This window comes from Neosynechococcus sphagnicola sy1 (assembly GCF_000775285.1).
GTDB classification, from domain to species: domain Bacteria; phylum Cyanobacteriota; class Cyanobacteriia; order Neosynechococcales; family Neosynechococcaceae; genus Neosynechococcus; species Neosynechococcus sphagnicola.
The window spans coordinates 1-115,343 of record NZ_JJML01000017.1 but is presented as its reverse complement, the minus strand read 5'-3'; the positions used below and the strand labels follow the sequence as shown (position 1 = coordinate 115,343).

Annotated in this window: 99 protein-coding genes, 2 tRNA genes, 11 pseudogenes and 1 CRISPR repeat array; of the genes and pseudogenes, 54 read left to right on the top strand and 58 right to left on the bottom strand. The window is 51.9% G+C overall.

Annotated elements, in window-relative coordinates; all coding sequences use genetic code 11:
* The first annotated feature begins 411 nt into the window (after nucleotides 1-411).
* From DO97_RS08805 to mnmE, 4 genes are all read left to right on the top strand, one after another.
* Nucleotides 412-1,275: an RnfABCDGE type electron transport complex subunit D gene (locus tag DO97_RS08805; RefSeq protein WP_052128542.1), complete on the top strand. Its 864-nt coding sequence runs from the start codon at nucleotides 412-414 to the stop codon at nucleotides 1,273-1,275.
* Nucleotides 1,272-2,627 (top strand): DUF2330 domain-containing protein, encoded by a 1,356-nt coding sequence (locus DO97_RS08800; RefSeq protein WP_036532561.1) that lies wholly within the window; start codon nucleotides 1,272-1,274, stop codon nucleotides 2,625-2,627. The genes DO97_RS08805 and DO97_RS08800 overlap by 4 nt, the downstream gene beginning before the upstream one ends.
* Nucleotides 2,628-2,734: 107 nt before the next feature.
* Nucleotides 2,735-5,461, top strand: a complete 2,727-nt coding sequence (clpB, locus tag DO97_RS08795; RefSeq protein ID WP_081980683.1) for an ATP-dependent chaperone ClpB — start codon at nucleotides 2,735-2,737, stop codon at nucleotides 5,459-5,461.
* Nucleotides 5,462-5,496: 35 nt separating this feature from the next.
* Nucleotides 5,497-6,900, top strand: coding sequence for a tRNA uridine-5-carboxymethylaminomethyl(34) synthesis GTPase MnmE (gene mnmE / locus DO97_RS08790; RefSeq protein ID WP_239651584.1), 1,404 nt, complete (start codon nucleotides 5,497-5,499; stop codon nucleotides 6,898-6,900).
* Here mnmE and DO97_RS08785 read toward each other — a convergent pair.
* The 4 genes and pseudogenes from DO97_RS08785 to petP all read right to left on the bottom strand — a co-directional run bounded on the left by DO97_RS08785 (nucleotide 6,875) and on the right by petP (nucleotide 10,248).
* A complete protein-coding gene (locus DO97_RS08785) occupies nucleotides 6,875-7,708 on the bottom strand; it encodes an inositol monophosphatase family protein (RefSeq protein ID WP_036532731.1) in 834 nt (277 codons plus the stop codon). The genes mnmE and DO97_RS08785 overlap by 26 nt on opposite strands.
* A 14-nt stretch (nucleotides 7,709-7,722) precedes the next feature.
* Nucleotides 7,723-8,641, bottom strand: a pseudogene (gene chlG, locus DO97_RS30975) (chlorophyll synthase ChlG).
* A 133-nt stretch (nucleotides 8,642-8,774) separates the two neighbouring features.
* On the bottom strand, nucleotides 8,775-9,887 hold the full coding sequence (locus tag DO97_RS08775) for a Get3/ArsA fold putative tail anchor-mediating ATPase NosAFP (protein ID WP_036532557.1): 1,113 nt from the start codon (nucleotides 9,885-9,887) through the stop codon (nucleotides 8,775-8,777).
* 169 nt (nucleotides 9,888-10,056) lie between these two features.
* The gene (gene petP / locus DO97_RS08770) at nucleotides 10,057-10,248 is read right to left on the bottom strand and encodes a cytochrome b6f subunit PetP (RefSeq protein WP_036532555.1); all 192 of its coding nucleotides are present in this window, start codon (nucleotides 10,246-10,248) and stop codon (nucleotides 10,057-10,059) included.
* A gap of 220 nt (nucleotides 10,249-10,468) precedes the next feature.
* Between petP and DO97_RS08765 the strand changes: the two genes are divergently transcribed.
* The 5 genes from DO97_RS08765 to DO97_RS08745 all read left to right on the top strand — a co-directional run bounded on the left by DO97_RS08765 (nucleotide 10,469) and on the right by DO97_RS08745 (nucleotide 16,816).
* Nucleotides 10,469-11,239, top strand: a complete 771-nt coding sequence (locus tag DO97_RS08765) for a class I SAM-dependent methyltransferase (protein WP_036532553.1) — start codon at nucleotides 10,469-10,471, stop codon at nucleotides 11,237-11,239.
* 195 nt (nucleotides 11,240-11,434) lie between these two features.
* Nucleotides 11,435-12,304, top strand: a complete 870-nt coding sequence (locus DO97_RS08760) for a glycosyltransferase (protein ID WP_036532550.1) — start codon at nucleotides 11,435-11,437, stop codon at nucleotides 12,302-12,304.
* Nucleotides 12,297-14,741 (top strand): DUF2339 domain-containing protein, encoded by a 2,445-nt coding sequence (locus DO97_RS08755; protein WP_036532549.1) that lies wholly within the window; start codon nucleotides 12,297-12,299, stop codon nucleotides 14,739-14,741. Before DO97_RS08760 ends, DO97_RS08755 begins: the two co-directional genes overlap by 8 nt.
* Nucleotides 14,738-15,874 (top strand): glycosyltransferase, encoded by a 1,137-nt coding sequence (locus DO97_RS25015; RefSeq protein WP_204368545.1) that lies wholly within the window; start codon nucleotides 14,738-14,740, stop codon nucleotides 15,872-15,874. Before DO97_RS08755 ends, DO97_RS25015 begins: the two co-directional genes overlap by 4 nt.
* A 3-nt stretch (nucleotides 15,875-15,877) precedes the next feature.
* The gene (locus DO97_RS08745; RefSeq protein ID WP_036532547.1) at nucleotides 15,878-16,816 is read left to right on the top strand and encodes a class I SAM-dependent methyltransferase; all 939 of its coding nucleotides are present in this window, start codon (nucleotides 15,878-15,880) and stop codon (nucleotides 16,814-16,816) included.
* On the opposite strand, the gene DO97_RS08740 is transcribed toward DO97_RS08745, so the two are convergent.
* From DO97_RS08740 to galE, 14 genes and pseudogenes are all read right to left on the bottom strand, one after another.
* Nucleotides 16,804-17,103 (bottom strand): hypothetical protein, encoded by a 300-nt coding sequence (locus tag DO97_RS08740; protein ID WP_036532545.1) that lies wholly within the window; start codon nucleotides 17,101-17,103, stop codon nucleotides 16,804-16,806. The two genes, DO97_RS08745 and DO97_RS08740, sit on opposite strands and share 13 nt — an antisense overlap.
* 419 nt (nucleotides 17,104-17,522) lie before the next feature.
* Nucleotides 17,523-18,344, bottom strand: a complete 822-nt coding sequence (gene proC, locus DO97_RS08735; protein WP_036532544.1) for a pyrroline-5-carboxylate reductase — start codon at nucleotides 18,342-18,344, stop codon at nucleotides 17,523-17,525.
* Nucleotides 18,345-18,465: 121 nt separating this feature from the next.
* Entirely contained in the window at nucleotides 18,466-19,050 is a 585-nt protein-coding gene (locus DO97_RS08730) for a cell division protein SepF (protein ID WP_036532541.1), read from the bottom strand.
* Between the two features lie 401 nt (nucleotides 19,051-19,451).
* Nucleotides 19,452-20,158, bottom strand: a pseudogene (locus DO97_RS08725) (YggS family pyridoxal phosphate-dependent enzyme).
* On the bottom strand, nucleotides 20,158-20,427 hold the full coding sequence (gene pipX / locus DO97_RS08720) for a transcriptional coactivator PipX (RefSeq protein WP_036532539.1): 270 nt from the start codon (nucleotides 20,425-20,427) through the stop codon (nucleotides 20,158-20,160). The pseudogene DO97_RS08725 and the gene pipX overlap by 1 nt, the downstream one beginning before the upstream one ends.
* Before the next feature lie 485 nt (nucleotides 20,428-20,912).
* Complete coding sequence (locus tag DO97_RS08715; RefSeq protein WP_036532537.1) at nucleotides 20,913-22,352, bottom strand: anthranilate synthase component I; 1,440 nt, start codon at nucleotides 22,350-22,352, stop codon at nucleotides 20,913-20,915.
* Between the two features lie 7 nt (nucleotides 22,353-22,359).
* On the bottom strand, nucleotides 22,360-23,313 hold the full coding sequence (locus tag DO97_RS08710; protein WP_036532536.1) for an energy-coupling factor transporter transmembrane component T family protein: 954 nt from the start codon (nucleotides 23,311-23,313) through the stop codon (nucleotides 22,360-22,362).
* Nucleotides 23,314-23,315: 2 nt separating this feature from the next.
* Nucleotides 23,316-24,678, bottom strand: a pseudogene (gene der / locus DO97_RS30970) (ribosome biogenesis GTPase Der).
* Nucleotides 24,679-24,781: 103 nt separating this feature from the next.
* Nucleotides 24,782-25,650: pseudogene (gene mazG / locus DO97_RS30965) on the bottom strand (nucleoside triphosphate pyrophosphohydrolase).
* Nucleotides 25,651-25,713: 63 nt separating this feature from the next.
* Nucleotides 25,714-26,169 carry a hypothetical protein gene (locus tag DO97_RS08690; RefSeq protein ID WP_052128541.1) on the bottom strand — a complete coding sequence of 152 codons (456 nt, stop codon included), beginning with the start codon at nucleotides 26,167-26,169 and terminating at the stop codon, nucleotides 25,714-25,716.
* Nucleotides 26,154-26,504: a hypothetical protein gene (locus tag DO97_RS20875; protein WP_156120500.1), complete on the bottom strand. Its 351-nt coding sequence runs from the start codon at nucleotides 26,502-26,504 to the stop codon at nucleotides 26,154-26,156. Before DO97_RS20875 ends, DO97_RS08690 begins: the two co-directional genes overlap by 16 nt.
* A gap of 31 nt (nucleotides 26,505-26,535) precedes the next feature.
* Nucleotides 26,536-27,668, bottom strand: a pseudogene (locus DO97_RS30960) (HetZ-related protein 2).
* A gap of 48 nt (nucleotides 27,669-27,716) precedes the next feature.
* Nucleotides 27,717-27,998, bottom strand: coding sequence for a hypothetical protein (locus DO97_RS08680; protein ID WP_204368544.1), 282 nt, complete (start codon nucleotides 27,996-27,998; stop codon nucleotides 27,717-27,719).
* Nucleotides 27,999-28,163: 165 nt separating this feature from the next.
* Nucleotides 28,164-29,156 carry a UDP-glucose 4-epimerase GalE gene (galE, locus tag DO97_RS08675; RefSeq protein WP_036532529.1) on the bottom strand — a complete coding sequence of 331 codons (993 nt, stop codon included), beginning with the start codon at nucleotides 29,154-29,156 and terminating at the stop codon, nucleotides 28,164-28,166.
* A 206-nt stretch (nucleotides 29,157-29,362) separates the two neighbouring features.
* On the opposite strand from galE, the gene DO97_RS23825 reads away from it, so the two are divergent.
* Nucleotides 29,363-29,539, top strand: coding sequence for a hypothetical protein (locus tag DO97_RS23825; protein WP_156120499.1), 177 nt, complete (start codon nucleotides 29,363-29,365; stop codon nucleotides 29,537-29,539).
* An 86-nt stretch (nucleotides 29,540-29,625) separates the two neighbouring features.
* The gene (locus DO97_RS08670) at nucleotides 29,626-30,741 is read left to right on the top strand and encodes a potassium channel family protein (RefSeq protein ID WP_072016408.1); all 1,116 of its coding nucleotides are present in this window, start codon (nucleotides 29,626-29,628) and stop codon (nucleotides 30,739-30,741) included.
* Here the strand turns inward: DO97_RS08670 and glmU are convergent.
* The 3 genes from glmU to thrC all read right to left on the bottom strand — a co-directional run bounded on the left by glmU (nucleotide 30,689) and on the right by thrC (nucleotide 33,868).
* Nucleotides 30,689-32,080, bottom strand: a complete 1,392-nt coding sequence (gene glmU / locus DO97_RS08665; protein ID WP_036532527.1) for a bifunctional UDP-N-acetylglucosamine diphosphorylase/glucosamine-1-phosphate N-acetyltransferase GlmU — start codon at nucleotides 32,078-32,080, stop codon at nucleotides 30,689-30,691. The two genes, DO97_RS08670 and glmU, sit on opposite strands and share 53 nt — an antisense overlap.
* Nucleotides 32,081-32,150: 70 nt before the next feature.
* Nucleotides 32,151-32,426, bottom strand: coding sequence for a MoaD/ThiS family protein (locus DO97_RS08660; protein WP_036532525.1), 276 nt, complete (start codon nucleotides 32,424-32,426; stop codon nucleotides 32,151-32,153).
* Between the two features lie 137 nt (nucleotides 32,427-32,563).
* On the bottom strand, nucleotides 32,564-33,868 hold the full coding sequence (gene thrC / locus DO97_RS08655; protein ID WP_036532523.1) for a threonine synthase: 1,305 nt from the start codon (nucleotides 33,866-33,868) through the stop codon (nucleotides 32,564-32,566).
* Between the two features lie 448 nt (nucleotides 33,869-34,316).
* Between thrC and DO97_RS23065 the strand changes: the two genes are divergently transcribed.
* From DO97_RS23065 to DO97_RS08640, 3 genes and pseudogenes are all read left to right on the top strand, one after another.
* A complete protein-coding gene (locus tag DO97_RS23065) occupies nucleotides 34,317-34,844 on the top strand; it encodes an LptA/OstA family protein (RefSeq protein WP_081980681.1) in 528 nt (175 codons plus the stop codon).
* A gap of 73 nt (nucleotides 34,845-34,917) precedes the next feature.
* Nucleotides 34,918-35,647: pseudogene (gene lptB / locus DO97_RS08645) on the top strand (LPS export ABC transporter ATP-binding protein).
* A gap of 78 nt (nucleotides 35,648-35,725) precedes the next feature.
* On the top strand, nucleotides 35,726-36,838 hold the full coding sequence (locus tag DO97_RS08640; protein ID WP_036532722.1) for an LptF/LptG family permease: 1,113 nt from the start codon (nucleotides 35,726-35,728) through the stop codon (nucleotides 36,836-36,838).
* A 454-nt stretch (nucleotides 36,839-37,292) separates the two neighbouring features.
* Here the strand turns inward: DO97_RS08640 and DO97_RS08635 are convergent, their stop codons facing one another.
* Nucleotides 37,293-38,558, bottom strand: coding sequence for an RNA-guided endonuclease InsQ/TnpB family protein (locus DO97_RS08635; protein WP_036532720.1), 1,266 nt, complete (start codon nucleotides 38,556-38,558; stop codon nucleotides 37,293-37,295).
* Between the two features lie 417 nt (nucleotides 38,559-38,975).
* Between DO97_RS08635 and DO97_RS08630 the strand changes: the two genes are divergently transcribed.
* From DO97_RS08630 to DO97_RS08605, 6 genes are all read left to right on the top strand, one after another.
* Complete coding sequence (locus DO97_RS08630; RefSeq protein WP_036532522.1) at nucleotides 38,976-39,491, top strand: type IV pilin protein; 516 nt, start codon at nucleotides 38,976-38,978, stop codon at nucleotides 39,489-39,491.
* 353 nt (nucleotides 39,492-39,844) lie between these two features.
* Entirely contained in the window at nucleotides 39,845-40,360 is a 516-nt protein-coding gene (locus DO97_RS08625) for a type IV pilin protein (RefSeq protein ID WP_036532520.1), read from the top strand.
* A 158-nt stretch (nucleotides 40,361-40,518) separates the two neighbouring features.
* The gene (locus tag DO97_RS08620; protein WP_052128539.1) at nucleotides 40,519-41,040 is read left to right on the top strand and encodes a prepilin-type N-terminal cleavage/methylation domain-containing protein; all 522 of its coding nucleotides are present in this window, start codon (nucleotides 40,519-40,521) and stop codon (nucleotides 41,038-41,040) included.
* A 207-nt stretch (nucleotides 41,041-41,247) separates the two neighbouring features.
* Nucleotides 41,248-41,898, top strand: coding sequence for a hypothetical protein (locus DO97_RS08615; protein WP_204368543.1), 651 nt, complete (start codon nucleotides 41,248-41,250; stop codon nucleotides 41,896-41,898).
* A 3-nt stretch (nucleotides 41,899-41,901) separates the two neighbouring features.
* Nucleotides 41,902-44,109 (top strand): O-linked N-acetylglucosamine transferase, SPINDLY family protein, encoded by a 2,208-nt coding sequence (locus DO97_RS08610; RefSeq protein ID WP_036532516.1) that lies wholly within the window; start codon nucleotides 41,902-41,904, stop codon nucleotides 44,107-44,109.
* Nucleotides 44,106-44,654: a class I SAM-dependent methyltransferase gene (locus DO97_RS08605; RefSeq protein ID WP_036532515.1), complete on the top strand. Its 549-nt coding sequence runs from the start codon at nucleotides 44,106-44,108 to the stop codon at nucleotides 44,652-44,654. Before DO97_RS08610 ends, DO97_RS08605 begins: the two co-directional genes overlap by 4 nt.
* Before the next feature lie 214 nt (nucleotides 44,655-44,868).
* Here DO97_RS08605 and DO97_RS08600 read toward each other — a convergent pair whose 3' ends face one another.
* Nucleotides 44,869-46,185, bottom strand: a complete 1,317-nt coding sequence (locus tag DO97_RS08600; RefSeq protein ID WP_036532512.1) for a TldD/PmbA family protein — start codon at nucleotides 46,183-46,185, stop codon at nucleotides 44,869-44,871.
* Between the two features lie 70 nt (nucleotides 46,186-46,255).
* Nucleotides 46,256-47,140, bottom strand: a complete 885-nt coding sequence (locus DO97_RS08595; protein ID WP_036532510.1) for a Tab2/Atab2 family RNA-binding protein — start codon at nucleotides 47,138-47,140, stop codon at nucleotides 46,256-46,258.
* A gap of 264 nt (nucleotides 47,141-47,404) precedes the next feature.
* On the opposite strand from DO97_RS08595, the gene DO97_RS08590 reads away from it, so the two are divergent.
* A complete protein-coding gene (locus DO97_RS08590; RefSeq protein WP_036532508.1) occupies nucleotides 47,405-48,463 on the top strand; it encodes a PstS family phosphate ABC transporter substrate-binding protein in 1,059 nt (352 codons plus the stop codon).
* A gap of 46 nt (nucleotides 48,464-48,509) precedes the next feature.
* Here DO97_RS08590 and DO97_RS08585 read toward each other — a convergent pair whose 3' ends face one another.
* Entirely contained in the window at nucleotides 48,510-49,742 is a 1,233-nt protein-coding gene (locus DO97_RS08585; RefSeq protein WP_036532506.1) for a DUF445 domain-containing protein, read from the bottom strand.
* A gap of 539 nt (nucleotides 49,743-50,281) precedes the next feature.
* Nucleotides 50,282-51,682, bottom strand: a complete 1,401-nt coding sequence (locus DO97_RS08580; RefSeq protein ID WP_036532504.1) for a TldD/PmbA family protein — start codon at nucleotides 51,680-51,682, stop codon at nucleotides 50,282-50,284.
* A 299-nt stretch (nucleotides 51,683-51,981) separates the two neighbouring features.
* Between DO97_RS08580 and DO97_RS08570 the strand changes: the two genes are divergently transcribed.
* The gene (locus DO97_RS08570; protein WP_052128537.1) at nucleotides 51,982-53,487 is read left to right on the top strand and encodes a sensor histidine kinase; all 1,506 of its coding nucleotides are present in this window, start codon (nucleotides 51,982-51,984) and stop codon (nucleotides 53,485-53,487) included.
* A 28-nt stretch (nucleotides 53,488-53,515) separates the two neighbouring features.
* Here the strand turns inward: DO97_RS08570 and DO97_RS08565 are convergent, their stop codons facing one another.
* Both DO97_RS08565 and DO97_RS08560 read right to left on the bottom strand, forming a co-directional pair.
* On the bottom strand, nucleotides 53,516-54,130 hold the full coding sequence (locus DO97_RS08565) for a hypothetical protein (RefSeq protein WP_052128536.1): 615 nt from the start codon (nucleotides 54,128-54,130) through the stop codon (nucleotides 53,516-53,518).
* Between the two features lie 34 nt (nucleotides 54,131-54,164).
* Nucleotides 54,165-55,751 (bottom strand): GldG family protein, encoded by a 1,587-nt coding sequence (locus DO97_RS08560; RefSeq protein ID WP_239651579.1) that lies wholly within the window; start codon nucleotides 55,749-55,751, stop codon nucleotides 54,165-54,167.
* 177 nt (nucleotides 55,752-55,928) lie between these two features.
* On the opposite strand from DO97_RS08560, the gene DO97_RS26210 reads away from it, so the two are divergent.
* From DO97_RS26210 to uvrA, 3 genes and pseudogenes are all read left to right on the top strand, one after another.
* Nucleotides 55,929-56,285, top strand: a complete 357-nt coding sequence (locus DO97_RS26210; RefSeq protein WP_239651578.1) for a bestrophin family protein — start codon at nucleotides 55,929-55,931, stop codon at nucleotides 56,283-56,285.
* Complete coding sequence (locus DO97_RS08555; RefSeq protein ID WP_239651577.1) at nucleotides 56,212-56,841, top strand: bestrophin family protein; 630 nt, start codon at nucleotides 56,212-56,214, stop codon at nucleotides 56,839-56,841. The genes DO97_RS26210 and DO97_RS08555 overlap by 74 nt, the downstream gene beginning before the upstream one ends.
* A gap of 99 nt (nucleotides 56,842-56,940) precedes the next feature.
* A pseudogene (gene uvrA, locus DO97_RS30190) lies at nucleotides 56,941-59,984 on the top strand (excinuclease ABC subunit UvrA).
* Between the two features lie 359 nt (nucleotides 59,985-60,343).
* On the opposite strand, the gene DO97_RS08545 reads toward uvrA, so the two are convergent.
* The 16 genes from DO97_RS08545 to DO97_RS08465 form a co-directional block, all read right to left on the bottom strand.
* The gene (locus DO97_RS08545) at nucleotides 60,344-60,613 is read right to left on the bottom strand and encodes a ssr2422 family thylakoid membrane protein (protein ID WP_072016407.1); all 270 of its coding nucleotides are present in this window, start codon (nucleotides 60,611-60,613) and stop codon (nucleotides 60,344-60,346) included.
* Between the two features lie 370 nt (nucleotides 60,614-60,983).
* Complete coding sequence (locus DO97_RS08535) at nucleotides 60,984-61,280, bottom strand: hypothetical protein (RefSeq protein WP_036532493.1); 297 nt, start codon at nucleotides 61,278-61,280, stop codon at nucleotides 60,984-60,986.
* Complete coding sequence (locus DO97_RS08530; protein ID WP_036532491.1) at nucleotides 61,277-61,495, bottom strand: hypothetical protein; 219 nt, start codon at nucleotides 61,493-61,495, stop codon at nucleotides 61,277-61,279. The genes DO97_RS08535 and DO97_RS08530 overlap by 4 nt, the downstream gene beginning before the upstream one ends.
* Nucleotides 61,496-61,567: 72 nt before the next feature.
* Nucleotides 61,568-61,804: a hypothetical protein gene (locus DO97_RS08525; protein ID WP_204368542.1), complete on the bottom strand. Its 237-nt coding sequence runs from the start codon at nucleotides 61,802-61,804 to the stop codon at nucleotides 61,568-61,570.
* 306 nt (nucleotides 61,805-62,110) lie between these two features.
* On the bottom strand, nucleotides 62,111-62,386 hold the full coding sequence (locus tag DO97_RS08520; protein WP_036532487.1) for a hypothetical protein: 276 nt from the start codon (nucleotides 62,384-62,386) through the stop codon (nucleotides 62,111-62,113).
* 111 nt (nucleotides 62,387-62,497) lie between these two features.
* Nucleotides 62,498-62,929 carry a hypothetical protein gene (locus DO97_RS08515; protein ID WP_036532485.1) on the bottom strand — a complete coding sequence of 144 codons (432 nt, stop codon included), beginning with the start codon at nucleotides 62,927-62,929 and terminating at the stop codon, nucleotides 62,498-62,500.
* Nucleotides 62,930-63,044: 115 nt separating this feature from the next.
* Nucleotides 63,045-63,506 carry a hypothetical protein gene (locus tag DO97_RS20870; RefSeq protein ID WP_052128535.1) on the bottom strand — a complete coding sequence of 154 codons (462 nt, stop codon included), beginning with the start codon at nucleotides 63,504-63,506 and terminating at the stop codon, nucleotides 63,045-63,047.
* A 4-nt stretch (nucleotides 63,507-63,510) separates the two neighbouring features.
* Nucleotides 63,511-63,639, bottom strand: a complete 129-nt coding sequence (locus tag DO97_RS27560; protein ID WP_275574981.1) for a hypothetical protein — start codon at nucleotides 63,637-63,639, stop codon at nucleotides 63,511-63,513.
* Nucleotides 63,640-63,704: 65 nt separating this feature from the next.
* Nucleotides 63,705-64,283, bottom strand: coding sequence for a hypothetical protein (locus DO97_RS08500; RefSeq protein WP_204368541.1), 579 nt, complete (start codon nucleotides 64,281-64,283; stop codon nucleotides 63,705-63,707).
* 109 nt (nucleotides 64,284-64,392) lie between these two features.
* The gene (locus DO97_RS08495; RefSeq protein ID WP_036532480.1) at nucleotides 64,393-66,846 is read right to left on the bottom strand and encodes a hypothetical protein; all 2,454 of its coding nucleotides are present in this window, start codon (nucleotides 66,844-66,846) and stop codon (nucleotides 64,393-64,395) included.
* A 60-nt stretch (nucleotides 66,847-66,906) separates the two neighbouring features.
* Nucleotides 66,907-67,131: a helix-turn-helix transcriptional regulator gene (locus DO97_RS08490; RefSeq protein ID WP_036532478.1), complete on the bottom strand. Its 225-nt coding sequence runs from the start codon at nucleotides 67,129-67,131 to the stop codon at nucleotides 66,907-66,909.
* Nucleotides 67,132-67,245: 114 nt separating this feature from the next.
* Nucleotides 67,246-67,854 carry a hypothetical protein gene (locus DO97_RS08485; protein WP_036532477.1) on the bottom strand — a complete coding sequence of 203 codons (609 nt, stop codon included), beginning with the start codon at nucleotides 67,852-67,854 and terminating at the stop codon, nucleotides 67,246-67,248.
* On the bottom strand, nucleotides 67,844-69,034 hold the full coding sequence (locus tag DO97_RS08480; protein WP_036532475.1) for a tyrosine-type recombinase/integrase: 1,191 nt from the start codon (nucleotides 69,032-69,034) through the stop codon (nucleotides 67,844-67,846). The genes DO97_RS08485 and DO97_RS08480 overlap by 11 nt, the downstream gene beginning before the upstream one ends.
* A gap of 164 nt (nucleotides 69,035-69,198) precedes the next feature.
* A tRNA-Ala gene (locus DO97_RS08475) sits at nucleotides 69,199-69,271 on the bottom strand.
* A gap of 59 nt (nucleotides 69,272-69,330) precedes the next feature.
* Nucleotides 69,331-70,050, bottom strand: a complete 720-nt coding sequence (locus DO97_RS08470; protein ID WP_036532473.1) for an HAD family hydrolase — start codon at nucleotides 70,048-70,050, stop codon at nucleotides 69,331-69,333.
* Nucleotides 70,051-70,059: 9 nt separating this feature from the next.
* Complete coding sequence (locus DO97_RS08465; protein WP_036532470.1) at nucleotides 70,060-70,944, bottom strand: class I SAM-dependent methyltransferase; 885 nt, start codon at nucleotides 70,942-70,944, stop codon at nucleotides 70,060-70,062.
* A gap of 372 nt (nucleotides 70,945-71,316) precedes the next feature.
* On the opposite strand from DO97_RS08465, the gene DO97_RS08455 reads away from it, so the two are divergent.
* On the top strand, nucleotides 71,317-71,838 hold the full coding sequence (locus tag DO97_RS08455; RefSeq protein WP_036532466.1) for an RICIN domain-containing protein: 522 nt from the start codon (nucleotides 71,317-71,319) through the stop codon (nucleotides 71,836-71,838).
* A gap of 76 nt (nucleotides 71,839-71,914) precedes the next feature.
* Here DO97_RS08455 and DO97_RS08450 read toward each other — a convergent pair.
* Nucleotides 71,915-72,842 (bottom strand): annotated as a pseudogene (locus tag DO97_RS08450) (glycosyltransferase family 2 protein).
* Between the two features lie 283 nt (nucleotides 72,843-73,125).
* A tRNA-Gly gene (locus DO97_RS08445) sits at nucleotides 73,126-73,196 on the bottom strand.
* A gap of 68 nt (nucleotides 73,197-73,264) precedes the next feature.
* Between DO97_RS08445 and DO97_RS08440 the strand changes: the two genes are divergently transcribed.
* Together DO97_RS08440 and DO97_RS08435 are read left to right on the top strand one after the other, a co-directional pair.
* Entirely contained in the window at nucleotides 73,265-73,681 is a 417-nt protein-coding gene (locus DO97_RS08440; RefSeq protein WP_052128534.1) for an MGMT family protein, read from the top strand.
* Nucleotides 73,682-73,742: 61 nt separating this feature from the next.
* A complete protein-coding gene (locus DO97_RS08435) occupies nucleotides 73,743-74,366 on the top strand; it encodes a chorismate lyase (RefSeq protein WP_036532463.1) in 624 nt (207 codons plus the stop codon).
* Between the two features lie 66 nt (nucleotides 74,367-74,432).
* Here the strand turns inward: DO97_RS08435 and purF are convergent, their stop codons facing one another.
* Nucleotides 74,433-76,067 carry an amidophosphoribosyltransferase gene (purF, locus tag DO97_RS08430; protein ID WP_239651576.1) on the bottom strand — a complete coding sequence of 545 codons (1,635 nt, stop codon included), beginning with the start codon at nucleotides 76,065-76,067 and terminating at the stop codon, nucleotides 74,433-74,435.
* Nucleotides 76,068-76,208: 141 nt separating this feature from the next.
* Nucleotides 76,209-76,709 (bottom strand): pentapeptide repeat-containing protein, encoded by a 501-nt coding sequence (locus DO97_RS08425; RefSeq protein WP_204368540.1) that lies wholly within the window; start codon nucleotides 76,707-76,709, stop codon nucleotides 76,209-76,211.
* A gap of 197 nt (nucleotides 76,710-76,906) precedes the next feature.
* Between DO97_RS08425 and DO97_RS08420 the strand changes: the two are divergent.
* The 3 genes and pseudogenes from DO97_RS08420 to DO97_RS08410 all read left to right on the top strand — a co-directional run bounded on the left by DO97_RS08420 (nucleotide 76,907) and on the right by DO97_RS08410 (nucleotide 82,612).
* A pseudogene (locus DO97_RS08420) lies at nucleotides 76,907-77,850 on the top strand (exopolyphosphatase).
* Nucleotides 77,851-77,946: 96 nt separating this feature from the next.
* On the top strand, nucleotides 77,947-81,558 hold the full coding sequence (smc, locus tag DO97_RS08415) for a chromosome segregation protein SMC (RefSeq protein ID WP_052128532.1): 3,612 nt from the start codon (nucleotides 77,947-77,949) through the stop codon (nucleotides 81,556-81,558).
* A 40-nt stretch (nucleotides 81,559-81,598) separates the two neighbouring features.
* Entirely contained in the window at nucleotides 81,599-82,612 is a 1,014-nt protein-coding gene (locus DO97_RS08410; RefSeq protein WP_036532462.1) for a PRC-barrel domain-containing protein, read from the top strand.
* Nucleotides 82,613-82,626: 14 nt separating this feature from the next.
* Here the strand turns inward: DO97_RS08410 and dacB are convergent, their stop codons facing one another.
* Nucleotides 82,627-84,153: a D-alanyl-D-alanine carboxypeptidase/D-alanyl-D-alanine endopeptidase gene (gene dacB / locus DO97_RS08405; RefSeq protein WP_204368539.1), complete on the bottom strand. Its 1,527-nt coding sequence runs from the start codon at nucleotides 84,151-84,153 to the stop codon at nucleotides 82,627-82,629.
* Nucleotides 84,154-84,620: 467 nt separating this feature from the next.
* On the opposite strand from dacB, the gene ntcA reads away from it, so the two are divergent.
* The 6 genes from ntcA to DO97_RS08385 all read left to right on the top strand — a co-directional run bounded on the left by ntcA (nucleotide 84,621) and on the right by DO97_RS08385 (nucleotide 90,018).
* Nucleotides 84,621-85,292 (top strand): global nitrogen regulator NtcA, encoded by a 672-nt coding sequence (gene ntcA, locus DO97_RS08400; RefSeq protein ID WP_036532460.1) that lies wholly within the window; start codon nucleotides 84,621-84,623, stop codon nucleotides 85,290-85,292.
* Between the two features lie 139 nt (nucleotides 85,293-85,431).
* Nucleotides 85,432-85,944, top strand: a complete 513-nt coding sequence (locus DO97_RS25010) for a DUF3084 domain-containing protein (RefSeq protein WP_052128530.1) — start codon at nucleotides 85,432-85,434, stop codon at nucleotides 85,942-85,944.
* Between the two features lie 71 nt (nucleotides 85,945-86,015).
* Complete coding sequence (locus DO97_RS25005; protein ID WP_204368538.1) at nucleotides 86,016-86,852, top strand: hypothetical protein; 837 nt, start codon at nucleotides 86,016-86,018, stop codon at nucleotides 86,850-86,852.
* Between the two features lie 34 nt (nucleotides 86,853-86,886).
* Complete coding sequence (locus DO97_RS25000; RefSeq protein WP_052128528.1) at nucleotides 86,887-87,372, top strand: tetratricopeptide repeat protein; 486 nt, start codon at nucleotides 86,887-86,889, stop codon at nucleotides 87,370-87,372.
* On the top strand, nucleotides 87,341-89,590 hold the full coding sequence (locus DO97_RS08390) for a CHAT domain-containing protein (RefSeq protein ID WP_338038494.1): 2,250 nt from the start codon (nucleotides 87,341-87,343) through the stop codon (nucleotides 89,588-89,590). The genes DO97_RS25000 and DO97_RS08390 overlap by 32 nt, the downstream gene beginning before the upstream one ends.
* Nucleotides 89,591-89,595: 5 nt before the next feature.
* Nucleotides 89,596-90,018, top strand: coding sequence for a pre-16S rRNA-processing nuclease YqgF (locus DO97_RS08385; protein ID WP_036532458.1), 423 nt, complete (start codon nucleotides 89,596-89,598; stop codon nucleotides 90,016-90,018).
* Here the strand turns inward: DO97_RS08385 and DO97_RS08380 are convergent.
* The 6 genes and pseudogenes from DO97_RS08380 to pth form a co-directional block, all read right to left on the bottom strand.
* A pseudogene (locus DO97_RS08380) lies at nucleotides 90,011-91,649 on the bottom strand (DHA2 family efflux MFS transporter permease subunit). The gene DO97_RS08385 and the pseudogene DO97_RS08380 sit on opposite strands and share 8 nt — an antisense overlap.
* Before the next feature lie 8 nt (nucleotides 91,650-91,657).
* On the bottom strand, nucleotides 91,658-93,022 hold the full coding sequence (locus DO97_RS08375; protein WP_052128526.1) for an HlyD family secretion protein: 1,365 nt from the start codon (nucleotides 93,020-93,022) through the stop codon (nucleotides 91,658-91,660).
* 169 nt (nucleotides 93,023-93,191) lie between these two features.
* Complete coding sequence (locus DO97_RS08370; RefSeq protein ID WP_036532695.1) at nucleotides 93,192-93,650, bottom strand: MarR family winged helix-turn-helix transcriptional regulator; 459 nt, start codon at nucleotides 93,648-93,650, stop codon at nucleotides 93,192-93,194.
* Between the two features lie 138 nt (nucleotides 93,651-93,788).
* Nucleotides 93,789-94,049: a DUF3146 family protein gene (locus DO97_RS08365; protein ID WP_036532455.1), complete on the bottom strand. Its 261-nt coding sequence runs from the start codon at nucleotides 94,047-94,049 to the stop codon at nucleotides 93,789-93,791.
* Complete coding sequence (locus DO97_RS08360; protein WP_036532453.1) at nucleotides 94,046-94,360, bottom strand: hypothetical protein; 315 nt, start codon at nucleotides 94,358-94,360, stop codon at nucleotides 94,046-94,048. The genes DO97_RS08365 and DO97_RS08360 overlap by 4 nt, the downstream gene beginning before the upstream one ends.
* A gap of 31 nt (nucleotides 94,361-94,391) precedes the next feature.
* Nucleotides 94,392-95,030, bottom strand: coding sequence for an aminoacyl-tRNA hydrolase (pth, locus tag DO97_RS08355; protein ID WP_036532450.1), 639 nt, complete (start codon nucleotides 95,028-95,030; stop codon nucleotides 94,392-94,394).
* Between the two features lie 128 nt (nucleotides 95,031-95,158).
* Here pth and DO97_RS08350 point away from each other — a divergent pair, with 128 nt between their 5' ends.
* Nucleotides 95,159-95,893: a phycocyanobilin:ferredoxin oxidoreductase gene (locus DO97_RS08350; protein ID WP_036532446.1), complete on the top strand. Its 735-nt coding sequence runs from the start codon at nucleotides 95,159-95,161 to the stop codon at nucleotides 95,891-95,893.
* Between the two features lie 55 nt (nucleotides 95,894-95,948).
* Here the strand turns inward: DO97_RS08350 and DO97_RS08345 are convergent, their stop codons facing one another.
* Nucleotides 95,949-96,644: a DevA family ABC transporter ATP-binding protein gene (locus tag DO97_RS08345; RefSeq protein ID WP_036532444.1), complete on the bottom strand. Its 696-nt coding sequence runs from the start codon at nucleotides 96,642-96,644 to the stop codon at nucleotides 95,949-95,951.
* Between the two features lie 316 nt (nucleotides 96,645-96,960).
* Here DO97_RS08345 and DO97_RS08340 point away from each other — a divergent pair.
* From DO97_RS08340 to DO97_RS08295, 10 genes and pseudogenes are all read left to right on the top strand, one after another.
* Nucleotides 96,961-97,979 (top strand): annotated as a pseudogene (locus DO97_RS08340) (class I fructose-bisphosphate aldolase).
* 652 nt (nucleotides 97,980-98,631) lie between these two features.
* Nucleotides 98,632-101,766, top strand: coding sequence for a type III-B CRISPR-associated protein Cas10/Cmr2 (cas10, locus tag DO97_RS08335; protein ID WP_036532443.1), 3,135 nt, complete (start codon nucleotides 98,632-98,634; stop codon nucleotides 101,764-101,766).
* Nucleotides 101,763-102,944: a type III-B CRISPR module-associated Cmr3 family protein gene (locus DO97_RS08330; RefSeq protein WP_239651574.1), complete on the top strand. Its 1,182-nt coding sequence runs from the start codon at nucleotides 101,763-101,765 to the stop codon at nucleotides 102,942-102,944. Before cas10 ends, DO97_RS08330 begins: the two co-directional genes overlap by 4 nt.
* Nucleotides 102,945-102,975: 31 nt before the next feature.
* On the top strand, nucleotides 102,976-103,170 hold the full coding sequence (locus DO97_RS08325) for an antitoxin family protein (protein WP_204368537.1): 195 nt from the start codon (nucleotides 102,976-102,978) through the stop codon (nucleotides 103,168-103,170).
* 42 nt (nucleotides 103,171-103,212) lie between these two features.
* Nucleotides 103,213-103,608: a type II toxin-antitoxin system VapC family toxin gene (locus DO97_RS24615; protein ID WP_193365065.1), complete on the top strand. Its 396-nt coding sequence runs from the start codon at nucleotides 103,213-103,215 to the stop codon at nucleotides 103,606-103,608.
* A 27-nt stretch (nucleotides 103,609-103,635) separates the two neighbouring features.
* On the top strand, nucleotides 103,636-104,454 hold the full coding sequence (gene cmr4 / locus DO97_RS08315) for a type III-B CRISPR module RAMP protein Cmr4 (protein WP_036532441.1): 819 nt from the start codon (nucleotides 103,636-103,638) through the stop codon (nucleotides 104,452-104,454).
* Entirely contained in the window at nucleotides 104,451-104,870 is a 420-nt protein-coding gene (locus DO97_RS08310; protein WP_036532440.1) for a hypothetical protein, read from the top strand. Before cmr4 ends, DO97_RS08310 begins: the two co-directional genes overlap by 4 nt.
* Before the next feature lie 2 nt (nucleotides 104,871-104,872).
* A complete protein-coding gene (locus DO97_RS08305) occupies nucleotides 104,873-106,894 on the top strand; it encodes an RAMP superfamily CRISPR-associated protein (protein WP_036532439.1) in 2,022 nt (673 codons plus the stop codon).
* A gap of 151 nt (nucleotides 106,895-107,045) precedes the next feature.
* Nucleotides 107,046-107,393, top strand: coding sequence for a DUF433 domain-containing protein (locus DO97_RS08300; RefSeq protein WP_036532437.1), 348 nt, complete (start codon nucleotides 107,046-107,048; stop codon nucleotides 107,391-107,393).
* Complete coding sequence (locus DO97_RS08295; RefSeq protein WP_036532435.1) at nucleotides 107,390-107,755, top strand: DUF5615 family PIN-like protein; 366 nt, start codon at nucleotides 107,390-107,392, stop codon at nucleotides 107,753-107,755. The genes DO97_RS08300 and DO97_RS08295 overlap by 4 nt, the downstream gene beginning before the upstream one ends.
* Here the strand turns inward: DO97_RS08295 and DO97_RS27540 are convergent.
* Entirely contained in the window at nucleotides 107,750-107,881 is a 132-nt protein-coding gene (locus DO97_RS27540; RefSeq protein WP_275574974.1) for a hypothetical protein, read from the bottom strand. The two genes, DO97_RS08295 and DO97_RS27540, sit on opposite strands and share 6 nt — an antisense overlap.
* A 96-nt stretch (nucleotides 107,882-107,977) precedes the next feature.
* Between DO97_RS27540 and DO97_RS08290 the strand changes: the two genes are divergently transcribed.
* From DO97_RS08290 to cas2, 6 genes are all read left to right on the top strand, one after another.
* Nucleotides 107,978-108,586, top strand: a complete 609-nt coding sequence (locus DO97_RS08290; protein ID WP_036532434.1) for a Uma2 family endonuclease — start codon at nucleotides 107,978-107,980, stop codon at nucleotides 108,584-108,586.
* A gap of 109 nt (nucleotides 108,587-108,695) precedes the next feature.
* Nucleotides 108,696-110,243, top strand: coding sequence for a hypothetical protein (locus DO97_RS08285; RefSeq protein ID WP_052128524.1), 1,548 nt, complete (start codon nucleotides 108,696-108,698; stop codon nucleotides 110,241-110,243).
* Nucleotides 110,244-110,299: 56 nt separating this feature from the next.
* Nucleotides 110,300-111,775, top strand: coding sequence for a hypothetical protein (locus tag DO97_RS08280; protein ID WP_036532432.1), 1,476 nt, complete (start codon nucleotides 110,300-110,302; stop codon nucleotides 111,773-111,775).
* A gap of 388 nt (nucleotides 111,776-112,163) precedes the next feature.
* The gene (gene csx18 / locus DO97_RS08275; protein WP_036532430.1) at nucleotides 112,164-112,442 is read left to right on the top strand and encodes a CRISPR-associated protein Csx18; all 279 of its coding nucleotides are present in this window, start codon (nucleotides 112,164-112,166) and stop codon (nucleotides 112,440-112,442) included.
* A gap of 33 nt (nucleotides 112,443-112,475) precedes the next feature.
* Complete coding sequence (gene cas1, locus DO97_RS08270) at nucleotides 112,476-113,465, top strand: CRISPR-associated endonuclease Cas1 (protein WP_036532428.1); 990 nt, start codon at nucleotides 112,476-112,478, stop codon at nucleotides 113,463-113,465.
* A gap of 6 nt (nucleotides 113,466-113,471) precedes the next feature.
* The gene (gene cas2 / locus DO97_RS08265; protein ID WP_036532427.1) at nucleotides 113,472-113,750 is read left to right on the top strand and encodes a CRISPR-associated endonuclease Cas2; all 279 of its coding nucleotides are present in this window, start codon (nucleotides 113,472-113,474) and stop codon (nucleotides 113,748-113,750) included.
* A 186-nt stretch (nucleotides 113,751-113,936) separates the two neighbouring features.
* A CRISPR array of direct repeats spans nucleotides 113,937-114,342; the repeat unit is 36 nt; unit sequence CTCCCTACTCGTTAGGGAAACCAATTGAATGGAAAC.
* A gap of 427 nt (nucleotides 114,343-114,769) precedes the next feature.
* Here cas2 and DO97_RS24360 read toward each other — a convergent pair.
* Nucleotides 114,770-114,937 carry a hypothetical protein gene (locus tag DO97_RS24360; RefSeq protein ID WP_162182968.1) on the bottom strand — a complete coding sequence of 56 codons (168 nt, stop codon included), beginning with the start codon at nucleotides 114,935-114,937 and terminating at the stop codon, nucleotides 114,770-114,772.
* Between the last annotated feature and the right edge of the window lie 406 nt (nucleotides 114,938-115,343).

Genomic DNA, 115,343 nt, shown 5'->3' with positions numbered 1-115,343 from the left:
GTTCTGCGACTGTTGCCTTTCGGGGTGCTTGCTGCGTCCGTTGAATCCATACCCATAACTAGCAATCTGGTGGCTATTTATAGCGATTAAAGTCTTTTACGTATAAAGGAACTTAGCTAACTAAGATTATGACAACAAAACTCGGCTTTTATTAAAAAATTATAAAACTCGCAATATTCCCCCCGGCCTGATCAGGGTGAACGGACAGCTTGCTGCAGGAGGCTGCTAAATCTCCCACCTCAACCACATCCAGCTTTAGGCGTGTCTGGTTGGATGGTTTGATGACGGAGAGAGGGTGCCGGTGCTGGCATCAGGGAGCCGTGGCAGCAAAATCTGGTTGCGAAAAATGAAACTTCGCAACGTTAGGCAGCGGTCCACGTCATCTTAGAGAGATGTTGTCCTCAGGTTGCTATGTGGTTTCGGGATGCTCGTGATTACCAGATCCTGTTCCTGTCTCTGTTTCTCACCTTGGGAATCGCCACACGAGATTGGACGTTACGCCCGGAATGGATTCTGCTGTTGCTCCTCACCTGTCTAGGGGCACAAGGATTGGGTCATTGGTTCCAGTCTCAAAGATCGGGAGAGCCAACGGCTCCGGCTTACAAAAGTGCAGTGATTACCGCCTTGGGCCTGAGTTTGCTGCTACGGGCAGATCAGGGTTTGACCCTGGTATTGGCAGGAACCCTGGCGATCGCCAGTAAGTTCTTACTGCAAGTGGCAAGCAAGCATTGGTTTAATCCCGCCAATTTTGGCATCGTCGCCGCTTTGGTGCTCACCCAAGATGCCTGGGTGTCGCCGGGTCAGTGGGGGGAAGAAGGCTGGTATGGGCTGGTGTTTCTCGGCTTGGGCGGCCTGTTGCTGAAGCGAATTGGTCGCTGGGAAACCACGGTGATGTTTTTGAGCAGCTACGCCCTCCTGGAAGGACTGCGGAATTTCTGGCTGGGCTGGAGTTGGGATGTCGTCTCCCATCGACTGATGAGCGGTTCCCTGCTATTGTTTGCCCTGTTTATGCTCACCGATCCCCGATCCATCCCCAATGCTCGGGGGAGTCGGCTGCTGTGGGCGGGGTGTATTGCGGTCTTCACCTTTGTGCTGCGGAATCAGTTTTACCTGGCAACCGCTCCCTTTTGGGCACTCTTTGTGCTAGCGCCCCTGACCCCGTTGCTAGACGCTCTCTGGTCAGCCCCACGCTTTTCCTGGTTCCCCACCGAGCCGCTGGTTGATCTCAGCCCTGCGGCCTCCGATAGTTCATTGATTGAGAGGAGTTTACTATGAGACCATTGCGGGTTCTGCTCACCCTATTGATTGCAGTTGTTGCGGTTTGCTGGGTGGCTCCCAATGCCTGGGGATTTTGTGGTTTCTATGTCGCCAAGGCAGATACCACGCTCTACAACAAAGCCTCCCAAGTGGCGATCGCCCGGGATGGTAACCGTACGATTCTAACGATGGCCAATGATTTCCAAGGAGATACCAAGGACTTTGCCATTGTGGTGCCTGTTCCCACGGTGCTGCAACAGGAACAGGTGCGGATTGGGGATCCCCAAATTTTGGGACGTTTAGATGCCTTCAGCGCCCCCCGATTGGTGGAGTACTTTGACGCTAACCCCTGCGCCCAGGCCTATCGCCTAGAAGGGGGGGTACCTGCGCCCGCATCCGTTGCCAATGAAAGCAGGGGCAGCCTGAAAGATAGTGCCCTTGGTGTCAGCATCGAAGCAAAATTTTCTGTCGGAGAGTACGACATCTTAATTCTCAGCGCCCGTGAATCCGATGGACTGGCCACCTGGTTGCAACGCAATGGGTACAAAATTCCCCGTGGTGCGGGGCCACTGCTCCAGCCCTATGTACGGCAAAACATGAAGTTTTTTGTAGCCAAGGTAAATCTCGCGGAATTCCAGAAAGCCGGGTTTAAGTTCCTCCGCCCCCTGCAAATTGCCTATGAATCGCCCAAATTCATGCTGCCCATTCGCTTGGGGATGATCAACGCGTCCGGAGATCAGGACATCATTGTCTATATTCTGTCTCCCAAGGGGCAGGCAGAAGTCACCAACTACCGTACCGTCAAGATCCCTTCGGATGCGGAAATTCCGTTGTTTGTGAAACAAGACTTCGGCAACTTCTACAAATCCCTGTTTCAAACCGCCTATAACGACGAAGATCGCAAAGTCGCCTTTCTGGAATATGCCTGGGATATGAGCAACTGCGATCCCTGCTCCGCCGAACCCCTTAACCCCGAGGAACTTCGCAAGGCCGGCGTCTTCTGGCTGCCGTCGGCAGGGAACAATCCCACCTTTGCTCCTGGCAGGCCAATATTGCCGATGCCGGACAAGGGAGTCTTCATTACTCGGTTACATGTTCGCTATAGTCGCGCCAAATTCCCGGAGGATTTGATGTTCCATGAAACAGCCAACCGGGAGTCCTTCCAAGGGCGCTATGTGTTGCGTCATCCCTATAGTGGTGAGGTGAACTGTGAAGCTGGGCGGCAGTATCAGCGATCGCTCCCTCGGCGGTTTGAACAACAGGCCCAGACCCTGGCAAAATTAACGGGGTGGAATATCCAGGACATTCGTCGTAAGACCAATCTACCCCCTCAACCAACCAACCCCTTTCTGGCGGTCAGTCTGGCCTGAATAGGGGAGACAGTGCGGCTGAAATCAGTCCGTGAGCCCCTCCCGGAATTTGCTAGAGTGAGAATCACTGAGGATTTCAGCCGTAGCCAACCACTGATTACCGGAGCATGCAGCCGACCGACCCCTCCAAATTTACCGACAAAGCCTGGGAAGCAATTGTGAAATCCCAGGAAGTGGCTCGTCGCTTCAAGCATCAACACTTGGAAGTCGAACACGTGATCATTGCCCTCCTGGAACAGGAGGGGTTGAGCAGTCTGATCTTGACGAGGGCTGGCATTGACAGCAATGGGTTGATGCAGCAGTTGGCGGCCCATGCCCAGCGCCAGCCCAAGGCTGCTACAGCGGAACAGCTCTATCTAGGGCGTTATTTAGATACCCTGCTCGACCGAGCCGAGACCGCCCGCCAAACCTGGCAAGACGAGTACATTGCCATTGAACATCTGTTAATGGGTTTTGCCGAAGATGATCGGGTGGGGCGGCGATCGCTGCGAAGTTTGGGGGTGGATGCCCAGAAACTGGAGGAAGCTGTCAAAGCCGTGCGGGGCAGCCAGCGAGTCACCGATCAAAGTCCAGAATCCCGATATGCGGCCTTAGAGAAGTACGGGCGGGATCTCACGGAACAGGCCCGAGCCGGGAAGCTCGATCCGGTGATTGGGCGGGATGAAGAGATTCGGCAGGTGATCCAGGTGTTGTCTCGCCGCACCAAGAACAACCCGGTGCTGATCGGGGAACCGGGGGTCGGCAAAACGGCGATCGCCGAAGGTTTGGCACAGCGGATTGTCAATGGCGATGTGCCTGAGTCGCTGCAAAACCGGGCGCTGATTTCCCTCGACATGGGCAGCCTGATTGCTGGTGCCAAGTTTCGCGGTGAGTTCGAGGAACGGTTGCGGGCGGTGCTGCGGGAAGTCACCCAGTCCGATGGCAAGATGATTTTGTTTATTGATGAATTGCACACGGTGGTGGGTACGGGTGCCACCCAGGGGGCGATGGATGCCGGAAATCTGCTGAAGCCGATGCTGGCGCGGGGCGAACTCCGTTGTATTGGTGCCACTACCCTGGATGAGCATCGCAAGTACATTGAAAAGGATGCAGCGTTGGAACGGCGTTTCCAGCCTGTGTTGGTGGATCAGCCCTCCGTTGAAAACACGATCTCGATTTTGCGCGGTCTCAAGGAGCGCTACGAAGTCCACCATGGGGTCAAAATTACAGATTCTGCTCTGGTGGCTGCCGCCACCCTATCGGCTCGCTACATTGCCGATCGCTTCTTGCCGGATAAGGCCATTGATCTGGTGGATGAAGCTGCCGCCCGCCTGAAGATGGAAATTACCTCCAAGCCAGCGGAATTAGAAGCCATCGATCGCCGCTTAATGCAACTGGAAATGGAGAAACTCTCCCTCAAGAGCGAAGATCAGATGGGCAGCCTGACGGCGATTCGTACCTCCAAGGAACGCCTGGAGCGGATTGAGCAGGAGATCAGCGAGTTAAGTGCCAAACAGGAACAGTTCAGCTCCCAATGGCAGAATGAAAAGCAAGCCCTGGAAGCCATCAAAGCCCTGAAAGAAGAAGAAGACCAGTTACGGGTGAAGATTGAGCAGGCCGAACGGGACTACGATCTCAATACCGCCGCTCAATTAAAATATGGGCGCTTAGAGGCGGTGCAGCGCGATCGCGAAGCCAAGGAAGCCAACCTCTTAGATATTCAAGCCAGGGGCACAGCGCTGTTGCGGGAACAGGTGACTGAAACCGATATTGCCGAGATGGTCGCCCGCTGGACGGGGATTCCGGTACAGCGATTGCTGGCAACGGAGCGGCAAAAGTTGTTGAGTCTGGAGTCCTTTTTGCATGAACGGGTGGTGGGTCAGCAGGAGGCGGTTTCCGCCGTCGCGGCTGCAATTCGCCGGGCGCGGGCGGGGATGAAAGATCCTGGACGCCCCATTGGTTCCTTTCTGTTGATGGGGCCAACTGGGGTGGGGAAAACAGAACTGGCACGGGCCTTGGCTCAATGCCTCTTTGATTCCGAAGAAGCCCTGGTGCGGGTGGATATGTCGGAATACATGGAAAAACATGCTGTGTCTCGGTTGGTGGGGGCACCGCCGGGGTACGTGGGCTACGAAGAGGGTGGACAACTCTCCGAGGCAGTGCGTCGTCATCCCTATTCCGTGGTGCTGCTGGATGAGGTAGAAAAAGCCCATCCCGATGTGTTTAATATTCTGCTGCAAGTGCTGGACGATGGGCGGATTACGGATTCCCAGGGACGGTTGATTGACTTCCGTAATACCGTCATCGTCATGACCAGCAACATCGGTGGAGAGTTGATTCTGGACGTTGCTGGGGACGACTCCCAGTATGAACAAATGCGCAAGCGGGTGGTCAATGCCCTCCGAGGTCATTTCCGCCCCGAATTTCTGAATCGGGTGGATGATATTATCCTCTTCCATCCCCTATCGCGGCAGGAACTGCGGCAAATTGTGGGCTTGCAAATCCGTCGCCTCCAGGCTTTACTGGCGGATCAGAAAATGAAGTTGGAGCTGTCGGCGACCGCCGTCGATCACATTGTGGAAGTGGGGTATGACCCGGTCTATGGTGCCCGTCCTCTAAAACGCGCCATCCAGCGGGAGTTAGAGAATACCATTGCCACCAAGCTGTTAGAAAATACCTTCCTGGAAGGAGACACCATCTGGGTTGATTATCTTGACGGTAAACTCAGTTTCAGTCCAACGCCCTTAGCGGTGAATGTTCCGGCCATCGTCCCAGATCTATCTCCGACCATCGCCCCCCTACCGGAACCGCCCAAAGCCCTGGAAACCGTCGGCCCCATGGGAGACAATAGCTAACCCTCCATGGCCGCCCCATTCCAGTTGGACTTATCATGGCTCTCCATGAGACAGATATGAGCGATCCGCGTCCGACCATCGCCGCCATCGCCACTGCAATTGTTCCCCAGCAGGGAAGTGTGGGCATTGTGCGTCTCTCCGGTGATGACGCTTTAGCGATCGCCCGCACCCTTTTCCAGGCACCGGGACACCAGGTATGGGAGAGTCACCGCATCCTCTATGGCGCTATTCGCCATCCTGATTCGGGACAGGTGATCGATGAAGCCCTGTTGTTAATCATGCTGGCTCCCCGATCCTTCACCCGCGAAGATGTGGTGGAACTGCACTGCCACGGTGGCATTGCAGTGGTACAGCAGGTGCTACAACTCTGTTTGGCTCAGGGGGCAAGGCTGGCGGAACCCGGAGAATTCACCCTGCGGGCATTTCTCAATGGCCGCCTGGATCTGACCCAGGCAGAAAGTATTGCCGATCTCGTGGGGGCGCGATCGCCCCAAGCTGCCCAAACTGCCCTGGCTGGTCTCCAGGGGAAACTCGCGGCTCCCATCCGCCAGCTGCGGGGGACCTGTTTAGAGATCCTGGCGGAAATTGAAGCCCGGATTGATTTTGAAGAAGATTTACCCCCCTTGGATGAAGCCAAGATTCAAGCCCAACTGGCAGCGGCCTTAGAGACGGTGCAGCAACTCCTGGCTACCGCCGACCGAGGTGAATTACTCCGCACAGGCTTGAAGGTAGCCATTGTCGGTCGCCCCAATGTCGGGAAATCTAGTCTGTTGAATGCTTGGAGTCGCAGCGATCGCGCCATTGTTACCTCCCTACCGGGCACCACCCGCGATGTGGTGGAATCCCAGTTGATTGTGGGAGGGATTCCGGTGCAAGTCCTGGATACCGCCGGGATTCGCGACACCCAGGATCAGGTAGAGCAGATCGGCGTGGCGCGATCGCGCCACGCTGCCCAGCAAGCGGATTTGGTGCTCTTGACCATTGATGCCCAGTCGGGGTGGACCGCAGCGGACGAACTCATTTACCAACAGGTGCAGGAGCGCCCGGTGATCTTAGTGGTCAATAAGATTGATTTAGTGGCTGCTGATTGCTTGAAGACCCTCCCTGATCTTGGAGCGATTCTCCAGATAGTAACCACTGCTGCCGCCCATGATCAGGGCATTGAGGGGTTAGAAGCGGCGATCCTCGCCACCGTTCAGCACCACAATCTGCACGCTGCCAACCTGGACTTTGCCATCAATCAACGGCAGGGAGCCACCCTGATCCGTGCCCAAATGGCACTCCAGCAGGTGCAGGAGACCTTAGCGGCTCAACTCCCCCTAGACTTTTGGAGCATTGACCTGAGAACGGCGATTCAAGAATTAGGAACCATCACCGGCGAAGCGGTCACAGAGTCGGTGTTGGATCAAATCTTTAGCCGCTTTTGTATTGGTAAGTAGGTTTAGCCACTGACTGGACGAGGGGGCAAAAGATCGGCACCAGTTCACCACGGCTGACAACCAAGGTCGGCAGGGAGCGATCGCCGTAATCCAGATCCGGTTGCAGGGGGAACAACGGCTCGGATTGCAAGGGCACCCAGGTCGCGCCAGCGGCTTGGGCAATCGGCCAAGCGCCTGCTAAATCCCAGATTTTCGGGGTGGCTTCGACACCACCCAAGGTGGCACCAGCGGCCACCAGCAGAAAATTGTAGGACGCCACCCCCAACATGCGAATCTTACAGGGGAAAGGTTGTTGCAGCACCGAGATACTGCGGGCACAGAGGTTGAAAAAGTGATTTTTTGTCAGGGCATCAGTGCTGCTGTGGATAGGTTTCTGGTTTAGAAAGGCTCCGGTTGGCCCGGTTAACCCCGACTCCCCGGACCAAAATCCATGAAACGATTGTTGCAGAGGGGGGAAATGCACATAGCCAAAGACTGGTGTTCCCCGGTATAGCAACCCCAGGGAAATTCCCCAAAGAGGAATGCCGCGGGCAAAGTTGGTGGTGCCATCTAAGGGGTCAATCACCCAGCACCATTCGGTGGTTGGAAAAATGTGTTCCACTTCTTCACTCAGCACCCCATGGTCAGGAAACCGCTGAGAGATCGCCGATCTCAGGGTCAAATCCGCCCACTGATCCGATTGGGTTACCAGGCTGCCATCCTGTTTCTCGATGGCTTGAGCCTGACCAAAATCAGTTAACAACTGGATACCGACGGCGGTGGTGATCCCACGGGCAAAGTCCAGAACTGCCGACCAAAAATCAGTCATGGTGGCTGGGGACACTATACACCCGCGTGACCCAGGGCCAGAGCTGTTACCAGCATTCCCAGCACCAGAAAGGGTTGGGCACTGGCTTGATATTTAACATCGTTGTTCAGAGGGTCCCGGAGAAAGTACATATCCTGGAAGGTAATTTGGGGAATCACCAACAGCAACAGGATCGTGGCATACAAATTCTGCTCAATACCGATCAGATAGGCCGCCACCCCTGCCTGGAAGACATCAATCATCAAGACACAAATCCAGGCGGCGGTAGTAATCCCAAACATCACCGGCAGGGATTGCAACCCCAGTTGGCGATCGCCCTCCACACTTTTGAAATCATTCACCACCGCAATCCCCAGACCCGCCAGACTGTAGAACAGGGTGAGCACCACAATCGTGGGACTGAGATCGCCAAATAAGGCATGACCCGCCCACCACGGCAGCGCGATATAGCTAGCACCAAGGGCGTAATTCCCCAACCAACCATTTTTCTTGAGCTTCACGGGGGGGAGCTGAGTAAATATAAGAGATCAAAGAGCCGCCCAGGGCCAACACCGTAATGGTGGGAAAGGCATGACCCGCCCACAGATCCAGGCCATAGGCAACGCCCAATCCCGCCAGCAACAACACCCAAATCTGAGTCACCACCTGGGGAATCGAAATCACCCCAGAGGGAATGGGACGGTAGGGTTCGTTGATGGCATCGATCTCGCGGTCATAGAAGTCATTGAGGGTTTGGGTATAGCCGGTCAATAATGGCCCCGATAGCAACATACAGGCACTGGAAATCAGCACATTCTCCAGGGTCCAGGTGTAATTACCCGAAGACGCAGCCCCGCAAACCACTCCCCAGATCAGAGGAATCCAGGTGATCGGCTTCATCAGTTGTAGGCGAATCTTCCAGATGGAGGTACCCTGAGGTGCTGCCCCCTTCATCCCTAGGAGCTGACGGGTTTGGGCGCTGCGACTGGGAGCGGTGCTAGAGGCATCCTCCAAGGTAGGTTCGGCAGGGGTCTGGGGAGGAGTCGGATCAGCCATAGGGTTAGCGTTGCACTTTGCAAGGTTGCAGCTAGAGGGAAATGGTCAGGTAATCGTCGTGGAACTTCGCACCTGTGGCCGAGCGGCCACTGAGTTCGGGGGGCAAGTAGAGATTGCGGCGCTGATCCCCAGCTTCAATGGTAATCTCGGGGCCACTCTGGATCAGCTTGACTTGTTTTTTGTCAAATCCCGGTAGGAACAGGGAGACCGTTTGAGCTGCCACATCTATCGTGATCGGCCGGGGTACCTGAATCGCTTCTCGGAAATTGGGTAAGGCGGCTTGCAGGGGTTCCCAGTTGTCCACCATGCGGTAGGGAATAGATCGCACTGGCAAGGGACTGAACTCTGGCAAGATCAGCATCTCAGAAATCTCAGTAACACTGACATCCAGGTAGTTGAGCAAGACACCCCCCACGGTTAGCCCCACTTGCTGTGCAGCTCCCCAAAGGTATTTGGCCTGGGCGATCGCCAAGGGATCTGGGGTAGTTAATAAGTAGGCCGCAATCCGATTTGGATCGGCGATTGCCTGTCGTCCCTTTTCCAGGATATTCTGGGCCTGGTTGGTGGGTTGGGCAATACTATCCCCCGAGACTCCCACCTGGAGCACGCTGCTAAGAAAGGGTTGCACAAACGGAGCCAGAATCGAGCCGATACCGGAGTTGTCAAACACCTCCCGAAAGCGCCGCAGATACCAGCTGAGAATTTCCGGCATTCCCATCATCCGCAGGGTTGTCTGGTCACCCAAGCCATCGTAGACAATCACATCATAGTTGCCCTTAGCGTCGTACTCCCGAATGGCATTCAAGGCCAGAGCACTGTCCATACCAGGTAAGACTCCAAGTTCCTGGCCGTACACCGACTTCAGGAAGGGGGATCGGAGATACTGAGCTTCGTGCTCTTTGAGGGTTTCCCAGTTCCGTTCCAGCAAGACTGAGGTTTGGAGTTGCACCACCTGTAAGTTGGGAGCAATGGTCTTGGGATCAGCTTCTAGGGGGGTTTCCAGCAACAATCCTAAACCCGGCCCCGAGGATTGACCGGCGAGGAGCACCCGTTGCCCCTGACTGGCAAATTCTTTGGCGGCAGCGATCGCCAGCGTTGTTTTGCCAGTGCCGCCCTTACCTAAAAATGTGAGAATGAACGCCATCTGTCACCCCAACTATAAATACACCGCTGTTCCCAGCGGCAGGCTTGATTGCTCGATCGATCTCAAGGATCTATGTCGATGGCAAGGGGCGAGGTTTTCGACCCGTGAAGGCTAAACCGATTGCTTTAACTGAGCGATCGCAGCAATAATGCCCACGATCTGCGGTGGTTTAGGCCGATTCTAGTTCATCCTCAAAGAACCAGGTGGCAAATCGATCTTCAAACTCTACCAGTAAGCCAACGCCACTGCCATCCACCATTTTAAAGTCACGAATGGTACCAATCTTGCCCAACTTCGCAATCACCGGATCAGATACTTTTTCCCGGAGTCGCCGCACCCGAACCTTCTCACCGATTTGCATGGTAACTTTCCAGACGATGTAAACCACTCCACAGTTTACAATAACCCTGTCTCAACCTTGAAGGCATCAAGGGAACTCCCATGCAATTCCAATGACTAAGCCAATGATCCTTGCGGGGTGAGGCGCTTAACGGCGGAAATTGCGGGGATAATCACGATCAAGGTTGCAGAGGGGTTAATGTGAAGCCAAGCTGGGTAACCCACGGAGTCGCTTGGTGGTAATGACTGAAGCAATCCGCCATCTCGCCTATGATTTATCTATGCGCAAAGATTACCTAGCCACCTCAGAGCAGCAAGCTACAGTTGATGAAAGTGTCTTCGTCGCTGATTTCTGGTCTCAACAGTGGCAGGGAGTTGCCCATCTGCCCCAGGCTGCAGCGATCGCCCAGGCCGAAGAGTACCAAATCATGGAGCCTTTCCTGGGGCAGCTTTTACCTGGCAGTCGCATTCTTGATGGAGGCTGTGGGTTGGGAGCCTGGACAGTTTTTCTCACTAACCAGGGCTTTCAGGTCACCGGGCTGGATATCAGTGCCCCCACGATCACCCGATTACAGAGCCTCCTACCCGACTATCAGTTTGCCTGTCGCGATATTCGCCAGACTGATTTTGTTGCCGCCACCTTTGATGCCTATTTTTCCTGGGGTACCTTTGAGCATTTTGAAAATGGCTTGGGGGATTGTATGCGGGAAGCCTATCGCCTGCTCAAACCTGGCGGTTTTTTATTTGTCAGCGTACCGTTTCAAAATTGGCGACATATTTGGCGGGATGCCCGATCTCAGCCAGCAAGTCCCCAGCCTTCTCAAACCCTGCGGTTTTATCAGTGGCGATTGACCGTACCCGAATTAGCCCAAGAGCTGGCGATCGCGGGATTTCACGTCCTCCAGATCCAGCCGATTCATCGAGATCAGGGTTGGAGTCGTACCCTGCACCATGATTTTGGCCTCGTGCCTGGGAGTTGGGGGGGCGTTTGGGGATGCGCCTGCAGCGGTTGATCCCAGCCCGATGGGTCAGCCACATGCTGATGGCCTGTGCTCAGAAGCCCTGCGGATAGAGATTATGGGGGTTTTGGGGCAACTGTATCGATCCGGGAAACTGGGGGTGGATCGGGCGATCGCTCAGTTCACCCGCGCTGACTTAGCCCTGTTCCACGAATTCAGCCCGCCACCTACGGGGGAGGGCATCAGTTTATGCGGGCTTTGTGCCATGCCTTGGAGCAGCAGGGGGTGCGGGTTGAATATAACCGGATTTCGGCAACCACTCCAGCCTGTCTCTTGAATTCCTTTAATTTTGATGTTGAACGGCTTCGTGCCTTTCAACGCCAAGGCTGTCGCCTTGTCCATCGGGTGGATGGCCCCATTGGCACCTATCGTGGGTTTGACGATGGCAGCGATCGGCGGATTTGGCAGGTCAATCAAGAACTGGCTGCCGCCACGATTTTTCAGTCCCATTACAGCCTCCAGCAGCATCAAGAACTGGGGTATGCGATGCGATCGCCAGTGGTGATCCCCAATGCCGCCAATCCTCAAATCTTCCATGCCCAGGGACGGCAACCCTTTGATCGCGATCGCAAGATTCGCCTGATCTCTAGTAGCTGGTCAAGCAATCCTAACAAGGGAGCTGCCACCTACCGATGGCTAGAAGAGCATCTCGATTGGCAACGGTTTGAGTACACCTTTGTGGGGCGATCGCCGCTGCCGTTTCAGCGCCTTCGCAAGGTTCCCCCCCTGCCCTCTGAGGAACTGGCTCAACTGCTCCGGCAACACGACATTTACATCACCGCCAGTCAGCATGACCCTTGCTCCAATGGCCTGATTGAAGCCCTTACCTGTGGGTTACCAGCCCTCTACCTCCAGAGTGGCGGTCATCCTGAAATTGTCGGTGCCGCAGGTTTAGGGTTTCACCAACCCGCCGCCATTCCCGACCTCCTGGAACAACTGGTGGGGGAATATGAGCAGCGACAAGCCCAGATTGCGCTGCCCAGCCTGACCACGGTGAGCAGACGTTATTTGGCCGTATTGGGACTGGAGATCCCGGTGCAAGGAGAAAGTCATGACTGAACCGACCGTCAACCGCGATCGCGGCCAGTGGCTGCATGGCCTGGGAAACGGGTTGGTTCACAGGGAATCCCGTTCCCAGACTCGACCCGCAAGGGTTTGGCAAGGGCTAGAAAATGCCGTGATCCTGGCCTTAACCCTGCTACCGATCTGGCACATTTTCAACATCATGATCTCCACCGGGGCTAACAATCTCTCCAGCGATACCCTGGTGCTATTTGTTCCCTTGGTGACCCAGGTATTGGAGGGTAGCTACGACTGGAGCCATTACTTTCGGGATACCTTTCTCCGCAGCCATTCCATTGCCATTCCCACCTTGATTCGGATTCTGGCGGCGGCCTGCTCCCACTGGAATACCTATGTTGAACTCTATATTGGGATGGGGATCTCACTGCTGAATGTCTGGTTGCTCCATAATCTGCTCACCCATCTCTCCCCCTATCGCCGCCGCAAATGGCTCTGGCCGCTGGTATCGGCGCTGGTGTTTTCCACCTCCCAAATTGTGGTTTTCACTTACGGGGATACCAGTCTCGCTGTCCTTCTAGGGCTGTTCGCTGTCCTGCTGGGGAGTTGGGGGTTGAGTCGCTTCCCCGGTCAATGGCAGGGGATCGGGATCATGGCAACTGGGGGCATCATGGCTTCCTGGTGTTGGGGGGCAGGGCTGGCTGCTTGGCCGGCATTTTTGCTCGGGATGGGGTTGCTTAAATTTCGGCGGCTCTGGCACTATCTGGCCTATGGATTGGCTGCTGGGATTGGTCTCTGGCCCTATGTACTTTATTACGGGGTGTATGTGCTGTTGGGGCAAACCCAACGGGTGGAGGCTCCTAAAGGGTTGGATGGTTCCCTCATTTTACGGGCACTGGGCTACCCCTTTGCCATTGGTAGCGAGTACGAGCGATCGCAAACCGTGGGTCTGGTAGGTCTTGCCCTCGCAGTCACCGGGCTGGGGTTGCTGGGGTGGCAGCGGAGACGGTGGCAGCAGGCAGCACCAGCCCTGATGCTGATCGTCTATGGGTTGGTGGTGGTATTGCAAATTACGGTGGCGCGGGGAAATCTAGCTCCCTGGTATGTGACCCCATTTATGAGCTTCTGGATGGGGTTGCTGGGTCTTGCCTATGTGCTGGGAGGGCATCGGGCCGATAGTTTGACCTCACCGATGGGGCAGTGGGTAACGGCAGGGACTGCAAGGCTCTGGAGTCTCACCTTCCTGGCAAGCCTGACATTTTTATATGTAACCTCCAATCTCACCTCCGGGGATAAGATGCACTATATTTACTCACGCAGTCCGGTTTCGGCGGCTTGTTTACGCCACTATCAGACGGCTCCCACCTACTGTGAACAGTATGTCTTTATCTGGGGTGTGGGCCTAGTGGATATGCTGAACCAGCGGGCGGCAATCCTGGATCGCCACCAACTTTCGGTGTTTGCCCCTCAACAGCACTGGACGTTACAGGGAGATTTTGTCCTAGATAGCGTCCAGGTTGCAGAGGCAACCCCAGAGGTCGTGTGGTCTCCGGATTGGGGTCAGACTACCCTGCCGTTTTCCGACTACCGCCACTTAAATCTAGTCCTACCCACCCCCAGTGCCATTACCTGGACGATCTCACTCCCAGAAAATTTAGAAGCAGCTAAGTTTCAAACTGCGATCGCTCTGGGGACAGCCCCAATGGCCTCACCCCAACCCCTCACGGCAACGATTGAGTTAGAGGGCTCCAACCCCTCCCAGTCTTTCCACATCAGCCAGCGGTTGAGGGCAGAGCCTGCCCACTGGTATCCGGTGCAGTTTTCCTTAAAGCAGTATCGGGGACAAACCATTACCCTGCGACTTAGTTCCCAGGGAGACAGGGGTACGCCCGTAGTCTATCGACACCCCTCCATTGACCTCACGATCGGCCCATCGGACGCCTGGGGACTGGACGCAGCAACGGAGATCCAACCCACCAATACGGAGCGATCGCCGCAGCTCCCCCAACCCAGCAACCAGGATTTCCCTTGGGATATTCATAACGCGGCGCTCTGGAAGGTCTCTGGGATGACGGTAGTCCCAGGAACGGGCATTCCCTCCTGGCAGGTCACGGCAGACACTCCTAGCCTCACGTTCCAGCCCCCCCTGAATATCTGTTTGGCAAATTACAGCCATTTCTTAGTGCAGTTAGCTGCTGACTCCAATTTTTCTCCCCGAGCGTTACAACTTTATTACCAGTTGAACGGAGAATCCAACTTCAGTGACAGCCATGCGCTCCAAATTCCCCTCTTGTCCGATTCCCAGATGCATACCTATACCTACGACTTAAAATTACTGGAATTGCATCCCTCCGATCGCCTTACCGGATTCCGCCTTCACCCCATCGCCAGAGCAACTGCCACGGGGAACAATCGGGTTGCCATTGCCGATCTCCGCCTGATCAAAACAGCACCAGCGGGGGGGTGTGGCCCATGAAGTGGCAGGCCGCCCTCTCGCCCCTGTGCATGGGTACCCGGCGGGTGGGTCGTGGGTGCAAACAATGGGGTGCCCATCAGATTACGGATCGCTGGACACCTTATTCCCGGTTGTTGCTGGTGAGTGACTCGCCCCAGTGGGTGCTGTCCTGGGAACTGCGGGAACTGGCAGGAATTGCCCGTTTGCTAGGGGCGCAAGTGGTACAACATCCGTGGCTCTTATCCGCACCCCACCAGGCAATTTTCTATGGCAGTCAGTTTGTGCTTGCCAATGCTGATTGGCGGCAACTTCCCCAGCGGGTCGGGTTGGCCTATTTCCATGGACTTCCCGGTACGGGGGTGCCCGAGTTTGATCAATGTTATCAGCAACTCTGCCAGTTTCACCCTGAGATTGCTCGCATTCAAGTCTCCCACCGAGCCATGCAGGAGGTGGTTTTGAGTTCGGGCATTGCCCCAGAAAAAGTGTTTCGGATTCCCATCGGCATTAACCTCGACTACTTTCCGGTACAAACTTCGGAATCGCGGCGGCGGATGCGAGCCAAATATGGCCTTCCTGAGACTGCGGTGGTGGTAGGCTCCTTTCAGAAAGATGGAGTAGGTTGGGGTGCTGGTTTAGAACCGAAGCGGATTAAGGGGCCAGATGTGTTTCTCCAAACCATCGAGCGGCTGAAATCTCGCATTCCCGATCTCTGGGTGCTCCTTTCTGGCCCAGCTCGGGGGTATGTGAAAGCTGGTTTAGAACGTCTGGGAGTTCCCTATCGCCATTGCCTACTCAATTACTATCCAGATATTGGGCAGTTATTTCAGACCCTGGATCTCTACATCGTCGCCTCTCGCCAGGAAGGAGGGCCAAAAGCCGTGTTAGAGTCCATGGCCAGTGGGGTGCCTTTGGTCACCACCCAAGTGGGGCAGGCAATGGATTTGGTTCAGCATGGTGCCAATGGCTGGATGGTTGCCGTAGAGGATGTGGAAGCGTTGGCTCACTGGGCAGAAGTGGCGATCGCCCAGCGGTCTGCGTTACCATCCCTGCTTCATCAAGGGCGGCTCACCGCAGTTGCCAATTCCTACACCGCACAAGTTCCCCTGTGGCGCAATCTGTTAGAGGGGTTTGTGGCGATCCATCCCCCCCATTGAGCGATGCTGCGTCCTTCCACCTCGATTCATGGTTTGAATGCCGATCGTGGTTTGCGACTCTGGCAACAACCACTGTACTGGCTGCTGAACTGGGTGAATAATCGCAGGGCACTGGCCGATCTCGATCCACACCTGCAACTCCGAGATTTTCGACCTCGTCACTGGCAGATGGTTTGGCCAACCCTCCCCCTCACCAGTTCCCCCAGCCGCAAGTTATCAGATTTATTTTGGGTAACACTCCCCTGGGATGCCCTCCGCCAAGAACTGGGAGCGATCCATGTGGTTGATATTGGCTGTGGTTCCGGTGGCTATGGCGATCGCCTCTGGCACTGGAGCCAGCAACAGATCAGTAGCTACACAGGGCTTGATCCCTACCCCCACCCCCACTGGTCTATCCTGAAGCAGCAGTACCCCAGTTTCCAGTTCCATCAGGTTGCCGCCCAGTCAATTCTAGAGGTGATTCCCGATCAGGCCAACTTCTTAATCTCCCAGTCGGCCTTGGAGCATATTGAGGCAGATCTGACCTTGTTCCGCCAAATTCATGACTGGATTGCCCGCCGCCATCGCCCGATTTTACAAATTCACCTCTTACCCAGCCGCGCCTGTCTACAGCTCTACGGCTACCATGGGATTCGCCAGTACACGCCCCGAACTGTTTCCCAGATCTCCCAACTGTTTCAGCCCCCAAACGAGGCATTCTTGTTTAGTCTTGGGGGAATGGCCTGTAACCGAGTCCATCGGGAGTTTATTCCCCTGCCATACCCAGCGGGGGAGGGCGATCGCCGCCAGCAATTCCCTCAGGTTTATGACCAACAGCTCCGAGCAGCGATCGCTGCGGATATGCAGACACCCCAAGCATCACCGACATTCTATGCCCTCGTGATTCATAGCCACGGTCAACGCCGCCTGTTGGAGCGTCCTGACGGGGATCAGCGATCGTAGTATCGTACCCATTGGAGTAACAGGGTAATCACATAAATGATTGCAGCAGAGCCAAGAATGGCCGGGACAATCTGAACCCCTTGAAATTGCCAGGTCAGCACTGAGGAGGTAACGCCAAATTGTTGGTTGAGCATTCGAAATCCCCACTCCCCCAATAGCACCCCAACAAAACCAATCAGAACCAAACTGACCCAACGGCCTGGCAATTGCCGAGGAATTAAAATACTGGCAACACAGGAACAGGCAATTGCGATCGCGGACTGGACGGCCAAGTGTACAAGGCTCATATCCCCTCCTAGGGAAACGGGTTCAGGTCTGAATCACCCCAGATCCCCGCTGGTTTTCTGGAGCACTCTCAATCAGGAACGCCACCCATTCAGCCTGATTAGCTTCAATTTCTCTCATGAGGAACACCATTTTAGTCCTGCGCCGATCCGAAGTGTTGATAAGACATTCGGATGCTGATAGCAGCAGTGAACCCTATCCCTCCTAGAGGGTGCTGTGATCTCCCTGCCCCTGGACTGTGATTGTAATCACCCTGCAACGCTTTTCCTGCCCCTGCACCCACAGATATAGCTAGGGTGAAGCAGCGGAGAAAATTCTCAGAGGGTCAGACGCCGATTCTAGGAGGTTCACTGACCCACCCATGGCCAAAGCTTTGTGGGATGGCAATCGCACCCATGTTACAGGCGTTCTTCAGGGGAATTTACAGGGTTCCTAACTCTTGGGAACGCTCGTAGGCAGCTCGAACTGCTTGCATCAGGGCAGAGCGAAACCCAGCCTGTTCCAATTGTGCCACTCCAGCAATTGTGGTGCCCCCCGGACTGGTGACCTGATCCTTGAGTTGAGCCGGGTGCATCCCTGATTCTTGCAGCAGTTGCGTTGTCCCCAGCACGGTTTGTAAAGCTAGTTGTGCCGCGATCGCCCGGGGTAACCCCACTGCCACTCCACCATCGCTGAGGGCTTCGATCATCACAGCGACAAAGGCTGGCCCCGATCCCGACAATCCTGTGACAGCATCCATCAGTGCTTCTGGGACTTCCACAACTTCACCCACAGCTAGAAAGATCTGCCGTGCGAGGGTTCGATGCCCTGATTGGGTCCACTGACCTGGGGCGATCGCCGTCATGCCAGCCCCAATGGTTGCTGGGGTATTGGGCATAGCACGCACCACCGGATAGTTAGGGAAGGCTATTTCTAACCGCCGGAGAGGCACTCCGGCCAGGATAGAGAGCACGAGAGGGCAGGGCGCTGTTGGTAATGCAGCAAGATGAGTTGTGAGATCCTGCACCACGAGGTCAAGCATCTGGGGCTTAATTGCCAGCACCAATACTTCCACTGACTGGAGGGTCAACGCATTCGCATCCGTCACCTGAATCCCGTAACGACTCTGCAAGAAGTCCCGCCGCTGGAGTTGCGGCTCACTCACCAGGACTTCCTGAGGTTGGTAAAAACTTTGAGCTAGCAAGCGAGACAGAATGGCTTCAGCCATTACCCCGCCGCCAATCATGGCAAATCGAATGGACAAACTACGCTCCCACTGCCAATAGATGCCAATTCAACTCAGTAAGGAGGCTAGGGGAACATTGCCCACAAGCCTCCGTTGGCATCGCCATATCACCTGAGTAACGATGGATGGAGCAGAGAATCTAGGCCATCATTGCCGATGGCTCAGAAACCCAGGCGGGTGCAGGGGCTTGAGGCCGAGGTACCCGTACCTGGGCCGGGGCAGCCTCGTGAGCCACACCCGATTGAGTACTCACCTGTACACAGTTGGGAGTGAATAGAAAAATACTTTCACCAATGCGCTCTTGATGTCCATCAATGGCATAGGTGCCTCCCGCAACAAAATCTACCGCCCGCTGAGCTTGATCGGGATCCATCATGTTGAGGTTGAGAATGATGGATTTCCGTTCCCGCAAGGCTTGGATGGCCTGGGGCATTTCTTCGAAGGAACGGGGTTCCATAATCACGACCTCGGGAACTCCATTCGAGGCTCTAGGCATACCAATTACATTATTCATTGTCACTCCTAATCCCACTTCTGAATCCACAGCAACTCGGCTCCGTGCCATCCGACGACGGCTTTGACTCTCTTCCTCAGTTTGTGCAGTTTCTTGACGATAGGGGCTCTGAGGGTACTCTTCACCCGTGGTCTCATCATAGTCATAGTCATATTCTGCGGAGTCATTTAATCCAACGAAATCCCGCAGTTTGGTGAAAATATTGTTCACTGTCCACACTCCATTAGACTCAGGGTTAACTCTGGGAAGCTGTCACTCACGATGAAAAGCCGAACCAAGGAATAGAACTACACTTCTATTCCTCGGCAGAGATTGCTGTTACAAGTGCTACTTCACCCGACCCTAAAATGTATTTAGAGCTAGGATGAAGCCGACCTTGACACCTACTGATTTTCACTGAGATGACCAGATAGTATACAGCATTTGCCTTCAATACTTTACTAAAGGTTTGACCAAAAAATCGATGATCTTGAATACAACACTCAAAACCCTAGGATTTTTTGCAACTTTACCACATTAAAAAACTGGGGTTGACTCCGTTGCAACGCCAACAGCCTCCGGCTGCCCCTGACTTCTATGGGCAGCGAAATGTTCCACATGGAATTCTCAACCTACTGGGGAGCAGTTCCAGTAATTTGGAGCCGTTCACCAAATAGTATTTGTCCTAGACGTACCATGGTGGCACCGGCGGCGATCGCCAAAGGGTAGTCCTGAGACATCCCCATGGACAAGTGTCGCAAGCGTAAATTCGACCAACCTTGCCGTTGGATTTGAGTCATCAGTGCTTGCGTTTGGTAAAAGACCGTCTGGATCTCTGGCGCACTTAAACCAAGGGGGTTGGAATTGTCATTAATCCACAGATATCGAGATGTGTATATTGATTCAGGGTGGCTAAATCAGCCAGCAGTTGCGGAACCGTCCAACCATATTTGTTGGGATCTGGGAGGATTTTGACCTGAAGACAAATGCAAGGGGGTTGGGATAAATCTGTCGCCAGATGGTTTAGTTGATCGGCAAGCTTGAGGCTATCAACCGAGTGAATCCACTGAAAGTGTCCTAAGGCTTTTTGTACTTTATTACTCTGGAGATGTCCAATCAGATGCCAGGTAATCCCCGGACAATCCTGGAGTTGCAGTTGTTTTGCGATCGCCTCCTGAACCCGATTCTCACCAAAGTCTCGCAGTCCTGCAACGTAGGCAGCGCGGATCACCGCACTCTCCACCTGCTTGGTGACTGCGATCAGGCGCACCGATGGCGGCAAGGTTTGTTGAATCTGGGCGATCCGTTCAGCGAGAATTGCAGACGGCGGCAGGAGCATTATTGAAACGTGCGCTGGTGGATGACTTGCAGTTGATTGTACTCGCTGGTTTGGCCAGCTCGACGCAACATCCGTAAACGACTCTCCACCATCAGACGGGCGTCCGTGCGACTGATGGGTTCAAACTTCAACCCTGAAGGGGCAATATTGACCACGAAAAATAGACGTTGAGCGTAGAGAGTGGTAAATAGTTCTCGACTTTCTGCAACCAGACAGACTCTGAAAAGCAAGCCAAATGTAGGGTGGTTGAGGTAGGTTTCAGTGCTCATTCAGGTTCAGACACAAGGTGGAAATGCAGTCTCCAGGTTGAATGGATGACAAACTGTCAGGGTGGATCAGGGGAGGAGATCAATTCCAGGAGTGAGCCATATAGATTGCTAAGGCACAATGACAGCTTTAGGCTGTCATCATTGGGAGGCTCACACGGGTCAGTTCTCCAGACACAGACATCCAATGCTAAAGCAGCCCACCAACCGCCCTAGGTGTTGAGCAACTGCTGCTGATTGATCATATCGCCCAGCTGTTACAATCGATCACCCTATCCACAGAACTCCTGGGTTTCCGATTCCCTAACTCCCTGCCAGTGCCCTGACTCCCAGCCCCGATGGAAACGGATGTTAGAGAGGCTAACCATGGTCAAGGCCAGCTTCAGTGGTCAAAGGGGCTGCCCCGGAATCATGCCTCTCCCTACTTTATGGGAAATTGACAAACTGTACTACTCTAAAATTGAATTTTGTGGGAATTCCCCTCCACCCTAGGATGTGGCAGCACTCACCCAGCCCAGAGCGGCCAATTGTGCCTGGGCTTTTTGCAACGATTCCTCCCACTCCCGTAGCGGGTCGCTGTCTGCTACAATCCCTGCCCCCACCTGTCCCCACACCATCCAGTGAGGGGTGGGGAGCTGCTGAGAGGCTGGCTGATCGGTCAACAGTAAGGTGCGAATCAGAATATTCAGATCCAAATGGCCGCGCCAGTCAAGATAGCCACAGGAGCCATAGAAGAGGCTGCGGCGCTGGGGTTCTAATGCTTCAATGATTTCCAGGCAGCGTACCTTGGGACAGCCGGTAATCGTACCGCCAGGGAAGAGGGCGCGGATCAGGTCAATGGCATCCCCCTGGGGTTGGAGTTGACCGCTGACATTACTCACTAGATGCATCACATGGCTATAGCGCTCCAGGGTCAATAATTCATCCACTTGCACCGAACCCCACTGGCAGACGCGCCCCAAGTCGTTGCGCTCCAAATCCACCAGCATGATGTGTTCAGCCCGTTCCTTAGGATTGGAGAGCAGCTCGGCGGCGAGCTGGTGATCCTGATCGGGGGTGTTGCCTCGAGGGCGGGTGCCTGCGATCGGTCGGGATTGAGCCCGATCGCCTTGGAGGGTCACCAAACGTTCCGGGGAACAACTGAGAATCACCCCCCAGGGTGTCTGCCAGTAGTTGGCAAAGGGAGAGGGATTAATCTGCTGCAAGGTACGGTAAAGTTGCCAGCTATCTGTCGCAGTCTGAACTCGAAACCGAACGGAGAGATTGGCCTGGTAGATCTCCCCTGCCTGAATATAGCGCTGAGCTTGCAAAACCGCAGCTTGGTAATCTGCTTGCATTGTCTGGAAGTCGGGAGGAGTGATCAAGGGCAGGGGATCTGGGGCGGTAATGGGGGAGAGGACAGCTGACTCCAAGCGAGATTCCAAGGGATCTAAGTGCCTGGGATCACTGGCGGCGAGCCAGAGCATTTGTTCTTGATGATCCAGCACCGCAAAGTAGTCAGGTTCATACCAGCAAGCGACGGGAAACGGTAACTCGTCGGCTTTGAGATAGGGCAGTTGTTCAATTTCCCAAGCCAGGTCGTACCCCAACCAACCCAGCCACCCCCCTGTGAATGGCAAGTCGGGGTTGGGGGTTACCGCTGCTGCTAGGGCTGCGTGGTGGAGTCGTTGCCGCAAGCAGGGGAGTATCGAGCCGATGGGGGGAATCCAGACGAGGGGTTGTCCTTGATGCTGGCGAGGAGGGCCGCCACAAATCGAGTAGCGACTGTTCTGGGGGCAATCAGGCGAGGGGGGATAGGGGCTTTCTAGGAGGGTGGCAAAGGGCAGGCGGTGAGGAGCGGTGAGCGGCTGGGGACGGCAGAGCGCTGTAAAGATGTCTGCCCCTGTCCGTAACGCCAAGGGACGCGATCGCCAGTACCAGGGTTGCATAGCTAACTCAGGAATCTCCGCCCCAATATAACCGCGCACCACAGAGCAGCAGCAAGCTGGCGAGAGCCAACCAGTCTGGGGGGCGGAGGCGCAGCTGGTGCCACTGTACCCGATGTTGATCGGGGCTGGTAAACCCTCGGACTTGCATTGCCGCTGCAATTTGCTCTGCTCGTAGAAGTAAGTTTTCCAGCAGGCGCTCGGTCACCATCAACCAGATTTGCACGGCTCCACGCCACCCCAATTTCTTCCAGTTAATGGCACGGGTGCGGATCGACCGAAACAGATTTTGCACTTCCTCTAAAACCAGGGGAATAAAGCGGAGCGAAAGGGTGAGGGTGAGGGCAATTTCTGTTACGGGCACCCGAAGGCGGCGAAGCGGCTGTAGCAGATCTTCCAAACCCGCTGTAATCTCTTCTGGGGCAGTGGTCAACAGGTAGAGATTGGTGCTGTAGATCAAGGTAAACAACAGTGTACTTACCCGTATCCCTAGATCAAGGGAGCGGCGTGTAATTTTGATCGGCCACTGTTGCACCAGTACATAGGCGTAGGAGGTTGGCTGGGGTAACCCCGATGGCTGGGGGATTGTTCCGTTGAGCCATGTCCGGGGTGGCGGCACTGGCAGGGTAGTTGCCTGGGCAAAAGCCAGTTCATCGGCGGGCAGTCGGGGTTGGTGGCGGGTGTCGATGCCATCGGGGAACACCGCTGTCAAGACCAATATCCCCAAACATAATGCTACCAACCATCCTATCTGTTGTCGCCACACCCGCAGAGGGATAAGGGTGGTCAAAGTCACCCCCATTAACAACAGCACCAAAAAAATTCGCCAGAGGGGATCAGCGAGAATGGGGGTTGCTAGAAATCCCATTAACCAAGCGAGTTTGACACGGGGATCAAGGTGATGAAGCCAGGTAATGGGTTGTTCCAGGTAAAGACCCAGGGGCAGCGATCGCAGGAGATCCATGATTAAACGTGGGTAGCTCGGTTGGGGCCGCCCTGTTCGGCCTCCCGGACTTTTTTGCCCCGCCAGAGCAAGCGAATCGGAGTCCCAGCAAAGCCAAGATGTTGGCGAACCTGGTGTTCAATATAGCGACGGTAGTTGTCGTTGAAGCGTTCTGGGTCATTGACAAACAGGGCAATGGTGGGGGGCTGGCTGGAGACCTGGGTGCCGTAGTAAATTTTCCCTTGTCGCCCTTGGCGGGTGGCTGGGGGCGATCGCCAGCCCACGGCCTCTTCTAACACCTCGTTGACGACTGCGGTGGTCACCCGTCGCTGGTGTTGTCCGGCAGCCTGATCCACCTGATCGAGAATTTTGTTCACCCGCTGCCCCGTCTGGGCACTGACAAAGATCATCTCTGCCCAATCGATGAAATAGAGGCGGTCTTTGAGTTCCCGTCCGAAGTCATAGATGGTGTGGTTATCTTTTTCAATGGCATCCCACTTATTGACTACCACCACACAGGCTCGTCCCTCTTCGGCAATGCGGCCCGCCAACTTCTGATCCTGTTCCGTTGCCCCATCCACGGCATCAATCACCAGCAAGACCACATCACAGCGGCGGATGGCTTTGAAGGCGCGATTGATGCCAAAAAATTCCGGGCCGTATTCCACGGATCGTTTTTTTGCGAATTCCGGCGGTGTCAATCAAACGATACTGCCGTCCCTGGTGCTCAATTACCGTATCGATGGCATCCCGGGTGGTTCCAGAAATGGGGCTGACAATGGCGCGGGTTTCCCCAACCAGCGCATTCAAGAGACTGGATTTACCGACATTGGGACGGCCAATAATGGCCACCCGGGTCTCGGTCGGGGCCTCATCCCCCGTGGAGATCGGCAGGTGGGTAATCAATTCATCCAGAAGATCGCCAGTGCCATTGCCATGAATGCCAGAAACGGCAAATGGCTCTCCCAAACCCAGGCTCCAAAACTCACCTGCCTGAGCCAGACCCTGATCTGGGGACTCACATTTGTTGACGGCAATCAAGGTGGGAACTGGATGCTGACGCAACCATTGGGCGATCGCCTGATCCGCAGCAGCCACCCCGGCCTGTCCATCCACCACCAAAATCGCCGCACTGGACTCCGCCAAAGCAGCCAGAGCCTGTTGACGAATCAGGGGTAAAAATTCGGTATCATCTTCAAAGACCAACCCCCCAGTGTCCACCACCAAGAACTCTCGATCTTGCCAGAAACAGGCTCGATAGGTGCGATCGCGGGTTACCCCTGGCTGATCGAAAACGATGGCATCGTTACTCCCTGCCAACCGATTCACGAGGGTAGACTTGCCCACGTTAGGACGACCGATAATCGCGACAATTGGTAAGGACATAGATTCGCCAGGAGGGCACCTAAAACAGTGAGGTGTAGTCTTCTAGTCTAGGGAGTTCTCAGGGGAAATGGCAAAGCCATGGCCGTGAATTCAGCAATTGTCCTCAAACGATCTCCCCCGAATTTTGGGCACGAAGGTGGGCTTTAGCCTGTTGCCACAGAGCCTCCAATTCCGTCAAAGAGTAGTTGGACAGGGGGTGTTCAGCCACCGCTTCTATCTGTAATAGCCGCTGAATCAGCCGTTGATGGGTGCCATGGAGTGCCGCCGTCGGATCGAGGTGATACCAACGAGCCAGGTTAATCAGGGTAAAGAGCAAATCCCCCAGTTCTGCTTCCTGGGCTGCTGGACTTTCCTGGGCGATCGCCTGTTGAAATTCTGCCAATTCTTCATGGAATTTGGCCCAGACCCCTTCGACGTTTTCCCACTCAAAACCTGCCTGAGCTGCCTGCCGGGAAATTTTCATCCCTGCTGTTAGGGGGGGGCAGTGTCTGGGCATAGCGCTGGAGCTTCTCTGTCAGACGGGGGTTTCGTCCCATCCGTTCCCTGCTCTGCTGCCTTAATTTGCTCCCAATTTTGCCGCACCTCTTCGGCACTGGTGACCGTCACCTCACCAAATACATGGGGATGGCGGCGGATCAGTTTTTGGCTAATGCCATTGGCCACGTCCACCAGAGAGAACTGACCCTGTTCACTGGCAATCTGCGCCTGGAGAACCACTTGGAGGAGCAGATCCCCTAGCTCTTCGGCGATCGCGATGGGATCTCGACTCCGCAGGGCATCCACCACTTCATAGGCTTCCTCAATCACATAGGGGATCAAGGTCTGAGGGGTTTGAGCTAGATCCCAAGGGCAACCGTCCTCGGGCGATCTCAACCGCGCCACCACCGTGATCAACTGCTCGATAGCGGAGAGGGCATCGGTCCCGGCCTCGGTAGGGGTAGGCAATGCCAATTTAGACAGACTCGGTTCCATCAGCCTCCAGGTTTCTAGTGATGCAAGTTCACAACTGCCTTCGTCGGTCACAGCCGTCACAGCTTAGGTCGGATCATCCTCCGATGGTTGCGCTGACAAGATTTTCAGATCCTGGAGTTGTTGATCAATATTTTTCAACACTTGGGTCAACACCGGCAGGCCATCGGTGAGTTCGACCTGAAACAGCCGACTGGCGATCGCCCGCGCCCGAATTTCTCCGACTTTCTGCTGCAACTGGCGGGCAACGACAACGGCCTCTTGGCAGAGACTGGATAGTTGCTGCTGTTGATGAAACTTCAAAGCCGCTCCCCGTAGCACCTGTAAGGTTGCTTCTTCTCCCTGAACCCCGGCGATAATTTGCAGCCGTAACAACAGAGGGGTTTGGTCATAGATGCGTTCAATCTCGACGGGCTTTGTTCTCAGGGTCGCAGGGGTTAAGGGGAGTTGGCAGAGAGCTTTCAGTTCATCCAAAACCCCCTGAAACACCTCCAAGGTCAAGTTCTCTAAGACGGATTGCAAAATCCCATTCTGGCTCCAAAGGATCCGCCCATGTTGTTGCGATCGTTGCAAAAAAGAGTCGCCCAATGCCACCGAGTAAAACCCCGCCCCAGCAACGCTTGCAGCAGGGTGGCGGGAGGGAGGGTTGACAAGACCTCTATGGGGCTATAGAGATATTGCACATCAACATTCAAGGTCGGGATGACCTCCAGGATTGAGTGGCTTAAGGGGGGAGTGGGCGGCGGCGGGGTTGGCTCAACATCCAGGGGGGTGGTGTCATCCTCGGGGTGCGGCAATGCCGTGGGACGGAAGGGAAAGATCGGAGGGGGCGATGGAGTCTCCTGAGGGTCAGACATAACACGATCATCTGAGGGAACACCTGCCAACCTAAGAGCCACTCCGTAGCGCCTGGGCGGCCAAGTAAAGCTTACTCCATTCCCCCACGACTTGATCGGTCTTCAGATCCAGATCTTTGGCGATCGCAGCAATGGGAATGCCAGCTTTGATTTTGTCGATAATCTGGCGTTGCACCGGGGTGATGTCCGCTAAAAAATGCTGCCACTGCTTGGGAGTCATTCCGAGGCTATGTTCTTGCAAGGATGCTTCTAACCAATTCGCCACTAATTCGGGCTGGTTTTTGGTGGCAAAGACCCGAATCGCGTGGTAACTAATTTTTTCTCGGAGTCGATAGACCTGTTTGATCGGCAAATTTAAGGTTTGGGAAATCATCTCCTGGGTATAGCCCTGGAGGTAGAGGGTGAGCCACTCAGCGGCGATGGGATCGACCTGTTCAATCAGATAGTTACAAAATTCGGTCTTGACCGACTGCCGCAGGGTTTGTTGTTCTTCCCAGAGCTGGGCGTCTTGGTGATGGGCGATCGCTTGGGCATCCAGCAGACTGGCGGCATTATCCTCCTCATCCAGGATCACTTCCTCCGAAACCAAGCGGATGAAGTCACCCTCTGGCACCTGGGTCCATCCCCCCCCGGTTGAGAGCGGCGGAGATAGTTGACAAACCGGAAGGCGAGGAGGGGCTGATTGCGGATGGGTCGCAGGCAATATTCTTCAGTGGCCGCTAAGGACAAGGCATTGCGGAGCTTCTTGTCACGGGTACAGTGGAAAATCCACCGCAGTTGCTGCTGCATATAGCGATCGCTCTGCAACATTTCCTGAATCACTTCTTGCAGCACATCAATGACACTGCGCTGGCGATCACGGGATAAGGCAATCCAGGTGCGAATCTTATTGCGAATCAGCAGTAAACTCCCCAGTCGCTGAATCAGGTTTCGGTATGCCTGCTCAGGCCCACAGCCGAGATATCGCTGCTGCAAAATCCGCAATCGATAGTCCATCGCCTGTTGCGCGATCGCCAACTGTTCTGGATTCAGGGTCTCAAACCGAGCAGTATCTTCCCCTAACAACCAGGCCATAATACTCTCGTGGGTTGCTTCACTCTGATCCGGACAGCTTGCTTGCAGTTGCCTCCGCCATACTTGAGCTAATTCTTCAGCGATTGCCATGAATTTCAGGATTTTAAAGTTCCTCTTCTAGAGTTTGCCGTAGAACCCTCATTCTGAATAGTTATTTTGAGCCTCAATTGTGCCAATGAGGCGCTGAAGGGCGTTCGTCAACTGTGCCCGACCCTCCAGAGAGTCCTGCTGGGCTTCTGCTAGGGTTTGCACTAAATCACTGAGAGCAAAGATTTGGTAACCTTGCTGCTGAATCTGCTGCGACTGAGATTGGACTTGCATCGTCAAAGCATTCACCTGACTCGCGAGGTGGTCAACCGTTTCCGTGGTTGCTAAGACAGCTTCACCGATCTGTTGGACGATCGTCTCCAATGGACTCAATTTTACTTCCACTCCTCGGCACCCTTTCCTGTTTGTTGAGTTTCCTTGGGGACTATGAATTCTGCCTAACCCATGGAACAACCCCACCGGTTGATGGCGGGAGGCCTCGTCCCAGGCTAGGTTGCCAAGATTCTAGCAAACCGTCAGCGCATCTAGGGTTTTCCCTTAGCTGTGGCGCTGTTGGTGCCAGTTCCAGGCATGGGCAATGATGTCAGCCAGTTCTGGAAACCGGGGAACCCAACCCAGAACAGTGCTGGCCTTGTGACTGCTGCCAATCAACACCGGAGGATCTCCGGCGCGGCGATCGCTGTACTGAACCGGAATCTCCCGCCCCGTGACCTGTTGAGCTGTATCAATCACTTGGCGCACAGAGAAGCCACTGCCATTGCCCAGGTTAAACGCCGTCGTCGCCCCACCCTGTAAGAGGTACTCCAAGCCTAAAATATGTGCCGTGGCCAGATCGCTGACGTGGATATAGTCGCGAATGCAGGTGCCATCTGGGGTGGGGTAGTCCGTGCCAAAAATGGTCACCCGTTCCCGTTTGCCCAAGGCCGTCAGTAACACCAACGGAATCAAATGGGTTTCGGGTTGGTGGTCTTCCCCCAAACAGCCACTGGGATCAGCCCCCGCCGCATTAAAGTAGCGAAAATACACCGACTGCAGTCCGTAGGCGCGATCAAAGTCCGCTAGCATCTGCTCCACCATCAACTTACTGCGGCCGTAAGGGTTGATTGGCTGCTGGGGATGGGCTTCGGTGAGGGGAATCGTCTGGGGCAGACCATAGGTGGCACAGGTGGAGGAAAACACAAAGTGATCAACGGCTGCTGCCTGCATCGCCTCCAGCAAAGTCAGGGTGCCCAGGACATTATTGCGATAATACTTGGCAGGATCGGTCACCGACTCCCCGACGTAGGTGTAGGCAGCAAAATGCATCACCGCCGCAATTGAATAATTGGCAAAGATCTGATCGAGGAGGGGGCGATCGCAGGTATCGCCGACAATCAGGGGCACCTTGAGGACGGATGCGACTAAATCCCGATGGCCATACACCAGGTTATCGAGAATCACCACCCCGTAGCCAGCTCGCTGTAAAGCTAGAACCGCGTGGGAACCGATGTATCCGGCACCACCTGTCACTAGAATGATGGGCTGGCTCACAGGAAGATTTTGAGTAAATGAGGTAAGGCCAACATACCTTAGATTGAGGCAGACTCCAAGCAGCACCTCTCTGCTGACCAATGGCGAAGAGGTTGCCATCGTTTCCCACAATAAGTTTTTTGTCAAGGCTTAAGAAAGATTTAACAAGTATCCGAGAATACATTCTTAAGAGAGATGCTTTTAAACCTATATTTTCCCCCCGGTCTATGAAAATCCAACCTGGAGATCTTTTCCTATCCGAAGAAGGTCATTACTATCGCGTCATTGATGCCCAGAGCAACAGTGTCTCCTTGAAGCGTCTGGATGGTTATACTCTGTTTTCCTGTCGTCCCCCCTTTGTGGAAGCCAGCTTTCGCCGGGTTCTTGAGGCTAAAGGTACCTGATTGCCTGCGATCGCAATGCTCCATACAATCTGTCAGTCCGATCTGCGGTTGAATAGAAGCGGCTACCTGAATGCGGATTCCTCTTCATGAATCGGTCTTTGCAACGTATTCTCATTGGGACGGGCTTCTTCCTCTCAACCTGCATCGTCGCTGTCATGGGCTACATGGTTGCGGGTTGGCCGATTCTAGATGCAATTTATATGGTGGTGATCACCATCTTTGGTGTCGGCTACGGAGAGGTCAGACCCGTTACATCCCCAGGGCTGCGGGTGTTTACAATGTTTGTGATCATTGCCGGCACCACATCCGCCGTCTACATCGTGGGAGGATTTGTCCAAATGGTTGCAGAAGGTGAAATCCATCGTGCCTTTGACTCTCGACGAGTCACCCGAGATATTGAAGCGCTTAACCAGCACGTGGTGATTTGTGGCTTTGGCCGCATGGGAAGAATGCTGGCACGGAAGATGTCCGAAGCAAGTCAGGGGTTTGTGATCATCGACAATGACAGTGATCGCATCGCCCGTGCAGAGACCATGAAGTATCTGGCAATCAACGGCAATGCTACGGATGATGCGGTGCTGCAAGCGGCCGGGATTGATCGGGCGAAGGTTCTCGCAACCGTTCTCCCCGATGATGCGGCTAATGTGTTCATTACCCTCACGGCTCGGGAATTGAATCCTGACTTGATGATTTTGGCTCGTGGGGAATATCCCTCCACAGATCGGAAGCTGCGGCTCGCCGGAGCCGATCATGTGGTTTCCCCGGCAGCCATCGGCGCTGAACGCATGGCCCACTTGGTGACCCATCCCGCAGCCCTGGATCTACTGAGTCAGGCAGATGGCCGCAATACTCTGAATGAGATGCTGGCTCAGATTGAAGTCCAGGTGGATGAGCTGACCATTCCCTCTGACTCTCCCCTTGCAGGTCGCACCATCGGGGATGTGGAAATCTACGGTAAAAGTACATTTATTGTGTTGGCTCTGCAGCGAGCCAACGGCGAAACCATGACCCATCCAGACCATGGTGAGGTACTGCAAGCAGGGGACACCATTATCGTCATGGGGCAGCGGGGCGATATGCCCAAAATAGTCAGTCGCTATGCCCTCAAGCGGCAAATGCAGTATCGGGAAAATAAACGGGGGGATACCGTTAAGGTTGCGTCGGCGGCACCTGGGGAGAGAGTCGCCAGCCCAATTTATTGATCTGACGAGCACGGGCAATGGTGAGACAGTCCTCGGGAACATCCTTGGTAATCACAGAACCCGCTGCCACTGTGACATCTGCACCCAGGGTTACGGGGGCAACAAGGACACTGTTCGCACCGGTTTTACTGCGATCGCCAATGTGGGTCGGATGTTTTTTTACCCCATCGTAGTTGGCGGTAATCGTTCCAGCCCCAACATTGACCTGGGTGCCTAGGGTTGCATCTCCCAGGTAGGAGAGATGGGCAACATTGGTGCGATCGCCGAGACTCGTGTGCTTTAGCTCCACAAAATTGCCAATGCGACAGGACTCTCCCACCTGCACATGGCCCCGGAGATGGGCATAGGGACCAATACGGCAGCCAGCAGCCACCACACTATCGCTGACCACAGAGTACAAAACCGTGACATTGGCACCGATCTGGCTATTTTCGATCAGACTCCCAGGGCCAAGGTGGGCGCCAGCTTGAATCAAAGTTTTACCCCGGAGATGGGTCTGGGGTTCAATAATTACATCGGGCTGTAGTTCAACAGTATCATCAATGGTGATACTCTCTGGATCAATCAGGGTGACGCCACTGGCCATCCAGTCATCTTTAATCCGAGCTTGCAGAATCTCGTAGGCGATGGCGAGTTGCTTGCGGTCATTCACCCCCATGATTTCCTGGTAGTCTTCCACATCCACCACCATCACCGGATTCAGGAAATTCACGGCATCTGTGAGGTAGTATTCCTGCTGCTCATTATTGGTACCCAGATTCGGCAATACCTGGGCTAGATCGGTCCAGCGAAAACAATAGACCCCGGCGTTGATGCGACGGTTTTGCTTTTGAGCGGGGGTACAGTCCCGATCTTCGACAATTTGCTTGAGGACATTGTTGCCATCACAAAACACCCGACCGTACCCCTTGGGATTGGGGAGGTGTGCTGCCAAAATAGTGGCGGCATTGCCATGTTCCTCATGGGTCTGCAACAGCAGCTGCAAAGTCTGGGGTCGCAGTAATGGCACATCTCCATTGAGAACCAACAAGTTGCCTTGAAATCCTGCTAAATGGGGGAGTAGTTGCTGAATTGCATGTCCGGTTCCCAACTGTTGGGTCTGCTCCACAAACTCCACAGAGGGTTGTAGCACCGATACCCAGGGAGAATTAGCAAGAGCTGTTTTGACTAACTCGCTCCGATAGCCCACGATCACAAAACTGCGAGTGGATGGAATTTCGCAACAGCTATGAATTGCCCACTCCACGAGCGATCGCCCCCCTAGTTTATGGAGGACTTTAGGTAAATCAGACTTCATGCGCGTTCCGCGCCCAGCCGCCAGAATTGCTACCGCTACCATGCACCTTTGAGCCAGTGTGACCAACCGGAGTATAACCCGCTGGGGGGACTTCGATCACCGGGGAAACACGTTACCCCCCTGCGACGGCGGGGACAATGCTGACCTCATCTCCATCCTGGAGCGCCGTCTTGGTTCCTTCCAGAAAGCGAATATCTTCGCTATTGACATAGAAATTGAGGAAGCGTCGAGGATGCCCTTGCTCATCACACAATCGGGCTTTGATCCCAGGGCAACTTGTTTCCAGTGCCTCTAGCAGATCGGAAATGCTACTGCCATCACATTCAAGGGTGGCTTGGTTGTTGGTAAATTTTTGCAGGGGAGTGGGAATCAGAACTTTAACGGTCATAGCAAAGCATCAACTAAGGGAGTAAGGACTTTTCGCAATTAGCGCAATTAGCCAGTGTAAAACTTAGGCAGGATAGGTATCGTACCCTCATTGAATACGATTCCCGACCCTCAGAATCAGTATCACCCTAAGTACGTCTAGACAAGAACCTGTTGCCACTCTAGACGATCCAACATCCGGGAGCGCTCTAAGGCTCGTTCAAAACTGTCAAGTTTAGGCTCAATGGTTAACGGTTCGCCGATATAGCCTTGAATTGCTTCCTGGGTTTTTAACCCATTGCCCGTGATGTAAGCAACAGTTGTTTCCTCCGGGTCAATCTTACCGGCTTCTACCAATTTCTTCAGAACGGCAATGGTGGTACCCCCTGCGGTTTCCGTGAAGATGCCTTCGGTTTCTGCCAGTAACTTGATGCCTTCAATAATCTCTGCATCTGTCACTGACTCAATTGACCCATTGGTTTTTTGAGCAATTTCAACGGCGTAAACCCCATCTGCCGGGTTGCCAATGGCAATTGACTTGGCAATCGTATTCGGCTTCACGGGCACGATAAAGTCCCGACCTTCCCGATAGGCCTGGGCGATGGGGGAGCACCCCTCTGCCTGAGCCCCACTGAAGCGCACAGGCTTGTCTTCCACTAAGCCCACTTGGATAAACTCCTGAAAGCCTTTATATATTTTTGTGAACAAAGAACCCGAAGCCAAGGGTGCCACGATGTGATCGGGCAACTGCCAGCCCAATTGTTCTGCCACCTCATAGCCCAGGGTTTTTGAACCTTCTGAATAGTAAGGACGGAGGTTGATATTGACGAATCCCCAGCCATGGGTATTGGCGACTTCCGAACAGAGGCGGTTGACTTGGTCGTAATTACCATGAACTGCCATTACGGTCGGGCTATAGATCAGGGTTCCCAGCACTTTCCCTGCTTCTAGATCAGAGGGAATGAATACGCAACAATCGAGACCTGCATGGGCGGCGATCGCGGCCGTGGAGTTCGCTAAGTTGCCAGTGCTGGCACAGGAAACCGTGGAAAACCCTAATTCACGGGCACGGGTCAATGCCACCGACACCACCCGGTCTTTAAAACTCAGGGTGGGCATGTTGACAGCATCATTTTTAATCCACAACTTTTTCAGACCGAGGCGACGAGCCAGACGATGGGCCTGTACCAACGGGGTTAGACCGGTGCCGACATCAATGGGCTGGTCGGTCTCCACGGGTAAAAATGGTCGGTAACGCCAAATCGAATGGGGACCAGCCTGAATGCTTTCACGGCTAACCATGCGCCGCAAGGCATTGTAGTCATACGCAACTTCCAGCGGGCCAAAACAAAGCTCACAGACGTGGATCGCTTTGGGTTCATATTCAGCGCCACATTCCTTACATTTCAGACCCGTAAAGGTGGCAGCCGTCGAACGGAGTTGGGGATGAGTTGCCTGAGTCATGAATTAAAACCCGCCGCTTCTTGAAAGAATTACGATTCAGCATTGGTGCCATGGCGCTGAACACTGAATTGAACCTAACACAGACAATGAAAGCCCGTCAAACATATCCGACTATTTTTATCGGGTTTAATTTCTGCGATCGCGGATGATTCAGTAGTGCTATCTCCCTCGGACATTGAGCCGTGAAACCTTTTGGGCGCAGGTGCGTCAGTGAGAAGCAGGATTTCGGCGCTGAAAATCTGCGCTGAAGAAGAAGATTCGGTAAACTACCATCATCTAGTTGCTGACAGCAGTTTGCTGCATCCGTAACCATCGCGGGCTTTAGACTTGAAAGATGTCATCATGCGTCGGATTGCTGTCATGGGTTATGTGCGTTGTCTTTGCCTAAGTCGCTTGGGATGGGGGTTATTGCTATCCAGTCCGGGGCTGATCGCACAGCCGCTGCTAGTTGCGGCTCAGATCCCGCCCCCGACCCCCCCTGGCTCAAACCAATGTCACCAATGAACCACCAGACCGTGCCCTGACCATCCGCTCCGATATTCAGGAGGCCAACTCCAAAACCGGCGTTGTGACCGCACGGGGTAACGTTCAGGTCAACTACCCAGCGCGACAAATTCAAGCAACCTCTGCCCAAGCCCAGTACTATAGCCGAGAACGCCGCATTGTCATGACTGGCAATGTCTACGTCTTACAGGAAGGGAATAGCCTCCGGGGAGAAGTCGTGACCTATCTGATCGATGAGGGTCGCTTTGTGGCGCTTCCCAATATCAGTCAACAGGTAGAGTCGATCTACCTCGTCCGGGATGGTTCTGAAACAAAAGAACCAGTGCTGGCTCCCCAGCTAGAGTTACCGCCGGTGAATGCTCCCACCCTGGAACCACCCCCCATTTTGTCGCCAACTGCTCCTCCACCTCGGATCCTGCCCCCGGCAGCCCTACCGATTGTCCCAAATCGTTCCGCCTTTCCAACGCGCTAATGCCATCCCGATCAGGGCCTTGTGTTAAAGTGAAGGCCACCTGTTACCCAGATCGACTGCCGGAGTAACTTCGTTGAAAATCAAGTTGGAGAATATCCATAAATCCTACGGACAACGAACCGTCGTCAGTCGTGTGCATTTATCTGTGGCACGGGGGGAGGTCGTGGGCTTACTCGGTCCCAATGGAGCAGGCAAAACGACAACCTTTTACATTGCCACCGGTCTGGAGAAACCGAATCAAGGCAAGGTTTGGTTGGACAACCGAGACATTACCGGACTGCCGATTCATCGTCGTGCCCGCCTAGGGATTGGCTATCTGGCTCAGGAAGCTAGTATTTTTCGGAACCTGAGTATTCGGGAGAATATTTTGTTGGTATTGGAGCAGTCCCAGGTGCCTCGGCGGCAGTGGCAGTCTCGATTGGGGGCACTGCTGCACGAATTTCACCTCGAACGAGTGGCAGCGACCCTGGGCAATCGCGTTTCTGGGGGTGAGCGTCGCCGGACTGAACTGGCGAGAGCCTTGGCAATTGGTCAGGATGGGCCGCGATTTTTTATTGTTAGACGAACCCTTTGCGGGGGTAGATCCGATCGCTGTTGCTGAAATCCAGACCATTCTCTCTCAATTGCGCGATCGCTCGATCGGTATTTTAATTACCGACCATAACGTTCGGGAAACCTTAGCTGTGACCGATCGAGCCTATATTATGCGAGATGGTGAAATTCTAGCATCGGGAACGTCAGAGGAACTCTACGAAAACCCACTGGTGCGCCAGTATTACTTGGGTAGCAATTTCCAGCGGTAGTAGCCTGCTATGACCTCCCAGATGCTCAAAATCTTCCAGCTTCACCTGTTTAGATGGCCCACCTTTGGCCTCTCGGTGATGGATCGCTACATTGCCGCTGAATTGATCATGCCCTTCCTGTTTGGGGTGGGGATGTTCTCATCCATCGGCGTAGCGGTCGGTGCCCTCTTTGAACTGGCACGGCGGATTGCAGAATCAGGGCTACCCTTCACCATCGCCCTGCAAGTTCTAGCCCTGAAGTTACCGGAATTTGTTGCCTTAGCCTTACCCATGTCAACGCTGTTAGCCACCTTGATGGTGTACAGCCGCCTCTCTAGCGACAGCGAACTGATTGCGCTGCGGAGTTGTGGGGTCAGTGTTTACCGCTTGGTGGTACCCGCAGTGGTCATGAGCTTTCTGGTCACTGGTTTGACCTATGGCTTCTATGAAGTGGTGGTACCCGCGGCCAATTACCAAGCTTCGGTTACCCTGGAACGGGCCTTAAAACAGGACAAACCCGCCTTTCAAGAAGAAAACATTCTCTATCAAGAATTTCAAGAAGTCACCCACCCAGATGGCTCCCACGATGATGTATTGGTGCGAATTTTCCACGCCAAAAAATTTGACGGGCAACGGATGAAGGGATTGACCATCTTGGATTTTTCCCAGGATGGCCTGAACCAAATTATTGTCGCTCAGACGGCTCTATGGAATTTCCAGCAAAAGCGCTGGGATTTTTTCAACGGCAGTATTTACTTAGTTGCTGCCGATGGTTCCTATCGCAATATTCTCCGGTTTGCCCAGCATGAGGTGCATATTCCCCGGACTCCCTTGGATTTGGCGATGCGGGGGCGGGATTACGGAGAGATGAATATTGCTCAGTCTGAGGCTCAATTAAAATTACTGCGCCAAGGGGGCGATGAGCGGAAGATCCGCAAGTTGCAGGTGCGAATTCAGCAGCGATATGCGTTTCCCTTTGTCTGCGTTGTGTTTGGGTTGGTGGGTGCCTCTCTGGGGACCAGACCCCAACGAACGACACGGGCGACAGGGTTTGGGATCAGTGTCATTGTGATCTTCATGTATTACATGCTGTATTTTTTGACCAACTCCCTGGGCTTAATTGGAGTCCTCTCGCCATTCCTGGCGGGCTGGCTCCCGGTTTTTGCGGTGTTGCTAGCAGGCTCTTTCCTCTTAGTACGTGCTGCCCGTTAGTTGGAAGGCGATGGTTGCTTTGCTTTATCAGCAGTAGCCGAGTAATCTAGGAGCACAGGCGGTTGGTTCTACCTGATGCTCTCAAACTGGTCGGAGGCAAGTATTCATGTATCCCCCCCCCGTCTCGAGGAGAAATCCGCCCTAAACTGAGTTCCATTCCGCGTCAGAAGTCAGAAGCAGCTGCTTGCTTAGACACCTACAAATTAGCGATCGAGAAAAAACCGCCTCCAACAAGAACTACAAACCATTGAGGTGCGCCGGCAGCAGATTATCCGTCGCTTAGCACTGATCGATCAAAAGGCAGTTCAGTTGGATCAAACCATTCAGACCCTACGTCAACATCCTCTGGAAGTATTACCACCCCCACCTCCTCCTTCAGAGCCAGAATCTGGAAGCTTTAACACCATCTACCTGGAATATTAGATGTGACATCCTCCCGGCACCGAATCAAAGATTACGGTGCGGGCTTCCCAAGATCGCTCTTGGATATTCCTGCCCCACGCCACTTATCTAGGTCATAGACCCCCGACAGACCGACTTGACAGGCTGTTTCCTTTCCCCAGAGTCCCTGGGCTACTACGTTCTCTAGTCCACGATGCAAAACCATCTCTGCTGCGGCATGGTCACGATGCGTTCGATACCCACACTCAGGACATTGATGTTCTCTGATTTCCAGACCTTTGCTGACAGTAGCAAGGCAGGATGGACAGGTTTGGCTAGTCCCGTTGGGATTGACCTTAGCAAAGTACACCCCACGTTTCCAGCACACCCATTCCGTCAGAGAGAGAAATTGCCCAAAGGCAGCATCCACACAATCTTTACGCAACATCCCTCTAGTCAACCCTTTGCCATTGAGGTCTTCGGCAAAGATGGTTTGAGCCTGGTCACAGAGTTTATGAGCCGTCTTGAGGTGAAAATCCTTTCGACGATTAGCAATTCGATGGTGCATCCTGGCAACTGCGACTTGTGCCTTCTCCCAGTTCTTAGAACGCTTCTTTTTCTTAGCGGCTTTGCGTTGCAGCAATTTCAGCTTGCGTTGCATAGACCGAAAGAATTTTGGACGTTCCTGGAAGCTACCATCCGCAGCGGTCAAGAATCTCTCCAATCCCAAGTCAATTCCAATGGCTCGACCATGAACCGGAGCATCGGGAACCGAGACATCCGACTCAATCGTGACCACCACATACCATTGCGTCCCTCGAACCTTGGACAAGACTCGCACCTGCTTTACCTGGAATCCATCTGGGATAGGGCGATGCAGGTTGATTGGCACTTCCCCTATTTTCGGCAACTTGATTGTCAAGCCGTTGATGGGGTTGTTCTTGAACTGGGGGAACACAAAGGACTTGAATTGACCAAACTTCTTGAAGCGTGGAAATCCAAGTCCGCGCTTTTGAAACGCTTCCCAAGTGTCATGCAACCTACGAATTGTAGTTTGCAATACCTGAGAATGAACCTCACCCAAGCGGGGAATCAACTTCTTTGCTTTGGGCAGGTTGTTCTGCTGGCGATGATAAGACGGGACTGGCTTATCGGCGAGAATAATGTATTCCTTCTCAAGAGAACATCTGTCTACCGGACACTTACGGGAAGCAATCCAGTCTTTGAGTTCTCGCAAGGCGTAGTTGTACACGCCTCTGCATGTCTCAAGCCACTCCAACAGCTCAGTCTGTTGCGTCACATCTGGATAGATTCGGTAGGTGTAGTTCATGGTCAGCATCACTATAGTTGACCACAAGCTATAGTTACTGGTAAATGCTTGACTCATCCCCATCGTAGGCGTTTCGCCTTCCCGAAAGGTGGGAAATCGACAAGCGCGGGGAGTCCATGTATCCCGACGCTGATGCTTCGCATACAGCGCGGGACTTATAGCACCCCGAATCCCTCAAAAGTTAAGCAGGGCGAGGAGGGTGATGGGTGACATACCCCGCAGCTTGCTGCAACCAGTATCAACAGCGTTCGAAAGAGTGCTGGTGAGCGGAGTCGAGCCGCGAAGCGACGGAATGCTCCGTTGCTTGCAGCAGGGATGATCAGTTTTCTTTTCGGCAGGGTGATATGAACTTGCTGATGGGTGGGTACATTAGTGGCATAGGTGTAGAAGTCAACCATTTCACCCACCCTCAAGGAGACCACTCTCATGAAGACAGAATTTCAGGCTAAGTTCTTGCAACACCTGCTGCAGAAGAAAGAAAATCAGGGTTTCACTCTGATTGAGCTGCTGGTCGTTGTCATCATCATCGGTGTGCTGGCTGCCGTTGCCCTACCCAACCTGCTGGCTCAAGTCGGCAAAGCTCGGGAATCTGAAGCCAAGAACGCTGTGGGTACCACCAACCGTGCGCAGCAAGCCTATCACTTTGAGAAGCTGTCTTTTGCGGCTGGTGCTTCCACTCCCATTGTTCAGAACTTGTTGGGCATCTCCATCCCAGCTCAGTACTACGGCTATACCTACCCCACGGCCTCTGGTACCCTCGCCGATGTCTATGCCAGAGATACAAACTCCGCTGCTAACGGCACCCGTGCCTATTCAGGTGCAATTTCAGCGGGGGGTGGTAACTACTCTCAGGTGGTCTGTCAAGGGTCTACCCCTTCCGTAGCTACTGCAACGATGACCGCCGCAACTTCCTGCCCGACGGACTTCACCGCACTGAAGTAACCGTTGAGAAATGCATCCCTAGTTAAAACCCATTAGAGTCTGGGTCAGTTGGGTCAAGATCAACGAAAACCAGGCAAGTTTTATCTGCCTGGTTTTCCTAACTTAGGGGCAAGTTGTGCTCTTGTTGAACCCTGGCTTTAGCGTTACACCCCTGACTCTGAAATGAGCCGTAACTTAAATTAGTCTAAAATCCTTACCCAGAAAAAACAAAATTTGCAAGTGACTTAGGACTGCTATATAGGCTTTTATCGATAGGGTGTTATGAGACACCTAATGGGTGGGTATCTTTATTGTGAAGGGTGAATGAAGTCAACCATCATTTTACCTAGATTTCGTTTAAGGAGACCACTCTCATGAAGACCGAATTTCAGGCTAAGTTCTTGCAACACCTGCTGCAGAAGAAAGAAAATCAGGGTTTCACTCTGATTGAGCTGCTGGTTGTTGTCATCATCATTGGTGTGCTGGCTGCCGTTGCCCTACCTAACCTGCTGGCTCAAGTCGGCAAAGCTCGGGAATCTGAAGCCAAGAACGCTGTGGGTACCACCAACCGTGCGCAGCAAGCCTATCACTTTGAGAAGCTGTCTTTTGCGGCTGGTGCTGACACACCAACTGTGCAGAACCTGTTGGGCATCTCCATCCCGGCTCAGTACTATGGCTATACCTACCCCACGGCCTCTGGTACTCTCGCCGATGTCTATGCCAGAGATACAAACTCCGCTGCTAACGGCACCCGTGCCTATTCAGGTGCAATTTCAGCGGGGGGTGGTAACTACTCTCAGGTGGTCTGTCAAGGGTCTACCCCTTCCGTAGCTACTGCAACGATGACCGCCGCAACTTCCTGCCCGACGGACTTCACCGCACTGAAGTAACCGTTGAGAAATGCATCTCTAGTTAAAACCCATTAGAGTCTGGGTCAGTTGGGTCAAGATCAATGAAAACCAGGCAGCCGAAAAATTGCCTGGTTTTCTTTAACTTCTGCTTACACAGGTTTGCTTACACAGGTTTGCTTACACAGGTGACAACTGGTATGAACACTTTGCTGGGCACTCGACTCCTCAAACGCTATTGCGAGACCAATCGTTCCCAAGGCTTCACCTTGATTGAACTACTTGTGGTGGTAATTATTGTGGGGGTTTTGGCGGCGATCGCAGTCCCCAACCTCCTCAACCAAATTGGGAAGGGGCGTGAATCAGAGTTAAAGATTGGCATTGGTACCATTAATCGGCAGCAACAAGCTTACCATTGGGAACATAAAATATTTGCTCCTGATACCCAAACTCTGCAAATGACTATTAATGGCACGATTCTTGATAGCGTCACGATTGTGGCAACAGACCCCGTAAATACTGATCCAACGAGTACGACGGTGGCGGCGATCAACAATGAAGCCCTGAGCGACAGAACCCGAGGAATGTCGGGAGCCACCTATGCGAGTGGGGGGACTTATGAAACCATTGTTTGTACAACGGATCTACCTGCAGTCACAGGGATTGTGCCAGTTGTTAGTGGGGGACTTAGTTGTGCTGCTGGAACGACTCAATTGAAATAAATCAAAGCCTGTCTAGCAGCCTCGGTTCATTACCTAAACCTCATTCTGTTCCTGAATATATATCTGGTCTTCAGAGTGATATTGGTTATGAAAATTCTATCATCTATCGTCAAAGTTGCTATTATAGCGAGTTGCTTGTTGGGAATTGTTACTTTTCAAAGAAACACGCTCACGTCCCTCAATTCTAAAGCTAGCAAAGATGACTATTTGCAGCAAGAGAAAGCCGATAAAATCAGCCTGCAAATTTTACAGAAAATCCCAAGCTTTGGGTTCAGTAATCTAGTCGCTGACTGGGCATTTCTTCAATTTATCCAATATTTTGGAGATACGCCAGCACGAGATCAAATTGGTTATGCTCTGGTTCCAGAATATTTTGCGGCTGTGGTGAATCACGATCCACGGTTTGTCAGAGCCTATCTCTATTTCTCAACAGCTAGTTCGATTTTTGCAGGTCGGCCCGATCGTACCGTGGCGCTGATGAACCATGGCTTGGCCTACCTGAGCCCCGCCATTGCGGATGCTTACTACATCTGGCTCTATAAGGGTGTGGATGAAATTCTCTTTCTGGGCGATACAAAGGCAGCGAGACATTCCTACGCCATGGCTGCCCAATGGGCGAAACAGAGTGGTAACCCGCAAGTGGCCGCTAGTGCAGCTCAGTCGGCTCAGTTTTTGGCTCATAATCCTGATAGTAAGCGAGCCCAGGCCAGTGCTTGGGTCTCGATTTTAGCCAATGCAACGGATGCACGGGTACAGCATTTAGCACTGTCGCGGATTCAGGCTCTCGGCGGCAAGGTTAGAATTATGAATCAAGGAGGGGCAAGATTTGTCAGCTTAGAGATGCCCCAAAATGACTAGCCCATGACATTATCCTGGACTCCCCACGTCTACCCATTGCTTTTGGCTGAAGATTTCCCCCAAATCATTTCTGCCTATGAACAAGCAATTAAGACCGAGCCGGAGAATCGGACTCATTACTGGTATTTGGGGTTAGCTTATTTGTTAAATCGGCAGGAAGAATCAGCACAAACAGCCTGGTTAGTTCCCATGCTCACAGCAGAAGAGCAGGCGGTGGAACAAGGAACTTTAGAACTGGCAGATATCCTGGAAACAGAAGCACAGCGATTAGAGTCTCTGGGCAAAGACCAGCAGAACTGGCTAGTACGGGGACATTTACGAGAACTCGTACCCAATAACCTTCATAATCTGCTCAAGTTTCTGCAAGTAACGATCAAAATCCAAGCCTTTCACACTGAGAATTTAAAGGCATGGAATATCTCTGAACATTTACAGGTAGGTTCGCCGCTCCTTGCCACAGACCAAGAATTGCTCTTAGAGGTACTGCGAGATGGCTTAAACCAACTTCTGGGGCAATCCGTGATTGGCTCAGAAATTATTGACTTTGTTAAATTCTGTCTCAGCTTAACGCCTCAATCCCAATTCCTGCTCCCTGTGATTAAGGTCGCCGCAAGCCGAGCTTATTATCTAGAGCACCAGCCTTTTTTGGCAATTGATTTGGCAACCTACTGTCTCAGCATTGCTCCCCAGGATCTAAGTACAATTAAAGATCTCTTTTACTTCCATGTGAAAACGGGTAACTTTGACATCGCTGTTGAATTTGCCAAGCAATACTACGCTCAAGGAACCACCCTACCGCTGCAAGTATTTGGCAATTATATGTTGATGCAAAGTCTGCTGATTACAGGGGGGCGATGGCAGGAGGCGATCGTTGCTGTTGATCATCAAAAGTCCTTACTCCTGGAACTGCTCCAGGCAGAAGATTTGCTGGTTGAGAATGCCTTTTCTTTGATTGCCTCCCCCTTGTTACTAAATTACGTTCAGGATGACTTACCTGGCAATCGTCAGAGCCAAAATCAGCTGACTCAATTTTGCGAGAAAAATCTATGGGTTGGGAGTCGCACTGAGCCAAAACCATTTCAACATAAGCCCTACGTACAGGAATCTTCAACCAGACCCCTGCGAATAGGTTATATTTCTCATTGTCTGCGGCAACATTCAGTGGGTTGGTTAAGTCGCTGGATTTTTAAGTACCACAATCACGATGCATTTCATATTTCCTTGTACTTATTTAATCAAGCTATTGAGTCATTTACTCAAAAGTGGTTTATCGAGCCAGCGGATGCAGCCTGTCGCATTGAAAATCCCAATGCCTTAGCCGTTGCCCAGCGAATTGCGGCGGATGGAATTGATATTCTGATTGATTTAGAAAGTGTGACGCATACAGATGTCTGTAATGTGATGGCCTTTAAACCTGCGCCGGTACAGGTAACCTGGTTAGGAGCCGATGCTTCGGGTGTGTCCACCATCGACTATTTTATGGCCGATCCCTATGTCCTGCCAGACAATGCCCAAGATCACTATCAGGAAACCCTCTGGCGGTTGCCCCACACTTATGTTGCAGTTGATGGGTTTGAGGTGGATATCCCCACTCGTCGCCGGGATCATTTGGGAATTTCGGCGGATGCAATTGTCTACTTGAGTGTGCAAACCGGGCATAAGCGTCACCCTGACCTAGCACGGCTGCAATTGCAAATTTTACGGGAAGTTCCCAACAGTTACTTTCTGGTTAAAGGGTACGGGGATAATCTAGCGGTGCAAGGGTTTTTCATCCAGCTTGCAGACGAGGTGGGGGTAAATCCAGAGCGGCTGAAATTCTTGCCGCCTGACCCTACGGAACAAATCCACCGGGCTAACCTCCAGATTGCTGATGTTGTTTTAGATACTTATCCCTACAATGGAGCCACCACCACCTTAGAAGTACTCTGGATGGGAATTCCATTGGTGACCCGAGTGGGGCAGCAGTTCTCTGCTCGTAATAGTTACACCTTCATGACGAATGCAGGACTGACGGAGGGCATCGCTTGGACAGATGATGCCTATATTGACTGGGGGGTGAAGTTTGGTCGAGATTCTAGCCTACGACAACAAGTAACCTGGAAGTTGAAGGCTGCCCGTCAATCTTCCCCGCTTTGGAATGCCCAACAATTTACCCGTGAGATGGAGCAAGCTTATCAACAGATGTGGCGTCACTATCGAGAACAACAATGAGTACCGAGACCATCGAATCCTCACCTCTGAGGTTACATATTGGAGGCTGGGAAGTTCACCCAAACTGGAAAATTTTGGATGTGGAAGCACGCCCGGAAGTTGATTTTGTCTGTGATGCAAGTTGCTTAAGTCAATTTGCAGATCAGTCAGTGGATGCCATCTATTCGAGTCATACCCTTGAGCATTTCTACTATGGAATTAATAATGAACTAGCCCAAACCCTCAAAGAATGGTATCGGGTGCTGAAGGTTGGTGGTGAACTCTACGTGAGTGTTCCTGATTTACATTCCTTATGTTGGCTCTTCCTGGAGCCAACTGCCACGGCTCAACATCGATTTGATATTATGCGTATTATCTATGGGGGACAATTAAATCCCTATGATATTCACAAGGTAGGGTTTGATATTGATATATTGACCTACTATTTAAAAAATGCTGGTTTTCGCGAATATATGAGGGTATCAGAATTTGATTTATTTAATGATGCCAGTACCCTAAAGATCAAGGATAAGCTGATTAGCTTGAATGTCATTGCACTGAAGTAGAGGGCGCTGGTCTTTGGTAGCAACAGTCGAGCCGTCTTCCAGGATTGGCATTTTAAGTGTCTGAAGGATGTCCTAAACTGTCTGATACCGACCATCACTTAGTCCCACGTCCCCAGTGGCTCCCGGTCTCTTTGCAGCCTCAAAACAGCGTCGGTCAATGGTGCATTTACCCGAAATCACTTATCGATGGATTCAGAGGACGCAACCGCATCGACTAGTTCAATTGCCGAGCTGTGGTAGACAGGCCTTCCACGATTAAGGAAGGCGTATAGCAAGATCCATTCCAGTCGGCATCCCCTCCCAACTGCACAAGATGCTTCAGGGCTGTGTAGACATTTCCTGCTACCATCGTATCCTTGACCCGGCCTACGATCTGGCCTTTTTTAACCCGATACCCTAGATCCACATTGATGGAGAAATCTCCTGAAATTCCAGAGCCACTCCCCAACATTTGATCCACCACTAGACCATCTTCTAGGGTGGCCATCAGATCGGTGAGATTCCCCGTACCTGGCTGAATCAGACAGTTAAAAAGCCCTGGGGTCGGGTAGCTCCCCAAGCTTGGGCGAAAGCCATTCCCTGTGCTCTCCTGCACCAAAATCCGTCCCGTGGTGCGGTCCGTGTAGAAGCTCTGTAGAATCCCCTGCTCAATAAAGACGAGGGCAGCGGTTGGGGTACCTTCGTCGTCAAAGGGGCAACTAAATGGCCCTGCCTGGGGGTGTTGAGAGAGGGTGATTGCAGCGGCTGTGACTTGTTCCCCTCGGAGATCGCTCCAGGGTGAGGCTTTTTCAATCACCTGTTTTCCATTCAAGGCGGCTTGGACGGTTCCCCAGAGCATATCCGCTGCCTTGGAAGTAAATAACACGGGTACTCGCCCGGTGGGGGGATGGGCATTCACCGTCGCCCACTGCAAGCGTTGAACAATCTGCTGCGCCAGGACTTGGGGATTCAAGCTACCTCGTTGCGCCTGCCCATCGGAGACACTGAGAAAGTCATCCCCCCGAATCCAGTCTGCGGTTAGGTAACAGCTGAGGGTAATGTCCGTATAACCACTGTCCAGTCCTTGGGAGTTGATTAAACGGGTAGTTTCGGCTTCACATTCCCACTCCCCGGTACAGAGAATATCGGGGAATTCTGCCCGCACGAGGGCGATCGCCTCCCGGCCCCACTCCACCAGCTGTTCCACAGGCACCGCTTCCCCAATATCGGGATAGAAGCGTTTGTTTGCACTCCCAAGCTCAATGGTCTCTGGTTCATTTAAGTGGCTGAGAGAGATCGCTCGATCCACCAAAACCTGGGGTTCGACAAGACCATAGGCAACCGCAAGTCCAGGACGACCTTGTTTCCACAGTCGCAGGGCTGTGCCTTCTGATTGCATGCTTTCCAACTGCTTGAGGCGATTGGCCTCAAACGATACGGGGCGAGACGAAGACTGTGACTGGAAGACCTCAGCGGCCTCGGCTCCGGATCGGGAAGCTAGGGCAAGCAGTTGCTTTGCCAGGGCATCCTGTTGGCGATCTTCAAACCCCATATACCTCGGTCATGGCTCTATCTATCCGTTGTTGTCAGCCGATCTTCATTACATCGGACTAACAACCAACTTACGCTAGATTGACCTCCTGCAATAACCAAAATCCTGCGAAAGTTTCTGCCTGGGGGTGAGATTGTACTGCCAAGAAATGCACTTGATGGGCTTCTTGTTTAGCAGCTTCAAAGGCTCTGGCTTCTTTCAGGGTTGGCACATCGGTAAAACTCGCTAACACCCAGCGATCGCGGATGCCCGTTTCTAAAATCAACTGCGAGGGTAATTTCCCGAGGGACGGTATAGGTTGCGCTTGCAGTTTCAAAAACACCAGATCAAGCCCGGACATCCAACCCGCCATGGGCAACGCCCGAGGTGAAAAAATCACCACCCCCGGTATCAGCACGTCAGGGGAAAGTCCCAGCATCTGGGGCGGAAAGGCGTCGCCAAAGTCCACTGCCCAAGTAGACATCTGACTCAATTCGTCACAGGTCAGGTTCACAAAGGCCCAAGACTGGCCAACGAGTGCCTCTGGCAGTGCTTGGGGAGGGAGTACCGGGGAGCTAATGGTGGGGGAAGTTCCTGGTTGGTAGCCAGGATCGGTGGGATAAACCTCCAAAAGGCGTTGCTGAAGCCAATGGTTAAGGGCAAACGTCCGGCGGCTGGGTTGGGCTGCAATGTCGAGTTCTGAGCAAGCCTTGGTGATCATATTCGCCATGGGTTGCCGGAAAAAGCGAATCCGATCAGGTGGTTGGGTTGCCTCAGCTAAAGCAGATTCTAAAGCGGTGCGTAACCAGATGGAATTTACCTGGGTGCTGGGACAAAACTGGGTATAGCGAAACAGGGAAGCCATGTCCGTACTGGTGTCTTGAGGACTTTGGCACACCAGCAGTTCCCAGATTTTCTTCTGTTGCTCATCTACAATCGGACGAGAATAGAAATCAAGCTCCCAAACAATACCCATACGTTACAACCCCATCGATCAAGGTAGAGGTCTTTTCTCCTGATCTTACAGAAGGGAGGGTAAAGCTCACGAGGTTTATCGGCGGCCTCAGATGTGTTGAACGTTAGCTTAACGCTCAGAAATTGGGTTGCGTTTATAGATCATGTGTTTCACTTTAGGTGCCAATCCAGCCAGTGAATGCGTCTAATAGCCTACCGCTGTTAGCGATTAAGCTATTAACAGATGGTTAATTGCCTGTTTGCTCCACATCACTGCCACTTGAATATGTCCCAGAAAAACGAGACTCCGACGCTAATTTTGTCGTTTCTGATCACGGCTGGGCTGCTGCTGGGTGGATTCTGGTGGCTCAACCGCAGCACCGGTTTGGGGTTTGGGTGGCTGAAGAATGTGGGTAATCCGGTCAGCACTGCTTCTAATTCCCCGGCTTCAGGGGCAGTTGCAGCGACTTTTGCTGAGGTTCCCAAGGTCCCCACTGGGTTGCTGAACTATGGCGGTAGTACGACCTGGGCACCGATTCGGCGAGATGTGGACCCTATCATCCAGACAGTTTTGCCAGAGTTTCGGTTGCGCTATACCAATCCGGTAACGGGTGCCCCTGGTTCAGGGAGTGGAATTCGCATGTTGCTAGATAACCAACTGGCTTTTTCCCAATCCTCCCGGCCCTTAAAAGCAACGGAATATGAGGAAGCAAAGCAACGGGGATTTACCCTGAAGGAAATTCCAGTGGCGCTTGATGGGATTGCGATCGCAGTGCATCCCAATCTAACCCTGAGCGGACTCACCCTCCCCCAATTAAGAGACATTTATCTGAGTAAAATTACCAACTGGCAGCAGGTTGGAGGCCCAGATCTCAAAATTACCCCCTACTCTCGTCGAATTGAGGACGGTGGCACGATTGAATTCTTTGCTGAAAATGTCCTGGGAAAAGCACCCTTTGGTTCCACCGTTGAATTCATTCCAACCACCACCCAAGCCCTGAGAAAAGTTGCTAAAAACTTCGGGGGGATTTACTATGCCTCGGCTCCAGAAGTCGTGGGTCAATGTGAAATTAAGTCCCTTCCCCTAGGGCGCAAACCCAATGAATATATCCCTCCCTACCAGGAACCCTACATTCCATCTTCTGAGTGCAGTGTGAATCGGCGCAATCAACTCAATGCAACTGCGTTTCAAAGTGGGGATTACCCGATTACCCGACGGTTATTTGTGATCGTCAAGCAAAATGGGGACATTGATCAGCAGGCCGGGGAGACTTATGCCAACTTGCTGTTGACCAATCAGGGACAAGATCTGATTGAAAAGGCTGGATTCGTCAGAATTCGATAGCCAGATCGGACAATGGGTTCGCAAAGGTCATGACTGGGGATGGGTCTCAATTGCCAATTAGCAGCGATAGGGTTTGCAGCAGGCCGATGATCAGACCGAGGAGACCCCCGAGATTGACGATCGCCTGTAATTCACTTTTGACAATGCCCTGAATCCCGGCTTCTAGGTCGGCGGGGGAGGTGGCTTGGACGCGGTCAATGATCACCTGATCTAAATTCAAAATCGGGATGACCTGCTCCATCAGGGACTCTAGATCTTTTTCCAGGTAGCGCTCTAGAATTAAGGCCAATTCTTGACTCGCCACTTCTAGAGACGTGGTTAGCATTTCCGACGATCGCAGCCGATTGAGAATTAACCTCGAAACATGCTCCCAATCTACGGAGTCCCGGAGTCCTTGCAGCAGGTGTGATCCTTCGTCTTGCAGATATTGACGCACGCTATCCCGCCAGGTTTTGCGGAGTTGTCGCACGGTGGAGATGGGTAGGTTTTGCAGCGACAAGCGCGGTAGCCATCGTTGCAGGCGATCGCGGATTTGCAGCGACAGGGTTAGTTCTTGCAGTCGGGCATTGGTGATCTCTTTTTCATCCAAACAAAAGCTGCGGAGACGCAGGAGGGTATTCCGCAGCCCAAACAGGTTGGCAATCACCCAATAGGTGCCGCTGGATCGTTCCCGAAACCCTTCGTCAATCACCTGAATATTGCGATCGGTCAAAAAATCGACCATCGCCAGCCGCACCACATCCGGGGGCAGCACCGCTTGCAGCAGCCACTCCGAGAGTTGCCCCGCCTGGAGGGGCGTTAATCTTAGTTCCAGCAGTACTTGATCAAACACCTGGTTGAGCTGCGCTTCTAAAAAATCTTCGCGCCGTGCCAGGATTTGCAATAACCGGGGCAAGGACTGACCGACCAAATCCCGTAGGATTTCAGAGAGGAGTTTGGCGGTTTTCTCGGATTTCTCTGAACGGATTTGCTCTAACCCTAAACGCAACAGCCAGAGGATGGCTGCCTGTACCCGCTCGGTTGCCAGCAGGCGACGGGCAAGGTTGTGCAGTTCTTCCGGGGTTAGCAGGGAACCCATGATGGTGTCGGAGATCCGCTTTGCTAATCGCTCCTGATTCCCTGGAATCAAGCCCGGTGTAAACGGCAGTTTCCGCCCCCAGAGGTAGACCGCTGTGTAGGGACGGAATAACATCCGAATCGCAATGTCGTTGGTGAAATAGCCGATGATGCCTCCGACCAAGGGAGGAGCCACCAACCGCCAAAGTGTAAACAGATCCAAGAGAACAACTCGCAGACAGGCTAGATTTTGCAGGGCTGGACAACCCCGATCACAGGTTGGGTCATCGCCCTTACTCCCATCCTACCCCCGGCGATCGGGTAGTGAACGGCGGCGGGACGCCCGAGTTGTCAAGATCTTTGATTCATACTTAGATGAAGCAACGCCCAAATTGCAACCTTAATTGGTGTTGATATTGCCCCGGTTCAGGCAGGGCAACAAACCTTGCAAGGTTAAATCCCATCGGTAGGTTGTGTGAGCAGCTTACTCAAAACTCAAAAAAAATTGATCGCCGTCAGGCGAAGACCGAAGGGCTAAAATTGCCAAGTGCTAAGGGCTGAAGGGCTTAAGGACTAAGGGCTAAGAGTCACTCGGCAACTCGCAACAAACCCGAAAACCGACATTGTTGCAACGGAAACCGCGCGAATCGCTGAGGCGACAAGCAGAACGGCAATTCCTCGGATTGCCGAACCACGAACCACTTTAGGACTGCTATAGATTGTTCCCTGGCCCAAAGATTTAGAGGGATTGCCCCACCGCAATTAAGTATTGGCTTCCCCACCCACGACCACATTCCGCAGCCGTAAGCTAGGGCCACCGCAGCCAACGGGGAGGCCATTTTGTCCTCCTTTGCCGCAGCCCCCCGACTCATCCCAGAAGAAGTCATCTCCAATGGCTTCAATATCAGCCAGGGTAGTGAAAACATTCCCAGACAGGGTGACATCTCTGACAGGCTCAGCAATTTGCCCCTGGCGAATCATCCAGGCTTCCCCGGCTGAGAAGGTAAACATTTCTCCATTGGTCATGCCCCCTAACCAATTACGGGCATAGACCCCTTCCTGAATCCCACTAAACAATTCGTTGACAGGGGTTTTTCCCCGCTCAATCCAGGTATTGGTCATTCGCACCAGTGGCGGATAACGGTAGTCCAGACAGCGAGCATTTCCTGTGGGAGCTTCATTTAACTTGCCTGCCGTCTCTCGAGAATGTAGCCGTCCAATCAGCACTCCATCCTGGATCAATTGCGTTGTCGTTGCCAGAGTGCCCTCATCATCATAGAGATAACTGCCCCGATGGCCCGCCGGATCTGCCCCATCAAAAATTTGTAAGTCCGATGGCCCAAACTGTCGCCCCATGCTCATCACTTCCAGTAGATCTGGGTTTTCATAGGCCATGTCTGCTTCAGAAAGATGACCAAAGGCTTCGTGGACAAACAACCCAGTAAGAATGGGGTCAATCACAACGGTATAGGTATTGCCTTGAACTGGCGGTAGAGCCAGGGAATGCACCGCCCGCTGGGCAGCGGCATGAACTTGACCCTCTAGCCCCATTAAGTCCTCATAAGCTTTGCGAGATCCGGTGGTTTCCCGCCCAGTTTGCACCGTTTCTCCATCCCGAGCCGTGGCGGCAAAGCGCATTTCCATATCCACCCAAGACTGCTCTAAGAGGGTGCCATCGGAGGTTGCCAGCATTATCTGTTGGGCACTGTCACCATAGCGCACTGAAATCGTTGCGATTCTCGGATCAACGCTGCGTAAGATTTGGGCGTAGCGATCGCAGAGGGCTTTTTTGTCCGCCAAGGGTATCTGACGCGGATCGGTGCCCGTCAGGGGGAGTACACAAGTATCCTGGATGGGTGTCACGGGAGCTAACAGGGTTTCGTCATCGCCCACGATGCGGGCGGCACTGATGACTTCTTCAATACGTTCAGCGATATCAGAAAAGCGATTAAAGCTGGTAAATCCCCATCCCCCGCGATGGCAAGCCCGCACTTGCCCCCCCAAGGAAATGGCCTCACTCAGGGTTTCGATCTTATGACCTCGGAGCAAAATGTCCGTCGTCTGGGCTGCTTCGAGGCGAATTGCTAGGTAATCAACCTGAGACCGATAACGACTAATCAGATCGGCTAGCAAATTGTTCATATCGTGAAGGGGCATGGACATGATCGACTCTCAGTAGATGCAACGGTTGCAACAAATCTCTGCCACCATTTATTGTGCGCTGAATAGGCACGCAATAGGGGGTGCTTCTCAGAAACGGGCAATGCCAAAATTGACCTGATCCCAATCTTCGGTGCTGGCTGGCAGCGGCACTTTGATCAAAGGGATGGGATCGTCACCTGCTACGTTCGGTTTCCGCCTACCCTCAGGCTCTAAGCTCCAGTAAGCTAAGGACAAATCCAGTAATAATTGGGTCAGAGAAGGCCGGGGTGAGGCATCACAAATGCCAGAGGGAGATAGTCTTGGAATCGCAAGGGACACTGACGACCTTAAGTGAATTACTAGCCCGGAACCAGACACCCGAGGTCAGCCTTTTATCGGTGGCTAGCCCAACAACCGCGATCGCTCAGCAACAAGACAAAGCCGAAGGAGAATGGCGTGGAGCGATCGCGGCGCTAGAATTTCTCCTCTTGCAAACCCTATTCCCCAACAACCAATCGGTACCCTCCCAGTCACTCATTCAAGGTCTGGTAGTGGCAGGGCCGCTCCCAGTTTTGAGTCATCCCCAGCTGATGACGCGATTGCAAACCTGTAACTTCACCTTGGCACCCGGACATGGCAGGGGTCGGTCAACCTTCCAGTTACCACCCGTCAAAGAATCCCATCCACTGTCCTTGGGGCATGTTCCCATGTATTCCCTCTCCCTCCAGAGCCAGGATCCCTTGGCAGCCGAAAAATTTTGCCTAGTGTTGACGGCTCACTGGAGCCTGGTTATGGCGTGTGGGGTTGATCTGGCAGATGAGATCGCATTTCGCTTCTCCTTTCATCCAGAGGTGATCTTCCAGGGTTGGCAGATTTTGCGCCAGCGACTCAACCTTCCCGCCATGATCAATGAATTAGAGCAGCTGGTTGAGCAATTTGCGCCCGTGGTACCTCCCTATGAAACGGTGATGCATTTTAGCCAGCTGTTGCTGAGATATGTACCACCTCCCCCCGTGGTTCGACTGCGGCGACTCCGACGGGGAGCGACTCGGTGGAAGCTAGCCGCAGGGGAACACCCGGTGCCAAAGAGTTTCTGCGCCCCCACCCTCAGCCCGGATATTGAGTTATTACAAGCGATCACCCATGAGGTGCGCACCCCTCTAACAACCATTCGTACCCTTACCCGTCTGATCCTCAAGCGTTCGGGGTTACCTGCCGCAGTCATTCGACAATTGGAGGGGATTGATCGCGAATGTACGGAGCAAATTGATCGATTTAATCTGATCTTTCAAGTTGTGGAATTAGAAACGGCTCCCGCCCGATCTGCCACCATGCCCCTGTCTCCCACTTCGGTCGGTGAACTATTGCAGCAGAGCATTCCTCGCTGGCAGCAACAAGCTAGCCGCCGCAATCTCACCTTAGAGGTCCATCTGCCCCATCAGATGCCGACCATTGTCAGCCACCCAGCCATCCTGGATCAGGCATTGACGGGTTTAATTGAACGCTTCACGCGCAATCTACCGACGGGTCACCACATCCAAATTCAAATCACGCTGGCAGGGAGTCAATTGAAGCTGAAACTTCAGGCCCATCAGGATAGTTCCAACGCAGCTGCTGAGACAACGCCAGCCCAACCAACACTCCGTTCCATTGGGCAATTGCTGATGTTTCAACCCGAAACTGGCAATCTCAGTTTGAACCTCGCGGTTACCAAGAACCGTTTTTCAGGCTTTGGGGGGCAAATTGATTGTTCGGCAACGTCCCCAACGGGGCGAAGTTCTCACCATCTATCTGCCCCTGGGAACGATGTAGTCTGGGTCATCTGAACCCCCCTCGCCGCTGCTCCCCATGTCCTTACTGTTGCCACTCAGCTAGGGGGCGCTGGAGGAACCCTGTCAATTCCATGGGAACTAACCCCAGGGTGATCTCCGGGGTGGGTGGGGTGGGTGGGTCAATCTGAGCATATACAAAGGTGCGGTTGAAGTTGGGCTTCCCCAACACCAGGATGTGAGTTGTCTGGTTTTGCAGATGCACCTGAATCGTCCCCAGAGGTGGCTGAAAACCAAATTCCAGCGATCTGGCCTTCTCCACCATGAGGGTGTTTTGGGTGGAATTGCTGGCAAAGGTGCCGCGTTGCCCCGTTGCCAGCAGGTTTAAAAACTCCGTGACCAAGGTCTGATTGGCAGGGGTCTGAGCTTTGGCCGTGGCTCCCTGAAGCGCTACAGTCCACGCAGATGCAGCGGCGGTGGGGGATGGCGGGGATGAAATCCCTCGCTGGAAGACAAGGGTTTGCTGGGAGGTTGTGAGGGTAATTCCGGCTACCGCTTCAGCTTTAAAAGTAAATAACTGCTGCGATTGCGCCTGGGTCGCTTGCCGCTGGGGAGCCCCCTGAATCTCAAAAACGTAGACTACCCCTCCTAATAGCAAGGCCAGGAACAGTAAAGTCAAGGTCAGTGGTTGCAATTTCATCGCGATCGCTCCCTATGAACACAGACAAGAACCCCTAACGGCGTTGCCACCACAGAAACGTTGCCGTCCCAAAGGCTAGCAGGGGCAGCACCCCCAGGGCCAGTAAACTCAATAGGCGTCCCTGTTCGGTAGTAATCGTCAGTCGTCGATTGGCATCCTCTTTGGGTCGAATTGAAAGGATACTGTCGTGCTGTTGACCTAGCCAGGTTACCGAGTTCAAAAACACATCTCCATTTAAAACTCGATCAAACAGCCCATCCATGGCAAATTGTGAATTGCCAATTACCACCAAGCGGGACTCGGGTTTCTGGGGACTGGGGGTCGCCCCTGGTTTTGCTGCTGGACTGGGGGAGGAAGAGGAAGTTGCCGGACGACTGAGGGCCACCCCCAAGATCAAAGGCCCCCGGCGATCGGCATTGGCATCAAATTTCAAGTCCTGACTTTGGAGATCCGTTTCTGCCCAACTCTGCTCATTCGTCAGCAATAGAGGAGTGGATTTGACGCCATCAACGGGGGTGATTTCCAGGGGTCTTGCCAGGGGATAAAACGAGGTGTTATTGCCAAAATCGCGGGTAATCGGGCTATCTCCATAATGGGTCACCAGGGGAGCCGCTGGATTCAACCCCACCAACTGCCCCCTCCCCGAGGCATCAATGGCAATGGCATTGTCTAAGGTTACTCCCCAGCTTTTGAGCAGGGTCTCTAAGCCTGGATTGGTATTGGGGTCAATTAACAACAGTAAATTTCCCCCCTGCTTCAGATAGGCTTCCAGAGCTTTGGCTTCCCCCTCTAATAACGTTTGCTGGGGGCCAGCGACCACTACCACCGAGGCATCCCCTGGAACCTTGCCCGTGACGGCCAAATTCAGCGGTTTACTGAGAATACTTTTGGCTTCTAGGGCTTTGACTGCCGCTGAGAACGCACCTTGCCCCGATTCAAGGGAATGCTCGCCATGACCTTGGAGGAAATAGACCTGGGTCTGACGACCATTATTCAGTTGTGCCAGAGCATTGACCAGTTTGGACTCAGACAGACGATTTTCCCGCACGGACTGCAAAAACTGCCGCCGCTTGCCCGATTCCAAAAACACGTCACCGAATTCTTTGACATCAAACTTCTGCACCAGAGCCGGTTGAGCTTGAGGATCAACGACTTCAAAGCTAAATTGTGTCGGGTTCTGACGATGAAAGTTTTCTAACAGTGATCGATCGGGGGATGTCAATTGCCCACTAAACACCCAGACTTTTACGGGTTGCTTCAGCTCTTTGACAACCTGTTGTGATTGGGGAGAGAGGGTGAACAATTGCTTTTCGGTCAAGTCAATGCGAGTGTCGTACCGAACCCCTAGAAAGTTGACCAAACCCAGAATCACTAAAACTGCCAAGGTTGCCACCAGGGCATTGCCCCCCACCTGGGTAGAACGTTGGCTCCAAAAGCGCTGCCCCGTCACCTGGAACCAGAGCCATAGGCTACAGATAAACATCCCAGGTGTCAGTAGACCTAGGACGATAGGCCCCCAGGTACCAGAGACAAAGCCAGCAGATAAGCCCATGACCAACAACACAGGCCCAGTCCAGAAGAGAGACCGAAGAGACGGCCAATGGGCTGGAAGGATCTTCACAGAGCGCATCCCCAAATAAGCAGAACACCAACCCCAGATCATAAACCACTTCAGGGGGACTGAAGCTGCACTTGATTTTTGTCTTGAGTTTTGCCTACCGTAGTCAACGAGAGTCCAGCGAAACCCCAGCCCATGATATCGATGAAAACCTTCCAGTGGCTCCAGCTAGCAATCCAAATGAGGGGATCAATCCTTCCGGCTGTTTTCCCCCGAGCGTTGCTTTGTGGTGTATTGGGGATTCTGATCTCAATTGTTCATATCGGGGGAATCCAGATTGAGATACCCGCTCTAGGGAATGTCGTTCCCAGCGTGGTTCTGGGCTTACTCCTTGTCTTTCGCACCAACACCGCCTACGAACGATTTTGGGAGGGTCGCAAAGCCTGGGGTGACCTGATTAACACGGTACGAAATCTGGCTCGCCAAATTTGGGTGTTCGTTGAGGAACAGGAGGAAGGAGATCATGAAAAAAAAAGCCCTGAATCTAAGGTTATTGGTCGCGTTTTCCGTTGCGATGAAGCTACATTTGCGCCATGAAGCGGTCGATGCTGAAGTGGAGGCACTGGTGCCCCCTGAACATTTTTTGCAACTGCAAGCATCAGCCTGCCCACCGCTCCGCATTGCAGTCTGGATTGAGGATTATCTCCAGCAGCAGTATCAAACTGGACGAGTCTACATTTACCAATCCACTCAACTCAACTCGCTTCTAGGCAGGATGGTGGATACCCTGGGGGTCTGTGAACGGATCTTGAGAACACCCATGCCCCTAGCCTATAACATTCATCTGAAACAGTTGTTGCTGATTTACTGCTTTTTGATGCCCTTAGGGATTGTGCACGAACTAGAGTTGTTGACGGGGCCACTGGTCTTTTTAGTCAGCTTTATGTTGTTTGGCGTTGAAGAAATCGGCCTCGAAATTGAGAACCCGTTCGGTCATGATGACAATGATTTGCGGCTGGATGCAATTTGCAAAACCATGCACCATAACATTGAAGAAATGATACTAACAACACCCAATGCACCTAAGTTGATCTGCGATCGCATCCGTCCTGGGTGGGCAGCTAAAACTTGGGAAACGGCGATTGAAGAATGACAATTGGGTTCTGGATCTTCAGTGGGAGAGTCACGACGTTGTCTCTGCAATCGGAATCCTAGCGATAAGATTGTTAAGAACCATGTCTTGCCCTGCCCTATGTCCAACCCCGCTGACACAACAACCAGTCAGGAACTCCCAAGCTCCCAAGCTTCCGGGGTGAGCCATCATCTCCCCCTGGATGAGTCCCATCGCCTCACCCTTAAAGCGGAGCAGTCTATTCGCGTGCGGGGGGCACGGCAGCATAATCTGAAAAATATCGATCTGGAACTGCCCCGCGATCGCCTAATTGTGTTTACCGGCGTTTCAGGGTCGGGCAAATCATCCCTGGCCTTTGACACTATCTTTGCCGAGGGGCAGCGCCGCTACGTCGAGTCCTTGAGTGCCTATGCCCGCCAATTTTTAGGCCAGGTGGATAAACCGGATGTGGATGCCATTGAAGGCTTGAGTCCGGCGATCTCGATTGATCAGAAATCCACCTCCCACAATCCCCGCTCCACTGTTGGGACGGTGACGGAGATCTATGACTATCTGCGGTTGTTGTTTGGCCGTGCTGGAGAACCCCACTGTCCCCACTGCGATCGCTCCATTGCTCCCCAAGCCATTGATCAAATGTGCGATCGCATTCTGGAATTGCCTGAGGGCACCCGGTTTCAAATTCTGGCTCCCGTTGTCCGGGGTAAAAAGGGGCACCCACCGTAAATTGCTCTCCAGTTTAGCTGCTGAAGGATTTGTGCGGATTCGTATTAATGGCGAAGTCCGGGAATTAAGTGATGCCATTGAACTGGATAAAAACCAGCTGCATACCATTGAGATTGTGGTCGATCGGCTGGTGAAGAAGCCCCTGATGGAAGAGCGCTTGGTGGATTCCCTCACCACCTGTCTCCGCCATTCAGGGGGCGTGGCGGTGATTAGCATCCTGCCCCAGGAGATACCCAAGGCTATGATCAATCCCGGAGAGCCGCTCATGACCCTGCCCAAAGTGGCTGAAACCGCCGAGATTGCCTATCTGGCTGCCCCCGTCTCTCCCCCCCTTGACCTCGTGTTCTCAGAGAACTTTGCCTGCCCGGAGCATGGGGCGGTGATGGAGGAGTTATCCCCCCGGTTGTTTTCCTTCAACTCCCCCTACGGAGCCTGTCCCCACTGCCATGGGTTGGGAAGCCTGCGGGCGTTCTCTCCGGAACTGGTTGTCCCTAATCAAGATTTGCCCGTCTACGCCGCGATCGCCCCCTGGTCAGACAAAGATAATTCCTACTATTTTTCGCTGCTCTACAGTGTGGGCAAGGCCTATAAATTTGATCTTCAGACCCCTTGGAAACACTTGACTCCCCAGCAACAACGGCTACTGCTGTACGGCACCGAGGAAGAAATCTGGATTGATGTTGATTCTCGCTATCGCGAGGGGAAGGGCTATAACCGCCGGTATGAAGGGGCGATTCCGATTTTGCAGCGTCAGTACAATGAAGCCAACTCCGAGGCTTACAAGCAAAGGCTAGAGCAGTACCTGGTTGATCAAACCTGCGAAGTCTGTGAGGGTAAACGCCTGAAACCAGAAGCCCTGGCGGTGCGCTTGGGACAGTACAACATGCTCGATCTCACCAGTGTCCCGATTCGCGAGTGCCTGCACCGGGTTCACAACGTTCAACTCACCAGTCGGCAGGCGCAGATTGGGGATCTGGTACTGCGGGAAATCAAGGCCAGATTGCAATTCCTCCTGGATGTGGGACTGGACTACCTCACCCTGAATCGCACCGCCATGACCCTCTCCGGCGGAGAAGCCCAACGGATTCGCTTGGCGACTCAAATTGGAGCCGGACTGACCGGGGTGCTCTATGTTCTGGATGAGCCCAGCATTGGGCTGCACCAGCGAGATAACGGACGCTTACTCCGAACCCTCACCCGCTTAAGGGATTTGGGCAATACCCTGATTGTGGTGGAACACGACGAGGAAACGATTCGGGCCGCCGATTATCTCGTAGATATTGGCCCCGGTGCGGGGGTTCACGGTGGTCGCATTGTTGCCCAGGGGGGACTGGCGGCAGTGTTGTCAGCACCAGACTCCCTCACCGGTGCCTATTTGTCGGGCCGACGGCGGATTATCACCCCTGCCCAGCGACGGGAGGGCAATGGCCGTGCTTTACGCCTGAAAAACTGCCTATCGCAATAATCTCCAGCATCTCGATGTTGACATTCCTCTGGGGAAGCTGGTCTGCATCACAGGGGTCTCTGGTTCAGGAAAATCTACCCTGATTAATGAACTGCTTTACCCCTCTCTGCAACACCATTTTGGTCAAAAAGTCCCCTTCCCGAAGCATCTGGATGCCATCGAAGGCTTAAATGCCCTCGACAAGGCGATCGTCATCGATCAATCCCCCATCGGGCGCACTCCCCGCTCTAATCCAGCAACTTACACCGGAGTGTTTGACATCATTCGCGATGTTTTCGCCCAAACCATCGAGGCTAAAGCCCGAGGCTATAAACCCGGTCAGTTCTCCTTCAATGTCAAAGGGGGACGCTGTGAAGCCTGTGGTGGGCAGGGGGTGAATGTCATTGAAATGAACTTCTTGCCAGATGTCTATGTCCAGTGCGAAGTCTGTAAGGGAGCCCGGTATAACCGAGAAACCCTCCAGGTGAAATTTAAAGAGAAATCCATTGCCGATGTCCTCAGTATGACGGTGGAAGAAAGCCTGACGTTGTTTGAAAATATCCTCCAGGCTGCCAATCGCCTGCAAACGCTGGTAGATGTGGGTCTGGGATATATTCAGCTAGGGCAGACCGCCCCCACCCTCTCGGGGGGAGAAGCTCAACGGGTAAAGTTGGCTACGGAACTGTCGCGGCGAGCTACAGGTAAGACGCTCTACTTAATTGATGAACCCACTACAGGATTGTCCTTTTATGATGTCCACAAGCTATTGGATGTGGTGCAGCGGTTAGTGGATAAGGGCAATTCTGTCCTCGTGATTGAGCATAATCTTGATGTCATCCGCTGTGCTGACTGGATTATTGATTTGGGACCCGAGGGGGGCGATCTCGGCGGGGAACTCGTGGCAGTAGGCACCCCAGAACAGGTGGCAACCAATCCCCACTCCCATACTGGTCAATACCTTCAGCAGGTGTTGCGCCCCTATCCACCGGAGCCTTGAACTGGGTCAACGGCCTCCCCCCCTGATCGCTATAAAAGCCCTTGCGTCCATCCTTAAACTCGACTAACGACCGAATCGCTTATAACAACGATGACAATGGGTTGAGTTCTGGCTTTGGTGACTATGCCTATTGATGAGCTTTGTATCATGAAATCTATCCGCCACAATATCGGCATTGGGCATAACCTTTTTATGATGGAGAATAGGGACATAGAATAAAGTCTATAAATGCCTGATTTTACTAGCTTTTATCTCATAGGAATCTTTTGAGTGCCCCCAATTGTGCCCCCAAACTTGTTGTGCTGCTCTCAAAGATTCAGTTTTCCTTGGTCAACTAAATAGACCAGGAACGAGTATATCTACCCTGCATTGCTACCGAGAAACGATCGGATTGCAGGTGCAACAGACTGAACAAAGGGACTCAAAATTGTGACAGTGCCAGCGGTAATGATGATCGTGGTTGCAACCCCCAATAAGCGATCGCTGGCCTTCACATAGGCATCAAATTTGATGTTTGTTTCCTTGACATCAGCTTCAAGCTTGGTAAACCGTTGGTCTACATCAGCTTTAAACGACCTCAACTCATTCAGCACGTCTCCTAGGGTCGGTTCTCGGTTCTCACTCTGCATTCTCATCACCTCACGTTTTTTCCCTTACGGGCTGGCTTCTCTGGCTGGAGGGCTGAGATCGCTGGCTCTGGTTCACTTGTATTAATCATTAGTTCTCGCCTAGCAGCCTCACCGATCACCCTTCGGAGCCATGCGGATTTACTGGGGAGAACCTGAATTGCCGCATGAACACTCTTGGTTAAGCGGACACAAGTTAGCTGACTTGCTAAGGGTTCCTTTGAGTCATCGTCTCGCTTGAACCACTTTGCTTTTAGCTCATCCGTCTGCACGGGGTTAGGATTTCCTCTTGCCATTTACAGTAATTGAAAACACGATAATACAGAGAATAATAACTCGTCTAGGGAATTAGACTTTTGCACAGTCAGCATATTTATTCCCCTTCTGGGGGCACCCATCCCACCGGGGGGAAGTAGAGATTCTTCATGCCCTGTTTTTGCACAACCCAGTCAACGCCCGTGGCATTCCTGATGTAGCCCGGAGAATCGCCCTGGAATCCTTTCTGGCGACTGGCATTATCAGCGCTGAGTCCATACATCTGGCAGACCTGGCGCTGAGTGAAGCCGGGGTGTGGTTGCTCAAGAGTTACCAGTGTTACCTCTGGTAACTCTTGAGTAAACGCTGGTAACACTGGTAAACCTGCTTGACTGCTTCCCCGTTGGGCAATCAAGCGCTGAACTCCCCCAACTCAGATCTAAGCTCCTCTATCTGGGCTGTTAATCTCTTATCCAAACTCCTAACCGTGTCAGGGTTGTCCCTCTTCAGAGCCTCACCAATAACCCCCTCTACCCATTTGCTCGGAGTTATCCCCAATAGCTGGCACATCTCATCAATGCTCTGCTTCCACTCAGACGGTATCTTTGCAGCGATCGCAGTCTTAGCCATGTCGTTTACCCTGGTTACTACAGTTACCTACTATCTTACACGCTACGGTAAACGATGGTAACCAGAGGTAACTCAACTAGCGTCGTTATCTATCTCCAGTCCATAGAGTTGCCTAACCGTCTCAGCGACAACCTCTACAGTGAGTTTCTGGCTTCCCTGTTCTCCCCCTGGCAATAGCCCTACGAGCTGCCGCTCAATTTCTGCCCCTAGTCTGATGGCGGCGATCGCGTCAGAGGGTTTCCAGCGATCGGGTTCTCTCTCAAGGATCTCTAGCAGTCGTTCCCCTGCATCCTGCAACTTCTTAGCCATATGCGCCTGGTGTTTGAGGATCTCAGCCGCATTGATAAGCTCCCCCACCTGTTCTGCTGCCTGGATTGCAGCCGGGTCAGATTGCACTACAGTGCCTTTTTTTAATCCTAAATTCACTTCTCTGCTCAGGCCATGATTCTTTTGAAGAGCGTTTTTTAAGAGTGTCGATTTGTGGTGCAGTTGGGTGCAGTGCGAGGGATTCCAGCGAGTCATCCCCAGACACGTACTTATACCGCCAATAATCCCAGTCGTAAGTCATAGTATGTTTGTATCCTTTCGCCCTAACAATATCGGCTGAGAACCCAGTCATGCTGACATCTCCAATGCCACCTGCGAGCCTTCAACCTTGCACCGATAGCTAAATTTCTTTCGATCATCTTGGCGTACATAGGAAAGATGAATAACATTGCCCTGTGTTTTAGCCACTTTCATAATCGCTGGATTGCGACCCATCAACACAGCAATGCCAGCCTTGCAAATTTGCTGACTAGAGAATGCACCCCCAGCAATACCCGCAGACACCATAGATGATGCGGCAACAATGCCTAATAAAACGCTAGTCAAGTGTTGAAATAATTTCATTAATCCACCTGCTGAAAAATGAACGATGATACATGATGAACTAACCCCGGTCGCATCCAGTAGCCAAGGTTAAATTCATACCCAAGAAGCCACAGATTGAATCCGCAGAAATCATTCTGTCTTGGTCTTAATGTATGCATAAGATATTGAAGAACCCTCAGGGAAAAATGACACTTCTAGGAAACCTGGAATATTTCCCCAACGCATAGCATTTAAGTTCGCAAATGTTGGTGTCTTTACAGGGAAGCCAAGTAAAGCAAGGCTAGATTTGTCATATTTTGCACCTGGCATTTTGTTAATGGTTATCCAATCTGCCTTACCTTTAATAAAAACTATCTCAGTATCAGCCTTCGTATAAATGCATTTCCGGCCATACTTAGACTGTTTGCATGATTTCGGTTTTCCAATAACTTTTGAGACTTGAGCTTGATTCTTGCCCGCAATCTTCGGAACGTTAACTATCACTGCTTCAGAGTGAGTGGGGGATGTAGCTACTGCGTTAATCACACAGGCGATTGCAACTAGGGACTTCCAACTACTCATGTAATGTCCTCCTTTCTACTGATAACAAGATGTACCGCTTCCACCTGCCTTGGAATAAGCAGATCGCTTTCCACATATATGCCTAGCCGATTCATAGTCATAAGGACATTCACAATTACCCCACCCCTGTCACTACAGGTTCCTTCTGGCTGTCTTGCCATGCTTGGTATGCCGCCTCATCCCCACCAAAGGAATCAGCAGATACGGTTACCCCAGTGTCATAGACCCATTCCTTGAATTCTTCCAGCGTGAGCGGTTGCCGTTCACAGTAGGCGATCGTCACTTCCCTGAACCCTGGTACATCCTGTGTGGGTTCATAGCTTTCCACCGAGGTTACTACCCAGTCAGTCGGTAGTATGCGACGTTGCAGGCTAGACACCACAGAGCTACAGGTTAGCCGTTCACCAATCTTCACCGTTCGTTTATGAACTGGTCGGTAATCATAGGAATCTTGCAGGATGCGGGTATCAGACCCTTGTGTGAGCATCCCACCAGACAAGGGAATACCAACTCCTTCATCCTTGGTCATATAGATGATCAGGGTTTCTTTATTGGCCAAGTGATCGTAGATTTCCATCGGGTTACTCCTGATTGTCGTTCCACATATCGGTAAACGAGACTTGCTCACCTTCAAAGATGCAATCTTTGGGCAAGATGTCAGAGCCATTGTCCTTGACTCGCTTCAATTCCCATCCATACTTTTTGCCCATCTTGACACAATCCTCACGGCGTGCGGCTGAGTGGATGTTCTCTTCACTTTTCTTTGGCCTAGCCATCACCAGCCGCCCCCGGTTGATCGGCAAAGAAACTCCTTCCCTCTCTTTTCGCACTCAACCACCCCTTGTCTCCGCAATCGCTTGCAGGCATTTTTGACCTGCTCCATGCTTGCCCCACCCATGTAGGGCAAACGGGCGATCTTGCAAGGTGTCCACCACTTGGGAGCGGTGAAGCTCAGCACGTCCGCTACTCGCTGAGTGACCGGAGTGGCAATGCTGCCAGGGTGAGGTCGGTAGATATTGGGCTGAAAGTTTTCAGAATTTGCCTGACCAGAAAGTGGCGTAAAAATATCGTTCCAATCGATCCAATCGTTCCAAGACTCCTGAACTCCTTTCTGGGTAAGGGTTTTATCTGGATCGATACCTGGAACGGTATTCGCATTCTGGATCGATACTTTGGATTCTGGAACGATACTGGATCGATACTTTGGATCAATATCGATCAGCTCAAAAGCATTGTCAGGAAGGGATTCTAGTCCGTCATTTCTAGTTTGGATCGATTGGATCGATACTTTTTCCTTGCTTTCTGCTCTACCGTCCGCGCAATATTCCCAACGGACGATCGCTGAGGGTTCCACGTAGATTGGAGACTGGTTAGGGCAGAGCAAGGTTATACGGCGGGAATGGCACTCTATGACCTTGCAGGGGACGCCGGATTTACCAAACGCAATTGCACCAACAGGAGGACTAGAACTCATGTAGCACCTCCCATTTATGGATAGAAATTAAGCGACTACGGTCGTTTCCAGTTCCCTCCAAGATGGAGTCAATCAAAATGCCGACGGCCTCAAGGTCAGGCTTCAATCGGTTCAGCTGACGGGTGAGTGTATTACTGGCTTTGGGCCAGAACCGCGACCTCACCACGGATTCCTCAGCAAATTCCTCGAGTTTCTTGAGAAGGACACTGGCAGTTCCCTTAAACTCGTAATCCCTGGTGATCATTGCCTGAATCGCCTCAGCCAAGGGCGAGGACTCCAGAACTACCTGCCTAGAAGCTTCCCGGTTGGCATCAAACACCCGTAGAAACTCCCCCGCTGGAAGCCCTAATGCAGTTTCAGCAGCAATGGCAAAGTGCCCATAGTCCGCCATCCGGGGCAGTTCTGAGGGATTGATGCGGGGTTGCTCTGCCAAAGTCTCAGAGAGAGCGGTTAGGAGTGCCCCTAGTAGCTTCGGGCGTAAGTCTTCGAGTTTGGCGTCGAGATCAGCTTTCTTGAGACGCTTGGCTTTATCGATCGCTGGCAATTGCACCATGAGTAAGCGATCGCTGAGGTCATCGCGGGTAACAACATGATCAATCGCTGTGAGAATTTGGGGACGGGCCAGCTCAAAAACAGTTTCGCCATCCGTCTCGAAAAGCGTCCGAGTGCTGAACCCAAATCCTGTAGCCAATCGGCACAATAAATCAGACTGTTCTAGGTTGATGGCTGAGATGTTGTCGTAGCAAAGCATCCATCGTCTAGCCCCTGCCACAGATGCTTTATGGTGATCAGCAGTTAACCCAATCAAGGGGGCTTTGCCAGGGTCAATCAGGCTTTTCAGGAATTCAGCGATCGTCGTTTTGCCGCTGCCCCTACTGGCTGCCAGCAACAATACTGGGAACGTCGGGCCGGTGGTGAAGCAGTAAAGCAGGAACGTTATCAGAAGTACCCAAGCATCGTCCTCAACCCCTAATAACTCCTGTAATTCGTCCAGATTGCCGCCTGTAATAGGAGTAGGCAGTACCCCCATGGTTGAGGGTCTGATAAATCGAACTGGATGGCGATCCACCAGCCGCCAGCCCTTAGCATCAATCTCAACGGCTTGCCATTGATCATTCGCCAAATCTAGATAGAGTTTGCCACCATCCTGGGCCACTCTCAGCCAGACCTTACGCTCGGTGCCGTCAAAACAGGCAATGGCTTCCAGCGTATTTCTAGCTGCCTGAAAACCTTCGTTATTGGCGCTTTTGTCGTGCTCTTCATAAAGCCGACGGGCCACCCATCGCTTAAAATCAACCGACCGCAGAGGGTAAGTATGACGGCAATCGTCCACAATCAGATCGGCGTAAGCAACCTGCTCCGAGTCGTGGAATAGATCACACTCTCGTCTAACCAGGTCGATAATCACCTCTGCGATCGCGGTTTGTACCTCCATCTCGCCTGAGGCGATTTTGACAGCCCGCTCCTCTGGTTTGAGGATCTCCAGGGTGATACCCAATGGTTTTAGAACACTCTTGTAGAAACCGCTAACCCGCAGATCTCGGATGTCTTGATGTCGCAACAGCTCACGGATCGCGGCTTTTATGACTGGGGTAGCAAGTTTAGAGGCTGCGGTCGGATTGTGACCCCGTTCCCTTAGCGTTTCAATCAATCCCGGTAGGGTGGACTCCAACCAGGTGAGAGTGTCAGCGGAATTATCCTCAACCGATTGGGCTAGTTCCTGCTCTGTTGCATGGGGGTTTGCGTCTAGAAACTCGTCCAAACCAACCTTGGCTTGAGGCTCACCCGGAATACCAGGGAAGCAGCCAACCCTTACATCGAGGACAAACCCGTCTCTCACTAAAGCCCCAGTGACAGAAGGCTTTTCTAGAGCATCGCTGTCAGCCATGAAGGTCGGGAATAGCTCCGCTAATTCATGTTGCCAGTCGTCGGATTCACAATTCGCTAGATCCTCGCGAGTGCCTAGCCAAACTCCAAAAGTGCTCAGGACTCGGACACCCCGCTGAGCTGCCTTAATCGTCCCGATAATGTCTTCCGTGGCAAAGAGGACGGGTTTATCACAGCCTGGATTCAGAAGCGCGTAAGGGTCGTAGACTTTACCCTTAGCCCGATCTCCATAGGGCAAAAGATATTTGGGAGTCCGTTTGACAGGCTGCAATCTTTGGCTCTGCCGATAGCTGTTTATTGCCTCTAGGTGCTGAATCTGGCTCTCTGCTGTTGCGTAATAGTTTCGAGCTATCGAGATAACCGTCACAGCTTCCTTGGAAGATTCTAGGGGGAACACAATCGCCCCATCAGGACTGATGGCTAGCTTGCCATATCCGTAGCGGTCTTTGGTGGCATCCTTATTGCTAAGCCAGTGGATGCCAAGTGCTGAGAGTGTTGGACTAGAGATACCCCGTCCTTCGAGATATTCATTGGCTTTGAAAGAAAGATCATCCACGTTAGAATACTCCTAAGAATTTGTTGATTTTTTTTGGCGATTGCCCTGATCCGGCGTCGCCTATTTTTTTGCAGGCTCGGGATTGTCCAGCAATTTCTGAATGTCGCTAGCTCTCCAAACAGTGGTGCGGGGGCCGAGTTTAAGGGGTTGGGGGTAGCGTCCCGTCTTAACGCCCTGCCACCAGCTCGACTTCCCGATTGGGATGATTGGCGGAATCGGGGGGTTGGTGGTGCGATCTCCAAGGATTTGTTTAATGCGCAGGTAGGCAGTTTCAGGCATCACCATTTGAGTCACTCCAAATTCGGACAAAACAATCCTCTGCCATCCGTCTTGATGGATAGCGCTATAGAGGAAAGAAAATAGAAAATAGGAACTAACCGGTGATTTAAATCACTCTATTCACGGTTCCAGTTCGCGCTCCAAAGCTTTGAGTTCCTCCAGAATTTCGCGGATAGTTGCCTCCGTTCGTCTCCCGCCGATACGATTAATCATCCCCACCAAAGTCTTTGAGACTGCACGTTCGTTGAAGTCAATCCCAGATTTCTTGCAGAGCGCCATAATGAGCAACAGATAGGTTTTCTTCTTTCTTGGATCAAGGGGTTTATCTCGATTTAGAGCAGGTTCAGTCATTGATTTGACATCCACAATTGATTCAACATCAGCAATTGATTTAACGTCAGCTTTATTCCTGGCTTTACCCTCATCTTCATCTCTAGTTTCTGGGAACAAAAACTTGGGTTTTTCACCCAATTTTTGAGCCATTTGAATTAATGACTGACGTGTAACCCGCCTCTTAGCACAAGATTGCATAAGTATAGGAGTCCCCTTACAATAATGTCCCCCTGTATTTTCAATAATCAGTACCATCATTTGTTCCACCCCTGGATCTAAGTGAACTACGAGTTCTGCATGGGTTCTATGTATAGGTTCCATTTCCACCCACAGGTAGGCTGCCTGATAAATCTCAAACAAAGGGATATGATCATAAGCTCTCCAATTAATTGCCATTGCAGCCCCCTCGCAACAGATCCAGGTAATCTGCCCATGACTGCATCATCTTTCGCCTCTCTTCCAAATGGGTTGTTCGGTTATACGCTCTTCCCAATGGGTCTTTGACTGCATGGGAAAGTTGATGCTCGATTAGTTCCGGTCGGAAACCTAGCACCTCATCTAAAAGGGTTCGTGCTGTTGCTCTCCAACCGTGCCCAGTCATCTCATCTTTCTCAATCCCCATCGCTCGCATTGCAACAAGTACCGCATTCTCACTCATAGGTCTTTGGGGAGATCGGGGGTTAGTAAAGACGTAAGCCCTATGTTGGGTTAGGGGGTGTAATTCTTTGAGAATCTCTACGGCTTGCCGACTGAGAGGAACAATATGCTCTGTTTGTGTTTTGCTCACCAGATATCGCCACTCACCTTTCTCAAGGTCAATATCTGGCCATTTAGCAGAACGCAATTCGCCCGGTCTAACAAATACCAATGGAGCTAGTCGTAGGGCACAACGCACAACCAATCCGCCCTGGTAGGCGTACATCATCCGTAGCAACTCTCCCAATCGTTTTGGGTCAGTCACCGCCGCTAAGTGCTTGGTCTTAACTGGGGGTAAAGCTCCCTGTAAATCTCTAGAAGGGTCACGCTCAGCCCGTCCCGTTGCGATCGCATACCTGAACACCTGACCACAGATATTAAGTTCCCGATGGGCTGTCTCCAGTGCCCCCCGTCCTTCTACCTGACGGATAACTGTCAACAATTCAGGGGCAGTAATCTCAGAGATCGCTCTAACCCCTAGCCAGGGGAAAATATCCATTTCTAGCCGCCGAATTACTGTTTTGCTATGGCTTTTAGCCCAAGTAGGGGAATACCTGAGAAACCATTCCCGTGCTATCAGCTCAAAGCTATTTGCAGCCTGTTGCAACGCTGCTGCTTTCTTGGCCTTGCGTTGCAAGCTCGGATCAATACCAGCAGCAAGCGTCGCTCTGGCAGCATCCCGTCTAGTCCGTGCTTCTTTAAGGCTGACATCGGGATAAATGCCTAAGCTAATCCGCTTTTCTTTGCCGCCAAATCGGTATTTTAGCCGCCATCCTTTTTTCCCTTGGGGGGATACCTCAAGGTATAGCCCCCCAGAGTCATACAACCGTCGAGGTTTTTCGCTGGGTTGGGCATTGCGAATCTCAGTATCAGTGAGCATGGGGGCAGCCTTTTTTAAGCATTCACTATGCCCCCAATTCTGCTCCCCAATCCCCCAGGATGACAATAGACAATCTTGGACTTTACAAGACTCTAAAAAAGCTGAAATCTCTACTGTGAAAGGGTTTTATAGATTTTATTGGATGACATTGGACTATCCTATGATGGAGAATAGGGGATTCGAACCCCTGGCCTTGGCGGTGCGATCGCCACGCTCTACCAACTGAGCTAATTCCCCAAGTGTTTTTTGGCTAAACGATCTTAACATCTCACCCCCTGTCAGCAGGGGAATAGCCCTCAGTCAGGATTCTGGGGCATCATCCGGGCATAAATGTGTTGGATACGCTCCAGTTCTAGATCATTGAGATAGTCCACGGCCCAGTTGGACTGACGTTGGATCATATGCAGGGGAAGGGTATTGGCAACCCCCACAACCTGCATCCCTGCTGCTTTAGCTGCCTGCATCCCCGCTGGGGTATCTTCGATCGCCAAACACTCCCCTGCCTGGAGATCTAATTGGGGGATAGCTGCCGCTAACCGCTCCACCGCCAATAAGTAACCTGATGGGTCGGGTTTACTATTGGGGATGTCATCCCCCGCAACAATCAGGGTGAAGTAGGAGGCTAGTTTTGCCCGTTGCAGCACCAGTTCGACTTCCGATCGCAGGGCACCACTGACCACAGCCATGGTTAACTTCGCAGCCCGGAGCTGAAAAATCAAATCACTCAACCCTGGATATATCGGCAGCTTCTCTAAGGTTGAGAGTCGCTGGAGATAGGCTGCGGCTTTGCGGGCCATCAGTTGATCTAGCATCCCCTCGGTCACCACTCGTCCCCGTCCGGTGAACAAATCTCGCAAACAGGTGCGATCGCTGCGTCCGAGGCAGATTCGCCGATATTCACCAGAGAGAGGCCGCAGATTTTCCTCAATCAGAAGTTGCTCAATCAAAGACTGGTGGATGCGCTCGTCATTGATGATCACACCATTGAAATCAAACAAAACCGCCTTCAGTACCATGCCAAACCTTCAAACCGCCGGAGCCGGACATCCTTCAAAATCCAGCGTATCTGGATCAGGGAACCCATCGACAGCCGCTGCCCTAGGTTCCGCCCCAGAGAGTGGCTTCACCCCACGGGTAATCTGATGTAACCACCAGTGCTCCATGGTTTGTACTGCGGCAAATCCCGCAGCCATCATCCCACCTTCCAGATCCCCGCCGCCATTGTCCTGATGGTCAGAGGCGGCAAACATCGGGTTGAGCCACGTCATCGGGGATAGCGGACCCTGCCCTCCCTCCAGAATCATCAACTCACCCCCCACCTTCAGCCACTGCTGACACCTGTGCAAGATTTGGCGAGATACCAGGGGCGGGGTTTCCTGAAACAAGAGCGCAATCGTGATCAAGTCAAAGGACGCGGCGGGGAATTCAGTCGTTGCAGCATCGCCATGTCGCCACTGAATCGCTAGATTTGCCAGTTGGGCTTTGGACTCTGCCATGGCCAGCATATAGGGAGATAGATCCAGTCCCGTTACGGCAGCTTGGGGAAACGCGTGCTTCAGCATCAAGGTCATGGAACCCGTGCCACATCCTAGATCGAGAATCCGTTGTGGTTGCACCCGAATCTGATCAATGAAGCCTTGGCGCACCAGCGGTTCACTGGGGGGCAGCAGATATTGGGTAATCGGATCGTAGGAAACGGCTGTGCTGGGATTCAAATAGCCCCCCTCGATGCCGTGAAAAGTCTGGCGACAGTAGTAATCCGGGTAAGTTAACCCTACTTGGGACAAGCGATCGCGGGCGGCTGGCCAATCGATGCTGTCATATTGTTGGCTCAGTGCTTCTGGGTCAATCAACAGACGAAAGACCGGGGTTAGAAAGCGTTCAAAAATCGTATCTTGACGACCTGTCATCGGATGATGGTTCTCCTCAATTGCACCCAATCCATGATCCTGTTTCAGTATTACAGGAATTGCTGTAATACTCAGGGGGCTTAGGATAGTGAGCTGGTGGTGAACAAGGACAATCCTTGGTGATCATAGGCTTGAAGCCCTAAGAATTGAGGGCGTTGCTTTATCCAAGTATGAATCGAAGATCTTGACAATGCCACAAGCCAGGTACAGGTAAATTTTGTGATTGCCAGAAAGCGTAGATTCATACTGCTAATCAGCCACACCAATTGAGCATGGCTCCCAGCACTATTCTGATGCGGGTGAAAATGCAAAAATAAAGCCAGGGATGTACCCCGGTCTTTTGATGGTTTCATAGAATTTCCTCAAGTAAAAATGCAGAAATCTACCTTAATACCCCTGATTCAACCGACGAAATGGGCTGCTTTGACAGTCAGTGGATTTTGGTTGGCTAGCTGCGCCGGATTGGCACAAGCTCAGAATCTGGGTGATGTTGTCCTGATACTCCATGACAAAACCAACGCCTGCTTAGATGCCAAGGATTTTGGCCGCTATGGCAATGGCAATCCCGTCCAACTGTGGAAGTGTAATGGCGGCGTCGCTCAAAAGTGGAAAATCAGACGCAACGGTCTGATTAGCAACGAGGCCAACAATTTGTGTTTAGATGCCAAGGATTTTGGCCGCTATGGTAATGGCAATCCCGTCCAACTGTGGCAGTGTGGTGGTGATGCCCAGCGCTGGCAAGTACGCCGAAATGGTTCCGTCACCAATGCAGCCACGGGTCTGTGTTTGGATGCGAAGGATTCAGGAACGATGGGGAGCGGCAATCCCATGCAATTATGGCAGTGCAATGGAGGCACCGCCCAGGAATGGAGGATCGTCCCCTTTGGACCTTAAACTGACTACGGCGATGGTCAAAAACTGGACTAGCTCCGGAGGAGCAGGGCGATCACAATCCTTGGGTTCAGCTGTCTCAGAGGCGATCTATTCTTTTATCAATCATGTCAGCGAGGAGCGCAAACATGCAGAGCTGAGTCCAGGCAACAAACAGAATCAACGTGCGTTCGGTAAGGTCGTGGCGATCGAACAGATCCTGAAACAGGGTGATCAAAAACCCGACAAAGAATACACCAGCAACTGGGAAGAAAACCCGCATCGGGGCAAAGTAGACGCCACTTCTGAGAATCAATTGCATAAATCGCAACGTATCGCGAATAGGTTTAATTTTACTTCTGCCCACCCGATGGTAATAGTCGATCGGTTCATAGTGAACGATGTAGTTGCTGGTCAGCATCGCAATCGTAATCGTGGTTGTAAAGCTAAAACTGTTGGGCAGAATATTGAGAAACTGCTCCGTCACACTTTTCCGCAACACCCGCAGACCACTATTGAGGTCTGGAATTGACGTTTTGGTGACCCACTGGGCAAACCTCACCATAAACCACTTAGGAATTCTGCGGATGGGTGAGTAGGAAACATTAGTACCGATTCGGGCCCCCACTACCATATCGGCAGTGGCGGCAAGGGATACCAACGCGGGGATGCGCTCATTGGGGTAGGTGCCATCGGCATCGGTGATCACAATCAGCGGATACTTGGCATAGCGAATGCCCGTTTTCAAAGCCGCACCGTAACCAAGATTACTACGATGTTCCAGCACCCTGACATCTGTCCGCGATCGCAAAACTCTCCCCCGTGCGATCCGTGGAGCCATCATTGACCACAATAATTTCGTACTTATGCTGCGCTCCCAACTGCTTCTGCAGATGCTCCTGCAACTGCTCCAGGGTTGCAGTGATGCCATCCTCTTCGTTGTACGCTGGAATTACCACCGAGAAATCCAGACGGGTTTCCTCGGCTACAAGCACAGACTGATTGTTGGCAATGTCACACTGATACATAGCAACAGATTATCACCTGAAGATTCTTCTCTCACGGTTGATTCAGGGGTAGATAATCGCTGTAGTCGCGGCAAGGCCTGAAGCTGGGCGAAAACCTTGATCGGGGGAGCATGTTACTTTTTTGAGCGCACAAGATGGTCGAGTTGACCATTTCAAATAAGCACATCGATGTTTTGAATCGGGGTGGCAGGGGCATACGCAGCCCACTGGATGGGTGAAATATATGACTCCAAAGGCGCACCTCAGGTAATTGAATCTGAGCTAGAACCGTAAGTAGACGAAAAGCGGGTAGCGAGAATCGAACTCGCAACTAAAGCTTGGGAAGCTTTCGTTTTACCACTAAACTATACCCGCCAGTGGGTGACGCTAATTTCTAGAATACTAGTGTACCTGAATTCAGCCCTGAATTTCACAACAGACATATGTCTACCTACGACGCTATCTACGCGGTGGTACGCCAGATTCCCAGGGGCAACATTGCCACCTATGGACAGGTGGCAACCCTTACAGGACTGCCCGGACAAGCACGCCTCGTGGGGTATGCCCTTTTTCGAATCAACATCACAACGACAGACGTGCCCTGGCATCGTGTGATCAATGTCCAAGGCAAAATCTCTGCATCGCCTTGGCGTTATAGCGCAGATACACTCCAGAGATCGCTGTTGGAACAGGAAGGGGTGGAGTTTGATTCGAGGGGTCGAGTCAGCTTTACTCAATATTTGTGGCAGCCATTGCCAATTCCCAAAAGCCCGGCTTGCCAGAGCATTGATAGCCATCGTTACAAAGCTTTGGGTGATGACGGGTCAGACAATCTCCCAGAATCGGCGTTTACAGTCTGAGAATGCTCTAGGCTATTTGACCTGCACTATATAATCAAGATAAAAAGTTTTGTAAAGAACATTGACTTCCCTGATTCAACCTCTCAATAGTGTGCCGGTACAGCGCGATTGGTTCGCCCTCGATCTGTTATGGAAAGGGGGAGAAGCTGCGGTTCAGACTGGCTTACCCCATAGTCGTCTAGCACCTACCTGGCAGATGCTGCTCCTCGGAGATGGGTCTCCCACTCGCCATCTACAACTCTTGACGGGGGAACCGACGGAGGTCGATGTGATTGATATGTCCCCCATTGGGATGAATCCCGATGATGCACCAGACCCCATCCACATGATTCCAGGACCACGATTGCGGCGGCAGGTTTGGCTACGCACAGCCTCTGGGCAACGGTTAGCCTATGCCACGTCTTGGTGGGAGGCAAGTCATGTGGATGAGTATCTCCAGAATCGATCGCTTCCCATCTGGGTTAGCCTAGCCCATCAGCGCACGGAACTCTACCGTGACATTAGGGGTGTACACTACGGCAATTCTGTTCCCTTAGCCGCCGCCTTTGGCGATCCAGGGCCTTTCTGGGGGCGGTATTACCTGTTCTGGCACCACGGACATCCCCTGACCCTGATCTACGAAATATTCTCGCCCTATCTGGCTAATTATCTCGGGGCAGTTCGGCCCTCAGGCTGTGCAAGCTGAAATCACAATCCTCGGAGTGCAATCTAGCGTCCGAGGATCAGCGCTGCCAATGACCATCGGTCATGCTTAAAGGACTGCTTTTTCCAGAATTAACTTCGAGCGCTTGACCCGTTCCGGAACTGGAATCGGATAATCTCCCGTGAAGCAGGCGGAGCAAAAGCTCAGGGGATCTTCCTGAGTGGCATTGAGCATTCCCTTCCAACTGAGATAAGCCAGGGTATCGACTCCAATCTGGTCGCGGATTTCAGCTACGGACATAGTGGCAGCAACCAGTTGATCCTGATTATCGGTATCAATGCCATAGAAGCAGGGATGGGTCACGGGCGGGGAGGAGATCCGCATATGAACTTCCGTGGCTCCTGCATCTCGGAGGGCTTTGACAATCTTGTAACTGGTGGTTCCTCGGACAATTGAGTCATCCACAATCACCACTCGTTTACCCACCAGCACATCTTTGAGGGGATTTAGCTTCATGCGAATGCCAGACTCGCGCATCGACTGGGTGGGCTGGATAAAGGTACGCCCCACATAGCGATTTTTAATCAAGCCTTCGGCATAGGGAATTCCGGAGGCGTGGGCATAGCCAATGGCAGCCGGAATCCCAGAGTCAGGAACCCCCAGAATTAAATCGGCAATGACCGGGGCTTCCACCGCGAGTTGCTCACCCAATCGCCGCCGATAACTATACAAACTCTCGCTTTCGAGCATGACACTATCCGGTCTGGCAAAATAAATGAGTTCAAAAATGCAGAGCTTGCGTTCGGAGCGATTTGTCCAATGGAAAGATGCCAATCCTTCATTCGTAATCCAGACCAATTCTCCTGGTTCCACATCCCGCAGATAATCGGCACCAATGATATCCAGGGCACAGGTTTCTGAAGCCAGAACGTAGCGTGGAACTGGGGTCAGCGGGGTCTTGGGCAACACACCAATTACCAAGGGGCGAATACCGTTGGGGTCACGTACCCCCATTAACCCCACCGGCGTTCCAATCACCAGGCTAAAGGCTCCTTCACAGCGGTGTAAGGCGCTGATGGCCCCCTCTAACCAGTCCTTCCCCTGATTGACTTCCTGGGCGATCGCAAAGGCAATTAACTCAGAATCCGTGGTAGTTAGCAAATTACAGTGACTCCTCAGGAGTTCTTCCCGCAGGGAGATCGTATTCACCAAGTTGCCATTGTGAGCCAGGGCCAGTTTCCCCAGCCGAGCCGGAACCACAGCGGGCTGGGCATTGACAACCCGACTGGAACCAGTTGTGGAATAGCGGGTATGTCCCACCGCCAGACAACCGGGTAATTCAAGCAGGATCGACTCATTGAAAACCTGAGTCACCAGCCCCATATCTTTATGCAAATGCACTTCATCGGCTTCAAAGGTGGCAATCCCAGCGGACTCTTGACCCCGATGTTGCAGCGCAAACAAACCAAAATAGGCTAATTTGGCAACATTTTCGTCCGGCGCGTAGACGCCAAAGACACCACAGGCTTCCTCGGGTTTATCAGGTCGTTGGATGTCTCCGGTGATCTCGAAGGGTTCCGAGGCGGACAACTCAGTACTGAGGGAATCAACTTGTCGTCGCGCTGGCAATTCACCGGACTTAGCAGTATCTGCCGGAGAAAGCTGGAGATCAGGATGACGGGAATTCATGCGGTGGTGTTGCTCCTGGTAGGGCAAGTGGGTTGACTGAAGCCGAAGTAGCAAATATATCTCAACCCCACGTGTCGAAATATATCAAATGAGACTTTGAGTTTTAGAATTATTTCATTATTCTAGCCACATGCCACCGGGGTTCCTAGGGGATTGCTGCCAGTTGCCCGTCGCTGAGACGGATGCACCCCCTCCCTAAGCATACAAAGATCCATCGGGTAGGGTGGCTCCCTTGAGTCGGGCTCGCTCTAAATGGGTTCTAGCAAGCTTGGCCTCGTAGAGATTGGCCTTGCCAAGATTGGCTTCCCAAAAGTCAGCGCCCGCTAAGTTAGCCTTCGAGAGATTCACCTTATAGAGATTGGCTTCCCAAAAGTAGGCATCCTGAAGGTTGGCCTCGGCGAGATTTGCGCCACTGAGATCAGCACCCAGTAACGTTGCCAGGGAAAGGTTGGCACCCAGCAAAGTGGCTAGGCAAAGATCCGCTTCCCGCAGATTGGTTTCACTCAAATCAGCGCATTCCAGATTGGCTTTGTATAAATTGATCTGGAACAGATCGAGCTGCGACAGCTTCGCCCCCCTTAAATTGGGAGAGACTGCGGGGTACTCATCCCGCCACTGGTTCCAAGCCAGGGTTCCGAGTTGTAGTCGAGCCAGATGTTCTGGATTTGCCATGCCGTTATTTACTGAATCACCCATCAGTATCCTTCGATCAGTGCTGAGTCCTCACTTTCTTGATCATCGCTGCAAATGGAAGTTTGTGGGGGGTGAGTTAACGCTATACTCAACCCTAGTTCAGCCCAGTCCCCGTTGGGGAATCACCCGCTGGTCCCAGAAGATCTGCTAGATTTGGTGACCCAGGTCTTACGAGCCAGACTGCATCTAGAGGTGTACCTATGTCATTGCATCCCAATCAGTACAGATTAGTTACACGTAGTGATTTTGATGGACTTGTTTGTGCAGTTCTCCTCCGCGAATTAAATTTAATTAATGAGATCAAATTTGCCCATCCCAAAGATATGCAAGATGGCAAAATTGAAATTACCAGCCACGATATCACCGCCAATTTGCCCTACGTCTCAGGAGCGCATTTGGTTTTTGATCATCACATGAGTGAAATTATTCGCCATGAAGATATTTACCACAAAGAGGGTCATGTTTTTGATGCCTCGGCACCTTCAACTGCACGGTTAATCTATGACCATTTTGGCGGCTCAACGCGCTTCCCTCAAATCTCAGAAGTAATGATGGCTGCAGTTGATAAATCTGACTCTGCCCAATTGAGCATTGAAGAAGTCTTAGAGCCAAAAGGCTGGATTTTGCTCAGCTTCATCATGGATTCGAGGACGGGTCTCGGAAGATTTAAAGACTTTCGGATCTCGAACTATGATTTGATGATGGACTTAGTTGAGTATTGTAGAACCTATACCATTGATGAAATTTTGCAGCTACCGGATGTGAAGGAACGGGTTGATCTCTACTTTGAACACGAACATAGCTTCAAGACCCAAATTGTTCACTGTTCTCAGGTCTATGACCCGCTCGTGGTTTTAGATTTACGCCACGAGCAACCCATCTATCCTGGCAACCGATTTATGATCTATGCCATGTATCCCCACTGTAATATTTCTATCTACGCACTACCGGGATTGAACCAAAAAATACCGTGTTTGCCGTTGGTAAATCAATTTTCAACCGCTCCTCGAAGGTGTTTATTGGAGAACTGATGTTTAAGTATGGGGGCGGCGGCCATGCTAATGCCGGAACTTGCCAGATCGAACACGATCGTTCCGATGGAGTGTTACAAGAATTAATTGCTGACATCACTGCCACCCAATGACCACAAAGGGTAACTTAATGACTCATTTCTGGCAACTCCTGAGTCCTCGTGCTAACCTAATCAGCAACCCTAGGAGTTAGTATTCCTGTACGCCAGATGCCATTGGTAGGGGACGCAACCGTTTTTACAAGCGGTTTAGTGTACATTAAGCGGCTGGAACTTTGTAACTTTAAATCCTTTGGTGGCGCGACTCAGGTTCCTCTGCTGCCAGGGTTTACAGTGGTTTCGGGTCCCAATGGCTCCGGCAAGTCTAATATTCTGGATGCCCTGTTGTTTGCCCTGGGATTGTCTACTTCTAAGGGGATGCGGGCGGAGCGCTTGCCCGATCTGGTTAATCATCAACAATCAACCCGGGGTCGGGCAACGGTGGAAGCCAGTGTTACTGTCACCTTTGAGCTAGGGGATGCTGAACCATCAAGTCCGGGAGCGGCTCTCCCCCCGTCTCTGGAATGGAGTGTGACCCGGAAGCTACGGGTCACCCCTCAGGGAACCTATACCTCGACCTATGCCATCAATGGTGAGCCGTGTACCCTCAACGATCTCCATGAGCAACTCCATGAGCTGCGGATTTACCCAGAGGGCTACAATGTGGTGCTGCAAGGGGATGTAACCAGCATTATTTCCATGCCGCCCCGAGAGCGGCGGCAAATTATTGATGAACTGGCAGGGGTAGCGGCGTTTGATCGCAAAATTACCCAAGCCAAAGAAAAGCTCGATGCGGTGAAAGAGCGCCAAGAAAGTTGTCGGATTATTGAGCGGGAATTGACTGAACAGCGCGATCGCTTGGCTCAGGATCGGGTGCAAGCGGAAAAATATCAGAAACTGCGGACGGAGCTAGAGACAAAATCCCAGTGGGAAGTGGTGATTGGCTACCGCCAACTGGCGGCCCAGGTGCAGCAGTTGCGATCGCAGATCCAGGCCGATGAGCAGGTGGATGCTACCCTCAGCGGTCAACTGGCAGCACTTTCGGCCCAGGTCGAGGGGACGACGGTGGAACTAGAGGGACTCAACAACCGCGTCCGGGCCTTAGGAGAAGAGGAATATCTGGGATTGCAAGCGACTCTGGCGACCCACGAGGCCGAGCTGCGGCAACTGCAACGTCAACAGGAGGAATTGACCATCGCCACCCAGGAGACAGCGACGTTGCTGCTACGAACCCAGGGAGAACTCCAGGAACATTGGCAAACCTTGGCAAACCTCACCCAGGAGTATCAAACCATCGCCAGCCAGGATTTGGTCTCCCTCCAGGCATCGCGGGACGAAGCCCAACAGTCGCTGCATACCAGTCGGGAAGCGGCTAGCAACTCCGCCGCCCATGCGGAAGTCTGGGTACAGCAACAAACGACCCTGCATCAACAAATTGCCACCCTCCTGCAAACCCTCGACCCCCAACGCACGGAACAGGCCCAACTGCGGGAGCGGGTGCATCAGTTACAGCGGCAAATTCAGGAGCAGACCCAGCAAGGGCAGCGGTTAGACCAAGAGGTGGAGCAGAAGCAGCAAACCCTGACGGCGGTTCTTACTGCCCAAGAGACCACGGCGGCTCAGGCGATCGCCCTCGCTGAGACCCTGTGGCTGGCTGAAGAAACCTTGCAAGTACAACAACAAACCCAAACTCGCCTGGTGCAAGAGCAACGGGAAAAACAGCGGCAACTGGATAAGTTAGAAGCCCAAGCCCAGGCGATTCAGGAGGGGCAGGGAACTTTTGCCACCAAGGTGATTCTCCAAGCTGGATTGCCCGGTGTCTGTGGCCTAGTAGCCCATCTGGGTCGGGTTGACCCCCGGTATCAACTTGCCTTAGAAGTCTCAGCCGGTGCCCGATTGGGCAATCTGGTGGTGGAAGATGACGGGGTAGCTGCCGCAGGCATTGAATTACTGAAACAAAAACGGGCGGGACGGGTTACCTTTCTGCCCTTGAATAAAATCCAAGGGCCTAAACCCCTGAGTATTCCACCCTGGCAGCGCCTAGAGGGCATGGTTGACCTGGCAGTGAATCTGCTGGCCTGCGATCGCCGCTACGAGGCAATCTTTGCCTACGTTCTGGGGAATACCCTGGTGTTTGACCAATTACAGAACGCCCGTCGCCATCTGGGGCAGTTTCGCATGGTCACCCTTGGGGGCGATCTGCTGGAAAGCACCGGAGCGATGACGGGGGGGAGTGCTCCCACCAACCAAACCCTGCGCTTGGGTACGGTTACGGAAACAGAGTCTTCTGAGATCCGGGACTTAAGCGCCCGTCTCCAAGAGTTAGAGGCAATTCTAGACCGCAGTGGACAGGCCATCCAGCAAATTGGGGCCGAGGTGCAGCAGCGATCGCGGGAACTAATCGAAGTCCGCCAACACCAACGGGAACACCAGCGCCAAGTCACCCAACTCCAATCCGAACTCCAGCAACTCCAGAAGCAACAGAGCCAGTTACACAGCCAACTCTCCCAAAACCACCAGGGACGAACCCAAGCCCAGACGCGCTTGCAGGAACTGGATCACAGCATTCCCACCCAGGAAGTGCAGTTGGAAATCTGGCAACAATCCCTCACCGAGCTAGAGCAGTCCCAAACCCATAGCCAATGGCAGCAAATCCAGGCCAATATTCGTATTCAGGAAGCTCAACTCAATGGGTGGGAACTGGTGCTGCGCAACACGGAACAGCGCCTGCAAGAGCTGGAAAATCAGCGGCAGCTGGTACAGGAGAAAATCCAACAAGCCCAAACCCGTCTGGAAGATTATCGTAGCCAACAGGTTTACCAATCCAACCAGGCAGCCACCCTGAGCCAGCAGCAATCTACGGTCAGTACCCAGGCCGCCCAGACCCAAGGGGAGATCGCTACCCTGGAGCAAACCTTAGGAGAGGCCAAACAAGCCCGCGATCAGGTCGAACGCCAATTACGAGAGCAGCAGCAAAGCCAGCAACAATCCCAGTGGCAGTGGCAAAAACTCCAAGAAACCCAGCACCAGCGCCACGAGCAACTGACTCAACTCCAGGTACAAGTGCAAACCCTGCAGCCAGAACTCCCCGACCCCCTTCCGGAAATTCCCTCAACCCTATCCCTAGATCAACTCCAGCCAGAATTGCGATCGCTGCAAAAACGCATCCAGGCCATGGAACCCGTGAATATGCTGGCCCTGGAAGAATATGACCGCACCCAAACCCGCCTCCAAGAACTCAGCGATAAGCTCACCACCCTGGAATCGGAACGCACCGAACTGCTGCTGCGGATTGAGAACTTTACCACCCTGCGGCAACGTGCCTTTCAGGAAGCCTTTGAGGCCGTCAACGAAAACTTCCAGTCAATTTTCGCCATCCTCTCCGATGGCGACGGCTCCCTGCAACTAGATGATCCCCAGGATCCCGCCACCAGTGGTTTGAATTTAATTGCCCATCCCAAAGGCAAGCCCGTCCAGCGTCTCGCCTCTATGTCTGGGGGTGAAAAATCCCTGACCGCCCTGAGCTTTATCTTTGCCTTGCAGCGTTATCGACCCTCCCCGTTCTATGCCTTCGATGAGGTCGATATGTTCCTAGATGGGTCAAATGTAGAGCGATTGGCTAAAATGATCAAACAGCAGGCGCAGCAGGCGCAATTTATTGTGGTGAGTCTCAGACGACCCATGATGGAATCAGCAGAGCGGACAATTGGTGTCACGCAGGCACGGGGAGCTTATACTCAAGTTTTAGGATTGCAATTGCAACCCCAAGCTGCTTCTGTATGATTCTAGTAATTTCCATTGGCTTCGAGACCAGGACTCGAAAATGACATCTGAAAAAATTTGCTACCGCTCTGACCTTCTAGGCACCCAGGTAATCACTCGTGACACAGGAAAGCGCCTGGGAGTGGTGAACCAGCTGTGGGTTGATATTGACCAACGAGAGGTTGTGGCTATCGGTCTGCGAGACAACCTCCTCACCGGGCTGATCGCCGGAATTCCTCGGTATATGCTCCTCAGCAGCATCCGCCAAATTGGGGATGTCATCCTGGTTGACGACGATAGTGCCATTATCGACCTCGATGCCGAGGCCTATAACAGCTTAATTCGCAATGAAGTCGTTACGGAAACCGGAGAACTCCTAGGGCGGGTTCATGGCTTCCGATTTGATATTGATGACGGCAAGATTTCGGCGCTGATTGTCTCGTCCCTGGGATTTCCCCAAATTCCAGAAAAGTTGATCAGCACCTATGAATTGCCGGTGGATGAAATTGTTAGCAGTGGCCCCGATCGCTTGATTGTCTTTGAAGGAGCGGAGGAGCGCCTCAGCCAAATCACGGAGGGGATTCTTGAGAAGTTTGGCCTGGGTAAACCTCCCTGGGAACGGGAGGAAGCGGATGACTATCTCACCCCGATTGCCCGACCAGAAAACCAGTTAGGCACGGGGGTGCCGCTACGCACCCCCACCCAGCAGTCCCTGCGCACGGTTACCCCGGTGCAGGAGCGGTGGAATGAGAATGACTGGGAAGAAGAAGAACGCCAGCCTCCCCCCAAGCCTGCCCGTCTCCAGCGTGCTGAGCCAGTCTACTACCCCGAAGAGGAAGAGGAGGAGAACTGGAGTGAAGCCGTTGATCGGGATAACTACGACGCAGACTATGAAGAAGACGATGACTACGACTACGATGATGAGATAGAGAGTCGTTCCCCTGAAGAAACTGCCTATACAGAAGCCTACGATGAAGATGTGTGGGCCGATGAAGAACCTCAGTACCAGCCTCCGAAGGTCAACCTCCCTGAAAAGATGAAAACACCGGAATATGAAGAGGAGGGTGGCTATTAGCCCTACTCAGACCTTTAAGGGCAGGATCCTAATCGGGTGAGAAGCAGCACTATTTCATCGAGTGCCTGACGTTGGGCTGCGGTGGGTTGTTCAGACTGATTGACCATGAGGCTGAAGACTAGGGGGATGGCATTCGGTACCAAAACATAACCAGATAGGCTGGAGACCCCTTCTAAGGTGCCGGTTTTGCCTCGGACAACCCCCTGAGCTGATGTCTGTTGCAAACGGTCTTGCAGCGTACCGTTCACCCCTGCGGTTGCTAAGGAAGCCAGAAACACCGATGCTTCTCGTGACTGCGCCATCGCTTGCAAGGTTTGTACAAGGGCGACGGGGCTGACTAAGTTTTGCCGGGACAGACCGGAACCGTCCACAAGGTGATAACCGCCAGGGTCGATGCCCAACTGGGTAAGGGTTGCTTGCAACAGTTCCAGTCCGAGGGTGGCGGTAGATGCCTCGGTTGCTACTTGACTCGCGCCCAAGCTTCGGAGCAGTACCTCTGCATAGAGATTGTTGCTGTCCTGGTTGGCTGTGGTGATCAAGGCTGCTAAGGGGGGGGAGCTGATGGCACCCACCTCTGGTTCCGCCGTGGCACTGGGGGTGTCTGTGATTTCTGTGCGTGTTACTGTGATCTGCTGGGCTGCTAATGCCAGCCGTAACTGCTGTGAGAAGTGCTGCACGGGGTCTGGATAGGGAATACCGATGAACTCTGGATCGGCACCCACCCGTAGCTGTCCCCGTATTTGCAGCCACCCGCCCTGGGGCTGCACCTCAATGAACTCATCGGCGGTGGCTGGCACTGTCTGGGAGACATTGCGAAGGGGCCATAAATTCATGGCCGCAGCATCTTCCCAAGTAATCTGGAGCGGCTGACCCACCGCTTGGGGCATTAAGCGAAGGTAATTGACATTTTGATTCAGAATCAAGCTGGTAGCGGGGGCACCATACCCCAGTTGTACGTCTTCCCAAGCCCAACTGGGAGCGATCGCCGCTCCCAGAAAGTAGTGGGTATCCAACAGCAATAGATCAATGTGCAGAATACCCTGGCGACGCAGTTGCTGGGCTAAGTCCTGAAGGTTTGCCGTTGTAAAACTGGGGTCACCCCGTCCCACTAGCCGCAATACCGTAGCGTCAGGACGCAAACCCGCAATGGTCAGGGTTGCTGGATTGACCCGTTGAACCGTTGTCCGCATCCGAAAGTCAGCACCCAAACGGTGGAGGGCGGCGGCGGTCGTCATCAACTTGACGTTAGAGGCTGGAATAAAGAATCGATAGGAGTCCCGCTCGAAGAGGGTCACGGGGGGAGACAAGGTTTGAATTAAAATCCCCCAACGAGAGCGGTGCCATTGAGGACGATCTAAAATTCCCTGGATTGCCCTTGCCAAATCAGCCCTACAGAGGGGTCTGTCCATGGGGTGAGCCACAGTAACGGGGGGAGGCGAAGGACTGATCCCCTGGGCTTTGACCATTCCCCCACCAGAACTCAGAGCTAGGAATAGCAGGAATGTATTGATCCAAGGAATCTGCCACAGGGTTAGACTCATTACCAAATACACGGGGATCATTCAGGTCGGTAGAAAGAGATCGGGCAGGTTCCAGGGTCTCAACTCAACATTCTGAGAATTTGCAGCTTTAGTAGGATATAGCGTTCCTCGCAATCTTGTGATCCTAGCCAGGGACTTTTCTGGGTTCGGCAGCGAGGAGATTAACAGGTAACGGTTTTTTGTACCTTTAGCTACAAAACATGGAATGAAGTCAGTATAAGTGTTGTGACATTCCCCGTTTGTTAGTCAACCCGACCTTAGTACCTCTGTGCTAAAATAGCGCTTTTGGGGGGATGAATGGCAACTGCTGACAACTCATGAGACCTAAAATCATGACAGAGCGCTGAGGGTGTGCCAGTTTTCTCTCATGAGCTAACTTCCCAGATTGATGACGACCATAACCAATCATTGGGTTTGAGCTGTCAAGCGTGGTGAGGACATCAGCTTCCATTAGGTATTACGGAGATATGGTAGAGACCCAAGATAGACCGTTAGCAACCGTGTTTCGGAAAATGGCAAGTGGCGCGTTTCCGCCGGTTGTCGAGACGTTTGAGCGGGGCAAGACCATCTTTTTCCCTGGTGATCCAGCGGAGCGGGTCTATTTTTTGGTCAAGGGCGCGGTCAAGCTTTCCAGGGTCTATGAGGCCGGAGAAGAAATTACGGTGGCACTGCTCCGGGAAAACAGTGTCTTTGGGGTGCTTTCTCTGATCACGGGGCATCGCTCCGATCGGTTTTACCATGCGGTAGCCTTTACTCCCGTGGAGCTGCTTTCGGTGCCCATTGAACAGGTCGAGAAGTCCCTGAAGGATGACCCGGAACTGTCGATGTTGATGTTGCAAGGGTTATCCTCCCGCATTTTGCAAACGGAGATGATGATTGAAACCCTAGCCCACCGTGATATGGGGTCGCGTTTAGTGAGTTTTCTGTTGATTCTCTGTCGGGATTTTGGGGTGCCGGGGTCAGAAGGGATTACCATCGATTTGAAGCTGTCCCACCAGGCGATCGCAGAAGCCATTGGTTCGACCCGCGTCACAGTCACCCGTCTGTTGGGGGATCTGCGTCAAGATCAGATGATTTCCATTCACAAGAAAAAGATTACGGTTCACAATCCGGTGGCGTTGAGCCAACAGTTTACTTGATGGGGAACGCTGTCATTGGGAACACAGTCTGGTTCAATGGGGAACAGGGCGTCTCTTCCTCGGCTCAGCTCTCAAACATGGGGTTAAGCAAGGACTCCTCTACACTGGATGTACTGCTGCTGCGGGTATTAAGCACTGAATGTCTACGGCTGCGTTCGTCCTAGTTCTGGCAGTTTTGATCCTGGGAGGCGTCATTGCCACAGTGGGCGATCGCTTGGGGACAAAGGTGGGGAAGGCCAGACTGAGTCTGTTCAACCTCCGCCCCCGACAGACCGCCGTTCTGGTAACGATTTTGAGCGGCATTACAGTTTCAGCTTCCACATTGGCGGTTTTGTTTGCCACCAGTGACCAGCTCCGCACCGGAGTCTTTGAACTGGACAAAATTCAGAAGCGATTGCGAGATGCCCGCCAGGATCTGGATGAGGTGCGGCAGCAGAAGACCCAAGTAGAGCAGCAGCTGACCAAGGCTAGGTCGGAGCAGACAACCGCACAACAACGGTTAAATACCACTAACCAATCCCTGAAAAACTGCCTTAACCAAACTTTCCCAGGCAGTCACCAAACAGGCACACACCGAAGCCGAGCTCAATACCACTCAGAAAAAACCTGGGACAGATTGCTGACAACTATCAACAAGCCCAAACGAAGCTAGCAACCATTTCCCAACAGACCCAGACCCTGCGTGCTGACATCAGCCGTCTCCAAGGGGAAAGACAGGAGTTGGTGGCTCAGCGTAATCAGGTGAAAGCCCAAATTATCCAGCGGGATCAAGAAATTGCCCAATTGGATCGAACCATTGCTCAGCGGGATCTGATCCTGGCTCAACGGGAATCGCGGCTAAAAACCTTGGAGGAGCAGCAGGCCTCCTTAGAAGAAAAGGTTGCGGAACTCACCCAAAAGTTTCAGGCCTTACGTCAGGGATTTCAAGAACTGCGCTTGGGGAATGTCGCCCTGCTCCGCAGTCAGGTACTCTCCTCCGGTGTGATCCGGATTATCAAGCCCAATGCTGCCCGTCAGGCCGTCGATCAGCTGCTGCGAGAGGCTAACCGCACGGCCCTGCGTCTGACACGACCGGGAGTGCCTCATCAAAATGAACAGGTGATTCGGATTACCACCACAGAGGTCGATCGCCTGGTCAAACAGATTGAAGATGGCCGTGATTATGTGGTGCGAATTCTCTCGGCGGGTAACTATCTCGCAGGGGAAAAAAATCTCCAGGTCTTTGCCGATGCCACCTTGAATCAAGTGGTATTTCGCGCTGGGGAGCAGGTAGCAACCACAGCCGCTGACCCGGCCAAAATGACGGAGCAGGAACTGTTGCAGCGACTGGATCTATTGCTCCTTGCGGCTCAATTTCGTGCCCGTCAAAGTGGCATTCTCTCCGATGCCATCGAGATTGATAACGATAGCCTAGGGAAGTTTTTTGACAAACTCAAACAGTCTAAAGAACCCCTGGACATTCGGGCGATCGCCGTCGATATTACCTATACCCTGGGGCCACTGAAGGTAGAATTAGTCGCCGTCCACAATGGTCAGGTGCTCTTCCGTTCCATTCAGTAGCATCCCTCTCTCCCTGCCCTGAGGTGCCAGTCATATGCATCAAATTCTCAGTGGTCTGCTTGCTGCCAGCCTCAGTGTGTCCTGGGTGTCGTTTGTGACCTTACCCGCGATCGCCCAAGCAACAGACTCCCCCACCAACAGCCTGCCCAGGCTCATCCACCAGGCAGGGCAACAAATCCAGGAGGGGCAGTTTCGCCAAGCCTTCACCACCCTCCAGCAGGCATTGCACCTGTCTCGACAGATGGGTGACCCCGGTCAAGAGGCCAGGGTTTTGACTCTCCTCGGACGGGTTGCCATCACTCTGGGGAACTCTCAGCAGGCGGTGGAGGTGCTTAACCAGGCTCTGCCCCTGCACCGGACGGTGGGCAATCCCACCGGAGAAGCAGCGACCCTGAATAATTTGGGCTTGGCTTATCACTCCCTAGGGCAGACGCAGAAAGCCCTGGACTATTACCAGCAGGGACTCGCCCTAGTCAGAACCCTGGGCGATCGGGGGGGGGGAATCCACAACGCTGAATAATATTGGTGGTCTCTACAGCAGTCTGGGTCAGATTCAGACAGCCCTGGACTATTACCAGCAAGCTCTCAAGATTCGTCATGCCGAGGGCGATCGCTCGGGGGAGGCCATTACCCTACTGAATATTGGGGATGCCACCCAGCGTCTGGGGCAACCTCAAACAGCCCTGGACTATTATGATCAGGCCCTACCGATGTTCAAAGCCGTCGGCGATCGCCTGGGGGAATCGGTCACCCTCAACAACATCGGGGGCATCTACAGCACCCTGGGGCAGCCCCAAAAGGCACTGGATTATTACAACCAAGTTTTGACCATGACCCGAACCCTGGGCGATCGCTCAGGAGAAGCCAGAACCCTGAACAATATTGGTTCTATTTACACGAATCTAGGGCAGTTCCCCCAAGCCCTCGACTATCTCAACCAAGCCCTACCGATCTTTCAAGAGACGGGAAACCGCCATGGGGAAGCCGTTACCCTCAATAACATTGGGGGCATCTACAACGAAGGCTCCCAACCCCAGAAAGCCTTGGCCTACTATCAACAAGCCCTTATCCTCCGTCGTGCCATTGGCGATCGCGCTGGGGAAGCCACCACCCTGGGAAATATCGGGGGAGCCTACAGCCACCTGAAGCAAGTTGATAAGGCTCTGCAATATTACCAGCAAGTTCTGCCGATGTTTCAGAGCATCGGCGATCGCGCCGGAGCAGCCGCAACCCTCAGTAACCTGGGCTGGCTCTACCGCTCCACCGAGAAAATCCCCCAAGCGATCGCGGCTTGGGAGCAGTCTCTGACGCTGAAACTAGCAATTCGCAGCAGTCTTAACCGCAGCAATCGCTCCGCCTTTCTGGAAGCGGATGCCTTCACGGGCTATTGGTTGGTGAACTTGCTGATTGACCAGCACCAACCCCAGCGAGCCTATGAATGGGTGAATCTGATTACCACTGCGGATCTGGCAGACTATTCGCGGTTGATTGCTGCCAAGGTGGCCAATCCCAAGGCGCAACAAGCCTTAGAGCAGTGGAATCAAGAATATCAACAGCTGGAACGGTTGCAACAGCAACTCCAAGAACGGTTCTCCCTGAAATTGTCCCAGCAGGTGCAGGTTTCTCAGGCCCAACTGAATCAACAGGGGGAGGAGATTTCTCGACGGTTCCCAGAAGTGGCCGAGCTGTTTGAAACCACCCCCACCGATATTGCCCAATTACAATCCCATCTTTCCCCAGGAACCGTCGTACTCCATCCAGTATTGCTCAGCTCCCTCAAAGGGTCCCCCGATGCCATGGCGCTGTTTCTGGTAACTCGAGATCGGGTGACGGTGACAAAGGTGCCCCTTCAGCCCCATGCCTTTGACCGCTTGCTCACCCTTTATCGCCGCCAGATTCAGGATTACCGCACCCAGGCATTTAAGCCCCTCAGTGAGCAACTCTATGACCTACTCATTCGACCGATTGAAGCCCAAATTCAGGCGATGAATCCGACCCAACTCAGCATCATTGCAACGGGCAAATTACGCTACATTCCCTTTGAAACATTATTTGACCACCAATCGGGTAAATATTTGATTGAGAAATATCCGATCAATAACTTGACGCGCCTGTCGATACGAGCCCTGCAACAACCCGCCAACCCTCACACCGCCAGCATTTTAGGATTGGGCAACCCCTTCCCCAACGATAATCGCACCCTGCCCGCTGCTGAATTAGAAGTCAAGACCATCACCCCCCTGCTTCCCAAGAGTCTGGCCTATCTGGGCAAGCAGGCAACCTTGGAAAACTTTAAGCTGCAAGCCCCTCGGTTTTCGATTCTGCACTTGGCAACCCACGGTTGTTTTCAGCCAGCGGGTTGTCCAGACTTGCAAATGACTGCCAATACCCTGTTATTTGCCGACCGCAACCTCAATATTGCCGATGCCGCGCTTTTGGGGTTGCAAAATACGGATTTAGTTGTCCTCAGTGCCTGTCAAACCGCTGTACAGGCCAATTCCCATGGCGAGGAATTCACCGGGATTGCCTATTTGTTTGAGCGCGCTGGTGCCCGCTCGGTGATTGCCAGTCTGTGGACGGTGGATGATCAAGCCACTGGTCAGTTAATGATTCAGTTTTACCGCAATCTCCGACAGGGCATGGGCAAAGGGGAGTCCTTACGCCAGGCTAAGATCAGCCAAATGCAATTACATCCCTACTATTGGTCGCCCTTTATCCTGATTGGAGATACCCGTTAGCCTGTATGCACCCAACTCTCGACCAACCTGTGATTCTCGGCTTTGATCCCGGTCGTGCTAAGTGTGGACTGGCGATCCAGGGGGTGGATCGGCGTCTCTACTATCATCAGGTTGTGCCCGCCACGGATGCGATCGCCAGGATTCAGTCCCTCAGGCAGCAGTTTCCCATTTCGTTGCTGGTGATGGGGGATCAAACCACGGCACCTACCTGGAAGCGAACCCTGCAAGACTTGCCCGATCCCCTGCGGATTGTGCTGGTGAATGAACGTTACAGCAGCTTGGAGGCCCGACAGCGCTACTGGCAAATGTATCCTCCCAAAGGATTGACGGCGCTGATCCCGGAAGGAATGCGAACGCCCCCCCGCCCCATCGACGACATTGTGGCGATTTTATTAATCGAACGCTATTTGGCACAACTCGTTACCTGAACAGTGCCTTCCCGGTGACACCATGCGCTACGGTTAATGCACCCCGGAAGACCCCCCGCCCCCGACTGGGTTTAAAGAAGATGACGGTGATGCCACTGAACAGCAGGGCACAACCAATGAAGTAGAAGCAGTCATCGTAGGCCATCAAATAGGCTTCACGACGGACAAGGTGATCAATGGCGGCGATCGCCTGTTGTTGCGCCGTAATCAGATCAGCCCCCTGACTGGTAAAATACTGGGTCATTTGTGTTAACCGCTCCTGCAGCTGAGGGTTGTACAGGGAGATCGCTTCACCCAGGCGACTGGCGTGTAACTGTTGCCGTTGAGCCAGTAGGGTCCCCAGGGTGGCAATCCCCAGTGATCCCCCCAGATTGCGCATCATATTGAACAACCCAGAGGCCGATCCAGCTTGCTCCGGGGGGATTTCAGCGGTGGCAATGGTTGCCAACGGAATCATGATTAACGGCTGTCCCAAGGCCCGTACAATCTGAGACAACCACAGTTGCTCTAACCCAGTGTCGTGGGTGAGGGTGGCGTTCATGAAACAACTGATGGCAAATAAACTGACCCCCATGGCTAGTAAAAAGCGGGGGGCTAACCGCTGCATCAGTTTCGGGATCAACGGAATGATCACCAGTTGGGGAAATCCCATCCACATCAGCACCTCCCCAATCTGCATCGCGTTGTAACCCTGAATTTGGCTCAGGTATAACGGCAGGATAAATATGGAACCATAAAGCCCCAGTCCTAATCCAACATTGACCACACTGGCGATGCCAAAATTGCGATACCGCAGCAGCCGCAGATTGATGAACGGATGAGCATGGGTGAGTTCAATCCAGAAAAACACGGTAAGGAAGATGGCTGCTAGCAGACTCAGCGTTAGGATCAATGGGGAACCAAACCAATCTTTCCGTGTGCCTTCTTCCAGCACTACCTGTAAACAGCCGAGGCCGATCGCCATGGCCAAAATTCCGAGCCAATCCCCCTGCCGCAGTCGATGCAGTTGCGATCGCTGGGGGGCGATCGCGTACCATACCGCTGCCAACAAGAGCAAACCTGGAACCAGGTTGAGGTAGAAGATCGAGCGCCAACTGAAGGATTCCGTTAACCAGCCCCCCAAGGTGGGGCCAATGGAGGGCGCAAAGGTGGCGGTAATGGCGAATAAGGCCATGCCGATGGGCTGCTTGCTTGGGGGGAGGGTTGTCAGCAAGACAATGAATGCCAGGGGGATTAACACCCCCCCGTGTGAAACCCTGGAGGGCTCGAAATATCACCATGGAAGAGAGGTTCCAGGCCCAGGTACAACTAATTGAGAACACAACAAAGAGAGCTGCATTCACCAGCAAGTAGCGTCGGAGGGAAAACACCTGGGAGAGCCAGCCCGTCAGGGGGATGACAATGATTTCAGCCACCAAGTAAGCGGTGGAAATCCAAGAACCCTCCTCCAAGGTGGCATTCAGGGCAGCTTGAATATCCTTGAGGGATGAATTGGTAATCTGAATGTCCAGAACTGCCATGAAGGCGCCCAAGATCGTCCCAAACACCCCGATCCAGGTTTTGAGAGATACCTGGGCATCCGCACCCGGAGTGGTGCTGGAGGGACCCGCAGCAGTCGAAGGACTAGACACAACCAGACCTACCTGAGTTCAACACTGACGGTGGCAGACATCCCCGGCACAATCACGGATTCATACCCATGGATGCTTTCCGGCTCAAAGACAATTTTGACGGGAATCCGTTGCACAATTTTGGTGAAATTGCCAGTGGCATTGTCGGGGGGCAGGAGGGCAAACTGCGCCCCAGAGGCAGGAGCCACACTCTCCACATGTCCCAGGAATGGGTGATTTGGGAAGCTATCCAGATGAATGGCCACCGGTTGTCCCGGTCGCATCCGCTCCAACTGGGTTTCTTTGAAGTTGGCCGTAATCCAGGACACCGATTGCACCAGTGCCATTAAAGGGGTACCGACCTGCACCTGCTGTCCTGGCTCTACAGCCTTATGGCCAATGTGCCCACTGGTGGGAGCCACCACCTGGGTGTAAGACAATTGCAACTGAGCATTTTTGACTGCAACTTCGGCTTGGGCGATCGCGGCTTGGGCCCGCAGCCAATCACTGCGGTCAATGGCGGTCTGAAGCTGCTTGGCATTAGCCAGCTGGAAACTGCCTTGGGCATATTGCAATCCGGCCTCGTAGGTCACCACTCGCTGTTGCGCCTGGGTCAACTTGGCTTGAGCCTGTCGTACCCCTTCCATTTGAGCCACCCGCTCTCCCTGGGCGACCTCATAGACCTGCTGGGCAGTCTCGAGTTGTTGACGGGCGATCGCCCCGGATTGAAACAAACTCCGAAAGCGTTCATAGTCAAGCCGCGCCTTCTCCAGATTCGCCTCCGCTTCAGCCAGCAGAGCTTGCGCCTTCGGGATACCCGCCTCGGCCTCCCGGACTGCGGCGGCAGCACCCTCCAGTGCGGCGGTAATACTGCCATGGAGGCCGCGCACTTGAGTCACAGCAGCAGTGGCATTTTGACCGGAGAGATGAACCCGAATCTGAGCTGTTTGGGCTTGACGCCGTAACATTTCCAGTTCGGTTTGCGCTTGTTGCAGTTTTAATACATAGTCTCGACGATCTAAGCGCACCAGTACCTGCCCTTGGTGTACCAGCTGATTATCGACCACCAGTACCTGCTGCACGGTGCCAGGAATGCGCGTACTCACGGGATGGAGATGGCTGGTGACGGTGGCATTGTCCGTCTCTTCATGGGTGGAAGCATATTGCCACCAGTGGTATCCCAAGCCAAGAACCACCATGACGCCCAGTCCTGCTAGCAGGAACGGACGGGGAGATCGCCCCTTGTGAGGTGGCGGCGATTCAGGAACCGTTGTGACGAGCGGGTTGCCACCTGACTTCCGCAACACTGTTTCTGAGTATTCATGCTGCCCCAGCTGGGGGTCTAGATTTTGAATGCCGGAGCGATCGCTCCGAGCGTCTGTTGGTGATTGCATGCCCCCGCACTCCCTTACAGGCATAAGCTGTAGTTGTAACCGGGTGGATTGCTCACCCGGACGTCATTAGGACTTAATTATTTCGTATACGTAATGAATGGCTTGGCATCGAGACCATCCGGCAGATCCTTGAGTCCTATCGAGAGATCAACACCCTGAAAAAACCTAGTTAAGCGCAGTTGGCGATCAGTAAATCCAGTAGTCGAGAAATTTCTGCCCGATCTTGGGGAGTCATTCCCTGTAAAACCTCTTCTTGCACCCCCAGGGCAATAGGAGGTAATACCTGTTGCAATTCCTGACCCATTGCCGTCAACCAGACCCGCCAGACTCGTCGATCTTGAAGATCCCGTTGTCGATAGATGAACCCTCGATCTTCCATGCGATCGAGGACACCGGTAATGGTGCCGCCAACCTGGCGCAACTGGTCAGCAATTTGACAGGTCGCCAAACCATCTTCTTGCCAGAGGCAACACAGAACAACCCAGTGAAAAGGCGTTAAACCTAGAGGATCTAGTCGGTCTTGAAACTTCCGACTGAGCAGCTGGGAGAGCAGCTTCAGGCGGTAACCAATGCTATGGGGTGCCAAAACCAATTGTAATTCAGGGGGCAAAGCGGCAGCAGTTACCATAGCATTTAAATTTTGCATGCTAAATATCAGTGTAGCATATTTATGCCTACTAAATATCTATGCCGAGCTAGGCCGAGCTAGCCTCAGAAAAAACAGGCTGTTGCCATCCCCCACAGGGGTGACAGGTTGAGATCCCAGCTAGATCTCCGCCCGAATGGTAAAGGAATAGTCTCCCCCTGGTTCCAACTGGTAGTCCCACCGTTCGAGAAATCGTCCCAACGGCTCCTGAATCAAAGCCCGACCCCGCGAGGGTTCCACCACAAGTAATCCTTGACGGAAGCACCACTGAAACTGCCACTCAAACTGATTCGCCCTGACCTCGCCGCTCAGTTCTCCCTGCTGCCAGCACTGATGGGTAATGCGGACATGGGCTGTAGTTTCTGGGAGACGATGACTCATGCTTTGGCAGATCGTCTTGCCAGTCGCGCCTCCGGTTCCATCGCCCAGAGGACAAACCCCTTGGTACTACTCGTGACTAACACCGTATGACTGCGCTCCCGCAGCCGCAGTGCTGCCCGTTCCATGCCTTCGACGCTGGGAAAGAAGCGCACATAGCTATAGAACTGCCCCCGATAGAACACAGCACCCATAGGGCGGGGTGTCTCAGGGAGATAGATGTGACAGCGTTTAACCTCCTGAGTCTGGAGCAACGGAATCTGCTGTTGAGCAAGACTGCTGCGGGCTGCTTCAAGGGCGCGGGGCTCTGGCATGGGGAAGACAACTCCTGGGGATGGGAAAATTTTAAAGCCCGACGGCGGAAACAGCACGAGGGTTGTACAAACTCATGGCTTTTTCGACACCAAACTTGAAGCTGGCCTCAATAGACTCACGGACAAGATTCAGCACCTCCCCAACCAGTTGAGATTCAGCCTTACTAAAGTTCCCTAACACATGGGAAATGGTGTCAGTCTCGGAGGGAGCCTGGGTAACGGGCTTACCAATGCCAATGCGGAGTCGGGGAAAGTCCGAGGTGCCAAGGTGGGCGATCGCCGACTTCATGCCATTGTGCCCCCCTGCAGAACCCGCTAGACGCAGGCGTAACTTGCCCAGGGGTAAATCCATGTCATCGTAGATCACCAAGATACTGGCTGGAGAGAGCTTGTACCAATCTACTGCCGCTCGAATCGACTGCCCGGAGCGATTCATGTAGGTCAAGGGCTTCAACAGCCGAATTTTCTGGCCTGGGAACACCATGCCCTCCCCAAAAATGCCTTGGAACTTGCGATGCTCGGAAAGGGGAATCTGCCAAGAGCGGGAAAGGGCATCGACGGCGGCAAAACCAATATTATGACGGGTCTGATCATACTTGGGTTCTGGATTGCCCAAGCCAATAATTAACTGGGGAATCAGCGGGGTAGGGGGTGCGGTCAGCTCCGTCATGGGGGGGGGTGATTAGGAGATGCTGAAGAGAGTTGTGTCTCTAACCTATCAAAATCTTGAGTGGGTAAGTTGACACCATTCTGTTCTATTCTGACTGTACTGGCTTTGATGCTTATTCCTGCGCTGCTATGTTAGATGTGACGGTTTCTTCCCTCCGTGAACAGCTCCATCCCTTGATTCGGCAGCTTGCGGAGTGTATTGAAACGACTTGGCACCGCTATCTGGACGTATCTCCCTATCCCCTGCCAGCGGAACTGGGCTATGTAGAAGGTCGCTTGGAGGGGGAAAAACTCACGATCGAAAACCGCTGCTATCAAACCCCCCAGTTTCGTAAGCTCCATTTGGAACTGGCAAAGGTGGGGGCGAATCTGGATATTCTTCATTGTGTGATGTTTCCCCGCCCCGACTATGCCCTACCGATGTTTGGCACCGATCTGGTGGGAGGACGGGGACAGATTAGTGCGGCGATCGCCGATTTATCCCCCGTTGCCAGCGATCGCAGTTTGCCAGAGGTTTACCAAACGGCCTTACAAGCCCTGCCTGCGGTCACCTTTGCCCAGCCCCGGGATTTACCCCAGTGGGGGCATATTTTTTCTGACTTTTGTCTGTTTGTCCGCCCCGGTAGCCCCGAGGAAGAAGCCCAATTCTTAGCACGGGTGGCGGCCTTTTTAGAACTGCACTGTACCCAGGCGATCGCGGCACAGACAGTTTCCCCGGAGCAACAAGCCGAAGTTCTGGCAGGTCAGCGCCAGTATTGTACCCAGCAACAGCAGAACGACAAGACGCGGCGAGTGCTGGAGAAAGCCTTTGGGGTAGATTGGGCCGAACATTACATGACCACGGTGTTGTTTGATACGGTTTAATCGCTGGATAGCGTGCAGATGAGACAGCCTAGAGCCAGACGTTCCATCGTGGCGGCTATACCAACGCGGTGGTGAGGGAGGAGAGCCGTCCATCTTCCATGTTGATCACGCGATCGGCGACATCGAGAATTCGGTTGTCGTGGGTTACCAACAGAATCGTCGATCCCTGCTGTTTTGCCAGGCTCTGCATAATTTCGACCACATCCCGTCCCGTTTTTTTGTCCAGCGCCGCAGTCGGCTCATCAGCCAAAACGATTTTAGGTTGACTGACCAGAGCACGGGCGATCGCCACTCGCTGTTTTTGCCCCCCCGAAAGTTCGTGGGGATAGTAATCGACCCAGTTCCCCAAGCCCACGGCTTCTAACATCATGGCCGATTGCTGACGGGCCTGACGAGCAGATACCTGGGGATGAAGTTCCAGGGACATCTGTACATTTTGGCGGGCGGTAAGGGAGTTCAAAAGATTATGAGCCTGAAAAATATAGCCAATGTTGCGCCGCACCTGCACCAGTAAGTGATGGGGAGCAGCGCGTAGTTCCTGGCCGAGAACGCGCATACTGCCTTCCTGGGTGGAGCGCAGAGCCCCAATCAACGTCAGCAGCGTGGTTTTACCTGAACCCGAAGGCCCCGTCATGATCACCACCTCACCAGAGTAGATATCGGCGCAGACCTCAAACAAAATTTGCTTACGCAGGGAGCCAATGCCGAAGTAGTGGTTGACGCAATCAATGGCAATTACGGGGTCTGGCATAGGAACGTCAGAATATCGCTCAAAGGGTTCTATGGATGGCTATTTTTGGATAAAGATCGGGAAACAATGTTTTGAGTGTGGCATATTCTGGCTGGAGTTCACCTAGGGGCTGGGCGGTGGAGAGTGAAATTTCGGCAACAGGGTCGCCCCCCCTTGCTGCCAATCCTCAGGGATATGCTGGTGCTGCCGCTGAGTGCATTGACGCTATGGCTTGCGTGGTTGAGGATAGAGGAGAAAAGCGCCCGTAGCTTTTCGGCACCCTTCAGACCCACGATTCATCCATTTTTCGACCTACTCACCTTCAGGAGTTGTTGTCATGTCTGTAGCAGAACTGCAAGCCACAGCAAAGGCCATGGTTGCTTCAGGTAAAGGGATTCTGGCAGCCGATGAGAGTTTTGGAACTGCCAATAAACGATTTCAAAAATTGGGAATTCCCCAAACAAATGAAATGCGCCGTGCCTACCGAGAAATGTTGTTCACCACACCAGGAATTGGTGAAGTTTTTCAGCGGTGTGATTTTATTTGATGAAACCATTCGGCAGTCAACGAATGGGGGGGTGCCGGTTTACCAATGTGTTGCGGGATGCCGGAATTATTCCAGGGATTAAATTAGATGCGGGGGCTAAACCACTGGCAGGCACTTCCGCAGAATTGATCACAGAAGGGCTAGATGGATTGGGCGATCGCATTAGGGAGTATTACAGCTTGGGGGCTCGGTTTGCCAAATGGCGGGCGGTGATTACCATTGGTGAGAGCATCCCCTCCAAACTTTGCTTGGAAGCCAATGCCGATGCCCTAGCTCGTTACGCAGCACTCTGTCAAGCGGGTGGTTTGGTGCCAATTGTGGAACCGGAAGTTTTGATGGAAGGTAACCATACCATTGAACGCAGTTTAGAGGTGCATCAAACGGTTCTTCACACGGTTTTTGATCGGCTTTACCTTTATCGAATTGAACTCGATCAAATGATCTTAAAACCCAGCATGGTGATTGCAGGTATGGATTGTCCCCAACAGGCGAGTGTGGAAGAGGTAGCACGCCTAACGGTCAAATGTTTGCGCGATCGCGTTCCCGTTGCGGTTCCGGGTTGTGCCTTTCTATCGGGTGGGCAGAGCGATCAATTGGCGACGGCTCACCTAAATGCCATGAACCTTTTGTTCAAAGGGGAACTGCCCTGGACGTTGACCTTTTCCTACGGTCGTGCCTTGCAGCAAGCAGCTATGGAGGCTTGGATGGGGGAGGCTGAAAATGTGCCTGCGGCACAACAAAAGCTTTATCATCGGGCACAGTTGAATAGTGCGGCGGCTCTCGGGCAATACAGTTCTGAGATGGAGTAATTTATCTAATAGTTCTACTCAATTAATTATGCCTCTGTCGTCTCAGCGTGCAACCGATTTACGCAGCGCCTACCGTATTTGTGATCTTAAATTACTGGAAGGGGAAGATTTGCGTTATTACGCACAACTATAGCAGTCCTAAATGATTCGTAAAAACTTAATATAGCAGATTTCATAATTATGAGGAGCAGTAGCAGCAGTGAGAAAACCAATTTTGGATATCAGTTTCCGATACTTCGTTGAATGCTGTCCCGATCGCCTCTCGTAAGAGGATGTTTTAAAAGTCTTTCAGGGTGTGTTTCACCACCCCAGCTACCTAGAAGCTAATACGAGAAAATTAGGGTTCCAGGGTTTGCGATCGTGCCTCTGAGTTGTATTTGAGGCTAAAGCCTACCCTTTTAAAACGTCCTCTAAGTTACCACCGGAGTTGGGAGCGATCGCTATAGGAATGAGTCTCTGGTTTTTTTGCCATAACGGACTGTCAACAATAAATGAAATCTTTATCCGGATATTTCAGAGAATGGGTTGAAACACTTCTGAACAAAGAGTTCCCATTTTTTAAAAGAAAGTAATGATTATTTGAATCTTCTGGAAAACTATTGGGAATTCTCGGTATAGTGCGAATACACGGCAGTTTATAAGGGAGTTCGCTGTGTCCACATCTGCTGCAAACGAATTCTGGCAAGCCAAAATCTGGGGACTTCTGCATGATCCAGCATTAAAGGCACTTCATGACGATACTGGACGTGGAGGCAATAGTTTTTGGCGAGATCTCACTGTTATGCAGGATTGGAAATCCCGTGGCTGGAACCCAGAGGAACGCGATCCAGATAAGCAAATTGAAGCTTTAAGGCATATTCTTTTATCTGATCACATTGCTTCAGCCAGTGATCGGGGTGCGATTGGTAGCTTGTCTCACCCCGTGGATTATGACGAGAACGGGCTAGAAGTATCACACCTGCTCTCTGAAGCAAAATTACCCCTCAAGCTAACGCCAAAAGCCCATCAAGGCTTACTTCAGTCTGGAAGAGTAGGTTTTCTTAAGGCTCACGAGAAGACTCTCTTTCCTGAAGCTATAAAAGGAGAAACTGATCCTAGAAAAGTTTTTTGGTGGCTCTGGCGGTGTCTTCCTAAGGCGGCATCCAATAAATTTGCGAATGACGAGTCGCTGCTACTCATGCCTGCTGAAACTCGGCTACCTGACAGTTCGATTTGGAGTCATGTCAGCATCACTTCAGCATTGGCGGGTTCACTAGCAGGATACAATTTACAGATTTCTGATGTAGAAGACTGGTCAAAAGATAAAGCATCTAGACCCTATTTAGCTACTTTTACATTTACCCCTGTCCAAGAATTGATTAAGGCTAGCCGCAAGATGCGAGATTTTTGGGCAGGCTCATGGATTCTGCACTATCTTTCTGCTAAAGTCTGCTGGGCATTGGCATGGAAATATGGGCCAGATTCGTTGATGTATCCATCTCTATTTCAACAGCCTTTGATTGATCATTGGCTTCTAAATGGTAGTGGTCAGTTTAAAGGCTGGAAAGACGACTTTGGGCGTTGGGTTACGCAACCAAGTAATCAACAATTACTAACTGCTGGGTTTCCAAATGTCTTGGTACTTGTTCTACCAGAAGGAAAGGTTAAAGCTGCTATGCAGATGGCAGAGCAGACGTTACGGCAGGAGTGGGAAAATCTCTCAAGTTGTGTCTTTGAATATCTGAAAGATGAGAAGCATTGGCTACCAAAAGTTTTCCAAGCAGAAAGCTCAACATGGGATGGATGGTTAGATACAATCTGGCAGACCTACTGGACGGCGTTACCCATTGGAACAAGGGATGAGGAATTAACTGCACGACTCGTTAAACCAGATGCAAGCAATCGTGATCAACAAGACCGAGATTTAGTGAATTGGCTGAAGAAGCAAAACTTTACATGTTCTCTCATTCAACGCTTAGAAGATCCTTTATATGGAGCACCTAAGACTCAGTATAAAAGTAAAAATTGGTTGCTCAAACCTAATGAAGGTAGTTTCTTGAGAGCCGCTGTAGAGCAAAGTCGTTATCCTCACTTCAGCATCAATGTGGGTTCTTGGTGGCCCCATGTCTTTGATCAGGCTCGGCTATCACTGACAGCAATTAAAAATGCTAGATCTTGGGAGTTGCCCACAGCTTTCAGTGCTCGCTCTAGCATCTCTGGAATTGGACCAATTGTTCATCCTGAGAAGTGTTCTGAATCTAAAGACTGGATTTCGGAAGGAGAATCTAAGAGGTTTTGGAAACGCCATGCAGGTTTATTTGATGGCAAGGAACAATTAAATGCAACCGAAACAGTTAAACGAGTTTTACCTAAGGTTCTTCAGAAGATTCTGAACCTTGAGCACGATGTATCAACTCACTATCCAGATCTGACTGCGGGAGTTGCGGGTTACCTTAAGGTAAGCGATCGCAGTCATTTGGATTACTTTCATAAAACTTGTGCAGATATACAGACAAAACTAGAGGAGTCGCAACTCGATGATGGTGATATTCAAAATAGCTATTGGGGAATTCCCTGGCTAGGCAATCCGGAGAATTCAGACTTTCAAGGATATCATTCACGCTACCTAAAACCAGATTGGCTAGTTGAGACTTCTGATCAAGATGAGAAATCTGAAATAGTTCGGGAAAAAATACAATCGATTAAAGCTTTTGTGAACAGCCGCTATGGTGATAATGACCCTGCTAGTTGGTATGTGCTGGCTGTTGGAGATGGGGACGGCATGAGTGAATGGCTGAAAGGGATTCTTTTGAAGAACTATCGTGATTATATTCCTAAGAAATTGAAGGATTATTGTGATTTTGAGAGTGAAGAATTCAAGAAGGCGAGTTTAGAGGAACAAGATCTCCGCATTAAATTTGAAAAAATCCTTGACGAGCCAAAGCGGATGGGACCATCAACCCATGCAGCACTTTCCCGCGCCTTGCTGGATTTCTCTAATCAACTGGTGCCCTACCTGACCGAGCAACGCTACGCTGGGCGACTGATCTACAGTGGCGGAGATGATGTGCTGGCATACACCAACCTGTGGGAGTGGGATCAGTGGTTGTGGGATGTGCGCCAGTGCTTTAAGGGTGATCAAGACCCCCATAATCAATTTGATGACACAGGTGATTATTGGCGATGGAAGACTGGGGAACCACCTGACAATGTTTCCTCTCGACCTCTATTCACAATGGGAGGCAATGCTTCAATCAGTTTTGGGATTGTGATTGCCCATCATTCGGTGCCGTTGGCGATCGCCCTAGAAAACCTCTGGGAAGCTGAAAAAGAGGGCGCGAAAAAGCACAAGTCCCCGGATGGTGCAAAAAAAGATGCTGTTCAGGTTCGAGTCCTTTACGGCAACGGCAATATTTTGAACAGCACCACCAAGTTTGATGTTTTTAACCAGTGGAAAGCATTGCTGAACTTCAAGCAGACCCACTCACACGTTGATTTTGATCCGGCGTTGTTTGAGCAAGCGGCAGAAATTTGGCGACAGCATCCTGTTCCATTCCTGCAAGACTCTACTGATCCGTTTGCCGCGATCGCTCCCTGGACGCAAGCCTTCTGTGAACGGCGAGAGTTATTCAAAGGTGAGGAGAAAGAACAGGCGAAACAAGATTTTCAGAAAGCATTGGCTGCTTATCTTGAAGCACTCTGCTTAACCACTGAGGCAGAAGACCGCGATCGCCAAATTCAAAACTGGCTCAAACTGGCTGCGTTCACCCTTCGCAAACGTGACATCAAAATTGGAGGTGCCTCATGATTGCAACTGTCCCCCAACCTCAAGCTTCAGACCAGAAACCTCAAACCTTGTACTGGTACACCATCACCCCTCTGGATGTACTGATGTTCCGTGATGCCAAACCGTTTACACCAGGAGAACGTGCATGGGCAGGCAGTACGTTTCCGCCAAATGGACATGCGATCGCTGGAGCTTTAAGTGCATTACTTGGAAGGAAAAGCAAACCCAACAATCGTAACCAAGAAGAAACCTACTCTCTGAAAGGTCCATTCCTTTGTCATCACCAAAATCTCTACTTCCCACGTCCATTGAATCATATTGGTGTTACGCCACTGATACCGCTGGTTTGGGATGAGCAGCATCCCTTGAAAGATCAGATGATTCATGACAAAACCAAACCTTGTCCATTAGTCAAACCATCTTGGATCGTAAATAAATCAGGAGATGACGACGAAAAGCAATCCGTTGATTACTTGTCTGGGGATGTGATCGCTCACTATGTGCAGCATGGCAAGATTACCCCAGAGTCTTGGCAAACGGGTGTTGAGAAGCCTTGGACGGTAGAAACCAGATCGCACAATGCCCTGGAAACCGGAACTCGCCAGGTCAAGGAGGCAGATGGCTATTTTGTCGAAAATGCAATTCGGTTAAAAGATGGGTGGAGTTTGGCGATCGCCCTTGATCAAGATATTTCAACACCTGTCACCATCCGCTTGGGTGGAGAAGGACATCGTGCCATTTTGGAGCGTTGTGATCAATTGAAAAAAGGCTGGGACAGTCTCTGGACTGCTTCTGAACAAAATCGAGGGCAGTCACAGCGAAGTATCGCTTACCTGATTACACCCGGAATCTTTGAGCGCATTCAGCGTGAGCAAGCTAAAGACAATAGTTATCGAGATATCGCCCGTTGTCGTGCCTATCCTTGGGAATGGAAACTAGATAACCTGATCAGCGTTGCCACCGACAAACCGATTCCCATCAGTTGTCGCATTCAGGATGATTCAGGTAAAAGCATTCCTGCCCCTCAAGTGTTTGCGGCTCCTCCCGGTAGTATTTATTACCTGAATTACCCCCAAGCGTTATATGCAGAAGACCCCAATGCAAAAATTGGGTCCAAGGGCAAGGCGCTTGAAAGGGCAAAGCGGATGAGACACCTTGGCTACTCTGAATTGCTATGGATTCGATATTCTGAAGGTTAACTAAACCGCTATTTTAATCGGGAGACTACCTATGAATTTGACGGTTGACGCAATTTATGAAGATGGAGTTTTGAAGCTAACCCAGGAGATCGCCCTGCCTGAAGGCACCCATGTTTCGGTTGTCATTACCCCGACTGAAACCCCCTCAGCCGCTAAAACCCCGGCTGAAATTCTGGCGGCGATCGCGGCTCTGCCCCTTGCATCTGACAGTCAGGGGTTTTTCTAATCGTAATCATGACTCTGTGTTGTATGCCACCGGAGACAATCCATGATTTTCGTCGATACGGGTGCCTGGTTTGCAAGTATCGTGCCCGCCGATACCGATTATCAAATCGCGTCTACCTGGTTCAATCAAAATACACAACCATTAATCACAACTGATTATGTCATTGACGAAACGCTCACCCTATTGAGAATGCGGCGGGAAAACCAGCGGGCGATCGCTCTAGGAGATGGCTTTTTCTCCGGTACGCTGGCAACGATTCATTACCTGAGTAAAACCGAGATTCAGCAGGCATGGCAAGTGTTTCGTCAGTTTTCTGATAAGGACTGGAGCTTTACCGATTGCACCAGCAAGGTGGTGATCGAAAAACTTAAGCTAACTCAGGCATTCGCTTTTGATCACCACTTCCGTCAATTTGCTTCTATAACCGTTTTGCCATAGTCAATACTCACCAACCTAGGTCACTTTATGATCGGTAATCTTGTTTATCTTTATCTCCTCTCACCTTTGCATACCGGAGGCGCGACCCAGGAAGGCAACCTTTTGGGAATTGCGCGTGAATCTCACACTGATTTGCCCTATATTCCTTCAAGTACAATTCGGGGGAAGTTGCGATCGCTAACTCCAGAGACAGAACGAAATCAACTGTGGGGTAATACGATCGATGATGTAACTGGGAGTAGTAGTGATACCAATCTGACTCAAGGCACTCTTTGGATTGGCGATGCATCGATTCTTTGGTTGCCTGTGCCATCTCTCAGTCATGGTGTGGTGTGGGTGAGTTCTCCCATGCTGCTGCAACGTTGGGCAAGATTGAACGGCAAATCTGAAAAAGCGCCTGAACCTTACAGCAATAACTTTGCTCAGGGTAAACCTGTCTATCTTAAAGATGCAATCCTCAAATCTGCAAGCTTAAAGCCCACGAGTGATCTAAAGATATGCATTCCTCAATCAGAAATAGGGAGTATCGATCGCGCCTTAATTTTGCCTGATCAGCACTGCGCCACGCTGATTCAGATGAGTTTGTGGCGGCAGGTGAAAGTTAAATTGGGTGAGCATAAAACAGTTGATGGCGGGTTTCGCTACGAAGAAGCAATTCCACCAGATACACTAATGTATTTGCCTTGGGGTGTGACATCGCAAGCGACTAAACAAGCTGAAGAGTCGAAAGCGAAGTTTAATCAGATTTTGGCTAACAATGCTGTAGTTCAAATTGGTGGGCAAGAGAGTTTGGGACGTGGTTTTGTACAGCAGTGGTCTGGCATTAAACAGGAGGTAGCCGTATGAGTTTTGATCCGCGCACTATCGGGAAGCCTGTTTATCAAGCATTGCAAGAATTACGAGACGAGCAAGAGCAAAATCAACGCGATGAGGCAAAACGGAAAGAACGGCTCAAAGAGCAGAAAAATCAGGCTGTTGAGCTTTACACCTACATTGCAACTTGGGGATTATTGCGCCTTAAGGCTGAGGAAAAAGCCATTAGTGAAGATAAAAAAGGCAAAAAGGAAGTTGTTCAAGAATACTTCAAGTGCCTTGAGATATTGGCAGAAGCATCTAAGCTGTCAGGGGCAGATGGGTTGAATACCTTGGTTGATATGGATGTTGATGACTATCTTGGGCTAACAGGGCTGGGACTAGTACTGGCACAAGAGTTTAGTTTTTGGGCTAGTGCCGTGTACTGGGATATTAAGGGAGGCGATTAAGTATGGTTTTTGAGCGTCCGAGTCGTCCTGGTCAATCGCGCCCAAATCCAACGGTACGTCCTAACTCAACCGAACGACCCATTCAAAGTACAACAGCAGGCACAGGTAAGACCAAGAAAGTACTTCCCGATATTAAAGGGAGCGGTGGGAACCGTGGCGGCAGTGGTGGAGGCGGTAATGGTGGCAATAGCAACAATCCGCCGCCAGAAACGTCTCCTTGGTTGAATCCAGCCCAAGCACCGGAAGAAATTCATGCCTCATCTAGTTTTGTGGAGTATTTGCGCTGGATGCGATCACCCGATAGCGTCTATAGAGATCCGACCAAAGTACAGATCTTGCAAATGGCTGTGGAAGGCGCTGATTACCGAAAAAGATTGGAAAGTTTGAATCAACGAACCAAGTTGATGGCTGGCATAGGTAATTGGTTTCTGGTTGAATCTGTTTGGCGGATTCGGGTGGGCGGACATAAAGGACCGGAAAGCATTCTTCTGCCTGCCTTTGATGCGTTAGGAATGCCCTATATTCCTGGGGCGACTCTACGTGGTGTGGCGAGAAATCAGGCGATTCGAGAATTTCTTGCCAGCGACAGCAGTTTGGATTGGAAAGCCGCCGAGAAGAAAGTGACACCTTATTTTGGTGCGTTAGAGGCAGAAGGTAGCGATCGCTCCGGCAAGGTCGTTTTTTTGGATGCTTACCCCACACCCAGTAAGGCGGGCGGTTTAGCAATGGATATGGCAAATGCAATTTGGTCTTGGGAGAATGGTGAACCCAAGTATTCACCAAATCCCAATCCATTTTTGTCGTTGGAAAAATCAACGTTTATCATCGGTCTTCGCAAAAAGGCAGCTTGTACAGATGAAATCTTAGCGAAAGTGCGTCACTGGCTAGAGATTGGACTAGCTGATGGCATTGGCTCTCAGGTAAATACGGGCTATGGGCGATTGATACCAGAAAATGTGGCGCGATCTCATGGCTTTTTTGAGCTTGATTTTACGATCGCAGGGCAACTGATACATGGTCATCAAAGGTTCACTCAATGGACTTTCAATGGCAAGCAGCAAAAATGGCAAATGAGAGGATCGCCTCAAGCAGAAGTGCGTCCCACTGCATTTAAGTCCATGCTGCGCTACTGGTTTCGAGCTATTTCGCTTGGCGTTCTGTCTGTAGAAATGGTGAAAAAGTTTGAAGCTAAATTATTTGGCTCAATTACTCCGCAAACGCATGGTTGGATCACTGTAGAGATTTTTAAAGGAAACACCATACGCCCAGAACCTCAGTCGAAAGAAGATCGGAATGGCAAGAAGACTCCTAATGGAGAACAATCAGGAACCCTAGTATTGGGCTACTCCACAGAAATTTCTGAGCATCAACATGAAATCGTCGCTGATTTGCTCAAGTATTTGACTTGGCTCATGTTTCACCTCGGTGGAATTGGTCAAGGTGCCCGTAGACCGCTGTATTCTCGGCAAAATCAGGAGCGAGAACGCTTTGCTCCGCCCTGGTGGCGTGGTTGTGATCTGATTGCAGAGAGTGAAGATGAGTTTTGGGCATTGCCAAAGAGCGTGAATGAATTTCAGGTTTTGTTTCAGCAGCGATTGCGATCGTTCTACCAAGCTTTGGGACATCTAACTCAGGCAAGGATTAATCATCAATATGCTCTTGAACCAGTCCGTCAGGATCTCTGGCACGAAGTGATCGACCGCTATTGCGAAATCATTGTTTGCTCAGGAGTGGAAGACTTTGGTAAACCCTATGCCCTATCGATTCTGCATGATGATGACTTAAAAATAGAGATTCCAGACAAAAATGACAAAGACAAGAAAGTCGAAGTTTATGATGGTTATCTTTGTGGCGAAGTTAAAGGAAATCATGTTAAACCTTCCCCTGTATGGATTGCAAACTTGGGCAATTACCAAGTGGTGACTGTATTTGGCGCGACTCAAAATCCACGCAAGAAATACTTGAAACAATTGCGCGATCGCACCTCTGCCACAAGCTTTGCCCAAATCTTTCCACTGGAATAGTATACCTGATCGCCCCCTTACTCCCTCGCCGCTATCCCCAGCGCTGTGCATCTCTTTGGCGTGCAACCCTAACCCCAAGCGCGATCGCCTGCGTACAATGTAGGCATCTAGCCGTTGCAGTCATGGAAATTGTCCCACTTTGATCAATCCGATGAACATCGAAGACTACTTCACCCAACTTGCGCCCGATGACATCCGCATCAGCGGCACTCGGATTGGGATTGAAAGCATTCTGTACGAATACATCTACCGGGGCAAAACCCCGGAGGAAATTGCTCAACAATTCCATACCGTCACGCTGGAGCAGGTTTATGCGACTATTCTTTACTACCTGCACAATAAAGAGGCTGTTAGCGCCTACATTGCTGACTGGCTAGAGTTTGCTCGTCGGCAGCGTGAGCAACAACAGCAAAACCCATCCCCCGTTCGGCTCAGGCTACAGCAAATCAAGGCTGAACAAGTTGCCCAGGCGACGACAGGGTTAACCCTATCGCCATGACCATTCAGTATTTGCTAGATGAACACATTCCGCCTCTGTATCGAACTCAACTGGTGCGTCGAGAGCCAGAACTGATCGTTAGAATTATCGGTGATCCGGATGCTCCCCCCAAAGGAACTTTAGATCCAGAAATTTTGATCTGGTGTGAGGTTCATAATTTCATCCTGGTAACCAATAACCGTAAATCAATGCCCAAACATTTAGCCGATCACCTGGCTCAAAATTGCCATATTCCTGGGATTTTGGTCATGGACTTGGGACGCAATCCTGGCGAACTGATTGAGGAGTTAATCATCATTGCAGGTGCATCCAATGACGACGAATATCAAGACCGGATTGAATATTTACCACTCACTCTATGAGATGCCCTTCGATCGCTCCCTGCCCACCCCCACCTCGCCACCATTCCCGGAGCCGTGCATCTCTTTGGCGTGCAACCCTGAGCGGAAGCGCGATCGCGCCAATGGCCACCGAACAATTAATGTCATCCAGAAAGTGATTATGCAATGGCACTGGCTCGAACCAACAAAAATACCAAAATCACCCATGATTTACCATAAATTCATCCTCCCTCCCTGCTGAACATGATTGCTTCACCCCAGCCTGCTCTCTCCATTGCAGAATATCTCCAGCTAGAAACTGAAAGTCCAACCAAACATGAGTACATCAATGGCGAAGCCTATGCCATGGCCGGAGCCAGCGATGGCCACGTCACGATCGCCTTAAACTTGGCCTCTCTGCTCCGCAGCCATCTGCGGGGCAGTGGATGCCGAGTGTATATTGCCGACATGAAAGCCCGCATCATTGCCCGCAACTGTTTTTATTACCCTGATGTGATGGTGACCTGTGCACCTCAGGATCAGGAAACCTCAACCTACAAACAATTTCCCAAACTGATTGTAGAAGTGCTATCGGACTCTACCGAAGCATTCGATCGCGGCGACAAATTTGCCGATTACCAGACCGTACCCAGCCTAGAAGAATATGTCTTGATCAACACACGCCATCAGCGAGTGGACTGTTTTCGCCGCAATGCTGAAGGGCTTTGGGTTTTACAATCCTACACCCCTGAAACCGATCGCCTTGACCTCCATAGTGTGAATTTCTCCACCACCCTGACAGCCTTATATGAAGACGTAGTGCTAGAGGGAACTACAACTGCTGCACCATCAACCCCACCCAGCAATTCCTAATTATAGAATTAGCCCCACAGACGCACCCGTGACCATGATGATCCTCAAAACCGGGCTGAGCAATAGACCACATCAATTAAATAGTTACCGTTAACCCTATAAAAACCCTATGAAAACTCTGATTATTACCGTGGGCACACGCCAAGTCGGTTGGCGGTGTCGGGATGGTATTGTGCGATCGCTCGGTGCAGACGGATCCAGCAATAACCCTCAACATATTGAGGAAATCTACCGTCATGAGTTGGGAATCGAGCGAGGGTATCACCAGGATGAGGGGAGCGATCGCACCTATCCTTGGAGTGTATGGGACTTAGGAGAAAGGCTTTATCAAGAATGTCAAAAAAGTGATTTTAGCAATGTTCAATTATTGCTTGATCAAGTCATCATTACTGAACAGATCAAGCAAGGGTTAAACCATATCTTGTTGTGGGGCACTCAACAACCTGACACGGTTACCTGGAGTTATCGGCGGATGGATACGGCTTGGTTAGCTGAACTAATGATGGGTAAGCTGCGGGAAACCTATCCTGATTTGAACGTGAAAGTCTTTAAGCCCAGTATTGGTGCGATCGATGTTGATGCGATTCAGGATCAATTAGAGTCAAAGATTTTACCCTTTGCACTCCAAACTCGTTTACCCGATGATGATCAGTTCACAATCATCATTGAAAATAAAGGAGCGACATCTGCGATCGCAGAAGGGTTGAGTATCTGTGCTGGGGCATTGGTGCGGGATTGCCAGATGGTCACCATGAACCCGATGGAGCCTCGCCCCCTCTACCCTCAAGTGACTGAAACAAGCTATGCCGTCGCACCAGCTACGGAATATCGATCGGTCAATTTGGGGCAATATTTCTGGCCTTTAGAGCGATCGCGCATTCTTTCAGCCTGGGAACGGGGAGATTTTGCTGAAGCCAAGATTTGGCTAGCCGCCCACCGCGATCGCTATCAAATCTTGTATGACTTAGCCGGATATTTAGCTTTAGCTAGTAACTGGCAATTACAAGATGCACTCCAGCAGTTACAGAAATTGCTTCTCGGCTCACATCATCAAGGAAAAATCCGCAAAGATTTGCGTAAACAGTGGCTAAAAGATATTGAAATTCTATGTAAGCCCCAAGACAAGCAAACTCCAGAAGGTCGCTATCTCAGTATTTGGGAATCACGTTTGCTAATTTACGTCAATTTGAAACGACAGAACTATACATCTGCTTTTCTACAGTTTGTGCAAGCTATAGAACGGCTACTGTTCTGGCGTTACCGTCAGGAAGATTGGATCAAACTGGGCTATGTTACTCCACCCCAAGACAAATGTAATTGGAGTGTCAAAAAATATAAGGCTCCTTTTTGGGATCTGCGTACAGGATGGCAGTTAGAGCAAAAGCTGTCCGATGATGATCCAGTCGTTAAAAACCTAGCGTGGATGAATGATGTTCGCAATGACATCGTTCATCGTAATGATTCCATTACCCCAACTGATTTTGCTAAGGTTCTAGATCTCGATGCAACGGAGATCATCCCGGATGTCTTTTATCAACGGATAGAAGCATTTCTTCAGCAGTTTTGCCCGCCAGATCGCCCTATGCCCGATCACTCCCTTCTAGAAAAACTCTATCAATGGGGCATTGAGAAATTAAAAGCGGACATTATTACTTGAGTTATCTATTACTTGAGTCATCTCTCGATTCAACTTAAAAGAATCACTGTATCTCCATGAAAGCAATCTTAGTAGCCACCATTGGCACTCGTGATCTGATGTTCCAAATCAGTTCTGGCGAATGGTACAACATTGGCGATGACCAAATGCAGGACGGTGAAATTATTGGTGAACAGGCCGAAGTATTAGCCGATCTGAGTTTTAGTCAAACCTCATTTAGAGACTTGACTCATCATTTCTATCAAGGAATGGAACACTATCGATCGCGAATTCAGCCTGTGATCATTGGTAAACTAATTACCGATCAGTTTCAACAGTTCGAGCGAGTTTATCTGATTGGCACTGACCAAGCAGATGGTATTTCTCAACGCAAAAAGGATACTGTTTTTGCATGTGAGTTAATCAAAAATTGGGTATTACACCACTACAACATACCTACCGAAATCATTACCCTAGGTACAAACGGTGAAAATCCATCTAACTTTGAGCAAATGTTTCGTTGGTGGCAAACCGTTTGGCGAGATAGGATTAAACCCCAAACAGAACAACCCATCTTACTGTGCTTAAAAGGTTGTGTAGCTCAGACCGCAGAAGCAGGAAGAATTTCAGGATTGAGTGCCTATGGCGATCTCATCCAGTTTTTTGACTTTATCCAAAATACTGAAATCAATCGTAAAGGTATTCCATCAGACTACATTGGCCCTATCTTAGGAACCAATTATCTATGGGACAGAACGCAACAACAAGCTCTCAAATTGCTAGATCGGTATGACTATGCAGGAGCCTATGACGTACTAAAGCCATATCTCCAACAAGACACGGCTGGATTTGGTGCAATTCCCATTTGGCTCAAAGCGGGAACGGCCTGGAATCGGGGAGAATTTCAGACATTTCTCCAGTTGGCTAAAAGTACATTATCTAGTTCAGAGCAGCGACAAGGGCAACAATGGTGGTGGATGGCTTATGAACAAGCTCAATTGGCAGTCATTCGCTTAGCGCAAGAAAATACGACAGAAGCTATGCTCCATAGCTTTCGAGCCGTAGAAGGACTGATTTGGACATGGATTGATGCTCATATTGCAAGCCACACTAACTATCCACCACAACGCTATCCACAACTATTAAGTAGTATTTGCAATGTTTATCCAGCATTGCACGCAAAATTTGTCGATCAACGAACACAAGCCTCCTTAACATCCATCAATCTCAACGGCTACATCCAACAGAGCCTAATTGAAGCGGCCTTTCCCACCACCACAGCAAGTTTGGACTATCAAAACTTCTGGAGCCAAGACAATCGCAATCTCCGTAATACTTTTTCTCATCGATTGGGAGGCATTGCCCAACGTGATTTGTTTGCGGCTTGGGGACAAGATATCCAGAATTCATCTGCTTGGCAAACCCGCATCTTAAATTGTTTGAATTTGATTACTGGGCAATCGATGAAATCGTTGACACAAGCCAGTTTATTTATGCAAATTCACCCAAAGTTGAAAACTGCAATCTCCGATTACTACCCACCAAATCCCTAAGAACGTCTAGGAATATCATGAACACCCTCCAACCCGCTGAAATCAGCGGCAAACCCGCCCAAGTGTGGGGTAACTTTTACCTGCCTGCCAGCGGCAAAATTACCCTGAAACTAGCAGGAGATACCCTGCAAGCCACCATCAGCGGACGGCTTGAAACCCGCGAAGCCTGTATCCGAATCACCAACTTAGACAGTTACGAAATTGTCGAATCGCCCCTATACAGCCTACTGTCCATCGGTGTATTCTTCGTGCTGTCGAGCTTGGCATCCCTGACTAGCAACGTTATCCTTGCAGTTATCTTCCTTGGTTTAGGCAGTGCAGGCATCGTCTTCGCCTTTATCTTATCCCCTACTCCCCTACTCCCCTACTCCCCTACTCCCCCACTCCCATGTACATCACACCCCGTACCGCCCAGGTGCGTAACCTTGCCGTGTCTGCCATCAATGGCATTGTTACGCTGGTCATTTTGCTGATTGCCCCTTTAGGATTAGCCGCTGTGATCATCAACACCGTGTTAGTCACCCTAGCCACTTATGCCACAGCCACGGCTAGCGATCGCATCCTCCTCCGCTACCTACAACGAGAATCAACACGGGCAGAACTGCTGGGAACGCCGGGTGATGGCTCCTTGCAACGACGTTCTAATGCCAGCGACCTGGATCGTTAACCTCTTGTCCTTATCTCAGCCAAGTCAACCACCGTGAGAACCCTCTATGTTTCTCAGTCAGGCTGTTACCTCTGCCTGCACCAAGAGCAATTGCTGATCAAGCAGGGCCAGACGGTGCTGGATCAGGTTCAGATTCCGCTGCTGGAACAAATCTTGATCTTTGGCACATCGCAACTCACCACCCAGTTGATTCGCGTTTGCCTACAACGAAATATCCCGATTCTGTACCTATCTCGGATGGGCTACTGCTATGGCCGCTTGATTGCGATCGAGCGAGGCTATCGGCAGCTGAGTCGCTATCAGCAGCAGCTTACCGCGATTGAACGGTTAATGGTCGCCCGAGCCATTGTTCAGGCAAAGCTGAAGAATAGTCGGGTGATTTTGATGCGTCATCAACGGAAACAGCCTTCAGAGACGATCGCGATCGCCGTTCAAAACCTTGATCATTTAGTTAGCCAAGCGGGACAAGCCGATGGAATTGAGCGATTACTAGGTTTGGAAGGAGCGGGAGCCGCCTGTTATTTTCCTGCCTTTGGCGAATGCCTCAGCAACCGCAGCTTTGTCTTTGTGGCCCGTTCTCGCCGTCCGCCCGGAAATCCGGTCAATGCCATGCTCAGCTTTGGCTACCAGGTATTATGGAACCATCTGCTGAGCTTAATTGAACTCCAGGGGCTGGATCCCTACCATGCCTGTTTACACCAGGGGAATGAACGCCATGCTGCTTTAGCCTCTGATTTGATAGAAGAGTTCCGCGCCGCGATTGTTGACTCGCTGGTGTTGTATTTAGTCAATCGGGGAGTCATAGATGCAGATCAAGATTTTGTCTACGCCGATGGGGGCTGTTACTTAAACGATTCTGGACGCAAAAAGTATCTACGGGCGTTTCTGAATCGAATGGAAGAGCGTTTAACCATCGACGGAACCCAACAGCCACGCTGGGATGTATTGATGCAACAGGTAAAGAAATTTAAGCAGTTTGTTTATGACCCCAGCCACATTTATCAGCCTTACCAAATTCGCTAAAATCAGATGTTACTGTACATTATTGCCTACGATATTCCAGTGGATAAACGCCGCAAAAAAATATCAGATTTATTGGAAGGCTATGGCAGGCGAGTGCAGTATAGTGTGTTTGAATGTGTTTTGACCGCCCCTAAATATACAGAACTTAAGAAACGATTAAAAAAGCAAGTTGTGATTTCTGAAGATAGCATCCGTTTTTATCCGCTGTCGAGTCACACCCTTGAGAAAATTGAAGTTTGGGGTGGTCTGCCTGTTAGTCAACTGCCGGGGTCAGTCATCGTTTAGACAATCTCGCGAGGGATCTCCGAAATGCCCGAAATGCCTATTCCTTGGTTGAAACCCTCGATAGCTTATGGAGCAAAGGTTCTAGAGTTTTTAGACTCGTATTTTTCCGAGAAGTATGCCACGGCCAGCCGATCCCTCGCAAACGCCCTCTGGACAGGTTGCCTCATATAGGGTTCAATCAAGGGACTCCCTACTCGTTAGGGAAACCAATTGAATGGAAACCAGAGTCATTCAATGGGCGCGATGGAGATAAGAACTGCTCCCTACTCGTTAGGGAAACCAATTGAATGGAAACGCCCCGATTTTAGCTGCACACTTAAAAGGAAATATACTCCCTACTCGTTAGGGAAACCAATTGAATGGAAACTTCTCCAGTGCCGCCGCCATGGCCAGCATTAACCCTTCAGCTCCCTACTCGTTAGGGAAACCAATTGAATGGAAACACTACCTAGTCAGCTTCGGGTACATTTCCCCTACACAGACACTCCCTACTCGTTAGGGAAACCAATTGAATGGAAACGGGATCGGTGGATCATAGATCGTGGATCACTCTTTGCTCCCTACTCGTTAGGGAAACCAATTGAATGGAAACCTATCGCCCCAAGCCAGCTCCACCGATCAACGTCTGGAAAAGGTTACTGGGGCATTGGAGAAATTAGTGTCGCCAAGTAAACCTGGCTTCGGCGGGGGCGTGACAATCAACCAAAATAATGATAACAAAGTGACAGTTAACGCCGCTCCTGGAGATACGAACGGGACTCAGGCCATGACTAATTCGACTCTCCAGGTCTTGGACGACATCATGAAGAAAGCTAAAGTGGCGGCTCAAGCGGCTTTCTAATGTGTATCGCGGCCATCAAATATTCAGTGAGCTTTTCATGCGTAAATCAATACCCCTCGCCATCAGTTGCGCGATCGCGCTCTCTGCCCCAGCAGTACCAACTCTGGCAGAATGCGCGAACTTCTGGACAAACGCACAGGGCCAGCAAGTCTGCTTTGACGGGTCGTTTAGGCCGTCTTCAGAACCTGAGTTCGCCAGTCAACTGGTAGGGATCAAGGGACTCTACTTGAGATGGAGGGGGACTGATTTCTTGATACTCAAGGGCTTTGTGGTAAACATCAGCGATCGCCCGATTCACGTCTCTTTGCTGGTCGTGAAGTTTTTGCGGCATGGCGTGAATTTGCATGAAGAGACTGTGGCGATTAACAAAGATCTATCCCCAGGTCAGGCGGGCGCAATCAACTGGACAATCAGCGGGTCGGATCTATCCAACGCTTCAGTTAGCCAAATCAAGATAGTGCCAACCAAGATCGTCGCTGAGGAGAATTGACGGCATTGCGGAAGATCTGGGCCGGGAGTATATTTCTGCTCCCTACTCGTTAGGGAAACCAATTGAATGGAAACATAAACATCCCCAGTCCCATCGGGGAAGAGGACTACACTCCCTACTCGTTAGGGAAACCAATTGAATGGAAACTTGTAACAGCACTCGATAATGCTGCCATCCCCAGCGGTCTCCCTACTCGTTAGGGAAACCAATTGAATGGAAACCAGGACTTCCATAATGCCCCATTCGGCCACTAGCAGGTCAG

Coding starts and splice junctions, on each gene's coding strand:
- DO97_RS08805 (WP_052128542.1), top strand. CDS start 412: ATGTGGTTTCGGGATGCTCGTGATTACCAGATCCTGTTCCTGTCTCTG.
- DO97_RS08800 (WP_036532561.1), top strand. CDS start 1,272: ATGAGACCATTGCGGGTTCTGCTCACCCTATTGATTGCAGTTGTTGCG.
- clpB (WP_081980683.1), top strand. CDS start 2,735: ATGCAGCCGACCGACCCCTCCAAATTTACCGACAAAGCCTGGGAAGCA.
- mnmE (WP_239651584.1), top strand. CDS start 5,497: ATGGCTCTCCATGAGACAGATATGAGCGATCCGCGTCCGACCATCGCC.
- DO97_RS08785 (WP_036532731.1), bottom strand. CDS start 7,708: ATGACTGATTTTTGGTCGGCAGTTCTGGACTTTGCCCGTGGGATCACC.
- DO97_RS08775 (WP_036532557.1), bottom strand. CDS start 9,887: ATGGCGTTCATTCTCACATTTTTAGGTAAGGGCGGCACTGGCAAAACA.
- petP (WP_036532555.1), bottom strand. CDS start 10,248: ATGCAAATCGGTGAGAAGGTTCGGGTGCGGCGACTCCGGGAAAAAGTA.
- DO97_RS08765 (WP_036532553.1), top strand. CDS start 10,469: ATGACTGAAGCAATCCGCCATCTCGCCTATGATTTATCTATGCGCAAA.
- DO97_RS08760 (WP_036532550.1), top strand. CDS start 11,435: ATGCGGGCTTTGTGCCATGCCTTGGAGCAGCAGGGGGTGCGGGTTGAA.
- DO97_RS08755 (WP_036532549.1), top strand. CDS start 12,297: ATGACTGAACCGACCGTCAACCGCGATCGCGGCCAGTGGCTGCATGGC.
- DO97_RS25015 (WP_204368545.1), top strand. CDS start 14,738: ATGAAGTGGCAGGCCGCCCTCTCGCCCCTGTGCATGGGTACCCGGCGG.
- DO97_RS08745 (WP_036532547.1), top strand. CDS start 15,878: ATGCTGCGTCCTTCCACCTCGATTCATGGTTTGAATGCCGATCGTGGT.
- DO97_RS08740 (WP_036532545.1), bottom strand. CDS start 17,103: ATGAGCCTTGTACACTTGGCCGTCCAGTCCGCGATCGCAATTGCCTGT.
- pipX (WP_036532539.1), bottom strand. CDS start 20,427: ATGAGCACTGAAACCTACCTCAACCACCCTACATTTGGCTTGCTTTTC.
- DO97_RS08715 (WP_036532537.1), bottom strand. CDS start 22,352: ATGCAACCCTGGTACTGGCGATCGCGTCCCTTGGCGTTACGGACAGGG.
- DO97_RS08710 (WP_036532536.1), bottom strand. CDS start 23,313: ATGGATCTCCTGCGATCGCTGCCCCTGGGTCTTTACCTGGAACAACCC.
- DO97_RS20875 (WP_156120500.1), bottom strand. CDS start 26,504: ATGTCTGACCCTCAGGAGACTCCATCGCCCCCTCCGATCTTTCCCTTC.
- DO97_RS23825 (WP_156120499.1), top strand. CDS start 29,363: ATGAAAATCCAACCTGGAGATCTTTTCCTATCCGAAGAAGGTCATTAC.
- DO97_RS08670 (WP_072016408.1), top strand. CDS start 29,626: ATGAATCGGTCTTTGCAACGTATTCTCATTGGGACGGGCTTCTTCCTC.
- glmU (WP_036532527.1), bottom strand. CDS start 32,080: ATGGTAGCGGTAGCAATTCTGGCGGCTGGGCGCGGAACGCGCATGAAG.
- DO97_RS08660 (WP_036532525.1), bottom strand. CDS start 32,426: ATGACCGTTAAAGTTCTGATTCCCACTCCCCTGCAAAAATTTACCAAC.
- thrC (WP_036532523.1), bottom strand. CDS start 33,868: ATGACTCAGGCAACTCATCCCCAACTCCGTTCGACGGCTGCCACCTTT.
- DO97_RS08640 (WP_036532722.1), top strand. CDS start 35,726: ATGGATCGCTACATTGCCGCTGAATTGATCATGCCCTTCCTGTTTGGG.
- DO97_RS08635 (WP_036532720.1), bottom strand. CDS start 38,558: ATGCTGACCATGAACTACACCTACCGAATCTATCCAGATGTGACGCAA.
- DO97_RS08630 (WP_036532522.1), top strand. CDS start 38,976: ATGAAGACAGAATTTCAGGCTAAGTTCTTGCAACACCTGCTGCAGAAG.
- DO97_RS08625 (WP_036532520.1), top strand. CDS start 39,845: ATGAAGACCGAATTTCAGGCTAAGTTCTTGCAACACCTGCTGCAGAAG.
- DO97_RS08620 (WP_052128539.1), top strand. CDS start 40,519: ATGAACACTTTGCTGGGCACTCGACTCCTCAAACGCTATTGCGAGACC.
- DO97_RS08610 (WP_036532516.1), top strand. CDS start 41,902: ATGACATTATCCTGGACTCCCCACGTCTACCCATTGCTTTTGGCTGAA.
- DO97_RS08605 (WP_036532515.1), top strand. CDS start 44,106: ATGAGTACCGAGACCATCGAATCCTCACCTCTGAGGTTACATATTGGA.
- DO97_RS08600 (WP_036532512.1), bottom strand. CDS start 46,185: ATGGGGTTTGAAGATCGCCAACAGGATGCCCTGGCAAAGCAACTGCTT.
- DO97_RS08595 (WP_036532510.1), bottom strand. CDS start 47,140: ATGGGTATTGTTTGGGAGCTTGATTTCTATTCTCGTCCGATTGTAGAT.
- DO97_RS08590 (WP_036532508.1), top strand. CDS start 47,405: ATGTCCCAGAAAAACGAGACTCCGACGCTAATTTTGTCGTTTCTGATC.
- DO97_RS08580 (WP_036532504.1), bottom strand. CDS start 51,682: ATGTCCATGCCCCTTCACGATATGAACAATTTGCTAGCCGATCTGATT.
- DO97_RS08565 (WP_052128536.1), bottom strand. CDS start 54,130: ATGAAATTGCAACCACTGACCTTGACTTTACTGTTCCTGGCCTTGCTA.
- DO97_RS26210 (WP_239651578.1), top strand. CDS start 55,929: ATGAGGGGATCAATCCTTCCGGCTGTTTTCCCCCGAGCGTTGCTTTGT.
- DO97_RS08555 (WP_239651577.1), top strand. CDS start 56,212: ATGAAAAAAAAAGCCCTGAATCTAAGGTTATTGGTCGCGTTTTCCGTT.
- DO97_RS08545 (WP_072016407.1), bottom strand. CDS start 60,613: ATGCAGAGTGAGAACCGAGAACCGACCCTAGGAGACGTGCTGAATGAG.
- DO97_RS08530 (WP_036532491.1), bottom strand. CDS start 61,495: ATGGCTAAGACTGCGATCGCTGCAAAGATACCGTCTGAGTGGAAGCAG.
- DO97_RS08525 (WP_204368542.1), bottom strand. CDS start 61,804: ATGGCTAAGAAGTTGCAGGATGCAGGGGAACGACTGCTAGAGATCCTT.
- DO97_RS08520 (WP_036532487.1), bottom strand. CDS start 62,386: ATGAAATTATTTCAACACTTGACTAGCGTTTTATTAGGCATTGTTGCC.
- DO97_RS08515 (WP_036532485.1), bottom strand. CDS start 62,929: ATGAGTAGTTGGAAGTCCCTAGTTGCAATCGCCTGTGTGATTAACGCA.
- DO97_RS20870 (WP_052128535.1), bottom strand. CDS start 63,506: ATGGAAATCTACGATCACTTGGCCAATAAAGAAACCCTGATCATCTAT.
- DO97_RS27560 (WP_275574981.1), bottom strand. CDS start 63,639: ATGGGCAAAAAGTATGGATGGGAATTGAAGCGAGTCAAGGACAATGGC.
- DO97_RS08490 (WP_036532478.1), bottom strand. CDS start 67,131: ATGGTGATGCCTGAAACTGCCTACCTGCGCATTAAACAAATCCTTGGA.
- DO97_RS08485 (WP_036532477.1), bottom strand. CDS start 67,854: ATGGCAATTAATTGGAGAGCTTATGATCATATCCCTTTGTTTGAGATT.
- DO97_RS08480 (WP_036532475.1), bottom strand. CDS start 69,034: ATGCTCACTGATACTGAGATTCGCAATGCCCAACCCAGCGAAAAACCT.
- DO97_RS08470 (WP_036532473.1), bottom strand. CDS start 70,050: ATGGTACTGAAGGCGGTTTTGTTTGATTTCAATGGTGTGATCATCAAT.
- DO97_RS08465 (WP_036532470.1), bottom strand. CDS start 70,944: ATGACAGGTCGTCAAGATACGATTTTTGAACGCTTTCTAACCCCGGTC.
- DO97_RS08455 (WP_036532466.1), top strand. CDS start 71,317: ATGCAGAAATCTACCTTAATACCCCTGATTCAACCGACGAAATGGGCT.
- DO97_RS08440 (WP_052128534.1), top strand. CDS start 73,265: ATGTCTACCTACGACGCTATCTACGCGGTGGTACGCCAGATTCCCAGG.
- DO97_RS08425 (WP_204368540.1), bottom strand. CDS start 76,709: ATGGGTGATTCAGTAAATAACGGCATGGCAAATCCAGAACATCTGGCT.
- smc (WP_052128532.1), top strand. CDS start 77,947: ATGCCATTGGTAGGGGACGCAACCGTTTTTACAAGCGGTTTAGTGTAC.
- DO97_RS08410 (WP_036532462.1), top strand. CDS start 81,599: ATGACATCTGAAAAAATTTGCTACCGCTCTGACCTTCTAGGCACCCAG.
- dacB (WP_204368539.1), bottom strand. CDS start 84,153: ATGAGTCTAACCCTGTGGCAGATTCCTTGGATCAATACATTCCTGCTA.
- ntcA (WP_036532460.1), top strand. CDS start 84,621: ATGGTAGAGACCCAAGATAGACCGTTAGCAACCGTGTTTCGGAAAATG.
- DO97_RS25010 (WP_052128530.1), top strand. CDS start 85,432: ATGTCTACGGCTGCGTTCGTCCTAGTTCTGGCAGTTTTGATCCTGGGA.
- DO97_RS25000 (WP_052128528.1), top strand. CDS start 86,887: ATGCATCAAATTCTCAGTGGTCTGCTTGCTGCCAGCCTCAGTGTGTCC.
- DO97_RS08385 (WP_036532458.1), top strand. CDS start 89,596: ATGCACCCAACTCTCGACCAACCTGTGATTCTCGGCTTTGATCCCGGT.
- DO97_RS08375 (WP_052128526.1), bottom strand. CDS start 93,022: ATGCAATCACCAACAGACGCTCGGAGCGATCGCTCCGGCATTCAAAAT.
- DO97_RS08370 (WP_036532695.1), bottom strand. CDS start 93,650: ATGGTAACTGCTGCCGCTTTGCCCCCTGAATTACAATTGGTTTTGGCA.
- DO97_RS08365 (WP_036532455.1), bottom strand. CDS start 94,049: ATGAGTCATCGTCTCCCAGAAACTACAGCCCATGTCCGCATTACCCAT.
- DO97_RS08360 (WP_036532453.1), bottom strand. CDS start 94,360: ATGCCAGAGCCCCGCGCCCTTGAAGCAGCCCGCAGCAGTCTTGCTCAA.
- pth (WP_036532450.1), bottom strand. CDS start 95,030: ATGACGGAGCTGACCGCACCCCCTACCCCGCTGATTCCCCAGTTAATT.
- DO97_RS08350 (WP_036532446.1), top strand. CDS start 95,159: ATGTTAGATGTGACGGTTTCTTCCCTCCGTGAACAGCTCCATCCCTTG.
- DO97_RS08345 (WP_036532444.1), bottom strand. CDS start 96,644: ATGCCAGACCCCGTAATTGCCATTGATTGCGTCAACCACTACTTCGGC.
- DO97_RS08330 (WP_239651574.1), top strand. CDS start 101,763: ATGATTGCAACTGTCCCCCAACCTCAAGCTTCAGACCAGAAACCTCAA.
- DO97_RS08325 (WP_204368537.1), top strand. CDS start 102,976: ATGAATTTGACGGTTGACGCAATTTATGAAGATGGAGTTTTGAAGCTA.
- DO97_RS24615 (WP_193365065.1), top strand. CDS start 103,213: ATGATTTTCGTCGATACGGGTGCCTGGTTTGCAAGTATCGTGCCCGCC.
- cmr4 (WP_036532441.1), top strand. CDS start 103,636: ATGATCGGTAATCTTGTTTATCTTTATCTCCTCTCACCTTTGCATACC.
- DO97_RS08310 (WP_036532440.1), top strand. CDS start 104,451: ATGAGTTTTGATCCGCGCACTATCGGGAAGCCTGTTTATCAAGCATTG.
- DO97_RS08305 (WP_036532439.1), top strand. CDS start 104,873: ATGGTTTTTGAGCGTCCGAGTCGTCCTGGTCAATCGCGCCCAAATCCA.
- DO97_RS08300 (WP_036532437.1), top strand. CDS start 107,046: ATGAACATCGAAGACTACTTCACCCAACTTGCGCCCGATGACATCCGC.
- DO97_RS08295 (WP_036532435.1), top strand. CDS start 107,390: ATGACCATTCAGTATTTGCTAGATGAACACATTCCGCCTCTGTATCGA.
- DO97_RS27540 (WP_275574974.1), bottom strand. CDS start 107,881: ATGACATTAATTGTTCGGTGGCCATTGGCGCGATCGCGCTTCCGCTCA.
- DO97_RS08290 (WP_036532434.1), top strand. CDS start 107,978: ATGATTGCTTCACCCCAGCCTGCTCTCTCCATTGCAGAATATCTCCAG.
- DO97_RS08285 (WP_052128524.1), top strand. CDS start 108,696: ATGAAAACTCTGATTATTACCGTGGGCACACGCCAAGTCGGTTGGCGG.
- DO97_RS08280 (WP_036532432.1), top strand. CDS start 110,300: ATGAAAGCAATCTTAGTAGCCACCATTGGCACTCGTGATCTGATGTTC.
- csx18 (WP_036532430.1), top strand. CDS start 112,164: ATGTACATCACACCCCGTACCGCCCAGGTGCGTAACCTTGCCGTGTCT.
- cas2 (WP_036532427.1), top strand. CDS start 113,472: ATGTTACTGTACATTATTGCCTACGATATTCCAGTGGATAAACGCCGC.
- DO97_RS24360 (WP_162182968.1), bottom strand. CDS start 114,937: ATGCAAATTCACGCCATGCCGCAAAAACTTCACGACCAGCAAAGAGAC.